Origin of the sequence: Comamonas sp. AG1104 (assembly GCF_003350425.1) — a bacterium.
Lineage (GTDB): Bacteria > Pseudomonadota > Gammaproteobacteria > Burkholderiales > Burkholderiaceae_C > Comamonas > Comamonas testosteroni.
Window position 1 is genome coordinate 64227 of sequence record NZ_QQAS01000005.1, and the last position, 115343, is coordinate 179569.

Below are 115343 nucleotides of genomic sequence, written 5' to 3' on the forward strand. Positions count from 1 at the left end.
CAACCACGGACGGAAACGATCCCAGATAGCCATCCAAGCCGGACACCGCACTGACATTGCCGAACGCCTTGCGGCTGCATTGGGCAGACATACCGATACCGTGAGCCAAGCGCTTGATGGAAAAACCTGACGATCCAACGGCAGCAAATACGCAGCCGCTGGTCTGGGCGAAATCGGGGTCACTAGCGCCTGTCAGAACGCCACACCAGGCATCACCACTGCGTAAGCTATTGAGATCCCCGACATAGCAGGAAACACCGGCATAGCCGCTGAAGCTCGCTGAGGTAGAGCCGAAGGGATACAGAACAAGGTAAAAGCCGCGAGAGTCACCTGCAAATACCCAATAAGAAGAACCTGAACCGTTACGCTTGTGCCAGTAGTAACCGCCAGAGACGCTGAGCGGCGCTGCCGCAACGCCGTTGTCAACATCGCTCATCGACTCGTACATTTGCACTCGGGCATGCTGCGTATTTGTATCGTCTACACGGTAATAAGTGCGGCTCGACATCGGGTCCTTCTGACGATATACCGCCACATTGGTCTTGCTGTAGACCTTCTCCCAGCCCAGTGGGGCCATCTTGAAGCTGATGGAGCCTGTGACGGTACCGTCCTGCAGGTCGGTCTTGAACTCCACCCAGCCGTTGGCTACGGCAGTTACTCGCTGCTCGCCATTGAGCGCTGCAGGCGAGGCTCCCGACACAAGAATCACTGCTTCGTGTTTGGCTGCGCTGACCCCGCTAGCGAAGTTCAAGCGGCAGACGCCATTGCTGATGGCTGCCGAATCCACGGACTTTGCGCCCCAGCCATTGACCAGAAACGCATCGAGCGCGCCGATCAGGGAGCCTGCGGTGCCGCCAATGGCCGGTGCTCCGGTCATGGAGCTGTAAGCGTGCTTGACGCTGGTATCTACAGGGGATGCCATATCTATCTCCGGGAATTCAGTTGGATTGCGGGCGGTTCACATCACCGCGCGCCAGGATGGAAAAGCTGTGCTCGATGCCGGTCTCGGGGCCGGGCTGGATGGTTCGCACGACCCAGAAGGGGTAGATAGCGCCCACGGTGTTGATGCGCAGAATGTTCCCCACGGCCCAGCCGCTGCCCCATCCCAGCGGATCGATCGTGAAATAAGGTTTGCCCGTGGCCGGGTTGACGGGCGAGCAGACGCTGTTGATGTCGCCCGTGGCAATGACGCCCACATGCTCTCCAATCACCCGGAATTGGCTGGTCGAGGTGAACTCCAGTACCCAGCGCTCGGTGCTGCCGCCGGCGTTGGTGATCGCTATGGGCGAGACGCCCTGGTCATACTTGGCGGCAATGGCAGGCCCCATGAGCGCATCGGCCCAGGCCTTGTCGACCCAGCTCTGCTGCGAGAAATCCAGACTGACGCGTGCACGGCGGTCGCTGGCCTGCAGGGCGCTGGAGACATAGGTGCCGCTTACCGGGTAGTCATGGGTCAGTGCCCGGTTAAAGGTAATCTCGCCCGAGATCTGCACATCGGTGGCAATGGCCATGTCTTCGATGCGATCCTCAATCGTCACCGGCATGGTCATGGCAGACACATCGATAAAGGTGACCAGGCCGGCTTCCAGATCCACGGAATAGCCGGTATTCAGGGTCTTGCCGTTGGCATCCCGCACCACCACGCGAGACAGGCGCACGCGGGCCAGGTTGATGGTCTGGTTGTTGCCGACGTTGAGCTGGGCACTGTGCTTGGTATGACCCACCACGCACAGCGAGCCTGGCCGGAAGATGGGCACCTTACCGTCACTGGGCAGGCGCACCGGGTCGATGCCGATGATGTCGGCATTCATGGGCAGATAGGCATAAGCCACCGCCGTATAGCGCAAGGCACTGGCAACCACGGGCTGCGGCTTGAAGATCTTGCCGTCCGGCTGCACATTGGCCGCGTCATACCAGGGCTCGGACTCATTGCCTGCGGCAACGACCAGGCTGCCGAAGCCCAGGCGCACCAGGCCGGTTTCATAGTCCACCGTGCCGACCACGCCGGGGGCCGTGATGGTGCCGTCAATGCCTGCGCTGACATTTTGTGAGCCGCCACTCGCTCGGGGGACTTGAATGGTCAACGATCCGGGGCGCAGCGGTGCTGCTGCCGTGCGGAACACATAGGCGCTGCTGATGGCATCGCCCAACGTGGTGATGCAGCCTGCACGGCGCAGTGTGTTCGCATTGCCCGGCGTCCACGAGGTCAGGCCCACGCGGCCCGTGGCGTAGTTGACCGAGCCGCGCGTCACAAAGCCGCCCGAGGTCAGCACCCGCAGCAGCCCCCTGCCGTCATCGCTCCAGGGCTGACCGCTGGAGGGCATCAGCACGACCGAGCCAGGCACCACCGGGGCCTGCACGCCCGTGACCAAGTCAAACTCGGGCGCAAACGTGACCTGCAGCGTGCGGCGCGTGGCGCTGCCCGTGGTGCGGAAACGGATCTTGACGTAGCCGCTTTCGTCGTTGGGGTAGATCGAGGGCGCATTCAGGTACTCGATGCCCTCATAGTTGAGGCGGTACTGGGCCACCTCGCCATTGAAGCCTCCGCCGCTGACTTGGCGGGACGAATAGACCGGCTTGGGAATCTTGATCGTGACGTCAGGCAGGAAATCAATGGCACCCGTCGCATAGGTCACACTGCCAACCTGCACGCCACCCAGCATCAGCTTGCCAGCACCGTCATCACGGGCCATCTGGATAGGGTCGACCAGCGTCACGCCCATTTCCTTGAGCTGGTCGCGGGTGTACAGACCCAGCACGCTCTGGTCGGTCAGCGTGTTCCACTCGACTTCAACCGTATAGGGAACGAGCGCGCCCTGGCCCGCCGAGACGGCCAGACGGCCCTGGCCGTTGCGGGACGGATGCGCAAGATTGACCTCGATCACAGGGGCTGTGTCGACCGTGACATCGAGCACCGTGCCCACGGCAGGCAACAGCTTGGGCGCAAACAGCACCTCGGACCGACCGACCCGCACCTCGCCCGTGGCATCGCCCTGGAGCTGCCAGGCAGCGGTAGCCGTAGTCGTGCGCTGGGTAGTGCCATCCATCCAGGTCATGGAGAAAGCGCCAGGATAGAGAGCTTGGCCCGCAGGCAGCTGCAGCGCGATGGTCTGGCTGATTAGCAGATCGGCGGCAGGCTGCACGGTCTCCTGCGTGGGCACGCCCCAGTGCTGGACGATGGAACTGCCCACATCGGGCAAGGCCCCCAGCGTGATCACAAAGCTGCCAGTCTCGGCGCTATAGGTGCCCGCACCATAGCTGGAGTCCGTGCCGCGCAGGGTGCCATCACCCGAGTCAGACAGCACATACCAGCGGCCCTGCGCCCTGTAGCTGAAGGACAGCGTGCCGCGCGCGGGCAGCGGCGTGATGAAGCCGGTGTAGCTCTGGCTGCGGTTCTCCGCCGTGATGCGGATCTCGCTGGACTGCGGCATGCGCTGCATATAGGCAGCGGGCCGGTAGCTGATGGTCTTGGTGCCCGAGTAGTCGCCAGAGTTCGAGGTGACGATGCCGTTGGCATAGTCCACCAGCCCGATCTGCTGGGTGCCCGACGTCAGAATGCCGCCCTTGTCGGTCAAGGTCACTCCTCCCACCACGATGGAGAGCGAACCCGGCAGGCAGCCACCGGGCAGAGCCAGGCTGGTGGTGGTATTCCAGGTCTGCGATGTACTGAATCTCACGGCCTCGGCCGCAGAGATCGGAAAGCCTGCCGCCGCATAGGGAATGGTCGCGGGGATGGGCGTCTCGCTCTGGGCCGAGGGCACGATCTGGGTCATGATCGTCTTGGCGATGATGGTGAAGTCGCCCAAGGCGGCGGCCTTTTGCAGCGGGGTAACACCCACATAGCTGCCAGCATCGGCCACCACGGTATCGCGTAGATGGGCGCTATTGATCTGCCGGGCAAACTGGCGGCTGGCTGGGGACCCGGTGAAGTCATAGCGCAAGGCATCCGACAACTCCACCGTCACCACCACGGCCTGGTAGTCCCGGTCGGTGTCGTAGGTGAAGGTGCGCTCCACGCTGGTCACGCGGATGGCGCGGACATATTGCTCCTGCTCATTGGCCAGGCCTTCATTGCCCACCAGCACCAGGGTCTTGCCCGTGGCTGGCAGATCCGTGCCAGGGCGCTGGAAGATCTGAATGACGCGCTGACCCTTGATGTGGTTCTCATAGAGATAGCCAGCCCACTCGGCACCCTTGTTGAGATAGGCCTCCAGCCTGGCTTGCGCCTGGGAACGGGTGTCGTAGACCCCACCCGTCGCAAACAGGGTGATGGAGACATTGGGGTCCTCGGGCGGCTTGGCCACGATGACATTGCTGCCCTGATAAGTGTCGCGGTCTTCGGTATCCACGCCCACATGCACCTGACGCAGATTGGCCCGGCCTGTGGCCCGATCCATCTCGGAAATGTCGGGCATAACGGCGTTTTCTTGGCCGGACTCGATCACGACGTTGGACGGCCCGCCACCGCCCTCGGGCACATCGTCCATGACGCGGCTGGCTCGCAGCTGGATGTCGCCTTGCAAAATGGGCATTGTTCTTCTCGCTTAAACAGTGATCAGCCGCAGCGTGGCGACATAGGGATGGGTGGAGGCGGGCAGCTCGGGCCGGGAAATGGGCGTGGCGGCAATCGGGTCGTCTGCCGCAAACTGCACGGTGAACTCACGGCCATCAGCCAGCTTCAGCGGGTACTGCGCGTCGGGCACATCGGCCAGGCCCTGCACGGTCAGCAGCGTTGCGCGACGAATCCAGCCCTGGTCTTCCACAGCCTGCAAGGTGATGGGGCGGCCTTCGATGCGGGCAGCGGCATCGATGATCTGGGCGCCGGTGATGCCACGCTCGACGGTCTTCTGCACCGCAGACCAGTTGAACTCGTCCACCCACAACATGCCGCGCGGCAGCTCGATGCCGTTCAGGAAATGGCCGGCCATCAGTGCACTCCTCCAGACAGATTGGCGTCACGCTCCAGCGCGGCCATCAGCTGCTGCATCTCTGAGCTGCCTGCTGCGTCCGTGCCCACGTTGTATTGACGGCCGCCAATCACGACCTCATGCCTGTGGGTAATGACGGATTGGGGAGCTGCAGCAGCAGGGGCAGCGGCTGGAGCCGGCGCCCGAGGCACTGAGCTGGGAGCGCTTGGCTTGCGCTCCGCCTCCTGCTTGGGCCTTGCATTGGCAGCGGCCTGCTGCAGGTCGATGGCCCTGCCGGCCTGATTCACTGCAAACTGGGTCAGGTCATATTGATAGTTGCCCAGTGCGCCGCTGCTCTTGACCGAGAAAGGGTTGTCCTGCGCATACTGGTTCTGCCATTGCTTCCACCAGGCCTCCAGCTCCTGGCGGGTCTGGAACTGCGGCACAAGGCTCAGCGGGCCGGTGTTCTGGCGCATGACACCTGGCGAGCCGTTCACTCCGGCATTGCGCTCCTCGACATAGTTACGCGGGCCGCCCTGCTCCCATTCACGGGCTGCGCGGGCAGCGCGGCCCGATGCGTGCTCGATGCCGCGCATGCTCTCCTGCACGCCGTCGGCCGCCTCACGCACCCGGCCCATGCCGCTGACCATGCTGCTGACGGCCCTGGCCGTGGCGCGGTCGGTGTTGAGCACGGCCTTGCCGGCATCGTCCACCGCGAGCTCGTAGCCCTTGACGGCTGCCTGGGTCTTGAGCCATTCGGGCGCGATACCGCCATTGGCCGCAATGACCTTGTCGGCCATGGACTTCCAGGCCTCGGCAATGCGCATGGGCGGCTGCTTGCCGTCCTTTTCTAACTGATCAAACGCAGCACGCGCCTGCTTGGCCATGCGCTGCAGATCCTCGTTGGTGGTCATGCCCAGGTCTTTGTAGGCCTGCTCCAGCAGCGCGGTGGACTGCGCCGCATCCTGGGCCGTGCTGGCGGCGGCACGCTGGGCCTTGGCAATTTCCTGCAGCTTGCGCCCGGCGGCATCCAGATTGCCGCTGGCGATCAGTTGCTGATATTCGGCCTTGAGCTTCTTCAGGCTCTCGGCCGCAATGCGGTCGGCCTCGGCCTTGGCAGCAGCATCCTTGGCTGCTTTGGCAGCCGCCTTGCCCGTGGCCTCGATGCCTGCAGCTACCGCCTCGATCGTGGGAGCAGCCACTGCAGCAGCATTGCCCACCGCTTCGACTGCGCCCGTCAAGCCGCCCCAGGCATCGCGCGCTGTCTGGGCGCCGTCGGCCATGCCCTGCAGGGACTCTTCGGCCTTGGCCTTGAGGGCATCGGCAGATGCGGCAAAGGCACCGGCCATCTCCTCGGCATCAGCCGCAGCCAGTCGAAAGCTCTCGCTCAAGCCGCCAAAGGTGACCGTTGCCAAGCCGCTGCGCAGCGCCGCCACGCCCTCCATCACCTTGGAGGCAATCTGCGCAAACGCTGCGCCCAGGCCGTAGATGGCAGCCAGCACGCCATTGACGCCCGCCGTCATCACGCCCCAGGCCAGCTGCACCGTATTGCCGGCATTGGTGGCGTATTGGCCGATGCGCTGCAGCGTCTCGCCCGCCTCGCTGGCAAATACCTGCAGGCGCAGCACCACAGCGTCGAAGTTGACGTTGGCCGCAAACGCGCGGAAGAACTTGAGGCCGTTCTCAAAGGCCGTGGCCAAGGTCTTGCCGAAGCGCTCTACCAGACCGCTCTCGACCGCCTTGCGCAGTGCGCCGGTCAGTTCGTCCACGCCTTTGCGCACCACCGGCAGCACGGGCTTGCCCAGCACCTGGGTCACGGTCTCCCACATGCTGCTCAGGCCTTTGAGGGAGCCGTTGAGGTTGTCGGCCATGGTCTTGGCCGTGGCCTCGGCACTGCCGCCTGCCTCTCGCAGCTTGCCCGTCAGCTCGTCCAGCGCGCCCATGCCCTGGTTGAGCAAGGCACGCAGCGCAGGCCCGGCCTCCAGGCCCACGGCATTGATGGCTCGCTCGCCGTCTTTGCCCTTGGCGGCCAACTGGTGCAAGGCTTCCTCAAAGTTGGTGGTGACTATGCCGGCAGCACCCAACTCCTTGCGGAAGCTGGAGAGCGGGTTGGCAAACTGGCTCATGATCGAGTTCAGCGCCGTACCCGCGCGGCTGGCGTCAATGCCTGCGTCGGCAAACTTGCCGATGATGGCGACCGTGCTCTCCAGGCTCACGCCCAGGGTGTTGGCAACCGGCGCGGCATAGCTCAGTGCCTGAGCCAGCCCTTCCACGCTGGTGTTGGTGGCGTTGGCCCCCTTGGCCAGCACATCGGCCACGCGGCCGGCATCGTCAAACGCCAGGCCCATGCCCATCACGGCCTTGGTCACGTACTCGCTGGATTTGCCCAGCTCGATATCGCCAGCCTGGGCCAAGGCCAGCACGGCAGGCAGCGCCTTGACAGAGTCGCCCGCGCTCAAGCCCGCCTTGGCCAGGTTCTCCAGCGCGCCAGCGGCCTGCACCGAGGTGTACTTGGTATTGCTGCCCGCCGCCTGGGCGGCCTTGGTCAGCGCGGCCATTTCTGCGGCCGAGCCTTCGGTGGCGGCCTTCACGCGGCTCATGGCCGCTTCAAAGTCTGCCGCGCTTTGCACCACGCCCGCAAATGCCTTGATGCCGAAGTAGCCTGCAATCGTGGCGCCCAGCAGCTTCACATTGCGCCCAAGGCGGCTCAGCACCGTAGACGCATCGTCCTTGGCGTTGATCACGATCTGAATGGGATTGAAGGCCATGGCGTCTCAGCTTGAATGAAAGTGGTTGCTTCGGTTTGCGCTGCAGCCGGCGCTGGCTGGCCGCAGTGCAAACCGCCCGGCGTGCCGGGAGGTCTGGATAAAGGCGTTACGGAATCAGCGCTGCGCGGCCGTCCACATAGACGGCTTCGCCGTTGTCTGGCTTGAGCACTTCCACATCGAAGCCGAACTGGCTGTAGTCCGTGCCGTCCTGGATCAGAGGCAGCTCGCCCGTGGGCGACAGGGCCACGCTGGGGAACCACCAGTCGCGATTGGTGCCGTGGGCGTTGTCGGCAATCAGCTGCAGCGCGCCCTTCAGATCCGCACCATTGCCGGACTTGATGCGCTCCCAGCTGGTCTCGGCCGCCGTGTAACCCACCAGCACCTCGGTGGCCGCATCGATCTCGCCGCCTTCTGCGATCTGCAGCAGGCCCAGGTCGGCATCCACCGTGTAATCGGTGCCTGCTGCAAAGGTCGTGGTGCCGTCCTTGCTTTTGACGGTGACGGCACTCAGCTTGCGTGCGCCTGTGGGGGCTGCTGCGGTCACGCCCAGGCGGTAGATGCCGCCCGGCTCCACCGTGTGCGCCTCATCCGTCACCGTGGCCGTGGCCTGCGTGTGCGTTTCTGCCGTGCCGGACAGAAACATGCGCAGATTGCTGCCGCTGATGTTGTCGGTGGTGATGGCCGCCTTGCGGGTGATCTCGATCAGGACTTCTTCGTCCTTCTCGCGCAGGCCGCCCTGCGAGCTGTAATGCGGGGCCTTGTCGCCCTCCACGCTCAAAGAGAAGGCAGGGCAGTTGCCGAACTGGCGCCCGCCCAGCAAGCGGCCCGCCGCATCGAACGGATAAAAAACAAGGCGTCCACGCGGAATCTGGTATTCCTTCTTGACGCGGGGCAGTGCAGCCATGGCTAGCTCCTATGAAAGATTGAACGGCGCCGGCCTCAGGCGTCCAGCGACTCGAAAACAGAGACAGTGGTGAACTCCACCGCGTAGCCGACCAGGCCGGCGTCCACAAACTCGGCCTCGCGCACGCCGGCGGCGCGCAGCTCGGACCAGGCCCGTCCGCCGGGCACCGCAGGCCGCCAGCCATGCAGACAGCCCACCACTTCTTCCATCGCGGCATCCAGCTCGGCGGCAGCGGTGTCGCTGCGCCGGCTCACCAGCACGCAGGACCAGCGCGGCTCCAGCTGGGCCGCCTCGCGCGACACATCGCCCAGGCCCGCGCCGGACATACGCACCTCGATGGCCGGTACCTGCGTGCGGTCGCACAGCTCAGAAGCACCGCGCACCTGCCAGGCGGCAAGCGCACTGCGCCCTACCAGGCGCGACTTGATGACTTGTTCCAACAACAACATGGCGGTCAGTTCAGAAAGACGATGGGGAACACGGCCCAGCCGCTGGCGTCCTGCACCACCGGCCCGGTGACCTGGCAGGGTTGGCCGCCCACCAGCAGGCCGGTGCTGCCCTCTGCAATGCCGGGGGCATCGGCAACCGGCATCGCCACGGTGTGGCGCTCGGCGGTGGCGGCATCGGCCAGAAAGCCTTCCAGCGGCGTGCGGTTGAACACCACGCCAAAGGGCTTGCCGCCCTGCCAGCTGGCCGTGGCGTTGGCCAGCAGCTGGCTCACGCCCAGGTTGATCAGCGCATCCACCTGCGCAAAAGGTGCAGTACTTGCCCACATGCTCAAGCCTTGCGCTTGGCGCGCTGCAGCATGCCAGGGCGGGTGCACATGAACAGCGGGTAGCTGCGCACCTCGGGGCGCACCCACTCCTGGCGGTCCTTGTCCGTGACCACCATGGCGTACACGTCCTGGCCGGGCGTGTTGACGAAGGGGAAGGACTCGGCCGGCGAGAAGCCGACGCGAAACGCATCCGGTGCACCCACGGGGAAGAACTGGCACTTGTCCGGGTGCACGGCCACGGTGCTGTTGTCGTCGGTACCGCGGTAGTTGATGAACTGGATGTTGCCGTAGCGAAACGAGCCGAAGACCTGCCCCACATCGTTGCGCAGGTCGCGCGCCTCCTGCTGGTTCAGATAGGTGCCGCGCGTTTCGGCATTGCCCGTCAGGTCGTCGAAGAAGTTGTCGCCGCACAGGCCCACGGCATAGGTCTGGCCGGGCAGCCAGGCACCATGGCTGGCGCGCATCATGGCGCGGATGAGCGCATTGCACTGCTTGCGGATCTCGCCGCCATCGGCCGTGGCGTTGGCCAGGTCGAAGTTGATCTCGGCAGGTTGGGCAATGCCGAACTCTTCATACCAGTTCACCAGCACGGTGCCGTCGGCGTCCAGCACCTTGCCCTGCACGGCGCCCAGGCGCATGTGCTCGTGCGTCAGCTCCACTGCGGCGCGCAGGCCGGTCTTGCCGTTCATGATGTCGGCCAGCTCGTTTTGCACGGCCTGCAGCTCGCTGACGGAGCCAAAGGCGCGGATGTTCTGCACCGACGACGCATACAGCGTCTTGCCGCGCGCAATGCGCAGGGTGTCGAAGTGGCGCATACGGCGGCTTTCGCCCTTGCCTTCTTCAATGGGTGCGCCGCGCGGGCTGGTCTTGATGAGGGACAGCACGCCGCCCTTTTCCTCGATCGCCACAGTGGTGGTGCGCGAGCGCTCTGTCGTGAAGATGCCCAGTTGCCCCAGCAGCTGAGGCGCATAGGGCGCGGCCTGGATGGCGGTGGACATCGAGGTCATGCTGAATGCCTCGTGCGCAAAGATATTGAGATCGGCCATATCGGTAGTCCTTTTTTCTCGCGCGGCTTCAGCGCGCAACAATGCCCACGGCAGCCAGTTGGGCCAGGGCAGCGGTTTTCTGGGGTTCGGTCGTGCCTGCGGGCCAGGCCAGCGCATGGGCGGCCACTTCGGCGTCGCGGGCGGTAATCACGCCGGGCTTTTCAGCGGCGGTGGTGTCCACTGCGGCAAACAGCACGGCCACGGCGGTTTGGCTGCCGTCGGGCGTGCCGCCTTCGCCGCTGCCATTGGCGGGGTCTACGGCTACGTATTTGCCGGTGGCGGTCACTTTGCCCAGCACAGCGCCGGGCAGCAGGTTTTGCCCCTGCGCGATAGTGACCACTTCGCGCGAGCGGGTGCCGTTGGCCTCGCTGACCAGATAGCAGGCCGTGCCGGGGCCGAGTTCTTGCACTTGCATGGTGTGTGCTCCTATGGGTGGGGGTTGCGTTACGGTGCGGTGCCAAAGGCCTTGCCCCAACCGGCTGCGGCCTGGGTGGCCGCTTGTGCAGAGCCATCGGGGCTGGCCGCCTCGACGCCCGAGACATTGGGGTTGCCGAGCGCCGCCATGGCCTGGGCAAACTGGTTGGTGGCTGCGGGTGCCAAAGCAGCCACGGCAGCCGCCGGTGCGGCATCCAGCACGCCCTGGGCCTGCTCTGCCGTCAAGCCGCCGGCAATGCAGGTCTGCGCCAGTGCAGCGTTGGCCGATGCATTGGCATGGCCCAGGATGGCGCTGACGCGGGCACGCTCGGCCTGTGCGCCTTCGGCGCGGGCTTGCTCCAGGCCTTGCGGAGCTGCAGCAGCAGGTGCCATAGGGGCAGCAGCCGATGCAGCGGCGGGTGCTGCAACCGTTGCCGTGGAAGGTTCGGCAGGCGCAGCCGCCGCCGGTTGAATGGTTTGGGGGTCGCCCATAGAAGCTCCTTGAAGTTGAATAGACATTCCCGCCCCTGCGGGGTAACTGCGAGCGCGGCGCGCGGACAGGTCGGCCATCACGGCGTCTGCCGTGCCGATGCGGTCGGCCAGGCGCGCAGCCACACCGGCCACGCCCCGGTACACGGCGGCGCGCGTGTCGCGCACGGCCTGCTCTTCCATGCCGCGGTGCCTGGCCACGGCCTGCACAAACATCTGGTACAGGCCCTCGATGTCGGCCTGCAGGTGCTCGCGCACCGAGTTGGGCAAGGGCTGGTAGGGGTTGCCGTCCACCTTGTGCTCGCCGGCAAAGATGTGGCTGACGTTGATGCCTTCATTGGCCAGGGCGCGGCTGTAGTCCACATGGCGCATCACCACGCCGATGGAGCCCACGTAAGAAGTCGTGGTCAGCACCACCTCATCCGCCGCGCTGGCGGCCAGGTAGGCAGCACTGGCCGCCATGCCGTCGGCCACAGCCACGATGGGCTTGCGCCCGCGTGCGGCATAAATGCGGTCTGCCAGCTCGAAGGCGCCCGACACCTCGCCCCCCGGGCTGTCCAGCACCAGGGCAATCGCATGCACCTCGGGCTGGGCCAGGGCGTCTTCCATGTCGGCAGCCAGGTCGTTGTAGCCAATCAGCAGGCTGCTGTCGGCCTCCAGCCGGGTACGGTGCACCAGGCCGCCCATCGCGCTGATCACGGCCACGCCCTCGTTCACGCGGTAACCGCGCTCGGTGCGCTCGCCCTTGCGGGTGGTGAACATCTCTGCGGGCAAAGCCGCGCGGGGACTGATGGCGCCCGCATCGATCTGCAGGCCATCGGTGCCCAGCAGGCGCTGGCCCAGGCCGGCGATGATGGCGTCCAGCTTTTGCGGGTGCAGCAGCAGCGGGGTGTTGAACAGGCGGTCGGCCAGATGCGGGTAAGGTCTGCTCATCTGGCGGTTCATGGCGCATCCTTTCGGGCGGGTGCGCCCTCTTCCTTGTCGCTGCCGTTGTCTGCGGTGTTGGCAATCCAGGTGGTGGCACCGGGCTCGGGCAGGCCGTGCTCGCGGCGGCATTCGGCCTCCAGGCGCTGTTGGTGCAGCACCTCTTCCCAGTCCAGGCCCTGCTCTGCGCATTCCTGCTCCAGGGTGGAGACACCAATCTCCAGCCGCAGCTTGGCGGCCTGCACTTCCTTGACAGGGTCCACCCAGCCCTTGCCGCCAAACACAAAGCGGCAGCGGGTATAGGCATAGCGGTTGACGTAAAAGCCGGGCGCGTCGATCACGCCCGCGTTCACCGCCTCTTCCAGCCACAGCTCGTAGATGGGACGCAGCCAGGTAGTGGTCAGCCAGCGGCGGCGGCCGTGAAAGTAGCGCCATGCCTCCAGCAGCGCAGCGCGGGCGCTGCTGTAGTTCACACGGCTGAAGTCTTTGGCAAACAGCTCGTACGGCAGGTTCATGCCTGCGGCAATGCGCCGCTCCACCGCCAGCATGAAAGCCTCAAACGCCACATTGGGGCGGCCCGGCGCAAACGACTGCAGCCGCGCACCCACGGGCAGCGGGATCACCGCCCCCGCCTGCAGCTTGCCAATGCTGCGCGACTGGGTAACGGACTCCTTCCACACATCGCGCGCCTGATCGCCAAACAAGGATGACGCAGCCTCCTGGCTCAGGTCCGACTCCAGAAACGCCGCCACCAGCGAATTGGCCAGGCTGGCCTGCAACTCGTTCTGGGCGTACTTGCCCGCCATATGGAACTCGCGCATCACGGCGCTGACGATGGGCTTGCCCCGGCTCTGGCCCGTGCGCTCCTTGGCATGCAGGTGCACCACACGGCGGCGGCCCCAGGGGGTAAAGGCGGGCACGCGCTCCCAGCGGTTCAGGTCCTGGGCCTCGTCGCCGCGCAGGTACAGCGCATCGCCTGGGTGCGCGGCGCGAAAGTGATAGGCCACGGGCGCGCCCTCGCCGTCCAGCTCCACGCCACGGCGAATCCGGGCCATGCCCTCCAGGTACGGCGGGGTCTCCAGCCGGTCGGCCTCGATCACGCTCAGCCGTGTGGCCCAGGGGCTGTCGGGCCGGGGCAGCCATTTGGGGATGGCCACGGCATCGCCGTTGACCATCTCGCCACCCAAGGCCAGCACCGTCAAGCCCAGCAAATCCAGCGTGCGGGCCGCGTCGCAATCGGTGGTGTCGGCCCAGCTGCGAAAGTGCGCCTCTACCTTGTTGCCCCACTCACGGGCCTGCTCGGGCGTCCAGCCCAGCAGGCGGTAGTCGGGCACGGCCGACAGGCGCAGCACCGCGCCCACCACGTTGTCGCGGTGGGTCTGCAGGCCGCCGGCCATCAGCCCGTCGTTGCGGGCCAGGTCGCGGGCGCGGCTGGTCAGCGTGCCCAGCTCGGGCAGCAGGTCGGCATCGGCACTGCCCGCCATGGGCTGCCAGTCGCTCAGAGCCAAGTCGGTGTGCGATGCGCCCTGGTAGGCAGACATGCCCGCCCCGCCCTTCAATGGCGCTGCGCCCAGCGACGCCGCCAACGATGTGCGGCTGCGGCTTTGGCGTTGCATGCGTGTATTGCGGCCCATGCTTACACCAGGTAGATGGGCTTGCGCACGGCCTGGCCGCTGCGCCGGGCCAGTTCGGCGTTGATGTCATCAATGGCGCGGCGCAGCTGCGTCGTATCGGCATTGAACTGCACGGAGCGCGCGCCCACGCCGTCGGTGCTGTGGCTGGCCTGCGTGGGACCGGTCAGGCGCGCATCGATGGCGGCCAGATAACTGTCGCGCCGGGCGGTGAGCTGTTCGGTGGTGAGGTGGCTGTAGAGACCCATACGCCGATGGTCGGCGGATGGCTGCGACAAAGCCATGTGACGGCTGTCACAAAAACATGTCGCAGGCTACAAGCGCTTATGCAGCAATAACATCAACAATTAAATTAATAGCAAAGATAAGATAACCGCCACAGAAAACAATATCTTGAGAGGGAAAATGGACGAGTACTACAAGATAGCTGCGGCCTACTTCAAGGAATTTGAGCCTAGATCGGCTTTCCCAACGCTTAAAAACTATCACTGGTACCTATGGCTGCTCACCTTGGCCAGTTTTTGCTACTTTGCTTACCAAGTCTTTATTGAGAACCTCCCTAAGAGCGAAACACCTTACTGGTCGCTTTTCATCACTGAGGTTTTGTTTCTTGTCACATGCGCGCTCATCGGTATCTACCGCTTCCGCCATACCGTCCGTACAACCAGCGAACAGAGCGACCTGAAACCTATCGACCGCCTCAGTGCAGCCAAACGGGCGAGACTTGAAAAACTGTTTGCTAGACCTTCATGGCAGTTCACAGAAGCAAGGGAAGAAATCGTCAAGCTACGCAAGCTTGAGCAAGCATGCCGCTCCCCTATAGATCAGGATCTGATGGAGATACTGAGCAAGCTCTATGACTCCAAGACAAAAGCCAAGTTTCTGACCTTCGTCGCATCGGCGTTCACACTTCTGATTGGTCTACTTAGCAAGAGTGAAGGTTTTGATCTCATAAAACTCTTCAAGGACGAAGGCACACGATCCCTCATCCTTGCAGTCTTCCAACTGATTGTTGTAGTGCTGATCGCCAGCGTCGCGACGTACGTTTTTTTCCGCCAGCTGCTGGCCGTCTTGCCGCTGATTATTTCTTCTGTGTTTCCTGCTCTTCGTAGCGATCAGGTCGTCCTCGACTACTTGATCCGCGACCTGATCAAGTACCAAACCATGAAGCCGCCAGTGGAAGAGTCACCGACGCAATCAGATCCCCCTGAATTGCCGAATCAATCACAAGAAAAACCCAATATCGACAACAAATTGCTGATCATTGCACTGGCTCTGCAAACCGCACTTACAGCATGGCAGTCAGCCAAACGGAAGCCGCTACGATAGACACCCATCAAGCTCAAAGCCCCTGCCAGCCAATGCCAGCAGGGGCTTTCTCATTGCTCCGATATATTCAAGCCTAAACAGCCTCTAGCGCTTATCCATAAAGCGCTAGCAGCTATCAAAACCGATTACTTGAAGGTCATCATCAGCGTCCCAGGCGGCAGGCTGGGTGCAGGTTGCGCGGCGGGAAGGCCAGGCTTGGTAGCCTGCTTTTCACGATGCTGGGCGCGTTGTGTCAGGCGCTGGGTGCAGGCCGTGGCCAGAGTGGCGAGCTGCGCGTCGGTGGCGGACAGGATCTAGCCACTGGCGATGCGCTCGGGCAGCGCGTTGAAGGAGACGATCATCTGGTCGTCGCCAATGGGCTGGGCATGGGGCACGCTGGGCTGGCCTTCGCGGTCGTAGCCCAGATTGAGCAGATAGCGGGCATGGCGCCAGTCGGTGTTGTCTGCGGCCATCACAGCGTCGAACACAGCCTGCGTGACCTGGGCTGCCGCCTGGGTGGCCAGACGCTGAGCGAGCTGGATGCGCTGCGGGTCTTGGGCGGGCTTTTGCAGCTCGGCCTCCATGCGGTTGAAGGCGGCGATATAGGCCAGCTTCCAACGCAGTGCCTCTTTGCCCGTAAAGCCCATGGCCAGCAGCATGAAGCCTTCGCGGGTCATGCGGTAGGCCGTCCCACTTTGTGCACCGCCCTTACCGTTTGTGAAGTCCACGATTACCTCCTCAAAATTGAGGCGGTAATCATCTGCTGCGGTTTCACGGATCAACGCACGGATGGCTCGCAACACGTTGTCATGGCGTTTGCCAAAGAATTGTGCGACTTGAAGGCTTGTGGTGATGACGATGCCGTCGTGAATGGAAAGCTCAGGGCGAGCAGAGACGACGGATGCAGAAGAACCGGTAGAGGTGTCAGCCATTGTGAGGCTCCTGTTGATGGACTTTTGAGCCATCACCTCCCCTGCCAAGAGAAGGTGGTGGACCGTGCAGGGTTGGCAGACCGGCAACAGGCACCGGCACACCCTCGCGGGTGTCCCCACACGGCCCACCGTAAAGCGGAGCCATGTGCACGCAGACATGCTCTAGAAAGCAAAAAGCCGCTGACCATCTTTGTATGGCGCGGCCGCTGCGCCTGTTGTTTCCGGGCTGCCAAGCCCAGATCACGCTTACGGGCGTGATGGCCGAAGTGTAGCAATCTTTTGTGCCCCCTGCTCTTTTTAGTCTTTGCTAATGCTAGGGATTAACTCTTTGACCTTCTTAAGGGAGTCTAAGAACTCTGAAAATTTCACTGGATCGGATTTATCATTTTTATGCTTTAAAAATGCAGTATCAGAGGATATATTCCAATTTTCAAAAATCTTCTGCATTTCACCCCGCTCTACGGTGTTTCCGTAAATATCCAGATATAGTTGCCCAAACTGAATCGCATGTGCCCTATTAGAAACAATTATAGCCTCATGAGTAAAAGCATTACTTTTCATAAATGAGTAACCTGCTGCGGCTACAAAAGCAGAAACAATAAAAATCCCTTTTATCGAAAATATTAACAACTCAGGCCATTTTAAATTTTGAAGATCTGGGCCAAAAGCATATCCAAAAAGTGAAAATCCTATTCCGGCAGCGAACCCAGAAAAAAGGATAAATACAGAAAGCGCACTCCACCTAGCAGCAGCACATTTCAATTTTTTTTCAATTTTACTCAAGGCCAATACTGAATCCTGAACGTAAATAGATAGATTTTTATCAATTCTATTCTGAATATTTTCTTTATTTTTCTCCTCCAAATCAGCTATATGTGATTTTAATTCAGCAACCGTATTAGCGTGATCAATTTTTAACTGATCGTATTCCGATAGTATTCTTTTTAAATTACTAGATACAGTCTCTTCGTCTGAGATGGATTCATTTTCTTTTTCTGGCGCCGACCTTCTTTTCCTAAATTCACTTAGATATCCTTGCAGCAGAAGTTTTTTAGTATTATCTATCTTATCGACTTCATCAATGTTTTGATAAATAAAATCCCAGTACTTGAAATTTGACTCCTGATTGACCATCAAGAGCCTTTTCAGTATTTCCCTTAGGTCATCAATTTCAGAAACAATTATTATTTTCCAAAAATCTTTTAGATTTACATTATCAATTAATTTATCGAAATTTCTATTACTGCAAACTGATAAAAACTCTATTTTTACAGGTATCTCTGCATTTTTAAAGAATTCATCAAAACCAACAGTCTCAATCAAACTATCAATTTCTTGATCATAAGGCCTATGATCGCCAAGTTTAATCTCACGCCCTCTCAACGCCTTAGAAATATCACTTATAATAGGAAAAACGTCTTCAAAAATCATCTCATAGCCTTACCAAAATCAACATAAATCTGCCTTATATCATCATTATTAAATGGCCAGTAGTTTGTGGTTTTATAGTGATGTTTGTTTACAGAATAATAGATGAGGAGTATCCAAGCCTGTCTATAAATAACATTTCTATTAGCTCGATCCTTAATTCTTTGGGAAATCCAAGGCTTAGCCCTCAGAAGTTCTTCAATTGCGGGAGCCAGATCATCAGACAAAAACTCTCTAAATGCGTCCAAAACCATCTGGTCTGATTTAGTTGGTTTGGACGGCATTCCAATATGTTGTTCATATATTTTTTGCAATCCCAGCAGCGCATCACGCTCGACCTTTGTCGCCTCTTCCAGTGCACGCACTGCGTGCAAGAAATAGTCATCGACAGCCTCAATAAGTGCCATGCTTTTGGCAACCGCACGCTGCACCTCCTTGCTGACTTCTTTGGCTGAGTCACGCTTATAGATGTTGTCATGGGTCAGCTCGCTATGTGCATGCTGCAGCAGTGTGCGTATCTGCACTTCGCAGGGTGTGTTTTGCGGAACCACGATGCCTTCATACTCGACATCTTTTGCGGCGCGTAGTACGTAGTGCTTGGACTGGTAGCCAAACTCAGTAGGCCTACTTTCTTTATCGGCCTCAAAGTCCCGGTCTAGGCTGTAATTCCATAAATCAGATGCTTCGATAATTCTTTCAATTTTATCGATTTCAGTAGTCAATAGCACGACAAAGCGCAAACCAACTTTGTCTTCAATCTGATTAAATGGATCCGTATAGCCTTTATTTCTGTGAAAGGCTTTCGTTAACAGCGAGTCATCTGCCTTAAGCCTTGGCTGTGCAGGTATTTTTATAAAGGAAGCAATATCAAGCGAAGGGTCGCTTTTAGTCAACCCATCTTCGACAGTAACACGTATAAGACGCCCCCAAGCTTGATACGCATCTTTCAGCGTATTCCATTGTTGGAGGAATTCGTCCTGTGTCATTCTTGCGTCGCAATTCTGTCTTTAATCAGAACTTGAGTCCATTTAGGATTTGGATTATCTTGACTTGCCTCACCATCAACCACTTCAAATTTTACCAGCTTATCAATTTCTTCCGCAGGTCCTGAAATTTTAATAGCGCTGCGGAAAGTGATTTTTCTGAATTTCAATCTCATCTGAATATCAGAAATATCTTTCTTTACCGGCATAGCTGAGAACCCACTGTTTGTCATATGGTCAGAATATGCTTGTTTTATATCATCATCAGCAAAATATGCATCAGCAAATGAGGCTATACCAACCGTAGGACTTTGATCTACTTTTAGGTAAGCCACCAACGCATTGTGCAAACCAATTTTTTCTTCTTCATCTACATTCATTTGCTGAATGAATGTTTTGGTCAATTCATGAAACTGCCGTGTCTGCCTTGCACTGGTCTGAGGGAATCCAAGCCCAAGAAAGTTACCATAGAAATAGGCTGCAGCATCATCACGATTAGATGAGGAAAGTGCATCATCATAAATATATGCATCCCATCCATTTTCTGGATTTTTCTCATCATCTATTTTTTCGCGCTCAATGAACATACCAACTTTATACAGCTTGGTTTGAGCTGTAAGCATCAAGCTTTTAAGATATTGAAGCTTCTTATCGCCCCCTTCTTTGCTACGTGTAAAGCCGCTATCTACTTCTGCTTTAATAATGCATACAAGACGCCTTGCAGGAACGCCATAAGTCCCTGAAATAGTGACTACCACGCCGCCAGGTAGCTTTTTACTGTTTTGCTTATTTGCGAGCTTTAGTGCAATATCTTTAGAAGACCCGATGAATTCATTCTCATCGGCATCAACAATCTTTCGCACATACCGGATCATGGCATCCACAGAATTATCTGTAATCGCCATTGGTACAGATTTTGTTTTATGGCCCATTGCCCTGATGACACGGTCATGCAGTGCATCCAGCGCATCTGGTTCTAATTCTTCTAGCTCTTCGTTGTAATCAGGGTCAATGACAGCATCTTTTTCAGTTCTACGAAATACTTCATGCAGCACGACACGTTGCGCAGAAAAATTGTCTAACTCCACTGTCACTCCTCCATGTTTAGTTGGCGCAAAATGTAACTTGTTGTTGCCTTTTGCGGAACTGGATGCATCCACAGATAACTGTTATTTTATACAGTATTCTGTGAATGCGCCTATGGAGGCTATGCACCTGATCGATGCGGCGGCCACGCCTAACCTATTCAACTGATAGCACGACCCTCTGGACCTGCCTCAAGCTCACCCCAAACCTTTGAGCCAGTTCGCGGGCATTTCGTCCATCAAAACTGGCACGTATTTCCCTCGCCAAACGCTCACGCTTTAGCGAGCGCTCAATAGGTACATAAACCTGCACCCCACCCAGCCGCTGCACATAGCGGCGCACCAGCTCTTCCGTCAAATCCTCCACCCGCTCCACGCCATGGCATAGCGCGGCGGCGGCCAGTTCTTCGCGCAGCACGGCAATGGGGTCCAACTTGTTGTGGCTGGATACCGAAGGGGTGGTGGTTGCGTCTTTGTCGTTCATTGTTTTGATAGCTGGTTGCACTTGTGGTGCCTGCGTTTGCATTGGTTTTTATTAATAAAGGCTGATGGGGCTGAAAAGCTCTTCGTCCGCCAGCTGGCGCGACGGGCTGGGCCGTGCTGGCGCGCGTGGCGGTGCGGCTTCTTCGCTTTGCGGCTGTGGCTGGGCCGCCTGGGCCGGGGCGGTGTTGAAGAGGTCTTGCGGGGGCTGCACGGTCTGCTCCAGCTGCAGCCAGCGGGCCTCGGGCCATTTGTGGATGCCAAGGCACATGGCGGCGTGCAACGCGTAATTGCGGCAGTCCAGCACCTCATTGCGCGGGCGGCGCTTGACCCAGCGGTACACGTCCTTGCCGTTGACCTTGACCAGCACGCGCTGCTCTGCGGTGAGCTGTTCGTACCATTCGCGCGGCAGCTTCTGGCTGGTGTGCACGTAGCCGGGGCCGGGTTTGTCGATGGCGAGCTGGCCCAGCAGCAGGTCTTTGGCGCTGTCCACGCCCACCAGCCAAAGCTTGATGCCGTGCGATATCTTGCGGCCGCGGTAGTTGACTTCTTGCAGGCTGCTGGGGCCGACGATGTTGCGGTTGTCGTTGTTGTCGCCCTTGATGGCGCGCAGGCCGGCAAGCTGCCCTTGCGCGCTGCGCACCCAGTTGTAGACTGCCTGGGTCTGGTCGGAAGAGTCGATGCTGATGGCACTGAGGCCCAGGCTGCCGCCGTGCCAGGCCTGCACATAGCGCTGCTGCAGGTATTGGGTGACGGGCTCCCAGTCGGACTCGCTGGCGGGGTTGCCCTGGATGACCTGGTGCGCGACGGCCCAGCTTTCCATCCCTCGTCCCCAGGCCCAGATGGAGATCTCCCACCGGTCGCGCTGCACGTCGACCCCGGCGGTGAGCAGCAGTGCGCCGGCGGGCACGCGGCCCAGGGGGTAGTCTTCGGCCCGGGCCTGCAGAGCATGTTCGTCGCTGCTGTCGCCTTTGAGCTCCCAGGTCTCGCCCAGGGTTTCGTTGGTGAAGCCGGTCATGGGCCCCACGTCGCCCGCCTGCAGGGCACGGTGTGCCTTCTCGAATTCATCGACGATGCTGACCCAGGTGCGCTGGGGGCTGTAGGCGGCCCAGACATGCACGCCCAGGGTGCGCGGCGGGCGGCAGGGCTGGCCCGCAGCGTCGCGCCAGATGCGGTCTGCGCCGTAGCAGCGGCCGGTCTTTCTGCAGACCCAGGTGCCGGTGAGCGGCCAGCCGCCGGGCAGGTAGTCGGCCTGGGTGATGCTCTCAAGGCAGTGCGGGCAGACGTGGTGCACGCTGGCGGGCTGGCCTTTGACCCATTTGAAGCCGTAGGGCAGCTCTTTGCTGCCCCAGACGAGCGGGTGCTCCGCGCCGCAGCGCGGGCATTCGATGTGGTACTGGACGTAGGCGTCGGATTCTTCGCAGGCGCGCTCCACATGGCACATGCCTTTGACGCGGGGCGTGCTGCCGCCGACGAACTTGGGGTATGGCGCGCCCTCCAGCCGGCCCTTGGCCAGACTGCCGGGGTCGCCGGACTTTTCGATGCTCTGGTCGAAGGCGCTCCATTCGTCGAGGATGGAGACGGCCACGGTGATGCGGCGGTAGGCCCGCGCGGCCTTGCCGCCCAGCAGGTGCAGCACGCTGTCGCGAAAGGGTTTGTACTTGATGGTGTCCTCCACCCCTTTGCCCTGGCGGCGCGCAGCCTGCACGGCGGCCACGCCGTCGAGCACGGGCTCGATCTCGCTCTTGACGTAGCTGTCGCGGTCGTCGTCGGTGGGCTGCCACAGCGCCTGTTTGCGGCGGCGGTGGGCGATGTTGTAGGCGACGAAGGCGGTGATCATCTTGGTATAGCCCACGCGCTTGCTCTTTTTGACAGCCAGCTCTTCGATGCGGTCGTCACTCATGAAGTCGAGAATGCCGAGCTGAAACGGCCAGCCGACCCAGCCGCCCTTCTGGTGGCTGGATTCGCCCGCCAGCAGAAAGTGCTCTGCCGCCCATTCGCTAAGGGTTTGCGGCGCATCGGCCCGCAGGCTGGACAGGCCCAGCGCGGCTGCGGCCTGGATGGCGGCCATGGCTTCGGGGCTGAGGGGTGCACTCATGCGGCGTCGCCCTCCCCTGCGCTACCTGCTCTGATATCAAATGCGCCGGTCTCGTCTGCATCGAGCTCCGCCATGGCTTCGACCTCTTTGTTGACCAGCTGGGAGGTGGAGCGGATCCATTCGTTGCGCGCGTCGGCCATGATGCGAAGCACGATCAGCAGCACCTCTTGCGGCAGGTCCGGGCAGGCCTTGCGCACCTGGCCTTCGAACTGGTCCATGCGATCGACGATGGCCGAGCTGGCCAGCCCAAGCACGTCGGCCAGAATGCCGATGGGCGCGTACTCGCCACGGGCGACGGCGTTCTTCAGCTCCTGCGCCTCGCGCTGGGCCTTGGCCAGGCCGGCGCGTTCTTGCACCAGGTCGAGACCGCCCAGCTCGCCGCTCATGCGCCCGGCCGCCACTTCACGCAGGCGGTTGCAGTAAGCGCTGATCAGCTCGGCCCAGGTGCCGCCGGTGGGCAGCTTGCCATCGGCCATGAGGGCGCTGACGCTCTGCTGCGACACTCCGATAACGCTAGCAAACTCCGCTTGTGTGGGGCGGGCTTCAAGCTCAATCATCCTCACAATACAACCCCCTTAGGAAACCCACGAAACAGTCCGACAACGCGGCTCGAATTACCCGCTTCAGAGGCTCGGCGGAAGGACCCGCGACCCTCACCTTGCCTATTTTTTGTGCAGTGCAACATCAGACCTTGACCTCCAGGCCCAGGACCATGCGAGCGGACTTGCCGGCGTAGTACGAGATGCTGGTGTCGCCACCCTCCATGCGGGCCACGATGCGGCGTGCCCAGTCCTTGCCGTCGTTGCGCTCCTTCAGGTTGACCTTCACAGGCGGCGCAGCCACTGGCGCGGGCAAGGCAGGCAGACCCTGCTGCTGGGCATAGGTCTGGCGCGGCATGGCGGCATCGCACATCAGCTCGAACTGCGGCAGGTTGGGCGGGAAGTCGGGGTGCTCTGCAGCCAGGCGGGCGGCCGCAGCCTCCAGCACATCGGCAGGAAAGCGACCCAGGCGCGCCTGCCAGACGTTCATGGCCGCACGGATGCCCTTGTCGTGGCCCAGGCCGTCCTTCAGGCCCGTGGCGAACTTGCTGAGGAACAGGCTGCCGTAGCTGCCCTGCAGCAGCACGAACAGCTTGCGCACCGCCGGGCCGGCCCGCAGCCCGTCTGCCGGATCCGCGGCGCGTGCCTGCGCTTGCTGGATCGCTTCAGCCGTCAACGTCGCCACGTCATGCATCCCACACCCCGTCGAAGATCGTTGCTGCCGCAGCAGCGTGCTTGTTCGCGTTGAACGCCGGCGCACGACCACCCGCCGGTGCTGCCGCAGGCCCGAGCCATGCGGCCTGCAGCCCTTGCGAGCCGCGTATGCACCACAGTTGCAGAAAGGCCTCCAGCGTCATGCCGGCCTTCACCGCCTCGGCCTTGGCGCCCTTCAGCACGGTCTCCGTCACCGGTGCCCGTTTGACCTTGCGCAGCTGCAGCCAATCGGCCCAGGTCTGGTCTGTCACGTCCTCCGGTTGAGCAACGGGTCCTGCGCGCTCAAGCGCAGGTGTGTTGGTTCTTTGATGGTTCCTATGACGGTTCAATGATGATTTGGGTGCGCCTGGTTCACCCCTGGGGTGCGCCTGGTGCGGGGGTACAGGTGCGCCTGGTTCACCACCTGGTGCGCCTGATGCGGGGGGTGCGCTATCTGCGGGGGGTGCGCCATCTGCACCACCTGCCTTGCTGCGACGGCGACCAACAGGTGCCTTGGTCGGGTCGAAACTGCCCGGCGTGATGGTGTAGCTGGTGCTGGCATTCAGGCGATATTCCCGAAACACCAGACCGACCTTCTGCAGCCACGACAACGCCTCTTGCACGGCCCGTTCCGACAGGCAGGTGCGCCTGGCAATGGTGCCGACACCGGGCCAGCACACGCCGTCGTCATTCGACTGATCCGCCAGCGATATCAGAACTGCCTTTTGCGCAGCAGACATGCCCTGCAGCGGCCAGCAGGCTGACATGATGATGGTGCTCATACTTCTCTCCCGATCAGGCCAAGGCCGTTTGTCGCGCCTTGCAGCGCACAGGCATCACGTCACGCTGGCGCGGCGACAGGCTGCAGCGGCGTGCGGCGCCCTCCTCCAGCCGTCCGGCAGCCAGCAAGGCATTGACCGTGCTGGCCACGCTGCACAGCTCCAGCCACTCGCCCGTCTGGGCGTTGTGGTAGTCGCGCAGCTCGCGCCGGCTCATGTCGCGCACGCCTTGCTGATGGGCATGGCGCAGCGACTCGTACAGGCGCTCGTGCAAACGGCGGCGCGTTTCATTGCCCAGAGCGGCAAACGCCTCGGCGCTGGTGTCGCGCCCAGTCACTACGGGTTGGGATTGCTGCATGGTCAAACCTCCTGATATCTGCACAGGCGGCTGCGCGCCCGCGCTCAAAGTCGTTTCTGGGTTCATGGAAGTCATACGCCTGCGGCCTCGCGCAAGCGGTAGCGGATACGGCGCTCCAGATAGGCCGTGGCGTCGGCACGCTTGGCCACCTTGTCCATGTCAAAGCGCGGCAGGTAGCCACGCCCTGGCCGCACAAACATCAGCACCGGGCGCACATCGGCGCCACCTGTGCCGCTGGCCGCCCAGATGCCCGGCGCCAGGTGCGCCGTGCGCTCGTCCTGCTCGCCCTTCTGGGTGATGCGAGGCCCGCCGCGCGTCTTGCCGTAGGCCACGAAATAGCGACGGCCCGCCTGCTTCTTCGTGCCGCGATGCACGCGCAGATAACCCTTGTCGCTCATATTGGCCTTGTAGCCCTGCTCGCCAAACGCCTGGAAGTAGCTGATCAGCTGCACCAGAAACGGCCCGCGCAAGTTGCCCTTGCCGTCATCGCTGCCGGGGTAAGGGCCACCTCTGGCCTCATCCGGAATCGCCGTCTGATAACCGGCAGGCAAGATGCCCGCACGCTTCAGGGCCACCTCGCTGCGCTTGTCGCGCCGGCGGCCGCCCCAGGTCTGGGCATCCAGAATCTTTTGCGGATCGATCCCCTTGCCGCCCATATAGGTCGGCTCGATCGTCACGCTCAGCCTGGCGGCCGTGGCCATGCGCACAAACGGGCTGCGTAGGATGTAATCCGTAGGCCGGTCAAACACCGCGCGCATCTCTTCCTGCATGGCACGGCGGATCTCGAAGCCCGTATCGTTCAGCGCCTTGGCATAAGCCCTGGCGGCCTGTGCGCCCGTCAGGCCGTGGATCTGCCGCAGCAGTTCCGCCTGGTTCAGCACCCGCGCACTCAGCTGGATATGCATATCAGCCCTCCTCCACCGGCGCCGGCACACGCGCTGCCGCCGTGGCCAGCAGCTGGTTCAAGGCAGATATCAGCTCGTTGTAGCGGTACTGAAGACGCTTGATCTCGTTGCGGCTCACCATGGCCTTGCCACCACGAAAGGCGTCTGCCGCTGCGGATGTGAACTCGCCCACCTCCTGCTGCAAGGCCACAAACGCCTCCACCGGATCGCCCCCAGCCTGGTCGGGCAGCGCGGGCACGCAGGTGTAGCCCAGGGCTGCTGCCATGGCATGCAGAATTGCCGGGTTGCCCGACATCACCTGCAGCGCCACAGATTCGCGCAGCGTCAGGTGGTGCGTCGTGTTGTTCGGGTTCAGCTTGTTTTGCAGCGTATTGGCGCTCACGCCCATGCGCTCGGCCAGCACGCGCACGCCGCCTGGGTGGTTGTGCGCGATCAGGTATGCCGCATCTGTCACATCGGCCGGCATCCGCATGTCGTTTTGACGGCCTGCTTCGCCATTGTTTGCGTGGGGAGGGAAAGAGACACTGCTTCTCATGACCACACCTCACTTCTCAGGCGAATCGCTGACGGCCGCCGCGCAGACAGCCAAGCAGACTCCCATCGTCCCCACACCCGAGTGGGCCCACGCCATGGAGCTGCTGCTGCAGCAAATCGTCTTCGTCCTAGACGTCGAAGGCCGCGACAGCTTCACCACCCGCAAAGTCGCCCGCTGGAACAACCAGTGCATCCACGAGATGCTGCGCACCGGCAGCGTGCCCCTGCCCGTGATCGAGGAGTTGCAGCGCGTGGCCGTGCGGGTGCTGACGTGAGGCTTCGGGGCCGAAATGAAACTGCCCTTGCTCTTGGTTACGATGACAGCAGCAACGTCACCACCAACCCCAACCCATGGAGCAAGCATGAAGGTCGAATTTGCAGAAGACATCAAGCACGTAAAAATCCAACTCAACGACACGTACAGCGCCGAGGAATTGGAAGAGCTGATTGGCGGGCTGGCCGAATTGCGCTCAGCCATGGAGCCCTCCGTCCCCATGCGCTCCCCGCTCACGGCGGAAGCTCCCTTTACGCCCTTTGCCATAGAGGACGATCCCACATTCGATCTCGCCAAGTCCAAAAAAACTGGTGTGGTTCGGCTGCTGATGCGCAGCAGCGGCATGGGTTGGACTGCCTACGACATCAATCCTCTGAACGCCAGCACTATGGCGGCCTGGTTCAGGGACAACGTGGTAGCTGTATCCGCCCTCGAAGAATCGAACATCGATACGCAACCCCAGTGAGCGGCCTTGCTCAGCAAAGCTGTCACGCACCTCTTGGCAGCTAGGCACATCAGCCATGGACCGTGCCGCAGGAGAGCATTCGCCTTGCTCTGCACTAAGAGCTGCAAGACTGGACTCTTCCAGCAGCCGCTCTTTGAGCAATCCGTTGCCCACCATCTGAGCGTGAAGCTGCAGCGCCTTGGCCTGCAGCTTCACAAGCTCGCACCTGTACGCCAGGTATGAATTGGATTCAGCCATGAGCAGCCTCTTGCCCGGCTTGCGGCAGAGCGACTGACTTCGCAAACGGCGGCGGCAAGCCCTCGACGTTGCGACGAGTCCATGCAGCAAGTACGCGGTCTGCAACCTTGTCGCTGAGAACGTCAGGCCACTTGTCGACGGCCTGGTAAGACACACCCAAAGCGGCCGCCACTTCTCTGGTGGAGCCACCCAGCATTTCTATGGCCTCTGTTTTTCGGATCGTCATGTCTCAAGTTTAACCTTAGTTAAAACATGAAAGCAACCATAGTTAGTATTGATTCCGCCATGATTTCAACCATGGTTGATTACAAAGAACGCCTAGAGAAGGCAATGAAGGCTGCTGGTGTCGACATCACAGAGCTTGCGAGGTCTGTTGGCGTCTCCTATCAGGCTGCGCGCAAAGTCCTTGAGGGCGAGAGCAAGGCTTTCACTGCCGAAAACAATGCCAAGGCCGCTGCACGCCTGAATGTGTCGTCGGACTGGCTTGCCACTGGCATGGGCGACATGGCCCGCAACGCCAACAGCATTGTTTTTTCAGAAGAAAGCGACGATTTGGTGCGCATCCCCCTGTTGGCCAACAGCGGCAGCATGGGCAAAGGCAATGACACGCTCGATGCGGACTATGTGGTGGGCGACCTAGCCCTATCCGCGCACTGGATCAACCAGCACATCAAGCCCGGCAATATCCGGGAGCTGAAGTTCATCCACGCCCAAGGCGAAAGCATGTCGCCCACCTTCAGCGACGGCGATGTGCTGCTGGTCGACATAGGCTCGCGCGACCCTGCCAGCCATGAAGGCGTCTACGTCCTGGATGTGCACGGCCAGACCTATATCAAGCGCGTGCGTATGCGCATGACTGGCACCTTGGAGGTCAGCTCAGACAACCCCAACATCAAGACCGTGGATGAACTGAATGGGGATCACCAGGTACGCGTGCTGGGTCGAGTCGTCTGGGCCTGGAATGGGCAAAAATTGTAGCCAACCAAGCCGCTGCAAAGCGTCCGACTGAGTCCCACTCGCCTACCTTGGCGCGTCATTGCGTCTCGTTGTCGCTCTTTTTCTTCGCGCCTCGCCTCAACAGAAAATCTACAATTTACTGCATGGTGCAATTGGCTTTTAAAATACCAAGTCTCTGACTTCAACCAAAATAATATTTTGGTCATTACAACTTATATGCCTCATTATTTCTAGGAGGCACATGCACCTAGCTTGTGACATATTTGAACAAAAAACCCATTAACTATGCCCACAGATTTCAGATACTGGTACCCAAAAAACAAGAAGCCAAAAATTTTTCCAGCTGACTTCCGGTCAATAATCAACAACATTTTCTCTGCAAAGAGTGCTCTAAATACTAGTTGGGATATAACCCCAGCTGAGTTTTCACGAGCACTTTATGAAACAGGGTATGGAGAGAAGTCTAATTGGAGTGACTTCATTAGCTTTAACTCAAAAGAAAAAGACGATTTTTTCAATTTTCTAATTCTTCGAAAAAATTGGCTTTTAAGTGCTTTAGTAATTTCAAATGGCGAGGTTCTTACACGTAGTTTCGCCAATCGACTTGATACATCAGAACTTAACTCAATATCTTATCACTTAGGACAAGCTGGTACACGCATATCGGCGGATAGATGGATGGCGCCCTCTCGCAAGGTAGTGCGGGCACTCCATAACTCAACATACACAAAAGAGGCATTTTTAAAACCCGGCGCCTTAATGCAGGTAGTCTCAAGAAGTGAAAAAACCCCGGATTTATTAATTGAAGACAATGTTGGTGACTGGCACGTCTTCGAGGCCAAGGGCGGCGGGACCTCTTATCGACCAAAAGCGGTCATGAAAGCAATGAAGCAACTGGATTCGATAATCGGAGTTGGGATGGGAGGTACATGCAACCCTCCAAAGTCAAGCGTCTGTTCGTTCGCTGAATTGGAAAAGGCAAAGAAGCTATCGTTCGATGTGGTTGACCCACCTATGGAAAATTCGAATGAACCACAAACATCAGAAGGCTCTCACCTTTATTTTTTACCGGAGGTTGCTGAGCTCAGGGCCGCAGTATTCAGCGCATACCTTCTTCAACAGCTTCCGATAAAAAAAACTTTTCAACAACAACCTCTTCGTAAGGTTCCATTACCTGGTGCTTACATTTTTGGAAGGCATGGAGTCTCCCAATCAACGGAAGAACAGCTTTTGATATTCACATCAATAAGGGAGACATTACGACACGCTGTACTCAACAACAGACTTGAAGTTTTCGAGAAATCTTCCTATTTTAGTGAACTTTTACATAATACATTACAGGAACTTCAATTACGTGTTAGCAATAGTATTTTGCAAAACGCTTTTGTTAACATAGTCCATGCGTACAAGCCTACGTTAGATAGTGATTCACCTGAATATCGACTACTTTTCATCATCGCTGAGGCATTTAGATTTAAAGAAAATTTGAACCACATCCACAAGCAACGCGAGGAAAACACCAAACTAGCTCGCACCTTATTCCCAAACGTTAGCGAGAGAATTTTCCCCTCCCTATCTGGAGCCATCTTCCTCCAGTTTGATGAAGACAACGAAAGCAATTAGTTAGCTGCCGCGGGGCTGATGTGATCGCTCATTTGACAGAGATCAGGCCATCAAATCGAGTCAAAGCGGACCTTTTCGCATAATCGGCAGTCGCATGAATTACCCTCCACACAAGCCCGCAACAGCGGGCTTCTTTGTTTTTGACCTTGCTTGAAGAAAACTTCACAGAAAATTTAACCATGGTTGACAAAAATAATTTAACCATGGTTAAATTCATCCATCGCAGCAGCGGCCGCAGCACACCCAGCCCCGCCTACGCAGGGCCAAAGCCACCAACGCTAGCGCGCAGTTGGCATCAAGGGAGTGCAGCAGAGGTTGCAGACGCGATGGGCGCCACGGTATCGACCGGGTCAGGCCCGGTCTTTCAAAAGTCGCCTGCCCATGTCGTTCGCTCCACCCATGCGGGGCGTCCCCGGGCACCATCGCATCAGCGGGCACGGCCGCTGCTCTGCGCGGCATCCCTGCCGTATCCAGCCGCCAAAGGGCGTACACGGTCAAAAGGGTGAGGCGAATGCGGCCAAGAGCAAGAACGGCAACGCCGGTTGGAATCCCGGCACCGCCCTCCCCGAGCGTATCGGGGCCAGACCAGAGCGCCTTGCACCAGGGCGCTGCGGTTTGAAAGAAACCTCTTGAAGCTTTCTGGCGCCAGTACATTACAGATTGCAACACAATACAAAAAGATCAACTCGGCCGTGAAAGTTAGAGGTTTATGGACATTTTTCAGCTCGTCATCCCTTTGCTTGGCGTCCTTCTTGGAGGGGTCATTTCCGGTTCTGGGAATTTATTGAAGGCACGTGCGGACAGAAAAAGAACGGTCGCAAGCGCCTTGGCTAATCTTCTTGAAGTCAGGCATCACATAGTTGGCGTTGGGATCGTTTTGACAGAAATCAAGAAAAGAGCACCTTGCTCTGCACAAGACCTTCAATTGATAGAAGCCCAGTTTCACAACTTCTTCCCTTTGGATGAGGAAGTTCACAATCGTTACAAGAAAGCGATTGACACCCTGGAGGGTATTGACCCTGTTCTAGCCTTTCAAATGAGGTCAAAGAATGAAATTCAGAAATATCTTGGGCAGCTTGACAAATTGCCCTTAGAAAATGGCATTGATCACGCGACATTTTCTCAAATGAGGAGTTTTCTAAAAGAGGCAATCATTCCCAGCCTGGATAGATCTGTCATCAAACTTGCAGGCGCTCACTCCTGCACAACAAAAAATGCAGTGAAAAAACTGATCGCCCAAGAAGACGAGAAGCGCAGCGAAATTGGGAAGCTATTCGACAACATGCAAGCGATGTCCTTGCCCAACTTATCTTCGTCGACATAAGCTGATTCACCTACTTTCTCTGTACCCCCAAGCCCGCCAGCAACCGCTGAGCGGGCTTTTCTTTTGCCCTCAACCGGAGAACCCATGCAAGCAGTTCGCCCCACCTTGCCCAGCGTGCCGATCACCAGCGCGGCATTTCAGTACAGCAACTCGGCCAGCACCAACATTGCCGACACCTTCGCCAAGGCCCGCGCACGCATGGCGGCCGAGCAGGCAGCTGCGGCCAGCAAGCCACGACGCCGCAGCCAGCATGGCCCGGCGCTGATGACCATCAACCGGGTGCGTGCAGGCACCGCCAACCACCTGAATTTGCCGCTTTTCGAGGAGCAGCCGTCATGCGCATCTTTGTTCTGAAATGCGGCTGCGTCTCCATCCATCACATCGCCCGCAGCGCAGCCGAAGCGTTTGACCACGGCTTTGCCGAGCTGGGCCACCTGGGCTTGGGGATCTCTTGCCGATGCATCCGATAGACACCGTGCTGCACGAGCTGCAGCACCGCGACCGCCAGCGCAGCCGCCTTCTACGCGCTATGGAAAGCAAAGCGGCTACCGCCAGCCCAGCAAAGCTATCGGCAGCAAACTACTTTCAAATGCAGATAGAGCAAGCGCAACGCGCTCACAAATTGAGAAACCATTACCCAAACAAAAGCCCGCAAGGTTCAAGACCCGGCGGGCTTTTTTCATTGCTCTGACAGGAGACATGCATGCGCCATACCGGAACGCTCTTTCTCAGCCGCACCCCGCCGCAGGCCAGCACGGCGCTGTGCGGTGCTTTTCAGCTGCAGTTGCTGCTGCTGGACCGCCTGGGCCCGCACCACACCGAGCCGTGGCGCACTACCTGGACGGGTGTGGCGGCGCAACGCTTTTGGCAAACACACCATGCAGCGCTGCTACCCGGCGCCGCCCTGGTGGTGGAGCTGGAGCGCGCCCGCATCCACACGCTGGCCTGCCGCCCGCCGCGTAGCGAGGTGCATGCCCGCGTCATTCACTGCGCACTGGTGCCTGCGCGCAGCCAGGAGCCTGCCAGTGCTTCAACGCGGCATGCGCACACGCAACACGCAACACGCAATGTGACCCACGCAATCGATCGAGCAACCCCCGAGCCCTGCCACTGAGCAGGGTTCTTCTTTTTCAGGAGGTATGACATGGACTCTTTTCTGACCGCCACCCAGCCGCCACCGGTCTTTCTGGCACCGGATCGCTTTGTCACCATCAAGATTTTTGCGGCCATTTCGGGCTTCACCGAGAAGGCGATTCGCCGAAAGATCGAGAGCGGTGTCTGGATCGAGCGGCGCGAGTACTTCAGGTCGCCCGACTCGCACATTTTTATCGACCGTGAAGGAGTCCAGAAATGGGTAATGCGCGGGGTGTAGAGATTCGCGAGAGCGGCATTCGGCTCTCGTTCGCCCACCGGGGAGAGCGCATTCGCCGCACTCTTCTGGTGGAGGGCAAGGCCATTGCGCCAACGCCTGCCAATATCAAATATGCCATCAGGCTGCTGGCTGAGATCAAGCTCAAGATCCGCGCGGGCAACTTTGTGATGCGCGAGTATTTTCCGGAAGGCGGCACGGTGGCTGCCGGCACGACCGTGGCCCACCAGCTGGATCATTGGTTGTCGGTGAAGGTGGCAGAGAATTCGACACTGGCTGGCTACCTCAGCGCGGTCAAGTTCTGGAAGCCTTTCATTGGCGAAAAGCAGGTCTCGGCCCTGAAGCACTCGGACATTCTGCGCGCCATCAAGACCCGGCCGGATCTGAGCGGCAAGACCGTCAACAACTATGTGTCGGCACTCCGGTCTGCAATGGACCTGGCCGTGCTCGACAAACTGCTCACCGAGAACCCTGTCGCGGCAGTCCCCAGCGCCAAGTGGCAAAGGGAGCCACCCGACCCGTTCGACCGCGAGGAAGTCGAGCAGATCATTGACTACGCGCGTGCCAACTTTGCGCCCACGGTCGCCAATCTGATTGCATTCCGATTCTTCTCAGGTCTGCGCACCAGCGAGATGGTGGCCCTGCGCTGGCACAGCATCGACTGGAGCAAAAAGCAGGTGCTGATCCACGAAGCGGTCGTCAAGGGCCTGCGCAAGCAGACCAAGACCAACAAGGCCCGCCTCGTGAGCCTGAACAGCCGGGCCCTGGATGCACTGGAAAGGCAGAAGGAACAGACCCCGAGGGCGCATGTCGGTAGCCTGGCCAGCGAAGTTATGAACCAGGCCGCGCCCAAGGATTCACAAACGATCTTCGCCGACCCGACGCATGGCGAGCCCTGGGCAGACGACAAGCGTTTTCGCAACCCCTTCTGGGTGCCGATGCTCAAGGCGCTGGGCATTCGGTACCGCCCGCCCAACCATATGCGCCACACCTATGCGACGATGCTGCTCATGGCAGGTGCCACGCCGGCCTATGCAGCCAAGCAGATGGGGCATTCGGTAGAGATGTTTTTGAACGTCTATTCCAAGTGGCTGGACGACGGTCAGGGGGATATAGAGCAGGCGAAGCTGGAGTCCTTCATAGGACAAAACTCCCCAGGAACTCCCCCGAAAAAACAAAGATCGTGATAAGTCTTTGTTTTAAAAAAGAAAAGCTGGAGCGGGCGATGGGAATCGAACCCACGTTATTTGCTTGGGAAGCAAGAGTCCTACCATTGAACGACGCCCGCGTCTGCGACGAAGCCGCGACTGCAGCTGTCTTTGACAGGCTCACAGTTCCAGGCTGCGAGCTGGAGCTATCGTACATCAAGGCTATGTAGCCTCGGTTCAAAATCAGAGCATTTTGGCAATTTTTTGCCTCGGAGTTTCCCCGAAAGCAGGGTTTTGAGGACAAGCCTTTCTTCCTCTTTGTTAGGGACACTCCGGTCACGACTGCCTAGCCTCAAATCACATGGGTAAAATTGTGCGGGATCAAAGAGCCTGCATTCAACTGCGGCTCCAAGCGTCGAGCAAAGTCCTGGTCCTGGAGCACGCAAGTCTCGCGATGACCAAGCAGGTTCCTCTCGTTTTTGCGCTTGACCAAGATCTTCAATAATTTCTGTAAATACTGACCAAGTACTGAACGCCCCTGCCGAATCATGCCGCTTTGCTTCTGCGATTTTTTCCTGCCCGCTGACCGCCGTGCCCTGTCTGAAGCACAGGCGGCTGGACGATGGAAGCCAGTCTGCGGAGTTACGGCATGACAGAGCAGCAGCTATACGACCTGGCTCCTGCACTGGAGCTGATGGCTTTCGGTCTGGTGCTGGCCCTGGGGCCCTTGTGCTGGGTCTGGTGGCGCAGTCGGGGCACCGGCCCCAGCAAACGTCTGCAGGCGCTATGCGTGCTGACATTGTTCCTGACCTTCGATCTGGTTCTATTCGGCGCCTTCACACGTCTGACAGACTCGGGCCTGGGCTGCCCTGACTGGCCTGGCTGCTATGGCACGGCCAGCCCTATCGCAGCTCATGCCCAGATCTCCGAGGCGCAAGCTGCCATGCCGACCGGCCCGGTCACCCATGGCAAGGCCTGGGTGGAAATGATTCACCGCTATCTGGCGACCACGGTCGGCGTGCTCATCATTGCCATGACAGTCATGAGCTGGAAGCAGGCACGTGCAGCCAGGCAAACGGGTCAACACACCTCTTTCAGAGGCGCTGCCAACCCCTGGTGGCCGACTCTGGCTCTGGTATGGGTCTGCATACAAGGCGCTTTTGGGGCGCTGACAGTCACCATGAAACTGTTTCCAGCCATCGTTACGCTGCACCTGCTGGGCGGTACCGGCTTGCTGGCATTGCTCGCCATTCCCGCATCGGGCCTGAGCCAGCAGCAAGCTGGCCGCTCTCCGGCCCTGATCGCCAGACGCTTGCGCATCGTGCTGTGGCTTTGCCTGGCGCTGCTCATCGTCCAGGTCAGCCTGGGCGGCTGGGTCAGCACCAATTACGCCGTGCTGGCCTGCACGACCTTCCCCGGCTGTCAGGGTAGCTGGTGGCCAGCCATGAATTTTGCCGAAGCGCTGCAGATCTGGCGCCCTCTGGGCATGCTCAAGGACGGCAGCCACATCAGCTTCGAAGCGCTGACCGCCATTCACTACACCCACCGTCTGGCGGCCTATGTGGTGGTTCTGGCACTGGCTGGTCTGTGGTGGGCATTGCGCCATGTTCCTGCATTGGCCAAGCAGCGCCAGCTGCTGGGATTTTTTGCGGTGCTGCAAGTTCTGACGGGTCTGTCCAACGTGGTGTTGGACTGGCCCCTGGTTGCGGCCGTGCTTCACACCGGTGGAGCCGCGGCCCTGGTAACGATTGTGGTCTGGAGTCTGGCCGTGACGCGCGCAAATGCCGTCGCCGCCCCCGGGCCCGAAATGGCGCGCCGCCCCGCCTGAGGCATAGCGTAAAAGAGTGATTGCATGAGTCAAAGTGAAGCCTTGTTGAATAACACCTCGCGAATCAGCCAGTTCTATGCACTGACCAAGCCGCGCGTGGTGCAGCTCATCGTGTTCTGCGCCCTGATCGGCATGGTGCTGGCCGTTCCTGGTTGGCCTACAGCCAATCAGTGGATACATATGGGCGTTGCCTGCGTCGGCATCTGGCTGGTAGCGGCCGCCGCTGCGGCCTTCAACTGCCTGGTGGAGCGTCATATCGATGCAAAGATGAAGCGCACATCCTGGCGCCCCACGGCGCGCGGTGAACTCTCGAGTCAGCAGGCACTGGCCTTCTCGGCCATTCTCTGCATGATTGGCGCCACGATTTTGCTGGTCTGGACCAATGCGCTGACGATGTGGCTGACGCTGGCTACCTTTGTCGGCTATGCGGTGATCTACACCGTGGTTCTCAAGCCCGCCACGCCACAGAACATCGTGATCGGCGGAGCCTCTGGCGCCATGCCGCCCGTGCTGGGCTGGGCCGCCATGACAGGCAATGTCGGCCCCGAGGCGCTGATTCTGTTCCTCATCATCTTCCTCTGGACTCCGCCCCACTTCTGGGCCCTGGCCCTGTACCGCGTGGAGGACTACCGCCAATCCGGCCTGCCCATGCTACCCGTGACCCATGGCAGCGAATACACGCGCCTGCAGATTCTGCTCTACACCGTTGTGCTGTTTGCGGCCGGTCTGCTGCCCTTCATGTACGGCATGAGCAGCTGGCTGTACCTGTTCGCGGCTGTCGTTCTTGGCGCTGGCTTCATCGCCTATGCGGTGGCTCTGTACCGCAATTACTCGGACGAGCTGTCGCGCCGCACCTTCCGTTTTTCACTGCTTCACCTGAGCCTGCTGTTTCTCGCCCTGCTCGTGGATCACTACCTGTTCATGGCCTGATCTTTCAAGCCCTGCCATTGCAAAAGCCCGGCTCGCCGGGCTTTTCTACGTCTGTCGGAAAGTGATCTTCCCGTGCTTTCCGAATCTACGCTTGAGTGCGGATTCAATGGATCTTGTGCAGCCCTGCCAAACCCTGGGCTCCGTGACCAGAGCGCAACGTACCGTCGATAGCTCAACGGCTGCTTAGCTGGACACACATTCTGGTCACCCCGATCACAAAAAGGCCAGCCCGACTACAGGGCTGGCCTCGAGCCTGCATCCGGCAGACCTGATCAAGCGTCCATTTACAGACCCTTGAGCAGCTTGCCGTTCACTTCCTTGCCATACATGGAGTATTTGCCATGGTGCTTTTCGGCCGTGGCCTGCAAATTGCCGTTGAAGCGCGGGTCCTGGCCACGCTCCTGGCTGTTGATGAAGGTCGCCACATCCCAGGCTTCCTGATCACTCAGCGTTGCATTGCCGTAGGGCATGTTGTTCTTGATGAAGTTGGCCGCCTTGTCGATGTCATGCATGCCGGCGCCCCAGTTATAGGAGTCCTTGCCCCACAGCGGCGGGAACACGGCCACGTCGCCGACAAACTGTCCTTTGCCGTCTGCAGCGTGACATAGCGCGCACTTGGCTTCATAAACCTTGGCACCGGCTTCATAGGTGGGAGTCTCTTCAGGCTTACCCGCCTTCTTGAAACCTGCACCGGGCAGCTTCTCGCCCGTGGGGGCCTTCTGTGCCATCCAGTAGGCATAGGACTCCAACGCCACCAGAATGTCATGACCGTCGTCCGGTGCCTTGCCGTTCATGGAGTACATGAAGCAGCCGCGCACGCGCTCGGCAAAAGTGTCCACATGGTCGGTCTTCTTGCGATAGGCCGGGTACATGGGGTAGGCCCCCCACATGGGGGCTGCGCCCTTCAAGCGACCAGCATCGAGGTGGCAATTGGTGCAGCTCAGCGGATTGCCCGAAAAGCCCACGGCATTGACCGGCGTGCGTGTGAAGATCGCTTCGCCACGACGCACCCACTCGCCCATGGGGCCTTCCGGGTAGTCGCTGACGCCGGGAGGTGTGAATTCGCCGGGCTTGGCAGCCATTGTCACGGCCTTGGCTTCCGCAGCAGGCGCTGCCACCTTGGCTGGTTCTTCGGCCTTCTTGGGACTGCTGATGCTCATGCCATACCAGAGCGCGCCGCCCAGACCTGCGAACAGGCAGGCCACCACGGCGTATTCAGCGAGATTGGAGCTTTTGGAAGCAGTTTGTTGTTTGTCCGACATTGTCAACTCCCGAACTCTTAAGGCTTGGCGGTTGCTGCTGCAGCAGCGGGGTTGTGCAGGCGCTGGTAGTACGCTGCAACGGCCTTGACGTCATCGGCCGTGAGCTTCTTGGCCACAGCCCCCATCAGACCCAGAGGGCCTGCTTCGCGCTGCCCCTTGTTCCAGGCATCTATCTGACTTTGCATATAGTCGGCTGTCAGATGGCCGATGGCCGGAAAGTCCTTGCCCACCCCTACTCCGCCTGGGCCATGGCACTGCGCACAGGCAGGAATGCCGTCGGCCCAGCGGCCGCGCTCGACCAGCCAGGCACCGCCATCGTCGCTCTTGCCGGGCAATGCACCGCGCACGCTCTTGATGGGCAGTTGCAGGCTGGCGTAATAGGCAGCCACATCGGCGCGCTCCTGCTCGCTCAAGGCCTTGGCCATGGGAGCCATGACAGGGGACTGACGAGCACCAGCCGCCAGCTGGTTCAGCTGACGCTCAAGGTAACCGGCGTGCTGGCCCGCCAGTGCGGGGAAGCCAGGCTGGCCCTCGCCCTTGGCACCATGGCAGGTGACGCAGGCAGCCGCACCGCCGGCCGAGCCGGACTGAGCGATCTTTGCGCCGGAAGCGACATTGCCGTTCAATGCAGCCTTGGCGGCAGCAGGTTCTTGCGCCCAGGCGCTGGTCGCCATCAGCATGGAAATGCCGACAGCCACCCACGACCGGGGCAGAGTCTTTGTGTTCAAGCGATTCATCTTGGGAATGGAGGTTTAGGCGGCTCAGATCTGCCGCACATCAGGCGTGTGCTGAACGCCGACGTCTGACCTGGAATGTCACGAGCCAAAGCAGCCCAATGACAGCAAGCACATTGCCCAAAGATACTTATAGAAGATTAAGAGCCAATTAATGCTGCAAACAATTGGCCCCTAAGCTGACTAATCGGGCGGCGCAGCACAGGACTTCACCGGCAGGCATAAACGCACCACCAGTCCTGTCGTCGCTTCTGGAGCCAGGCCGTTGTGCACCTGTTCGAATGCATAGCCCTTATGCTGCTGCCACTTGGCCAAGGGCAGTAGCTCCAGCTCACCGTCGCTGCACTGTGCAATGCGCTGCACAATCGCCAATCCCAGGCCGCTGCCATGAGCCTGATGCTGCTTGCGCCAGAAGCGCTGGGTCGCCACAGCACAGTCCTCGCTGCTCAGCCCTGGCCCATGGTCGACCACCGTGAACTCCACATAACCGGCAGGATTGACAGGCATCGCCTGAGGCTTGTCGCAGCCGACCTGCGCCAGCTGCGCAATATGGCGCAAGCCGAGCAGCACAGCAGAGTCGCCCGACTCGCCACCTGCCTGCTGCCCATAGCGCAAGGCGTTTTCCATCAGATTGCGCAACGCAGACACCAGCAGGGGCTGAGGTACGGCCACATGCAAGTCCTGCAGCCTGACGTCATTCAGGGCTTGCTGAGGCAACCAGCGCAGGCGCAGCGAGCCCGAAGGAATGGCCGTGGCAGCCAATCCCCAGGCCTTTTCCAGAGCCTCCCAGGCACAGGCGGGTTCGCTACCGCAGGCCATGGCACGAGAGCCTCCTGCATCTTCGCTCACCGGCTGACAATCCAGCCTGGCCAAGAGCAGCAATTGCTCCAGCGTGTGCTGCAAATGCTCCACGCCCTCCCCCGCCTGCTCCAGCGCCTGCCGGGTCATCTTCCACTGCGCAGTCTCCGAAATCGGCCTGGGCGCAGCATCCGCTTTTCCGGCACCGAGCTGATCCCTCAAAGCCACCATCTGAGACCCCGCATTGGCCACCGCCATCTGCGCCACCTGCACATGCGTTTTGACGGCAGTCAGCGGAGTGCGCAGCTCATGGGCGGCATCGTCGCTCCAGCGACGCTCGCGCTCAATGGCTCTGTGCACGCGCTGCAGCAGGTGATTGATGGTCTGCACCAATGGTGCCAGCTCCTTGACCTGCCTGCCTTGCGCCACGGGCGAATCATCCCCGGGCGGACGCTCGCTCAACTCCTGGCGCAGCGACTCAAGGGGACGCAGGCCGCGCGTCACTCCCCACCACATCAACACCATGCTGGCCAGCAGCGCCAGCACAAAGGGCAGGATGATGGTGTAGGCGAAACCATGGATCAGTCCCTCACGCACATCGATACGGTCGGCCGTGGCAATGCGCACACCATGCTCCTCAAGCACATAGGTACGCCAGGGCTTGCCGCCTTTGGTGATGCTCGAGAAGCCCAGCGGCAGCGGCCCCTGGAAGCTGGGCGCACCCGCAGTGCGAGCCAGTACCTGAGAATCGGTAGGCTCGGTCGCCCGCTCGGGAACCGTATCTGCTGAATCCCCGGCGCGGCCGGTCTTTGCAGTTTTGGTGCGCGGTGCATCCAGCGGAGATGCCGGAATCAGTGCCGGTCGAGCCGCCTTGCCGCTCGCCTCGTCCAACACAGCACTTGCATCCGGATCCATAGCATCATGCGTAGGCGCGGTATGCACTTCGCTGCGAATCATGCTGACCTCGCAAGCCACACCATCACGCGCCACCACATTGAGCATGGGCCCCCAGTCCTCGGGACTGGTGTTGTGCGGCTTGAACTGGTGGACAATGCCCGCCACCATGCGGGCCGATGCAATCAGTCGGTCGTCGAGCACGGAACGCAGCTCATGCCTCATGTCGGCAAACATCCAGGCGGCCACACCGCCCCACAACGTGCACAGCGCCAGACACAGCCAGACCAGCAAACGGACCCGCAGACTGCGCATCAGCAACGGCCTCCCTGCACGCGCCCTAATCTGAAACCCACACCACGCACGGTCTCCACCATATCCGAGCCCAGCTTGCGACGCAGATGGTGCACATGTACATTGACCGCGTTGCTCTCCACATCAAGGCTGTAGCCATAGAGGCTGTCGCGCAGTTGCTCCAGGCTCAGCACTCGCCCCGGCGACTGCAGCAGCGCGCGCAGCAACGCCCATTCACGACGCGACAGGTCCACGATGCTGCCCTCCCGTATGGCCTGGCCGGCGGCCAGATCCACTTTGACATCGCCCAGCACAATCCAGTCCACGGTACGTCCCGCCGCCCGTCGCAGCAGCGCATGCAGTCGCGCCGCCAGCTCGTGCAGATCGAAGGGCTTGACCAGATAGTCGTCAGCCCCGGTCTGCAAGCCTTCAATGCGCTGGTCCACTGCATCACGTGCGGTCAGCACCAGCACCGGCAGCTCCAGCCCCTGACGGCGCCACCGCGCCAGCAGATGCAGACCGTCCTCATCGGGCAGACCCAGATCCAGCACACATACATCGAAATGGGAGGATTTGAGCGCCGCATCAGCCTGGCTGGCACAACCCACCACGTCCACGCCAAAGCCCTGTAGCTGCAGGCCCGCCTTCACCCCGCTGGCGACCAAAGCGCTATCTTCCACTAACAGCACATGCATTTTTTCACTGCGCAACCGCCACCCGCACCATCACATCCGGAGATGTGAGTACCCGTTACGCGCCTTGTTTATCCGAATCGGCCGAGCATCGCAGATTTATCTTTTCGCAGCGTTAACCGCTGCTTAATCCCTTGCACCCAAGATGCAGGGCTGCCTCATCCAAGACATTCAGCCGCCACCATTCATGTCTCTTCGCTCTGCCGCAGCCCTCGTTGTGCTTTCAGTCCTGCTGACGGGGATGACTGCCGGGGCACAGCCGCTGACCCTACCCAGCCTGAATGCCGACGAGCCCGCTGCGCAACCCGAAGTCCTGAGTGCGGAACAGGCGTTCGAGCTGGTACGCCCCGAGCAAAGCGCCATCAAAACAGAGGCTGATGGCCGCCGCCTGCTGGAGCTGCATTGGAACATTGCCCCTGGCCACTATCTCTACCGCGACCAGTTGCGCCTGCTCAATGCTCAGGGGCAGCCGATACCGCTGCAGATTCCTGAAGGTCGGACCCTGAGCGATGCCTTTTTTGGCCGTGTGCAGGTCTTTCATCAGGAGTTGCGCATTGAGGCTGCGCTGCCTGAACGGTCGGAGCAATGGCCACTGGAGTTGCAATGGCAGGGCTGTGCCGAGATAGGCATCTGCTACCCGGTACAGCAGCAGAGCATCAGCGCCGCTCAAACAGGCGCAGACAGGAATGTGGATGCCCCGACTCCAGCCCTGAGCGAAGACAATACGCAAGCAGCTCAACCCGGTTTGTTGCAGGCACTGGCCTTGCCCCCCAGCGTGCGGATAGGCCCTCTCGCTCTGCCCACCATGGCTCTTGCCGCTTTTCTGGCGTTGCTTGCCAGCCAGTGGTGGGCGCGGCTCAAGCAGCGGCAAAGCGATCAGCCTGTAGAGGCTCTGCTACTTCACGCCACGCTTGCTGGACTGGTGGCAGCGCGCGCAGCCTACGTCGTGCAATGGTGGCCCGAGTACTGGGCGCCAGTGAGCGCATCCCCCGCCAACGCGCTGCAGATTCTGGATATTCGCGACGGCGGCTGGAACCTCTGGGCCGGACTGCTGGTGGCGGCTTTCTGGGCAGCCTGGAGCTGCCGCAGCCATGTGACCTTGAAACGTGGCGTACTGCAGTCCCTGGGTGTGGGCGCCTTCATTCTGATGGCAGCCTACGCACTGCGAAATTGGGTTGAGCCTCCTACATCCTCACTCCCCTCTTTGACGCTGGTCAACGCTGCCGCTCAGCCCACGGATCTGCGCAGCTACGGCGGTCAACCGCTGGTCATCAATCTCTGGGCCAGTTGGTGCCCGCCCTGCAAGCGCGAGATGCCGGTATTGGCCCAAGCGCAAAAAGACCATCCAGGCGTGCGCTTCATCTGGATCAACCAGGGTGAAGACGCCGCTGCAGTCCTGCGCTATCTGCAGTCCATGCCTCTACCCCCGGCTCAGGTGCTCCTGGACCCCGAGCAGCTTGCCGGTCAGCACTGGCAGCAACGCTCCCTGCCATCCACCTATTTCTATGACGCGAACGGACGCCTGCGCTCCACCCGTACGGGGGAACTCTCCCGCGCCAGCCTGAGCGAGCAGTTGCGCATCATTGCGCCTCCAACGCAGGCCCCATGACTCAAAATGGACAAAGGTTTATCGTGCCACGTTTACAGCCCCTGTCACGCCAATTGGCGGCTCTGACGCTCCCCATCTTCGCTGCAGCCGCAGCCACCGTGGTGGCCGTAGCCTATACCCGCGACGTGATTGCCGCCAGCAGTGCGGCAAACAGCGAACTGCCCTCAGCACAGTTTCTCGCCGAGCAAGGCCTGCAGATCGTGGGCCCCATGCAGAGCTCCGGCGGCCTCAAGGCCTGGGCCGCCTACCGCGACCAGCAGCCCATCCCCATCTATCGCATGCCTGACGGCAAGCACTGGGTGATCGGCACCGTCATTGATGCCCAGGGCAAGGATGTCAACGCCAAAGCCTTGCACAATGCCGTGCAAAAGCCCATGGGTCAGGGGTTCTGGACCGATCTGGAGCGTACACACTGGATTGGCGACGGCAGGCCCGATGCCGCCCGCATCGCCTATGTGTTCACCGACCCCAACTGCCCCTATTGCAACCAGCTCTGGCGCGATGCCAGGCCACTGGTGCAAGCTGGCCAGTTGCAGTTACGCCATATTCTGGTGGGCATGCTGCGCCCCAGCAGCGAAGGCAAGGCCGCCGCCATTCTGGCCTCCAAGGCACCCGAGCAAGCTCTTGCCAGCCACGCCATGGCCTATGCCGACGCTCATGGCAAGAATCCCGATGCCCTGGGTATTGCACCGCTGCAGCGCATCCCCCTGTCGGCCCGCGATGCACTGGCCAGCAACGCCGCGCTGATGAGCAGTGCAGGCCTAGGGGCCACACCCGCGACGATCTGGAAGAATGCCCAGGGACTGGTGCAGATCCGCACCGGCATGCCGCCCGGGCTGCTGGACGAGTTGATGGACAAAGCTCCCGCCAAGTCGCCAGCACGTTAGGATTCAAACCGTCGTACAGCCCTTACACAGAATCTGCAAGCAGCTATCATTGCAATAGCAAATCTGCCCAAATACCATGAGCCGACCTGACTGGAACACCCTGCTGCCCACTCTGCACCCCGACACCCGCATCGTGCTGCATGCCCCCAGCACGCAAGCGCTGCTCCGCGCACGCGGCAACTTCAAGAACCTGAAAACTGCCAACCCCGAGCTGGAGGTCTGGATTGTCGTCAACGCCCAGGCCGTGCAAGTCGTGCTGGATCAGCCCGACGACATGGGGCCGGCTCTGGCACATGTGCTGCTGTGCCCCAACACGCTCAGGAACGCCGGCATCAGCGCACCGGACAATATTCAGGTACTGCCCATGGGCGCCGTCGAAGCCATCGCCCGCATGCAGCAGGATGGCTGGACCTATATACGCAGCTGAGCAGGCTGCATCCTCGGCACTCCAGAGCCCGCGCGCCCCAGGCTAAAGACCCCAGTCCTTGAGCGCAGGCAACGCCAGCTGGGTTGCTGCATAGCCCTCATCGATGGATTCGCGCCCACGGTAGAAGTCCATCAGCCCGACATGCGAGAGGCGCGGAGCAATCAGCACCTCGGCCGGGTCACCCGCCATGCGGCTGCGGGTGATGCGCATCTGCATGATGTTGACACTGGCCATGACCACATTGACCAGCGAGGGTACAGGCACAGAAGCATCGTCCTCGGCATCCCCCTCCCCCTTGCGGCCCCTGCGCATGACGGACGAGGACAATGTCTTCACGCTGGTCATGCTGCGCTTCCAGGCACCCGTCCAACCGAGCGGCGAGCCATTCGCCGCCAGAGCTTCGGGAATCTGACCCAGAGGTACCGGGGGCTCCTCCTCTTCCAGATGCAGTTGCGAGACCCTGAGCTCGCGGGCATGCAGATTGAGCTCGCTCTCGCTCATGTCCACGGGCTTCATATGCCTGCGCATGATGTCGGCATTCAAATCGACGGCGATGACGATGTCAGCACCCATGGCGCGCGCCAGCGACACCGGCACCGGGTTGACCAGACCGCCATCGACCAGCAGCCGCCCTTCCCGCATCACCGGAGTGAACAGGCCGGGCAAGGCGATGGACGCGCGCACGGCCTCGGCAATCGAGCCCTTGCGCAGCCAGACCTCGGCACCAGTCTGCAGATCGGTGGCAACGCAGCCGAACGGCGTTCCCAGTTGCTCCACGGTTTCCTGGACGAAATTCTCGCGCCAGAATTCGATGATCTTCTCGCCCTTGAGCAATCCGCCGCCCAGATTGAAATCCATGAAGCCGAAGACCTTGCGCTTACCCAGGCCCAGTACCCAACTCTCGAAGGCATCCATTTCGCCAGCCGCATAGGTTGCACCGACCAATGAGCCAATGGAGGTGCCGCAGATGATGTCGGGTCTGACACCTGCCTCGCGCAGCGCGCGCAGCACGCCAAAATGCGCCCAGCCTCTTGCGGAGCCGCTGCCCAGGGCCAGGCCCACAACGGGTTTGCGTCGCAATTTGTTCATGTCGCCCTCCTTGCTGCTTCTACAGTCGACTCAACCGGGCTGCTCGCCCCTTAGCAGTGCCAGCATGCCAGCCTCGTCCAGCACGGGCACGCCCAGCTCCTCGGCCTTGGCCAGCTTGCTGCCCGCCTCCGCCCCTGCGACCACATAGCTGGTCTTTTTGCTGACCGAACCCGAGACCTTGGCACCCGCCGCCTCCAGCATATCCTTGGCGGCGTCGCGGCCCAGCGTGGGCAAGGTGCCGGTCAGCACCACGGTCATGCCGGCCAGAATCTGAGACGCCTTCTCGGCCGGCTCGCCTTCGTCCCAGTGCACACCGCAGGCGCGCAGTTGCTCCACCACCTCGCGGTTATGGGGTTGGGCAAAAAAGGTGTGAATGCTGTCGGCCACCACCGGCCCGACATCCTTGACCTGCAGCAACTCCTCCACGCTGGCGTCCATGATGGCGTCGAGCTTGCCGAAATGCTTGGCCAGATCCCTGGCCGTGGACTCACCTACATTGCGAATGCCCAGACCAAACAGAAAGCGCTGCAGCGTGGTGCTCTTGGATTTCTCCAGGGCCGCCAGCACGTTCTGAGCCGATTTCTCGGCCATGCGATCCAGCGCTGCCAGCGAGCTCAAGCCCAGCCTGTAAAGGTCAGGCAGCACTCGCACCACCTGGGCATCCACGAGCTGATCGACCAACTTGTCGCCCAGACCTTCGATGTCCATGGCACGGCGGTGAGCAAAGTGCAGGATTGCTTCCTTGCGCTGCGCGCCACAGAACAGGCCGCCCGTGCAGCGGTGATTGGCCTCGCCTTTTTCACGCACCACCTCGCTGCCGCAGATGGGACAGCTCTTGGGCATGCGGAAGTTGGGCACATAAGCAGGCCGCTCGCCCGGCACCCGCCCCACCACCTCGGGAATCACATCGCCCGCACGGCGCACGATGACCTGATCGCCCACGCGCACGCCCTTCTTGCGGATGTCGAACAAATTGGACAGCGTGGCATTGGTCACCACCACACCGCCCACCTGCACAGGAGCCAGGCGCGCCACGGGCGTCAGCTTGCCCGTGCGTCCCACCTGCACATCGATGGCTTCCATCAACGTAGGCATCTCCTGCGCTGGATATTTGTGTGCCACGGCCCAGCGCGGCTCGCGCGACTTGAAGCCCAGCTGACGCTGCAGGGCCAGGCTGTTGACCTTGTAGACCACGCCGTCGATTTCATAGGGCAGATTGGCGCGCTCGGCACCGATGCGTTCGTGAAATGCAACCAGTTCAGAAGCACCCCGCGCAATACTGACTTGCGGTGCAACCGGAAAGCCCCAGGATTTCAGTGTCTGCAGCATGGCGTAATGCGTGCCGAAGTCCGGCCCGCCCTGCTGCGGTGGCGTGATCTCGCCCAGACCATAGGCGAAGAACGACAGCGGGCGCTGAGCCGCGATACTCGAGTCGAGCTGACGGACCGATCCGGCAGCCGCATTGCGCGGATTGGCAAAGGTCTTGGCACCTGCGGCCTGCTGACGCGCATTGAGCCTGTCCAGATCGGCCTTGGCCATATGCACTTCGCCGCGCACCTCCACCACGGGCGGCACATCGCGGCCTGCGGACAGGGACAGTGGAATCTGGCGAATGGTACGGATATTGTGCGTGACGTCTTCCCCCACCTCACCATCTCCGCGTGTGGTGGCTTGCACCAGGCGGCCGTTTTCATAACGCAGATTCATGGCCAGGCCATCGAACTTGGGCTCGGCCACATATTCGATGGCAGCAGCGGATTCATCCAGCCCCAGTTCCTTGCGCACACGCTGGTCGAAGGCAATCGCACCCGTGGCCTCGTTATCGGTCTCTGTCTGGATGCTCAGCATGGGCACGGCATGGCGAACCGGAGTCAAACCGTCCAGCACAGCACCAACCACACGCTGCGTGGGAGAGTCCGGCGTAACGAGTGCGGGGTAAGCCCCTTCCAGTGCTTCCAGTTGCTGATAGACGCGGTCATATTCCCCGTCGGGCACCGTGGGCGCATCAAGCACGTAGTACTCATGTGCCCATTGATGGAGTTGGGCACGCAATGCCGCAGCCTTGCTCATCACGCTTTCAGGCACCCCTGCATTGATGGCTGCCGACGGCTTCTGGCCCTGGGGTTCAGCGGAAAAAAGGTCTAAATTCTCGGTCATGCTCTGCCCGCTGGAAATTCACGGTCTGGGATAAAAAAGGCCAACATCGTTGGCCCTGTTTGTTTTAGCTGAAAAGCCTTCTGGCGAGAAGTGATCCTGCCGACAGCTCTGCACTGTCGAGCTTGTCGTAGAGCAGCTCCAGGTCATGCTGAATCGGGTCCAGCGCCGAGACCGGCAGCAGATAGCCATTCTGGTCGCAGAGCACTCCGTCCATGGTCTGGCACAGCTGCTCCGCCACCTGGCGCAGGCGCGCAAACGGCTGCTGCCCTCTCGGCACCTGGGCCACATCCAGGCTGAGCAGGAATTCGCGCACGACGGACTGATCCAGATCGTCGCCCATGGCGGCCTGAGGGTCGTAGTTCAGCACCAGCACCGGCGGCAGGCCCTGGATGGGAGAGGCAAGCACCATGCGGCCCGGCATGGGCGTGATGACAAAGCCCAGGCGCTGCGCATTCTGCTGCACATAACCGGCACTCCAGGATGCCTGACGCGCACGCAGCATAAAGCTCAGCTGCGCATCGTGCTCGCTGGCGAACTGATCGAGCTCGCGTGCCCGCGAGACCTCATTGAGCATATTGGGCACGTCGACCATGGCGCCCAGCGCATCGGCGAAGCGCTGCACCTTGGTGACGAACTCCGAAAACTCGATCTCGTTGAGTGCACCGGTACGGTTGGCCAGTTGAACACCGGCCTGAAAGCCCAGATAGCGCTGGCCGGTCTGCAACGGCTCCCACTGCTTGCTGTCCTGGTTCATGCCTTCAATGGCAAAGGGCTTGTTGCCGGCACGGCGGGTGCTGGGCTGGGCCTGCAAGGCCACTTCACCAGGAACAATCTGGGCCACGGTAATCGGAGCGATCGCATCGATCAGCGCATCCAGATGGCCGCGCCGCTCCACTGACGAGGCGGGAGGAATCGAAGCAGCCAGAGGAGCGTCCGTCAGCACGGGCTCCACTGCTTGCGCGGCCTGCTCGGTCACGGCAGCAATGGCTGGCTCCGTGCGCTGAGCAGTCACCTCTTGCACAGCATGCGCAGCCTCAGTCTCCTCGGCTTTGTGCTGGGCGGCAGCCAGGGCTTCCTGGCGCTGCGCTTCCTCATGGGCTTCGCGTGCTACCAGGCGGGCCAGCTCGGCATCGGCTTCGGCAAAGCGACCTGCGGATTCGGGCATCTGCAGGGGCTCGGTACCGGGAATGGCCTTGCCGAAGTCCCCGAGCACGGGCTCATGCTGGTATTTGGTCAGGTCCGCACCATGACCGACGGTGTTCATTCCGGGCTCGAGACGCTGAGGATCTGCGCTTTCCTCCTCAGGCTCGGCCCGCTTGGGCGCATTGCGGCGCGCAGTCCAGGAGTTGTAGGCAACGATCAGCGCCAACAGCACCACTCCCATGACGGCCAGACTGATTTGCAAGTTACTCATGTGAGAAAACGGTTCTTCAATAGGGGATGACCGGGCTCAGGATAGCTCAGCCATGGAGAGGGCGGACTCCATGTCCACCGCAACAATTCGTGAAACGCCCTGCTCCTGCATGGTCACACCAATCAGCTGTTCGGCCATCTCCATGGCAATCTTGTTGTGACTGATGAACAGGAACTGGGTTCCCTTGCTCATGCTGTAAACCAGCTTGGCATAACGTTCGGTATTGGCATCGTCCAGCGGCGCATCCACCTCGTCCAGCAGACAGAATGGCGCTGGGTTGAGCTGGAAGATGGCAAACACCAGCGCAATCGCGGTCAGCGCCTTTTCGCCGCCCGAGAGCAGGTGAATGGTCTGGTTCTTCTTGCCGGGCGGCTGGGCAATCACCTGCACGCCGGCATCAAGGATTTCGTCGCCAGTGATCACCAGCTTGGCCTGACCGCCACCGAACAGCTCGGGGAACATGCGGCCGAAGTGACGATTGACGATATCGAAGGTGCCGGTCAGCAGATCCCGCGTTTCGGCATCGATCTTGCGGATCGCCTCTTCCAGGGTATTCATGGCCTTGGTCAGATCATCCATCTGCGCATCGAGGAAGGTCTTTCGCTCACGCGCCAGGGTCAATTCATCCAGCGCGGCCAGATTCACGGCCCCCAAGGCCTGGATTTCGCGGTGCAGACGGTCGATTTCACCTTGCAGGCCGTGCATGCGCACATTGCCTTCGGCGATCGACTGAGCCACCGCCGCCAGATCAGCCTCGGCTTCGGTCAGCAGGTTGCTGTACTGCTCCAGACCCAGACGCGCGGCCTGCTCCTTGAGCTGAAATTCTGTGATGCGCTGACGCAGCGGGTCCAGTGCCTTTTCCAGGCTCTGGCGGCGCTCGTCGCTGGCACGCAGCTTGTTGGTCAGATCCTCATATTCGCTGCGGCGTTCGGCAACCTCTTTTTCGCGCTGCATCTTCAGATCCAGTGCATCCTGCAGACCACCCTGCGCCGCGGCATCAGACAGTCTTGCCAGTTCGTCCTGAGCGCGCTGCTGCTCCTCGGCCAGGGACTTGGCCTGCTGGCTGGCGGTTTCGATGGTGCGCGACAACTCGGCGCGACGCGCGTGCAGAGTGCGCTGCGAGAAGGTTGCCTCCTGGGCCTGACGCTCCAGGCTGCGCAACTGCTCGCGCGATTCGTTCAGGCGGCGCTCGGCCTCCAGCACGCGATCTCCCAGCTGGGCATGACGCTCCTGGCTGTCGGCCAGTTGCATGTCCAGCTCTTCAAAGCGTGCCTCGGCGGCGACCTTGCGCTCTTCGATATCGGAGAGCTGGGTTTCGACTTCGGACAGATCCGCCGAAATTTGCGCGTTGCGTGCCCGCGCCTGCTCGGCCAGCTGAGACAGGCGCAAGGTCTCGACCTGCAGCTCATGGGAGCGACTTTGCGACTCGCTGGCTTCGCGACGTGCAGACACCAGCCGCTGCGAGGCATCTGCATAAGCGCTTTCGGCGCGCACCAAAGCCGAACGCGATTCATCAGCGATCAGCGCCTGGGCGCGGACTTCCTTTTCCAGGTGCTCGATTTCCTGCGCCCGCGCCAGCAACCCAGATTGTTCGGAGTCCTGCGCATAAAAAGTCACGCTGTGGGCCGCCACCGCATGGCCGGTGGGCACATAAATGGTCTCGCCGGCCTGCAGATCGGCACGCTTGGCCAGGGCCTCGTCGAGCGTGGGCGCGGTATAGCAGCCCGTCAGCCAGTCCACCAGCACGGCGCGCAGGCCGGCGTCATTGATCTTGAGCAGATCGCTGAGACGCGCAAAGCGCGCAGCTGACGGGGCACCGGCTGCCTGAGCCTGGCTGAAGAAGGCCAGCCGGGCCGGCGGAGCGTCCAGCCCCCCCGAGCCCAGAAAACCGCGCACCATGTCGAGGCGCCCGACTTCCAGTGCCCCCAGACGTTCGCGCAGTGCGGCTTCCAGCGCATTTTCCCAGCCCGACTCGATGGCTATGCGGCTCCACAGACCTTGCATGCCGTCCAACCCATGCTTGGCCAGCCAGGGCTGAAGCTTGCCATCGGTCTTGACCTTTTCCTGCAAGGCCTTGAGCGCATCCAGCCGCGCAGACAGATCGGCGTGACGACTGTTTTCGGCATTCACGGCCTGCTGGCGTGCGCGCCTATCCTCGTCGAGTTGCGGCACGCTGTCCTGCAACTCATTGAGGACGGCATCGGCCATCTCGGCCAGCTCCTGCGCCTCGGCCAGTTGTGCCTGCAAATTGTTCAGGCGCGCTTCGTCCGGCGTTTCCAGTGCATTGCGGTCGGCACGCAAACGTTCATAACGGGTTTCAAACTGGCGACGCTGCTCATCGAGGCTGCGCTGCTCGGCGGCCAGCACCTGAATCTGCTGCTGCACCTGCACCACCGAGTTGCGCTGGTCTGCATCGGCTTTCTGCGCCTTATGCAGAGAATCTTCCAGATCGGGCAGGCGGGTGCTTTGCTCCTCGAGCTGGGCAGCCAGCATCTCGGCCTGCTCTTCGGCATCCATGCCCGCACCTTCGATGTTCTCGATCTCGCCCTGGGCCTCTTCGCTGCGGCTGCTCCACAGCAGCAGTTGCTCGGCCAGTTGCTGCAGACGCAGTTGTACACGCTGGCGGCCTTCGACCACATAGCGGATTTCAGCCTCCAGCTTGCCGACCTCGGCCGTGGCTTCGTAGAGCTTGCTCTGCGCCTGATTGACCTGATCGCTGGCGTCGTAGTGCGACTGACGCAGGGTCTCGAGTCCGCTCTCGTTGTTGCGGATATCGGCCATGCGCTCTTCGAGCTCGTTGACGACCTTGAGGCCTTCGATGCGCACGCGGTCCTGCTCGGCCTCGGCATCGGCCCGCTTCATGAACCACAGTTGATGCTGCTTGAGCGTGACCTGGGCGTTCAGGCCGTTGTACTTGGCCGCAACTTCGGCCTGCTTTTCCAGCTTGTCCAGATTGGCATTGAGCTCGCGCAGAATGTCTTCCACACGGGTGAGGTTCTCGGTCGTGGCCGAGAGGCGGTTTTCCGTCTCACGACGACGCTCCTTGTACTTGGAAACCCCGGCCGCTTCTTCGAGGAACAGGCGCAGCTCTTCGGGGCGCGACTCGATAATGCGGCTGATCGTGCCCTGGCCGATGATGGCGTAGGCACGCGGTCCCAGACCCGTGCCCAGAAACACGTCCTGAACGTCGCGACGACGCACGGGCTGGTTGTTGATGAAGTAGCTGCTGTTGCCCTCGCGCGTGAGCACGCGCTTGACGGCGATCTCTCCAAACTGCCCCCACTGACCGCCCGCACGGTGGTCGCTGTTGTCGAAGGTCAGCTCCACACTGGCACGGCTGGACGGCTTGCGATGCGTGGTGCCATTGAAGATCACGTCCTGCATGGACTCGCCACGCAACTCGCTGGCCTTGCTCTCCCCCAGCACCCAGCGCACCGCATCCATGATGTTGGACTTGCCACAGCCGTTGGGCCCCACCACGCCGACCATCTGCCCCGGCAGAATGAAATTGGTGGGCTCGGCAAAGGATTTGAAGCCGGAGAGCTTGATGGAATTCAGGCGCACGGTGTCGGTGTCGGTCTAGAGGCTGGCCAGCAAAGGCTTGTGATTGGGAAAGGAAAACGGCAAAAGCGGTTGCACAAACGCAAAACTTGAAAAAGCCCTGTTCTTGCTAGCAACCGTCAACAGACGGGAATCATAACGCGGCCTGCCCCCTCGCCAGCCAAGATTGCTGCATACACGCAAACCATAGCTGCCTGCGCAGGATCGGTAAGGGATTGGGCAGATTTTGATCGAATAAGAGAGCCGCGGGCGCCTCAGGTGCGAGGCTGAAAAGCAATCAGGCCCGCCCCCACCAGACAGACGGCCACCCCTGCCATATCCCAGGCGCTGGGTTTGATGCCATCCACCAGCCACAGCCACAGAAGCGCCACGCTGATGTAGATGCCGCCGTAGGCCGCGTAGATACGACCAGAGGCCGAGGGATGCAAAGTCAGCAGCCAGACAAACAAGGCCAGGCTGACCGCAGCAGGCAGCAGCAGCCAGGCGCTGGCGCCCTGCTTGAGCCAGAGCCAGGGCAGGTAGCAGCCCACAATCTCCGCCACGGCGGTCAGGACAAATAACAGCAGGGTCTTGATTTCAGGCAATTCAATCTCTCACACAGCGAAATGCGGGCATTGTAGAGAGCATGAACTGCCTCAGCGCATGGACACCGGACTGAGAGCCGGCGTCGGAGATCCCGGCACATTGCCATTGGTGACCAGGCTCTCGAACTCGCTGACCGGCACGGGCGGGCTCATCAGATACCCCTGCCACGCATAGCAGCGTATGCCTTCGAGAAAGCGGCACTGGGCCTGGGTCTCCACGCCTTCGGCGATCACATGCAGACTCAGGCTCTTGGCCAGAGCCACAATGGTGCGGGCAATGGCTGCGTCATTGGGATCGGTCAGTACGTCACGCACAAAGCTGCGGTCGATCTTGAGCTGATCGAGCGGCAGCCGTTTCAGATAGGACAGCGAGGAGTAGCCGGTACCAAAGTCGTCCAGCGAAAATCCGATGCCGTAGGACTTCAGACGCATCATCTTGGCGATGGTGTCGTCCACATCGGAGACCAGCATGCCTTCGGTCAACTCCAGCTTGAGCCGACGCGCATCGGCCCCATGCTCGGCCAGCGCCTTGAGCACCTGTTCGACAAATCCGCTCTGATGGAACTGCTTGGGACTGACGTTGACCGAGAGCACCAGTTGCGCATAACGGGGGTGCTTGGCCCATTTCGCGAGTTGTTGGCAGGCGGCCTGCAGCACCCAGTCGCCCAAGGGCAGTATGACGCCTGTTTCCTCAGCCAGCGGAATGAAGTGCGCAGGGGGGACGAAGCCTTTTTCAGGATGCTTCCAGCGCAGCAGACCTTCGGCGCCGATCACCTTGCCCATCTCCACCTGAGGTTGATAGAACAGCTCGAACTCACCGGCCTGCAGACCGGCACGCATGTCCTGCTCAAGCGTACGGCGCTCCTGCAGCGCCGATTGCAGTTGGGGGTCAAAGAAGCAACTGACATTGCGCCCCTGGCTCTTGGCCTGGTACATGGCCATTTCAGCGCGGCGCTGTACCTCTTCACCCGTCAGTTCTGCTTCGCCAAACAGGCTCAGGCCCATGCTGACGGTGATGGAGCGCGGAATACCGCCGATTTCTATGGGCTCACGTAATCGGCTCAGCCACTGGTCGGCCTGCTGCTCCAGCCTGGCGGCAGCCGCCACGGAATCGCTGCCAAGGTCATCGATCAAAAGTACAAAATCATCACCACCCTGACGAGCAATCGTGGCCCCTGAGGGAAGCAGACCACGGATGCGCTGACTCATCGACTGCAGCAGCAAATCACCCTGATCCAGACCATAGGTCTCGTTGAAGGCTTTGAAATTATCGATATCCAGCAGCACCACACCACCAAAATGAGCCTGGCGTTGAGCCACGGCCAGAGCCTGTTGCAGCCGATCAGCCAGCAGGCGCCGGTTGGGCAGGCCAGTCAAGGCATCGTAGAAAGCCAGACGGCGGACCTCCTGCTCGGCCGCCATACGCTGGCTCTGATCCTGCAGCACCATCAAGCACCCCTCGGCTTGCAGCACGGCACTGACCGCAACTGGGCGGCGCAGACCGTCTACCCCCCTGAGCATCAATGTCTGCGCAGACACCGTGCAGGCCGACGCCTCGGTGGCCAGCTCGTCCCACTGAGCCTGCACATCGTCGACACGCTCGGATTGGCGCAGCTGCAACGTCCGGCGGGCCTGAGCCGTGGCGACTTCCCAGCGCTGGATGACTCGCTCGCGCTCAGCGGCATCAGGGAACATGCGCTCCCACCATTGCTGGGTTGATACGCTGGGCTTGCCGCCATGGCCGGCCAGACGCAGAAACTCTTCGTTCCAGTAGACCAGACGCCCATCCAGATCCTCCATGACCAGACCCACCGGAAGTCTTTGCATGAGATTGCGCAACTGCTGATGACCCAGACGCTCCATCTGCTCGAGGCGCTTGCGCCCGCTGATGTCCTGCACCAGCACCTGCAGGCGCCGCGATTCATGACGTCCGGTCAGAAATGCATTGAGTTCAACCCAGACTGGCGCCCCCTCCTTGGAACGCAGACAGAACTCGCCCGCGTTGTGCAGGAACTGCTGCAAGTCCAGTCCTTCAAGCAGTTGCGCACAGTGCGCCTGGTCTTCGGGCATGACCAGCTCCAGCACGTTGCGCCTGCGAATCTCCTGGGCCTCATAGCCCAGCAACCGACAGAAATGCTGGTTGACCTTGAGTACGCTGCGCGTGGCGACATCAAGCTCGAGCACTCCCATGGCAGCCTGCTCGCACATGGCGTGAAAGCGCGCATCACTCTCCTGCCTTGCCTGGGCACTGAACTTGAGGCGCCGACTCCAGCTCCAGCGGCTTTGCCACCAGCCCGAGACCAAGGCAGCCAGCACCAGCCCCGCCAGCAGGCCCAGGCCCAATACCAGCCAGGGCAGATTCCTCTCATGCCTTCTCTGAGAGCTGAGCGCGGGCTTGAACTGCAGTGACCAGATGCGGTCATACACCTGTATCTGCCGCTCCAGCGGCTTGATCAAGGCAAATTCAGGATGGGTTTCCGCCTCCGCCCACAGTGAGCCAGTGAACAAAATCTCCGAACCGCCGGCAAGCATAGACAGCGGCGCGGTCAGTCTCTTGTGATCTCCACCGGCCTTTGACGATGGGTCGGCTGGGCTGAGATCCACCAGCTTGAAGGCCACCTGAGGGTAGAGGTTGGCCGGAACCAGCCCCCTCGCAAATTCGCCCAGACGGATCCGGGCATTGAGCGTTCCCAGCGGCTTTTCGGAAAATTTCCCGATAGCGGCGGCGCCCCCCTCCTCTGCTGCAGCCCACAACGGAGCCCGCAACACCACGCCCTTGGGGCTATCGGGAAGTTGCAGAAAGCGAAATGGAGCCGACATCGACATCTGGCGAGAGCTCCATGCCTGCATCAGAGAATGAAATGCCGCCGCCGGCTGACGCGCATTGCTTCCCGCCAATGCCTCGTTGCCTATCATTGGCCAGACGTAGGAAACCTCGAAGGCCTGGGAATCACGCACAAGATCGGTGTGCCGCTCCGCAGCCACCGCACGGGTCAGACTCAGGGCCTGCAGCCCCACCAGACTATCCTGACTGAGCAGAGCATGGGCATGCTGCGCAAATACCTGCTGCCCCGCATCCGCATTGCTGGCCATTTGCTCGGCGAGCTTGACGAGCAGACGGTCATAGCTGCCCAGGCGCTGCTCCAGAGCTCGCGTCGCCATATCGGCACTGAGCTGCAAGCGCTGTTGCATGCGCGACTCCTGGCGTTGATGGAGCATCCAGCCCCCCAAACCGCCACAGGAAACTCCAAAACCCAATGCCAGCAGCGCCAACCAAGGTTTACGCACTTTCATCACTGGCTGAGTTGCGAATTGCGACATGCAAAAAACACAAGAATCCTGAGTTGCGAGGTGGCTCCAGTCGGCAGTGGCGCCTTGCAGCAAAGGCTGCAGCACCATGAGCCAACATGAGGAGCGACATAGTTTGTAGGAGCAAACCTACATCCAAAGAACATTCACACCAAGTGATTACCCTGAAAGGCTTGGCATGATTGCGTCTAGATTTAGATCAAATCATAGGCACAAGCTTGTATATCCAATACAAAGCGCTGCAAAATCAAGAGCAACCTCAGGTCGCAAAATTGACAAATGTCAATATTTGTCGGAGCTTAGTCCTATTCAGGCCGCATCACAAACCACGACAACTCGTATCTTTTTAGCCACAATTAAGCAGAACCACAGTGCCCTACCCGGTTATTCCCGCGTGCAAGCGCCTGTGGTTTGCCCACCGGCAATAAAACAACCATGTCACAACGCACGACTCTGCTGATCGTCTACCACTCACTGACTGGCGGCACACTCCAGATGGTTGAAGCGGCCAGCACTGGCGCCCGACAGGAGGAATCCGTCGAGGTCCGCGTGCTGCATGCCTCACAGGCCGGCCCGCAAGACCTGCTGCTAGCTCAGGGCTATCTGTTTGCCACGCCGGAGAATCTGGCCGCCATCAGCGGTCTGATGAAGGACTTCTTCGATCGAAGCTATTACGGCGTGCTCGACCGGATACAGGGCCGTCCCTATGCCAGCTTGGTCTGCGCCGGCAGCGACGGTCATAACGCAGCAAGGCAGATGGAACGCATTGCCACCGGCTGGCGCCTGAAGGCCGTGGCAGAACCGCTCATCATCTGCACCCATGCTCAGACGCCGGAGGCCATACTCGCCCCCAAGCAGATATCGGCCGACGATTTGCAGCGCTGCGAAACATTGGGGCAATCACTGGCCACGGGACTGGCCTTGGGCATTTTTTAGAAAAACAAGGGTTTGCCCGCATCATTCCGGGCAGGACAGGCTCCATACAAAGGCAAGAATGGAGCCTTCGAATCGGGTTGTATAAATGTGCCATCATTGCGCGCGCATGCTTTTCTCCGATGCACGCCCCCAAGCAGGCATAGTCTGCGACTTCACCAGCTCTTGCGTCCATGATTGAACCAGACACCGCACGTCCCAAGCGCACGCCACGCGGCCCCAGTCCGCAAAAGACTCAGGCCACGCGCCGCTCCATCGTGGCGGCTGCGTTTGCAGAATTTCTGGAACACGGCTATGCGCGTGGCACCACGGCTTCGGTGGCACAGCGCGCGGGACTGTCAAAGGTCACGCTGTTTCGCTATTTCGACAGCAAGGAAGCCCTGTTCGAAGCTGTCATCCAGACACATATCGCCTCGGCCGCCGTGGCCTTGCAGTCCAGCCCCATGCACGAGCATGAATCGGTGGGCGAATATCTGCTGCGCACCGTGGGCGCCGCTGCGGAGGTCATAGACAGCAGCGGCCGCTCTGCCACGGCCAGGCTGGTCGTCGCCGAAGGCCTAGAGTTTCCGCTGCTGGCGCAGATGTATCGTCGTTACGTTCACGATGCCTTGCTCGAGCATTTCACCCGGCTCGCACAGTTGGCTGCCAAACGTGGCGAACTCAAGGCTCCTGAGCTGGTGCAGCACCCGGAATTGCTGCTTGCACCGCTGTGGCTGGCCATGATGAACAACACCGTCATTCATCCCGAAGTGCCCATGAATGCCGGAACCCTGTTCCGGCTCCAGGTGACCCTGCTGTTCAAGATGCCTTGAGTATTGGCGCGCCAGAATTTCAATGAAATCCGGTCCAATCGCTTACTGGTAAAGCGCCAGTAGCTATCAAAAACAAAGCCGCAGCCTTTCGGACTGCGGCTTTGTTCATCGAGCGAGTTCGCCCATCAACCCTGCAGTGCGGCCTCTTCACCGCCCAGAGCCTTCCACAAGGTCACGCGGTTGAGTTGTTCCGACAGGCGCAGGCCTATCAAGGTCTGCTGCGCGGTATAGAGGCTGCGCTGCGCATCCAGCACCGTCAGATAGTTGTCCACGCCGGCCTTGAAGCGAGCATTCGACAAATCAAAGGCTTTTTGCGTATTGGCCACCATGCTGGTCTGGGCGGCCAGCCTCTCACCCCACTGGGCTCGGTCAGCCAGCACATCCGCCACCTCCTTGAAGGCTGTCTGCACGGACTTCTCGTACTGACTCAGCGCAATGCGCTGATTGCTCTCGGCTACCTGTACATTGGCGCGGTTGCGGCCGCCATCAAAAATCGGCAGCTTGACCAGAGGGATGAAACTCCAGGTGCTGTTGTTGTTGCCGAACAGGCGGTCCAGCTCGTTGCTTCCGGTACCGAAACTGCCGGTAAGCGTGATGCTGGGAAACAGCGCCGCTCTGGCTGCGCCGATATTGGCATTCATGGCCTGCAGATTGCGCTCCGCAGCCTGCACATCCGGGCGCTTGAGCAGCACCGACGAGGGCAGAGGTACGGGCACGAGCTTGAGAGCCGCCGTGTCTGCCGCGCCCGTGAGGGTCTGGGCGTTGGGCAGCAACTGCGTAGGCACCGGACCGCCTACCAACAGCTGCAGGGCATTGCGGTCCCTGTCGACCTGGGAGGTATAGCTGGCCACATCGCCGCGTGCCGTATCGACCGTAGTCTGGTTCTGGGCCAGCACCAGTCCGGAGGTCGAGCCCAGCTCATGCATGCGCCGCGTTAGCTCAAAAGCCTTGATGCGGCTGTCCAGCGTGTCCCTGGCCAGTTGCAGGCGTGCCTGATCGGCCGCCAGCGTCAGCCAGGCATTGGCGACATCAGCCACCAGACCGATCTGCACATTGCGCCGGTTGTCCTGGCTTTGCAGAAACTGCTGCAGCGAGGCTTCGCTCAGATTGCGGATGCGCCCCCACAGATCCAGCTCATAGCTGGCAAAGCCCAGCTGAGCCGTGTATTGCTCAGCGACACTGGAGCGCCCTGCCGTCGTCAGATCCCCTGCGGTGCGCGTGCGATTGCTCTGCGCCTGGGCCGTGATGCCCGGCAGCAGGTCGGCTCTGGTGATGCCGTACTGGGCGCGCGCCTTCTCGATGTTTTCCAGCGCGACGCGCAGATCGCGATTGTTGCTCAGCGCCAGCGCCACCACCTCGCGCAGCTGCGGCGACTGCAACCATTGCAGCGCCTGGGCCTGTTGCAGCGCTGCCTCGCTTGCCTGAGCCGGCACGGCGTTGCCGGAGACAGTCTCGGGCACGGGCAGATCAGGCGTTTTATAGGCCGGAGCCAGGTTGCAGCCCGCCAGCAAGGCCGTCACTGCGGCGGCCGCCATGGCCGAAAATTTCATGCTCGGGCGCCTCATGCCGCGCTCTCCTTGTTGACGTCAGCCGCCTCATCGCTGCGCGAGCGGCTCTTGAACCAGCTGCGCACCAGCAGGAAGAACACCGGCACGAGGAAGATACCCAGCACCGTCGATGCCACCATGCCGCCCAGCACGGCCGTACCGATGGCATTGCGACCACCAGCGCCAGCGCCGGTGCCGATGGCCAGCGGAATCACACCGAAACCAAAGGCCAGAGAAGTCATCAGGATGGGACGCAGACGCAGACGCACGGCCTCCACCGTCGCGTCGAACAGCTTCTTGCCCTGCTCCTGCAGCTGCACCGCAAACTCCACGATCAGGATCGCGTTCTTTGCCGCAAGACCCACGGTGGTGAGCAGACCGACCTGGAAATACACGTCGTTGGTCAAGCCACGTGTATAGGTCGCCAGCAGTGCCCCCACCACGCCCAGCGGCACGGCCAGCATCACCGACAGCGGCACCGTCCAGCTTTCATAGAGTGCGGCCAGGCACAGGAAGACGAACAGAATCGAGATGGCATACAGCATGGGCGCCTGCGCACCTGACTGGCGCTCCTGCAGAGAAGCTCCGGTCCATTCGTAGGAAATGCCGTTGGGCAGCTTCTTCAGGATGTCTTCCACCGTCTCCATGGCGGTACCCGAGCTGATGCCCGCTGCGGCACGGCCTTCAAACTCATAGGCCGGGCTGCCGTTATAGCGCAGCAGCTGGGGCGAACCATAGGCCCAGTAGGTTTTGGAGAACGCGCCAAACGGCACCATCTCGCCCTTGTTGTTGCGCACCGTCCATTTGGCAATATCGCTGGGCAGCATGCGGTACTGCGCATCGCCCATGATGTAGACACGCTTGACGCGACCGTTGTTCAGGAAGTCGTTCACATAGGTGCCGCCCATGGCACTCGAGAGCACGCTGTTGATGTCGGTGTACGCCAGCCCCAGAGCGGCAGCCTTGCGGTCATCCACATCCACGCGCAGCTCGCTGGCGTCTTCCAGATTGGTGGTGCGCACAGCCGTCAGCAGATTGTTGGCACGCATTTCGCCAAGCACCTGATCCCGCGCGGAGAGCAGCGCTTCATGGCCCACACCATTGATGTCCTTGATCATGAAGTTGTAGCCCGAGCTCGAACCCAGGCCGCGCACTGCGGGCGGCAACACCACCTGCACGCGCGCATCACGGATGCCGGCCAGATCCTTGGTCGCCTTGTTTGCAATGGCCGCAGCCGACTGCGAGGGCAGCGGACGCATGCTCCAGGGCTTCAGACGGATAAAGCCGCGCGCCGAGCTCTGGTCGCCGTTGAGGCCCGAAACCTGGTTGAAGCTGATCACATCCGGCTGCTTGGCCAGATACTCGCGCACCTGGTCCAGCACTTCCTGCAGACGGGCGTCCGAAGCGCCGGAAGGCAGATTCACGTTGACATAGACAAAGCCCTGATCCTCGTCCGGCAGGAACGAGGTGGGCAACTTGGCCATCAGCAACCAGACCGCGGCCAGAACGGCCAGGAAGATCAGCATCATGCGCTTGGCCCGGCCCAGGCTGAAAGCCACGGTGCTCTGATAACGATTGGCCGAAGCATCGAAATTGCGGTTGAACCAGCGGAAGAAACGGTCGTTGATGCCCAGCACCCCGGAGCGTATGGGACGCTCATGGCCATCGCCATGGCTGCGATCCGGGGCCTTGAGAAGCGTAGCGCACAACGCCGGCGTAAGCGTCAGGGCCACAAACACGGACAGCGCCATGGCCGCAACAATGGTGATGGAGAACTGGCGGTAGATCACACCCGTCGAGCCTCCGAAGAAAGCCATGGGCACGAACACCGCCGACAGCGTGACCCCGATACCGACCAGTGCGGGCGTGATTTCCTTCATGGACTGGCGCGTCGCCTCCTTGGGAGACTTGCCCGTCTCGTGCATCACCCGCTCCACGTTCTCGACCACCACGATGGCATCGTCCACCAGCAGACCGATGGCCAGCACCATGGCGAACATGGTCAGGGTATTGATGGAAAAGCCCGCGACGGACAGCACGCCGAAGGTACCCAGCAGCACCACCGGCACGGCAATGGCGGGGATCAGCGTGGCTCGGAAGTTCTGCAGGAACACGAACATCACGATCACCACCAGCACCATGGCCTCTCCCAGCGCATGCACCACCTCGCTGATTGATGCTCGCACAAAGGGCGTGGAGTCCGAGCTCACGAAGTAGTCGATCTGGTTGGGAAAGAAGGGCTTGAGCTCGGCCAGCTTGGCCGCCACTGCATCCGACACCGCCATGGCGTTGGCACCGTCGGCCAGGATGATGCCCATGCCCGCACCAGGCATGCCGTTGAGCTTGGCCTGAATGGACAGATTGTCGGCCCCCAGCTCCACCCGTGCCACGTCCTTGATGGTGACGACAGAGCCGTCATTCGAGGACTTGAGCACGATGTTCTCGAACTGCTCCACGGTCTTGAGCTTGGTGCGCGCCGTGATGGTCGCGTTCAGCTGCTGGTTCTGCACCGCAGGCAGAGCCCCCAGCTGGCCTGCAGAGACCTGGGCATTCTGCGCGTTGAGCGCGCTGCTCAGATCGGAGGGAATCAGCCCGTACTTCTCCATCTTGGCCGGGTCCATCCAGATGCGCATCGCATAGGGCGTGCCGAAGACGTTGATGTCACCCACGCCCTCGATGCGCCCGATGATGTCCACCAGATTGCTGTTGATGTAGTCGCCGATGTCCACGGCGGTCACGTCCTCATCGGGTGAATAGAAACTGTAGGTGACGAGAAAGTCCTGGCCGCCCTTGTTGATGAAGACGCCACGCGTCTTCACAGCGTCCGGCAGGCGGTTGACCGCGCCCTGAATCTTGTTTTGCACCTGCACCTGCGCCACGTCGACATTGGTGCCCGGAGCAAAGGTCAACGTGATACGCGCTTGACCCGACGCATTGCTGGTCGAGCTCATATAGAGCATGTTGTCGATGCCCTTGATCTGCTGCTCGATGATCTGCGTCACCGAGTTTTCGACCGTCTCCGCCGAAGCGCCCGTGTACTGGGCGCCGATGGTCACCCGGGGAGGAGCGATCTCGGGGTACTGCTCCAGCGGCAGCAGCTTGATCGACAAAGCCCCGGCCAGCATGATGATGATGGCGATGACCCACGCAAAGATGGGCCGATTGATGAAGAACTGAGCCATGTGTGCCGCCTGCCTTGCTTACTTCTTGGCAGGGGCATCGGCAGCGGCCTGCACGGGCGGCTCGCCCCGCTGGCTCTTGCGCTCGGCCTTGGCCTTCAGATCCACTTCCACGGTCTGGACCTTGTCGCCAGGCTTGATGCGCTGAAAGCCATCCACCATCACACGCTCGCCTGCTTTCAGGCCCGTCTTGAGCAACCAGAAAGCACCCACGGCACGGTCCAGCTCCACATCGCGCTTTTCAACCACATCGCCGTCCTTGACGACCATGACATTGGCACGCCCGGTCAGATCGCGGGTCACCGACTGTTGCGGCACCAGCAATGCATCGGGGGCCAGAGCCGTCGGCAGCAAGGCCTTCACATACATGCCGGGCATGAGCATGCCGTCGGGATTGGGCACCTCGGCACGCAAGGTCAGTGTGCCGGTCGTGTCGTTGACGATCACGCCCGCAAAAGCCAGCTTGCCCTGATGCGGGTAGTCGCTGCCGTCGTCGAGCTGGATGCGCACGGGAATCTTGTTGCCTTCGACCTTCTGGTAGCGGCCGGAATCCAGATCACGCTTGAGCTGCATCAGATCGGTGCTGGCCTGGGTGAAGTCCACATACATGGGGTCCAGCCTCACGATGGTGGTGAGCGCCGTGGCCTGATTGGCCGTGACCAGCGCACCAGGCGTGACGGCAGACAGCGCTATGCGACCGCCGATCGGTGCTTCGATCCGGCTGTACTTGAGATTGATGCGTGCGGTTTCCAGATTGGCCTTGGCCACGGCCACATCCGATGCGGACTGGGCCGCCGCCGCCTGGCTTTCGTCAAACGCCTGCTTGCTGATCGCATCGATCTTGACCAGCTCGGCATTGCGCCGTGCCGTTGCAGCCAGCGTGCGCTGGCTGGCTTCGGCCTTGGCCACAGCAGCCGCTGCGCTGGCCTCGGCAGCCTTCAGCGATGCCGCATCGATCTGGTAGAGCTGCTGGCCTTGTTTGACCAGAGCACCTTCAGTGAACAAACGCTGCTGAATGATGCCCGAGACCTGGGGACGTACTTCGGCAGTCATGAAGGCACGGGTGCGCCCCGGCAGGCTGGCATCCAGCTGCTGACTTTGCGACTGCAGGGTAACCACGCCGACCTTGGGCTCGGACTTGAGCGGGCCTTTTTGCTCTGCCTCGGGCTTGGAGCAGCCCACCAGTGCAGCAGCAATCAGCATGGCGCCCACAGCCAGTGTCCAGCGCTGCTGGCGATGACCTTGCCGGCTTGCACTGGGCAGGCAAGAAAAATGCGCCTCTCGGCGCGGTCTCGGCGAAGCGGGCTGGTCAATCTTCATACGTGGAGCGGTCTGAACTAAAGAACTTGTCAACATTGTGCGCCGACAATATTAATAAAATGTAAAGCAGCCAAAGGCGCAATGACACGCCGGCAATCACCCGCTTGCCATTGTCCTGTCATGCGGGCATGCAGCGTCGCAGCACCCGCTGGCTTGAGACACCACTGTAGAAAACCTTGGCAGCGAGGCTCCTCGTCATAATGGACTAGAGCCAGCCCCCGCAAAACGCCTGAATCGGCAACTGGCTGCGCTCTCAATATCAGGACAGAAGCCGCTTTTGCTGCCAAATCAGTGCTGCGGCTTGCCCGGGCGTACGCGCAAGATGCTGAAAACTCCGGCCAGCGCCGCAAAACAGCCGGCTACAGCCAGCGCCAGCAGTTCAGCATTGCCGCCATGCCCGCCCGAGATGGCAAAGATGGTGGCCAGCACCACGGCACCCAGCGTCTGTCCGGTCATGCGGGCAGAACTCAGCATGCCGCCCGCTGCACCGCTGCGCGACATGGGGGCCGAAGTGACGATGGTGTGATTGTTGGGCGACTGGTAGAGCGCGAAGCCGCTGCCCGCCAGCAGCATGCGCCAGACCATATCCCAGTGCGCGACATCGATGGGCATGGCCGCCAGCAGCCACAGTCCGCAGGCAAACATGGCCATGCCGATGCCGCCCAGCAGTCCGTCGGGATACTTGCCGATCAGGCGCCCGGCCACCGGCGCCGTCAGCACGGTGGCCAGCGGCCAGGCCGTGATCAGCATGCCGGCCTCCATGGGTGACAGTCCGCGCGCCTCCAACAGCAGGAACGGCAGGGCCAGATAGGACAGCATCTGCGCGCAGAAGGCTGAGACCGAGCCGCACATCGACAGCCGGAACACGGGAATGCGCATCAGATCGACCGGAAACAAAGGAGCTGCCTTGTGCCACTGCCGGCGCAGATAGACATATCCAACCACCAGCCCGGCGCCCAGCAGCCACCAGCCCGAAGGCATCAGCGGGCTGCCCCCAGCGCCCTGATCCTGCCCAATGCGCACGCCCAATTGCTCACCACCCAGAAAAAGCAGGGTGAACATCAGAATATTGAGCAATACGTCAAGCGCCGCTATCGGCTCGCCATCCTTGCGCACAACGGGGTTGGACGGCAGCGCCTTGCGCCCCATCCACAAGGTCATCAAGCCCAGCGGCACATTGATGGCAAACAGCCAGGGCCAGCTGGCGACAGACAGAATGGCGGCGGCCACCGAAGGCCCCGCCATGGACGAGGTCGCCACCACCAGCGAGTTGATGGCCATGCCGCGTCCCAGCATGGCACGTGGATAGGTCAAGCGCACCAGAGCCGCGTTCACGCTCATGATGCCGGCCGCACCCATGCCTTGAAACACGCGCGCTGCAATCAGCGTGCCCAGCGAGCTGGCCAGCGTGGCCGCCACCGATGCAATGACAAACACCGTCATGCCCAGCAGATAGATGCGCCGGTAACCCAGGCGCTCGCCCAGGGCCGCCAGCGGCAGCAGCAGCACCAGGCCGGCAAGCTGATAGGCGTTGACCACCCATAGCGTCAGGGCCGAGCTGGCCTGCAGCTCGCGCGCAATGGCGGGCAAGGCCAGATTGACGATGCTGCTGTCCAGCACCGACAGTGTCAGTCCCAGAATGATGACCAGCATGGCGCGGCCACGCGCACCGTCAGGCAAGCCGTCATAGGCGACAGGAGTCTGGGCAGTGCTCTCAGTCATGGGCGACTCGGTGTACACGGCCCAGCGTGATCCAGGTCAGCGCCACGCCCACCAGGGCTCCGGTCGCCATGCCCACCACCATGGGCAGGGGCTTGCCATTGGAAAAATGCCCCACGATCTGCATGGCTGCCGCTCCGCTCAGCATCTGCAGCGTTCCCAGCAAGGCAGAGGCCGTGCCGGCAATCTCGCCATGCTCTTCCAGGGCCAGCACCGAGGTCGTGGGAATCACCAGTCCCATGAAGGCGCTGGCAATGAAGTAAAGCACGATCAGCACCGTCAACTGCTCGCCGCCCAGCAGGTAATAGACCAGCAATGCAGCCATGGTCACGCCCGAGGCAGAAGCTGCGGCCTTGACCACATTGACCAGGCCAAAGCGCTGACCCAGCCGACCCGTCAGCTGCGCCGCACCGATGAAGGCGATGGAGTTGAGCGCGAACGCCATGCTGTACTGCGTGGACGAGAGGCCGTAGTAGTTGATGAGCACAAACGGCGAGCCCGCCAGGTAGACAAAAAAGCCCGCCATGGCGCAGCCGCCGATGAACACCAGGCCCAGGTAATGCCAGTCCCGCAACAGGATCAGATAGGCCTTGAGTGCACCGCCCAGGCTGCTGTCCAGCCGCGCTTCGGCGGTGCGGGTCTCTTCAACGCCTCGCCAGGTGGCGATCAGGCCCAGCACGGCTGCGACGGCCACGACCCAGAACACGGCACGCCAGCCGGCCAGGGCAATCACGCCACTGCCGGCCAGCGGCGCCAGAATCGGCGAGACGCTGAAGACCAGCATCAGCAGCGACATCATTCGTGCGGCTGCGTGGCCGGTATGCAGGTCGCGCACCACGGCACGCGGCACGGCCATGCAGGCCGCAGCGCCCAGACCCTGCACAAAGCGAAACGCCACCAGGGTCTCGATATTGGGCGCCAGCGCACATCCCACGCTGGCGACGGCAAACACCGTCAGGCCAAAGTACAGCGGCGGCTTGCGACCCAGCATGTCGGAGACCGGGCCGTAGAGCAGCTGGCCCACACCGATGGAGAGAAAGAACGCGGTCAGGCTGGCTTGCACGGCACCGACCTGGGCATCCAGGCTGGCGCCGATCTGCGGCAAGGCCGGCAGATACATATCGATGGCGAAAGGCCCTATGGCCGACAACAGGCCGAGAATCAGAACCAGGCGCAGGGAAACAGAAGCTTGCATAGGGGTGTGATTGTCGTGGTAACTTGATTTATGTGCTGAGCAGGCGCCGGTTTCCTGCATGACGGTGCAGGCTCACGCCAGACAACCAGTCACCGTCTGTGCCTAAGCCGCCAATTACGAGGCTTTAGGCCCGGTCATCCAGGCCATGACCACCTGGACGACAAGCACAATGGGCTCAACTACCCTTCCCTGCTCTCGCCGTGATTGCTGCAAGCTCCTCCCCACGTCTGCCCTTTTCACTCCTGAGCGCACTCGCTGCGCTATGTCTGTCTCAGTCGGCCAGCGCGCAGCCCGCCGCAGCGGCCCCAGCCTTTGTGCCTTCACCGGATGGAAACATGGTGATAGACACGCGGGCCAAGCTGGCATGGCCCCGCTGCGCCGAGGGCATGAGCTGGAATGGCAAGACCTGCAGCGGCCAGGCCGAGGTCTTCAGCTACAAGCAGGCCGTAACCCATGCCGCAGAACGCAGCAAGGCCGAAAACCTGCGCTGGCGGCTGCCGCGCGTCAATGAGCTCAAGCGCCTGCTGGACCGCAGCAGCAAGCCCCAGGGTCTGAACCCGGAACTCTTTCCCAACGCGCCGCGCGACTGGCACTGGACGGGCACGGCCGCCGTGAATGCCCAGCGCCTGAACACCTACAACTACGCCCAGGTGGACAAATCCAGCAGCATCTCCGGTCTCTCGGCCCAGCAGGCCTGGGCGGTCAACACCGAGACGCTGCAGGCTGTGCCCGATATGGGCAAGGGCAATGCCCTGCTGCTGCGCCTGGTGCGCCCGGCCACCGAGGCCGAGCTCGGCCCCCAGACTTCGACCACGCCATGAAAAAAGCCTTGCCGCAGCGGCAAGGCTTTTTCAACTCCCTCACGCTCAGCCTGCGCGCAGCGCCGCCTTGAGGCTCTCGCCCAGTTCGGGCTTGTGCGCAAAAGGGTCCGTCGGGTTGCGGCCCTGCACCACATCCTCCAGACGCACCTGCACCGAGCCCAGGGCCTGTGGGTGGCTGTAGATATAGAACTGGCCCGACGCAATGGCATCGAAAACCTTCTGCGCCACCTCGGTCGCCGTAACCTTGCCCGAGCCAACGGCCTTGTCGGTCATTGCCTGGCCTATCTTCTGGCTGGCCGTCAAAGGCTGGGCCTCCAGGCCCTGGGGACGGTTGCGCTCGCTGTGACCTATGCCCGTGGGCACGAAGAAGGGGCAGAGCAGACTGGCGCTGATCTGGTCCGAGACCAGGGCCAGGTCCTGGTACAGCGTCTCGGTCAGCGAGACCACCGCATGCTTGCTGACGTTGTAGATACCCATGTTCGGCGGCGCCAGCAGACCGGCCATGCTGGCGGTGTTGACGATATGGCCTTCATAGGCGGGATCGGCCTTGGCGGCTTCCAGCATCATGGGCGTAAACAGGCGCACGCCATGGATCACGCCCCAGACATTGACGCCCAGCACCCACTGCCAGTCGGCTACCGTGTTTTCCCAGACCAGACCGCCGGCACCGACGCCCGCGTTGTTGAAGACGAAGTGCGGCGCGCCAAAGGTCTCCTTGACCTCGGCAGCCAGTCGCTCCATCTGCGCCGCATCCGACACATCGACCCTGCGCGCCAGCACCTTGGCACCGGCGGCCTTGAGCTCGGCCTCTGCCTTATCCAGCGCCTCCTGCTGCACATCGACCAGCACCAGATTCATGCCTCTGGCGGCTCCAATGCGCGCGCACTCCAGCCCGAAGCCCGAGCCCGCACCCGTCAGAACCGCCGTCTTTCCCGCGAAATTCGTGATCATTCTTGTCTCCGGATATTTTTAAAATGGAAATAGCGCCTGCAACTGGCGCACTCCAGATCAGAGATGCCAAGCAAGAGCCGCCTCGCGGCGGGGCCGCCCCGGCGAAGGCATCGTCCCCCTCTAGCGAAGCGAGAGAGGGGGAAGGCGCAAAGCGCCTCAGGGGGTGATTTTTTTTCAGCCTCAGGGGGGTTAAATCAGCTTCACCAGCTGCTTGCCGAAGTTCTTGCCCTTGAGCAGACCCAGAAACGCACCGGGCGCCGAGGCCAGACCTTGGGAAATCGTCTCGCGCGGCTTGAGCTTGCCGGCTGCCACCAGGCCGCCCAGCTCGGTCAGGGCCTCGCCCCAGACTTCCATGTGCTCGCTGACGATAAAGCCTTCGAGCTTGATGCGGTTGACCAGCAGCAGCGCCGGGTTGGCCAGCGGCAGGGGCTGGCCGTCATAGCCGGCAATCATTCCGCACAGGGCCACACGCGCAAAGGCATTGGTGCGCAGCAGCACGGCGTCGAAGATATAGCCGCCCACGTTCTCGAAATAGCCGTCGATGCCGTTGGGGCAGGCGTCCTTCAAGGCCTTGGCCATGGTCTTGGTATCGGGGTGCTCGCGGTAGTCGATGCAGGCATCAAAGCCCAGCTCATGCACGGCGTAGCGGCATTTCTCGGCACCGCCCGCAATCCCCACCACGCGGCAGCCACGCGCCTTGGCCAGCGCCACAAAGGCGCTGCCCACGGCACCGGTCGCGGCGCTGACGACCACGGTTTCGCCAGCCTTGGGGTTGATGATCTTGACCAGGCCGTACCAGGCCGTCACGCCCGGCATGCCCACCGCACCCAGGTAGTAGGACAGCGGCACATGGGTGGTGTCGACCTTGCGCAGCGCGCCGGGCACGCTGGGGTCGAGCAGCGAGTACTCCTGCCAGCCGCCCATGCCGACCACCTTGTCGCCGGCCTTGAACTTGGGGTGGCGGCTCTCGACAACCTCGCCCACCGTGCCGCCCTGCATGACCTCGCCCAGTGGCTGGGGCTGGGCATAGCTCTTGGAGTCGTTCATGCGGCCGCGCATATAGGGGTCCAGGCTCAGATAGTGGTGACGCACCAGCACCTGGCCCTCGCCCACCGTGGGCAGCGGCGACTGCACCAGCTTGAAATTGCTCTCCACCGCCTCACCCTGGGGGCGGTTGTCCAGAAGGATCTGCTGATTGACCGTCATATCTGTCTCCTGTTAGAACTTCAATTTGATAGCTATCAGCGCCTTATATCAAAGGATTTGACAGCATTTTTCACCTAAAACATATACTGAATAAGCGATACCAGCTCATTAAACAGTAGCAGCCTATTGACCTCAGTCTGTGGCAAGAGCTTGCAACTCGCCGTCCGCCTTGGGCTTGCGCTTCATGTACTTGAAGGTGCCCGTGGCATGTACGCAGAGTCGGCCTTGTGCATCGTAGATGCGGCCTTCGGTAAAAGCCATGGTGCCCGTGCGATGCAGCAGCACGCCCTTGCCCACCAGCGGGCCATTGGCAGCCTGCATGAACGAGGTTTTCATCTCGATGGTGACCACACCCTGATCGAAATCCACGCTGCGCGCAGCCACTGCCATAGTCACATCCATCAGCGTCATCGAGGCTCCGCCATGGGTGACGCCAAAGGAATTCAGATGTTCGGGACGCGGTGTGAAGTGCAGCTCGGACTCACCCCCCTCCATCTTGTGGAGGGTGAAGCCCAGCTCATGCACAAAGGGAATTTCAGGACCAAATGACAACACCGCGAAACCTTTCAGAAGAGTGATGCGCCGCAGACCGCAGCAGCTGAACCGTGAATGTAAGCTCGGCAGACAGCCTCAGAATGCTGCGCCGCACAAAAAAACATGACTCACCCTTCATCCGCCACTATCAACCACCGACCAGAGCGCTCACGCCACCATCCACGGCCATCCACTGGCCGGTGATGTGCTTGCCGGCGTCGCTGGCATAAAGCAGCGTCAGGCCCTTGAGATCTTCATCGTCACCCAGGCGACGCAGCGGGGCATGAGAGCGCATTTCGTCCTCACCCAGCGTCTCGATCAGCACGGCTGCCATCTTGGTCTTGAAAAAGCCCGGGCAGATGGCGTTGACGGTGATGCCGTGCTCGCCCCACTCGCCGGCCAGCGCGCGCGTGAAATTGATCACCGCGCCCTTGGAGGTGTTGTAGGCAATGGTCTTCATGCCCGTGGGATTGCCGCCCAGGCCGGCGATCGACGCCAGATTGATGATGCGACCGCTCTTGCGCTCCAGCATGGACAGGCGGGCGATCTGCTGGCTCAGCAGAAAATAGCCGCGCACATTCAGGTTCATCACTTTGTCCCAGGCCGCCGTCGGGTGGTCCTCGGCCGGGGCGCCCCAGCTGGCTCCGGCATTGTTGATCAGAATGTCCACATGGCCGAGGCGCTGCACGGCCTCCTTGGCCAGACGGGTGATGTCAGCCTCGTCCGAGCAGTCGGCGGCAATCCAGTCGGCCTCTATGCCAGCGGCCTTGAGCTCGGCTGCGGCCTCTTCCAGATCCTTGGCCTTGCGCGAGCTCAGCAAAATCTTCGCACCCGCCTCTCCCAGCGCATGCGCCATCTGCAGACCCAGGCCACGCGAGCCGCCGGTCACCAGGGCCGTCTTGCCCGAGAGATCGAAAAGTTGCTGCACCGTACGTGTCATTCTCATGTCTCCTGTTTGTTATCTAGGTTCAAACCGGGTCCGCAGTGCCTTGCAAGGCCTGCCCGTCAAAAGCTGCGTGAATTGTGCGGGCGCCTCAGGCCCTGTGTTGTCACCTGCGTGTCGGCCCTGTCCCGCAGGTGGCAGGCCCATCGCGGCAGCCGTTTTCAGGACCCACAGGTCACGGCTGTGGGAGCGGGCACGCAGTTGCCGACAGCACGAAAGCTGTGGCCAGGCCTTGTGCCGAACCAGTGAAAATTGTGTCAAGCGCCTTCAATCGGCAAACAGCGACAGCGTGCCGCCCCAGGCCCCGCCCTCTATCTCCAGCATGCGCAGCTTGGTCAAAGCGCCCTGTCCGCCCGAAAACCCGCCCGGCGACCGCCCAGCGGCCAGTACCCTGTGACAAGGAACAATCGGCGCAAACGGATTGGCTCCCAGCGCCTGGCCCACGGCGCGCGCAGCACCAGGCTCGCCCAGCGCTGCGGCAACTTCTCCATAGGTGCTGGTACGGCCCGGTGCCAGCGCGCGCGTGAAGGCATAGACCCGGCAATGAAATGCAGGGACGGCAAATTCATCGAGTGCAATCTGCTGCAGATCGGGCAGGCCGTCGCCCGACTCCTGCGCGAAGGCCTGCCGCATATCGCCCAGCACGCCAACAGCCGCAGCCTCTGCGCAGGGTTGGGCCCAGCCCTGTTCGCTCTGCGAGTTCACGCCTGCCAGCAGACACTGCACCCCGGCCATGGCCTGCACAGCAAAGCCCGGAGCAGCGGAGATGGAGGTCACGGCGCCATAGACTGCAGGCCCGCGCTGCGGCTGCAGCGCATGGCGTTTGGTAAGGCCCACCAGCATGCGCTCCCGGGTCTCGCCCCAGCTGACCTCGGGCAGTTGCACGGCGCAGATGGCACTGGCATTCCAGGCCAGCCCGCATGCACCAATGCGCGTGACAAACAAGGCATGACCGGGAAAAGGCAGCGAAGCAGCGTGATTCATCCACACAGTCTACAAAACGCCGTCTTTGTACTCACGCAAAAATTTTTAAAAGACTGGATGTAAAAACAGCTTATTACTGTATATTTACACAGTCAAAACACTGTGGATATACGGACATGCAAGAAGCCCATTTCACCGTCTCTCTTTGCGACTACCCCGAGCTGCCCGAGGACAAACGCCATCAAGCCGAGGCACGCTATGCCCGCGTACTGGCCCGCCAGCTTGGTGGGGAGGAACAGGTCGGCGAAGCACTGTCTCTGGTGCAGAGCCTGGAGGACACCCCGCCCGAAGAAATCACCGACGACGCCAAGCTCACCTTCCAGCGCTGGATGAAAGCCGCCCGCGCCGCTGCCGAAGCTGGCCTGCAAGGCATTGGCGGCACCGAAAGCTGTTTCTTCGATGTGCGGCGCATCTACCACTGAGTGAACAGATGCGGGCGGCGCGAGGCCCGAGGCCGTCAACGCCGGCCCACGCCGCCAAGCATTGCAAGGGACATGTGCCGCCCTGGCCACAGGAGCTCGCTGCAATGCCTACACTGGCGGCTTGTTTGACCGTGTGACTGTTTTCTCTCCATGCAAGCCCTGCTCGACGCCATTGCCCAGATGCCTTTTCCTACCGATGCCCAGCGCATCTTTCATGGTCGCGGCGGGCGGTATCCGGGCTGCGAGCAGATCTCGCTGGATGCCTTTGCGCCCGTCATCGTGCTGACCAGCTTTGCTCCCATGGAGGAAGCCCAGCTGAGCCAGATCGGTCAGGCGCTGGAGCAGCGCTGGCAGCAGATCGCCCCGGCCGGGCTGCCCCTGACCTGGGCCTTCCAGAGCCGCGAAAGCGGCGGCAAGGTCGACACCCTCGTCATGGCCGGCGAGCTGCCCGAGCCGCATGTGGTCACAGAGAACGGCGCCCGCTATCTGATCCATATCGCACGCGGGCAGAACCACGGCCTGTTCCTCGACATGGCCGCCGGCCGCGACTGGGTGCGCCGACAGGTGCTGGCCCATGAGCGGCCCGCGCGCATGAAGGTGCTCAATCTGTTTGCCTATACCTGCGCATTCTCGGTCGTGGCCAAGCTGGCCGGTGCCGGTCAGGTGCTGAACATGGACATGAGCAAGGGCGCTCTGGCCACGGGCCAGCACAACCATCAGCTCAACGGAGTCAAGGCGGGCGCCAGCTTCGCCGCCCACGATATTTTCAGCAGCTGGGGCAAGATCAACCGCAGCGGACCGTACGACCTGATCATCGTGGACCCGCCCAGCTACCAGAAAGGCAGCTTCATCGCCACCAAGGACTATGCGCGCCTGATGCGCCGCCTGCCCGATCTGCTGGTGCCGGGCGGCCAGGTCCTGCTGTGCCTGAATGCACCCGAACTCGGCACCGACTTCCTGCGCGAGCAGATGGCGGAAATCGCGCCCGAGCTGCAGTTCGTCGAGCGCCTGGCCAACCCGGCCGTATTTGCCGATGTGGACGAGGAGCGCAGCCTCAAGGTCATGGTCTATCGTGCTCCTGCGCTGGCGGCGGACCAGCAGTCATGAGCGAGGGCACAGATCAGGGCCGCAGCCTGCCTCTGCAGCCCGTGGACCCGGCTCTGGCACACACGCTGCAGCGCTTTGCCCGGCTCGATGCGGAGACGCCGACCCCGCAGCTCGACTATGTGCAACGCCGGCGCCTGCTCAGCGAGCTGCAGGCCGGGCTGATTCGCTCCGCCCTGCCCGGCATTTCCAGGGCCGAGCATTTCGTGGCGGCCGAAGGCCGTGAGATCTGCGTGCGCAGCTATCGCAAACAAGGCGCGGGCAGCGGCCGGACGCTTGTCTGGCTGCATGGCGGCGGCTGGATGGTGGGCGATCTCAACACCCATGACGACCTGTGCGAGCATCTGGCCCAGTTCACCGGCCATGTGGTGCTGTCCGTACATTACCGCCGCACACCAGAAAGCCGCTTTCCCGCGCCGCTGGACGATGTGGTGGCCGTGCTGCAGTGGCTGAGCGATATGCGCGGGCTGCTGCCTTTTGCGGCCAACAAGGTCCTGCTCGGAGGCGATAGCGCTGGCGCCCATCTGGCATTGGCAGCGGCGGTGGGCCAGATTCAGCAACCCACCGATGCGGCCCGCATTGCAGGCCTGCTGCTGCTCTACCCTCCGCTTGAGCCCGATCAGGATAATGACAGCATGCGGCACTTTGCCACAGGCTTCGGGCTCACGCCCGCCGCCATGCAGCGCTACTGGCAGGAACTGGGCAGGCCCGAGGGCCAGGCCGCGCAATGGCTGACGCCAGGGTGCTGCAGCGCAGCCATCGCCGCTTTGCCGCCCACGCTTTTGATGACGGCCAGCCACGATATTCTGCGCGACGAGGCCGAAGCCTTTGCTCATGAGGCCCAGGCACTGGGCGCACCGCTGCAGCTTTTACGGGCGCCGGCCATGGTTCACGGCTTTGCGCGCATGCTGGCTGCCAGCCCTGCGGCACGCCAGCAGGTCGAGCTCGCCTGCTCGGCCTGGGCGGAACTAATAGGCGGCCAACGCCCTCAGAGCAAATAAGCTTTGCTTTCCAGACAGGTAGCGGCATGGCCCTGCAGGTGTACGCTGCACGGCGCCGGGCGCCGCGCCGCCCCTCTTTTCCAACACAAGAGCTGCGACGCTGATGCCTCAAGCATCCGGCGCCTGCCGCCATAGTTTCCATCGTCATGAGCCTAACTTCCGCCACCCCACAACAACTGATGCGCCTGGCCGTGGACCTGGCCCATGCCAACCGCCTCAACGGCGGCCGCCCGTTCGGCGCCGTGCTCGCCCAGGGACATGAAGTCGTCGCCACCGGCGTCAACGAGATCATTGCCAGCCACGACCCCAGCACCCATGCCGAAATGCAGGCCATACGCGCGGGCACGCAACGGCGCGCCAACCCCAGCCTGGCGGGCCTGTCCATTTATGCCAGCGGCCACCCCTGCCCCATGTGCCTGGCGGCCCTGGTCATGAATGGCGCCGAACAGGTGTTTTTCGCCTTCGACAACCAAGACGCCGCGCCTTATGGCTTGTCCAGCGAGGGGACCTACCAGCGCCTGCGCCTGTCGCTGACGCCGCCGCCGCTGCCCATCACCCGCATCGACACCGGCATCCGTGCAGCCCAGCTCTATGGGGACGAGGCCTGGCCCGCCGCCTGATCCTCGTTGCCGCCAAAACCATAACAACAAACCGGGCTGCCCAGGACGAGCGGCGCGCGCACCAGCGCGCTGCAGCGCAGCCAGCCCCCGAGCTTCATGACATCGACATCTTCCCGAACACACCGCGTGCCGCCATTGCTGTGGCTGGCCGTGGTGATACTGGTCACCATCAATCTACGTCCCTTTCTGACGGCCCCGGGCCCCTTGGCACCGACCATACAGCAGGCCACGGGCATGGATTTGCGCAGCTTTTCCTGGCTCACGCTGCTGCCCATGGCGCTGATGGGCATTGGTGGCTGGCTCGCTCCCACGGCATTGCGACGCTGGGGCGCGCGCGCCGCCATCTGCGCCTCGCTGCTGCTGATTACGCTGGGCTGCGCCCTGCGCCTGACGCCTGCAGGTGGCGCCACTGGCAGTCTGCTGATTGTCACGGCCGGCCTGTGCGGCGCGGGCGTGGCGCTGGCACAAAGCATTCTGCCGGGGCTCATCAAGCGCCAGTCCCCCCACAATGTGGCGCCCATGATGGGCCTGTATTCGGCGGCGCTCATGGGCGGCGGTGCACTCAGCGCCCAGCTCTCGCCCGTGGCCATGCAGCTGGGTCTGAGCTGGCAGGCTTCGCTGGCCATCTGGGCCATTCCGGTGCTGCTGGCATTGCCGCTGGCCTGGCATGCGCTGACCCTGATGCGCGAGCCCGTTGCACCTGCACCCTCCACGCCGCTGGTACAAGCCGATAGCGACACCGGCTGGCTGCTGCGCCGCAGCCGTACCTGGCTGCTGCTGATCAGCTTCGGCCTGATGAACGGCGGCTATGGCTCCACCGTCGCCTGGCTCGCTCCGTTCTATCAAACCCATGGCTGGACGGCCACGCAAAGCGGCTCGCTGCTGGCCATTTTGTCGATTGCGCAGGCCGCATCGGCGTTGGCCATGCCCGCCTTGGCACGCCGCAGCCTGGACCGCCGCACTTGGCTCATGCTGGCCTTGCTGCTGCAGATCATCGGCTTTGCCGGCCTCGGGCTCTGGCCCGATGCCGTGCCCACGCTCAATGCCATCGTGCTGGGGCTGGGTCTGGGCGGCTGCTTTTCCCTCTTCATGCTGGTGGCGCTGGACCATCTGCCCTCGCCCACACAAGCCGGTGCCCTCAACTCGCTGATGCAGGGCGGCGGCTTCATCCTCGCCGCACTGGCCCCTCTGGTCATGGCACAGCTGCACCAGATCAGCGGCGACTGGATGACAGGCTGGCTTTATCAAGCCAGCGTGGCTGCGCTGGTCTGCCTGCTGGTGACACGCTTCAACCCCAAGGGCTACCCGCAAGCCATGCAGCAGCCTTGAACACGCCACCTCGCGACAAAAAGGGCCTGGAAATTCCCAGGCCCTTTTTGTCTTGGCTTGAACTACTCATTGACCAGCAGCTGCAGCCCATGCGCCTCGGTCGGCAAGGGCACCTCCCATCTGTGCAACATGCTCAGCAATGCGGCATTGCCGAGTGTGGTGTCGCGCTTGCTGTTGCGCGCCAGCAAGGTGGATCTGGCAGCCTCCAGATGCACCAGCTCCACCTGTGCACCATAGGCCAGGCACAGGTCCAGCGTCTTGCCGCGCATCTGCCTGGACAGATGCGTGGCATTCCAGACGAAGGCAGCCTTGGCTCGCAACAGGCTCTTGGCCTTGTCCACGGCTCGGTGGGCAGCAGCGCCCTCGTTCTCGCCATGGCGCAGGCCCAGCTCAGTGCGCGCATCGTCAAACGACACCACGGGCAGACCCGCATGATGCTGGGCAACCCAGTGGTTCTTGCCCGATGCGGGCAGACCGCACATGACGATGACGCACGAGCCCGGCTCTTCGTGCAAAGCGTAGTCCGGGTGCAGCTCGGCACCGCGGAAATAGCGCACTGCCGTTTCGGCCGAAGCAAAGCTGCGCGGCTTGCGCAAACAGCCCTCTTCCAGCGCCAGCTCCCTGAACAGCTCGATATTCACCAGCACATTGCCCACATCGGGGCAGATGCGACCGCGAATATCGGCACGGGCCAGCAGTACCAGCAAATGCAGGTCGACCTGCCAGGACAGCTCCCTGACCATGAACTCGGGCGAGACGCCTCGGCGCGAATCGGCAAAGGCAAAAAACGGTACCTGATGCACGGCAATCAGCCGACAGATCGCCTCGCGCCGGGCCACCGGCGCGCCGGCCTCCCACAGCATGAGCCGCGCATCCAGCGCCCCACGGCGCGAATGGCCAGGCTGCGAGATACGGCCGTTGTCGGCTATCTGCGTGGTCGAGCACTTGGCGACATCGTGCAGCAGCGCGGCCAGAAAGACCATCTCGCGCTCCTCGTTGGTGAGCCCTGCATAGTCGCTGTCCTGCAACAGCTCGGTCACCACCATCTGCGTATGCGTCCAGACATCGCCTTCTGCATGGTAGATCGGGTCTTGCGGCGTAGTCTTGGCCAGCTCAAGTTGCGGAAAAGCCTCCAGGCAGGCCGCCCAGTCCACCGGATGGCGAGCGGAATGCGGCACCAGGGCCGCGATCTGTTTCCAGCTCCACATAAGTTCTCCTTTCACCGCAGCTTCATCACGAAACTACGGCTTTGATAGCTATCAGCGATTTCTGGTAATGGCTTACCAGCTTTTTTGAATCGCATTGGCAAAGATATCGACGCCTGTGCGCAGACCGTTGGCGACAATGGGTCGCTCGCTGTGGTGGGAGCCCGACTCCAGGATCACCTGCACGAAGTCGGAGCGCACGAACTTGTAGCGCTCTACGGTCTGGCCGTTTTCCTCGACCTTGATATACAGACCTTCGGCCAGCTCGGATCTGTCGGTCTGACGCCAAGCCAGCGGCAGATCCAGCTTCTGTCTTTGCACTTGATCCTCGAACACGGCTTTCCAGCGAGCGCTGCGCCCCAGGGAAGGTGCCAGCAATGCCAGCAAATCCTGCATGCGCCTCGGTGCGATACCGGCGTAGATCACAGGCACGGACACCACGGGCACACCGGACAGCAGCGCATGACGCTGCGGCGTGTCCAGAAACTGCTGCGCCACGCGGTCCCAGATGTCGAACTCGCAAAACCAGTGCGGCAAGGCGTCGTAGTACAGCGAGTGCTTGGCATACAGCCACTCGCCATACATGACATAGCGCTCGTCCAGCAGCGCCATCAGCGCGCCTTCATGGGCTCGAGCCCATTGCTTGTAGGCGTTGAACTGGCGCTCGCGCCCGCCCATCTGATCGGCTTGCAGATAGTGGCCGCGCGACTGCAGCAGCAAGCTGCCGTCGGCACCAAAGCTCAGCGCCGCATTGGCGCCGTCCAGCTTTTCCTCGACCACGATATGGCGGCCGGCCAGCGCTTCATAAGGCACGGCATCGGCCTGATCGCCGACCTGCAGCCGCGAGCCACGCAGATGCGGCGTGCGCGGATATTTGAGGATCTCCAGATTGAATAGATGTGGTGAAGCCATGTTGTGCTTTCCTAAAAGGGAATAAGCCACGCGCAAAAAAGGCGCGGCAGACAAATCAAGGACATGGGCAGCGCCGCTCTGCGCTGCCATCGGAAAAAGACAGAACCCAAGCCGCCAAGCAAAGGGCCGGCCTGGAGTTCAGAGAGTGGGAGGAGCTTGGAGCCTGAATGCAATTCAGACCAGAGACGCCAAGCAGGAAGATTGCCGCCCTTCACAGAGCGAGAGTTCCACACCGCAGCGCACACGCGAGAAGGATCAGCGTGTGACGAAGTCGTTTAACTCAAACGAATACGGCGGGACATGGCGCAACTCGAAAATGAGAGCAAATAGCGCAGGTGGAGCAAGGCTGACGAGTGTATTTGCTGGCAAGCCCAACTGCCAAGCGCTTGACCGAAACTTGTTGCGCAAAGAACACGAAACGGTTTCACAGAGATGAAACAGAGGCTGGTTACAAATCGTAGTTTTCTTCCTGCACCTGCCAAACTCTCAATGACATCTGCACAGACCTTGCGCCAACCTCTTCTGATTTCCCTGATCGCAGCCGCTGCCCTGGCCGCCTGTGGTGGCGGTGACAACAACACCAATAACACCCCACCAGCGCCTGCTCCGGTTCCCGAGGTCCCGGCGCCAGCACCCGAGCCCGAGAAGACGCCTGTCTCGCTCCTGCTTGAGAAGATCGGCAGCTATCAGTCGGGCATCTTTTTGCAGAGCGCCGCTGAAATTACGGCTTTCGATCCGGTCACCAAGCGCGGCTTTGTGGTCAACGCCCAAAAGGGTGCGCTCGACGTGCTGGACATGAGCAACCCCGCTGCCCCGCGCATGCTCGCCAGCCTCGATGCCACCAAGCTCTCGCTGGGTGCGGGGGCCTCCATCAACAGCGTGGCCGTGCATGGCGGCCTGGTGGCCGTGGCCGTGCAGGCATCGGTCAAGACGGACCGGGGCATGGTCGTCATCTATGACGCCGACAAGCTCGGCGTGATCGCCGAAGTGCCCGTGGGCGCCCTGCCCGATATGCTGACCTTCACCCCCGACGGCAAGACCATTCTGGTCGCCAACGAGGGCGAGCCCAGCGATGACTACCAGATCGACCCCGAAGGCTCGATCAGCGTGATCGATATGAGCACGCCCGCCAAGCCCGTGGCGCGCACTGCCGACTTCAAGGCCTTCAACAGCCAGAAGGCGCAGTTGCTGGCCAAGGGCGTGCGCATCTTCGGCCCGACCGCAGACGGCCAGGGCATGGCTGCCGTGGCCAACGACCTGGAGCCCGAATACATTGCCGTGGCCCCCGACGGCAAGACGGCCTGGGTGACACTGCAGGAAAACAATGCGCTGGCGATTGTGGACATTGCCAGCGCCACCGTGACCGATGTGGTGGCGCTGGGCTACAAGGACCATGGCGCAGCCGGCAACGAGCTTGACTTCGCCGACAGCGACGGCAAGAGCCCGGTCATCAACATCACCCAGGCCCCCAACGTCTTCGGCATGTTCCAGCCGGACTCCATCGCCGCCTACAAGGCCGCCGACGGTGCAACCTATCTGGTCACGGCCAACGAAGGCGATGCACGTGCCTGGGGTGAAGGCAACAAGAGCTATTTCGGTACAGCCGCAGACAAGACGGCCGGCACCCCGGCTGCGGCAGGCGATGTGACCAAGGGCTTTGTGGAAGAGTGGCGCATCAAGCATCTGGTGCACAAGGACGGCTTTCTGCGCCGCGCGGGCGACGATCTGCCCGCCCATCTGGCTCAGCTGGCCAGCGGTGCCTATCTGAATGCCAGCAACTTTGCCTGGTGCGGCGCGGTCGGCACAGACCCAAAGACCTGCCGTGATGATGACAAACTGGGCCGCCTCAAGGTCACCTGGACCATGGGCTACCAGGCCGACAGCAGCGGCAACCCCGTCAAGGACGGCAAGGGTTATCTGACCTATGACAGGCTATACGCCTATGGTGGCCGCTCCATCTCCATCTGGGATGCCAAGGGCAAGCAGGTCTGGGACTCTGGCTCGGCCATCGAAAAATTCATCGCCAGCCCCGAATGCAAGCTGGGCGCCAGACGTGACATTGCCTGCGCCACCTACTTCAACACCGGTCATGAAGAAACGGCCAGGCTCGATGCGCGCAGCAGTGCCAAGGGTCCCGAGCCCGAAGGCCTGACCGTGGGCCAGATCGGCACCAAGACCTTTGTCTTTGTGGGCCTGGAGCGCATGGGCGGCATTCTGGTGTTCGACATCACCGACCCCAAGGCACCCAAGCAGATCGACTATCTGAACACTCGCGAGAACTGGACGGCCAGCTTTGACAGCAAGTCCGCGCTGGCAGGCACCGCACTCAGCGATGTGGGCGATCTGGGCCCCGAAGGCCTGCACTTCATTTCCGCAACCAGGTCGCCCAACGGCAAGCCCCTGCTGATGGTGGGCAACGAGGTCAGCGGAACCACGGCCATCTACCAGCTCAATCTGCAATATTGAAACCTGCAGACAAGCAGTCGCTTTCATGCCAAGCCCCGTCCCCACGGGGCTTTTTGCTATTCAAATCAAGCAAAGACTGCGCCGAGGGTTTCTCAATTACGTAACAATAAGCGCCAGCGGTCGGTGTACCGCCTATGGGTTCCCATTCGCCGCAAGCCAGACGCTTGCGACCTACTAAACCGCCGTGTATCCGGACGGCGGTGGCTTTTTGAACGGAGCACTTAATGAAGCACTCTTTCGCTCGCCGCCAGGCGCTGCGCGGCTTGGCCGTGGCAGCTCTCGCCTCCTCCTCCCTCCTGTCCGCCGCGCATGCAGACACCCCTGCGGTGCTGCGCGTCTCGGCCATTCCCGACGAGGCACCGACCGAGCTGCAGCGCAAGTTCAAGCCCCTGGGCGAATACCTCTCCCAGGCCACCGGCATGAAAGTGGTGTTCACCCCCGTATCCGACTACGCGGCCGTGGTCGAGTCCCTGGCCACCCGCAAGCTGGATCTGGCCTGGCTGGGCGGTTTCACCTATGTGCAAGCCAAGATCCGCACCAACGGCACGGCCATCCCCATCGTGCAGCGGGCCGAGGATGCGGTCTTCACCAGCAAGTTCATCACGGCCGACCCCACCATCAAGACGCTGGCCGACCTCAAGGGCAAGACCTTTGCCTTCGGCGCCCCCTCCTCCACTTCGGGCAGCCTGATGCCGCGCTTCTTCCTGCAGCAGGACGGCCTGAATCCCGAAAAAGACTTCAAGACCGTGGCCTACTCGGGCGCGCATGACGCCACCGTGGCCTTTGTGGCCGCAGGCAAGGCCGAGGCCGGCGTGCTCAACACTTCGGTATGGGACAAGCTGGTCGAGTCCAAGAAGGTGGACACCAGCAAGGTGCGCGTGTTTGCCACGACGCCCACCTACTTTGACTACAACTGGACGGTACGCGGCGACCTGGACCCGGCCATCGTCAAGAAGCTGACCGCCGCCTTCCTGGCACTGGATCCCAGCAAGCCAGAGCACAAGGCCATCATGGACCTGCAGCGCGCCTCCAAGTTCATCGCCACCGACACCAAGAACTACGACGGCATTGAAGCTGCCGCCAAGTCCGCCGGTCTGCTGAAGTAAGAAATTCAGCTTTTTTGACTGCCAACGCTTATGCATCAAGCGTTGGCAGCTATTGTTTTCAGAGTATTCGTCTCATGAGCTTCATGCTGGACGATGTGGGCCTGACCCACAGCAACGGCTTTACCGCCCTGTCCCATATCTCCTTGTCCGCCATCCAGGGCGAGAGCATTGCGCTCATCGGCCCCTCGGGTGCCGGCAAGACTTCGCTGCTCAGCACCATAGGCACAGCCTACCTGCCCACGGCAGGTCGCATGCAGGTGCTGGGCCAAACCGCGTCTGCGCAATCCTCCGCCCGCGAACTCAAGGCTTTGCGCAGCCGCATCGGCACCGTGTACCAGGCTGCCCCCATTCCGCTGCGTCAACGTGTGGTCACGGCCGTGCTGGCCGGCAAGCTGGGCCAGTGGCCGCTGTGGAAGGCGCTGGCATCGCTGGCCTATCCGCAGGACATTGCGGGCGCGCGCGAGGCCCTGGCCCGCGTGCAGCTTGAGGACAAGCTGTTTGCACGCTGCGACCAACTCTCCGGCGGCCAGTTGCAGCGTGTGGGCATTGCCCGCGTGCTCTACCAGCAAGCCGAGCTAATTCTGGCCGATGAGCCGGTCTCGGCCCTGGACCCTGCACTCTCGCAGGCCACGGTGCAATTGCTGGTGCGGGAAGCTGCCGCGCGCAAGGCCACGCTGGTAGCCAGCCTGCATGCCGTCGATCTGGCTCTGGCGAACTTTGCCCGCATCGTCGGCGTGCGCAATGGCCGCCTGGCCTTTGACCTGCCCGCCGCGCAAGTCAGCGAAGCCCAGTTGCAAGCGCTCTACGCCCATGCCGATGGCAGAGCGGCCGATCTGCCCACGCTGCACAACCGCCTGGCTCAGCGCGATCCCGCCAGCACCGCGCCAGCTCCCATCCAGGTGAACGCATGCCGGTAGAAATGGCCGAGCCCGCCCGGCCATCGCGCCGCGACCCCTCCGCTCGCGGCCGCCTGAGCGGCCTGATCCTGACCCTGGTCGTGCTCTGGCCCATGCTGCAGACCTCGGGCTTTTCGCTCAAGCCGCTTTTCGATGCCGACAATCTCAAAGTCATCGGCGGCTTTCTCGCGCATTTTCTGCCGCCCGATAACAGTGGAGAGTTCCTGGCCTATCTGGGTCAAGCCACGCTGGAGACCCTGGCCATCGCCACGGCCGGCATGGCGCTTGCCTTTGCGATTGCCGTTCCCATGGCCTATCTGTCCACGGGCGCGGCGTGCGAGAAGGTCACGCTCAACCCCATCGCTCGCAGCGTGCTCACCATCCTGCGCGGCATTCCCGAGCTGGTCTGGGCTCTGGTGTTTGTGCGCGTCTTCGGTCTGGGCCCCGCAGCCGGTGTGCTGGCCCTGGGCCTGACCTATGGCGGCATGCTGGCCAAGGTCTATGCCGAAATTCTCGAATCCGCCGATCCGGCACCGGCCCGCGCCTTGCGCGCCTGCGGTGCCGGCCGCATCCAGGCCCTGCTCTACGGCCTGCTGCCGCAGGCGGCCAAAGAGCTGACGTCCTACACCGTCTACCGCTGTGAATGCGCGATCCGTGCCTCGGTGGTCATGGGCTTTGTCGGTGCGGGAGGCCTGGGCCAGCTCATGGACCAGGCCATGAAGATGCTCAACGGCGGCGAAGCCGCCAGCATTTTGCTGGCCTTCATGCTGCTGGTGGCTGCGGCCGATCTGCTCTCCTGGTGGTTGCGTCGCGCACTCGACGCCGCGCCTGCCGCGCGCGCACTGCCCTTCGGCTGGCGAACCGGCACATTTGTGCTGACTGCCTGCGCGGCGCTATGGGCCAGCCTGCGGCTTCTGAATATTGATTTCTCGGCGCTGTTCACGGCAGATGCGGCCGCCAGCATGGGCGACTTCGTGCGTGGCTTTTTTCCGCCCGATCTGAGCCAGCCCTGGCTGCTCAAGGTGCTGCAAGGCATCTGGGAGACTCTGGCCATCTCCATAGTCGGCACCTTGCTGGCCGCGATCGCGGGCCTGCTGCTGGCCCTGCCGCGCTGGCGTGCGCCATGGAATGTGCTGCTCAATGTGCTGCGCTCCGTGCCCGAGCTGGTCTGGGCCACGATCACTGCGCTGGCCGTAGGCCTTGGCCCATTTGCAGGTGCGCTGGCCCTGGCACTGCATACCACCGGCGTGCTGGGCCGCCTGTTTGCCGAGGCCTTGCAAAATGCTCCGGCAGCTCCCGCGAATGCGCTCAAGCTCAGCGGCAGCAATCGCTTTCTGGCATTTTGCTATGGAACCCTTCCTGGCGCTGCGCCGCAGCTGCTGGCTTACACGCTGTACCGCTGGGAGATGAATATCCGCATGGCGGCGATTCTGGGCTTTGTGGGAGCAGGCGGGCTGGGCCAGCTGCTGTACTTCGAGCTTTCGCTGTTCCACTATGCCCAGGCCAGCACCGTGATCATGGCCATGCTCTTGCTGAGCATCGCCGTGGACTGGAGCAGCGCGGCCTTGCGCCGCGCCATGCGTTGAGAAGGCTACGCGCAGCGACTGATCGCACCGCGCAGGGCGATGCCGCTTCACACGCCCAGAGGCAGGTCGGCTTTTTTCAGCGTGCGCAGCACAAAGCTGGACTGGCTATGGCGTATGCCCTTGATCTTGTAGAGCTTCTCGCGCAGCAGGCGCTCGTAATCGCGCGTGTCCTTGACGACGATACGCAGCAGATAGTCGTACTCGCCTGAAACCAGATGCGCTTCCACGACTTCGGGAATAGTGGCCAGCACCTCGCCGAACTTTTCCAGCGTGTTGTCCGAGTGGCTGTCCAGCGTGACCATGACCAAAACCGAATCGGCCAACCCCAGCGCCTGCGGGTTCAGACGCACGGTATAGCCCTCGATCACGCCGGCCTCTTCCATCTTCTTGATGCGTGCCCAGCATGGTGATGCACTCAGACCCACGGCTGCGCCGATGTCTTGCAGACTGGCGCGCGCGTTAGCCTGCAATGCAGCAAGAATCTTTTTATCCAAGGTATCCATATCCTGGAATTTACCGTCAAATAATCAAGAACAGAAAATTTTTCTGTATCAGCACCATATTTGCAGAATTTGAAGCAACATTTTCTGCAGTGCAACATGCACACTTGAGTCCATGGAAGCACGTTTACCGACGCAGCAAAGCCATTCAACATACCGCGCCGTTTACCGTCAGCATCCGGTTGGTTGATCCGCAGCACGCACACGCAACAGGCCGCATCACTCAAGCACAGTGATGCGGCCTGTTGATTTTTGGACGGCTCCATCGCCTGGATCATGAGCAGCTGCATGAAAAAACCCAGCCGGACTTCCATCGGGCTGGGCTTTCGGGCATCCGCCTGGTGCGCAAGACACCTGGCGGCCGTTCGCGCTATTTACTTCGTGCTATTTACTGGGCTCGCAGCGGAGCAGCATCGGCCTGCACATGCTGGCGCACCTTGCTGACCTGGCTTTCGCTCACATCCGAAGCCTGGTTGCCCCAGCCCTTGCGCACGAAGCTCGCCAGTGCTGCCACCTCGCCGTCGGTAAGGCGGTCGGCGTAGCCCTGCATCACCAGATGCATGGGACGGCGATCCGTAGCGGGCGAGGAAGCGCCCTTGAGAATCACCGACACCAGCGGGCTGGCATCCTTGCCCAGCACCATGGCATTGCCTTGCAGCTCGGGGAAGATCTCGGGAGCGCCCTTGCCGCTGACAAAGTGGCAGGCTGCGCAGTTGTCGAGATACAGGCGAGCACCCAAAGGCATGTCGGGAGCAGCGGACTTCAGCAGTTTGGCCGTGGCCTCGCCGGCTCCATCCGCCTTGGCAACCGCAGTGCTGCGAGGGCCCGGCATGGCCACTTTTTCTGGGGCTGCATCTGCGGCAGGGCCATCCATGGTCTTGAGGAACCTGGCCATGGCATTCAGGTCCGCGTCGGTCATGTACTGCATGGAGTGCTCGACCACCAGCGCCATCTCGCCATTGGCAACCGCATGGGCGTTACGGCCGGTTGCCAGATAGGATGCCACCTGCTCGGTCGTCCATTTCTGAACACGCGAGTCCTTGCCGCGCAGCGCAGGAGCAGACCAGTCATCCACCATACCGCCGGTAAGGAAGCTCGAGTCGGACAGGCGGGTGCCGTTCTGCGCCATGAAGGCAGTGCGAGGGCTGTGGCAGGCTGCGCAGTGACCGGCGCCTTCGACCAGGTACTGACCGCGAATCTGCTGATCGTCACCAGCCATGGGCTTGAAGTCGGAATCACCCGACAGCGCAAGCCAGTTCCAGGCACGGATGCCGAAGCGCATATTGAACGGGAAGCTCAGGCTGGTGGCCTGTACCTCGTTCCTGACGGGCTTCACCTCGGTCTGGAGGTAGTCGAACAGCGCACGAATATCGCTTTCCTTCATGAAGCGATAGTTCTCGTAGGGCATGGCCGGGTACAGCTGTTGGCCGTGACCTCCGATGCCGTCCACCATTGCGGCACGGAATTGCTCCAGAGTCCAGTTGCCGATACCGGTTTCCTTGTCCGGCGTGATGTTGGAGGACCAGATGGTGCCCATGGGGCTGTCAATGCCGCGACCGCCGGCCATGGGCTCGCCACCCTTGGCGGTGTGACAGGCCATGCAGTCACTGGCGCGCATGACATATTCGCCACGACCGGCTTCGGCCTTCCAGTCGGCAGCCAGCGCCTCATTCGCCGGTGTCGGCTTGAAAGGCACATAGATCAGCGCCAGCGCCGCCAGTGCGCCCAGGACGATCAGCGCAATCAGAATGCTGAGGATTTTCTTCATGTCTTGCTCTCCTCAGACCAGCGGACGTGGGTTTTTCAGATACATGGTGCGAATCGCATGCAGCGTCCAGTACGCCAGGCCGCCGACCATGCCGGTAGGGTTGTACTGAGTGTTCTGCACGAAGTTGCCAGCACCGAAGACGAACACGTTGTGCTTGTCCCAGGCCTGGCAGTAGCGATTGACCACGCCGTCCGTGGGCTTGTCAGACATGATGTGACCACCGGTGTTGTGCGTGGTCTGGTAGGGGCGCACGTCGAACTTGGCACCGATATTTTTGAAACCCGACTGCAGCAGATCCGGTTTCAAGGCGTTGCCCACCTCCTCGGCCTTGATCTTCTGGTACTGCGTCATCCGGATGTCGTTGTCCTGCCAGTTGAAGGTCATGCGCATCAAGGGACGACCATGTGGGTCCTTGTAGGTGGGGTCCAGATCCAGATGGTTGTTGCGGTAGGACATGTGCGAGCCGTGCGTGCCGATCGACATGGAATGGCCATACCACTCGCCAATGCCCTTCTTCCAGCCTGCGCCCCAGCCCGGCGTGCCCTTGGGCAGCGGCATGGAACGGATGGGTTGACCATTCATGGTGCCCACGCGCCAGTAAGCGCCACCAATGAAGCCCAGCTTGCCGAAGTCGTTCTGGTTGATGCCGTAGTCGTCGATACACATGCCGTTAGAGCCGTGCCCGATGAAGGGATTGAAGTTCTCTTCCTTGAAGAACAGGGTCACGCCACCATTCATCTGGTAGGCGTAGTTCTTGCCTGTCACCCCGGTGTTGGTCTTGGGGTCGTAAGGTTTGCCGATGCCGGAGACCAGCAGCAGGTGCACGTTGTTGAGCTGATAGGACGACAGAATCACCAGGTCAGCGGGCTGGAACACTTCCTCGTTCGTGTTGGAGTCGAAGTAGGTCACCCCGGTTGCGGTCTTGCCGTCTTCCGAGCTCTCCACTCGCAGCACTTCGCAGTGCGTGCGATAGGAGAAATTCTTCTTGCGCTTGAGCGCATCCAGCACCGCCGTCTGGGGCGAGGACTTGGAATACTGGTAGCAACCAAAACGCTCGCAGAAGCCGCAGAAGTTGCAGGGAGCCATCTGCATGCCGTAGGGGTTCACGTAGGACGTGGACGCAATGCCGGCAGGTGCAGGGAAGGGATGCAGGCCCATGCTCCTGGCACAGGCTTCGAACTTGCTCGCGTCGTAGGTCGATGACAGAGCGGGCATGGGGTACTCTTTCGAGCGCCAGCCTTCGAATGGATTGCCGCCGGCCTGGATCTGGCCCTTGATATTGCCAGCCTTGCCCGATACACCGGCCACTTCGTCAAACCGGGTAAAGAAGGGCTCCAACTCGTCGTAACTGACGGGGTAATCCATCAGGTTCATGCCTTCCGGAATGATGGACTCACCCCATTTTTCCTTCACATAGCTGCGCAGCTTGATTTCCTCGGGCTGAGGGCGCCACAGCAAACCATTCCAGTGCGTGCCGGCACCGCCAACGCCATTCGCTGGCAGGAAGGAACCCATCGAACGGTAAGGCAAAGCGATTTCGCTGTCGTCGCGGCGTACCGTCACGGTCGCCTGACGGGGATGCTGCATATTCTTCAGGCGCACGCCATAAGTCAGCTCGTCGATCTGATTGGGGTACTTGAATTCGGGCACCGTGTTCTGGTCACCGCCGCGCTCCAGCGCCACGATTTCCAGGCCCTCAGCGGCCAGTTCCATGCCGGCGATGGAGCCCGTCCAGCCCAGGCCAACGATGACCACGTCTTTTTTCTTTTCAATGCGTGCCATGACTCAAGCCCTTTCGCCCTTGATGGAAACCGGTCCCAGCGGGTACTTCTTGTTGTGTTGGTCCACCCACTCCATATAGCTCGCTCGAGCGCCTGGGAAGCCGATGTATTTCCAGGACTGCATGCCGTGGTTGCCGCCATGTACAGGGTCGGCAAAATAGCCTTCCTTGGTATTGGCCAGCAAGGTGGCAAAGAAAAGACTCAGTTCAGGGTCCAGCTTGATTTCGCCCTTTTGCAGCGCGGTCAGAGCTTCGTCCTGCTGCTCTGCGGCTAGGCTTTTGAATTCCTTGCCAAAGCGCTCCGTGCAAGCCGCATTGAAGGCGGGAATGGCCTTGCGATAGAGCTGCGCAGGGTTCAGGGGCGATTGCCAACCTCGGTCGGGCGTGGCGGCCGGGTCGTGCGGGCCTTCCATGTACCAGATCTCGGCATTGCCGTAGTAGCCCTTGAGCTGGCGATCGATGAACACCGGCACATGAGCTTCGATCGCTCCAGGTCCATCCCCTTCGGACGGGATCAGGCGGGCTGTTGCCGCCAGCACAAAGGCCCACTCGTCCGCATTGAAGTACTCGGGCTTGTATGCATCCAGTTTGAGCGCAGGCTCTTTGGAGTTGGCATGCATTGCCACGGCCGTTCCAGCCAGTGCGACGCCAGCACCGGAGGCGAACAGAAATGATCTGCGGCTTGGTGGGGAAAAGTTGGACATTGTGCGATTCCTACATCGTGTGAACCTCGGCCATGCGCAGCCAGTTGCGCAATGAACGAGTGTTCAGGTTTTTTTTGAATCAGCGGTGGGTTTCGGGTCAGGCTGGAAGAAGCAAGCGCCCAAAGAAAATGCCCGCAAAGCGGGCACTCCTACGCAGAGCCAGAGCCTTTTTCAAGCCGGCCCATGCCGCCTTAACAATTTGATAATAGTTGCGCTGGCAACTATCTGTATCAGGCAAGCAGCTTGCCTGCCAGCAGGTCGTGGTTTTTCATTGGAGTGCGCAACTGGGGTTTTCACTTAGATATAAGACATAAGACTGCCTACGACTCTGTGCCAGCCTGCTGCGCCCAAGACGCTGCCAGGCAGTGATGCAAGACTCAAGGCGGTGGAGGAGCCGAGACTCGACCCTCACTACTTACTCAAACTGCCAAATGAGGGAAGGTGACGGTGCTCTTTGTCGACACTAAGCTGGAGTCCGTGGCAATGAAAACCGGAACGCGGTGCCCTGTCCGTCACCATCGACAAGATGAATGGAGACTCCATGCAGCTCCAGCATCTGGTGCACGATTCTCAAGCCCAGGCCACCGTCGCGGCGGGCACCACCTACGGTAAACGGACGCCTGAACAGACCTTCACGCAACTCTGGCGGGATGCCTGGGCCGGAGTCACTGATCGTCACCTCCTGCTCTTGGCCCACTGCTCTTATGGCTATTCTGATCGACCCGCCTTCAGGGGTATAGCGCAAGGCGTTATCCAGCAGATTGCTCAGAACGCGCTCTATCATTCCCAGATCTGCACGAACTGCCGGAAGTCGAGGGGCCAGATCCGCCTGCAAGGCGATGTGGCGCGACTCTGCTGCAAGCTCGAACTTCTGGAAAACGTCCTGCACCAGATCAGCCAGGAAGAATGATTCGAGCTCCGGTTGCACAAACCCGTATTCCAGCCTGGCCAGTTCGAACAGGCTTTGGGACAGGGCCCCCACCCTTCGACTCTGGTCGAGCGCGATGCCAAGGTAGCGCCTTCGCTCTGCAGGCTCCAGGCTTGCATCCTTGAGCAACAAGGTCTCCAGATACCCATGCAAGGATGACAGCGGTGTGCGCAGATCATGGGAAATATTCGCGATCAATTCCCGGCGCTCCTGATCCTGCCGCGTGAGAGCTTCCCATTGCTCGCTGATGCGCAGCACCATCTGCCGATAGGCAGCATCCAGCACTGCAATCTCGTCACGGCTGTGATCAGCTACATCCGGGGAGCGTTCCGGCATCTCGGGAGGAACGCCATGCATGTCAAACTGCCGAACCGACTCGGTCAGACGCCGCAGGGGACGCGTGATCAAGGTGAAGGCAACAAGGCCCGCAGCGAGACAGAGCAGTCCGACCATGCCAATCGACAGCAGTGCCGTCTTCAACACTGCATCTGCCGAGCCTCTGGCAGCAAGAAGATCATGAGCCTCACCAAGCAGCACCACATAGATGAAGCCGACCTGCCGCCCGTTCACACTCAAAGGGGCAGCACTGAAGACCTTGCGGCCATCGCGGCTGCGCGGATCATCGCCCAAAATGGGCAGCATCTGTCCATCGATAAATCGATGCACCGGCTCAAGATCGACCCGGTCGCGACGCAAACGCCCCTCGGGTGCCGCATGGCCGGCAATGCGACCGTCGGGCTCCAGCAGATAGACCTCCACACTCGGGTTCACCATCATCAGCTGGTTGAAAAGGTTTCGCACCGCGTTAGGCATCAAGCCATTCGCATCGGTCAGTTGGGCATCGCGAGCAATGCTCTCGGCGACGTCCCGGGACAAGGCTTGCACCACCTCCAGTTCATGCATGCGGTTGGAGCGAAGCTGCAGCCAGGCCGAGGTGCCGCTGCAGACCAGAAGCAACACGGCAAACACGATCGCCAGCCGCTGGGTCAGAGTCAGGTTCATTCGCCCTCTCCAGTTTCAGCGAACTTGTAGCCGCGCCCCCAAACCGTGAGGATTCGCGTCGGCTGTGCCGGATTGACTTCCACCTTGGCACGAAGCCGGTTGATATGGGTGTTGACGGTGTGCTCGTAACCCTCGTGCTGATAGCCCCAGACCGCATTGAGCAGGTCCATGCGCGAAAACACCTTGCCGGGCTGGCGAGCAAAGAAATACAGAAGATCGAACTCACGGGGCGTGAGATCGAGACGGCGACCGTTCAGGCTGGCATCCCTGGCGACCGGGTCCATGACCAGCCCGTTGACCGAAAGGCTGCCCGACTCCAGGCGCGCGCTCTGGGCCAGCGCGTCGACCCGGCGCAGCAGGGCCTTCACCCGTGCCACAAGTTCCAGAACGGAAAACGGCTTGGCCAGATAGTCGTCAGCGCCGATCTCCAGTCCCAGAATGCGATGCACCTCGCTGGAGCGGGCGCTGATGATGATGATCGGCGTGTAGCGCGTCATGGCGCGCGCACGTCTGCAGATCTCCAGGCCGTCCACCCCAGGCAGCATCAGGTCCAGTACCAGCGCATCCCAGCCGCCGCGCTCCAGTTGCGCCAGCCCGTCGTCGCCGCGGGCGCAATGCACGACCTCCAACCCCTCGTCCCGAAGGTGAAGCGAAAGCAGATCGGCGATATGGGCGTCGTCCTCGACCAGCAGAATGCGACGGGCGATAGTCATGAGTAGTCAGGTCTCCGGCAGGGACGGTTGATGCAGCACTGTGGAGCACCGCAACGTGGTTTCACATTGTGCTCAAACTGCTCGCCTGTAGTTATCACGTTTTTTTTAACTTTGCGTGAGGACTTCGGGATCGCCACTCCATAAGCTCAATGTCATCGAACCCAGAAAGCCGATGCCATGACCACCCGACGCCACATGCTGCTGAGCGCAGCAGCCTCCGCAGCTGCGCTCTCCACCGGAATATTCCACCGCAGCGCCACCGCAGCAAGCGAGTCCTTCGAAATCAGCTACACCGACGCCCAGTGGCGCGCCCGGCTCAGCCCCCAGCAATATGCAGTGCTGCGCCAGGAGGCCACGGAGCCTCCGGGCAGCAGTCCGCTCAACAAGGAGCATCGCCCAGGCATCTTTTCCTGCGCCGGCTGCTCATTGCCCTTGTTTGCCTCCACTACCAAGTTCGACAGCGGCACCGGCTGGCCCAGTTTCTGGAAGCCTCTGGACAACGCCGTGGCCACCCGCAAGGACCGTAGCTACGGCATGGTGCGCATCGAGGCCCACTGCCGGCGCTGCGGCGGTCACCTTGGCCACGTCTTCGAGGACGGGCCGCCTCCGACAGGTCTGCGCTACTGCATGAACGGTCTTGCACTGACTTTCGCGCCCAAGCCCGCTTGAGGAAAAACAGGCCATGTTGCTGATCGTCCTTGCCTATCTGGGTGGCGTGCTGACCATCGTCAGCCCCTGCATCCTGCCCGTGCTGCCCTTCGTGTTCTCTCGCGCGAATCAGCCCTTTGTGCGCAGCGGCCTGCCATTGCTGGCAGGCATGGCGCTGACCTTTGCGGTCGTTGCTTCTCTCGCAGCCGTAGGCGGCGGCTGGGTGGTGGCTGCCAATCAATATGGCCGCTGGCTGGCCCTGGCACTGGTGGCCGTTTTCGGGCTGACCCTGTTGCTGCCGCATCTGTCGGAGCGGCTGACCCGTCCATTGGTGACTGCCGGATCGCGCCTGTCCGAGTCGGTACAGCAAGACGGTACGCCGAAGGTGGCCTCCTCCGTGTTGCTGGGAGTCGCGACGGGGCTGCTATGGGCTCCATGCGCCGGGCCCATTCTGGGACTGATACTGACCGGCGCCGCCTTGCAGGGGGCCAACACGACCTCAAGCTTGCTGCTGCTGGCCTATGCCGCCGGGGCAGCGACCTCCATGGCTGCGGCTTTGCTGCTGGGGGGCCGGGTATTTGCCGCGCTCAAGCGTTCGCTGGGTGCCGGTGAATGGGTGCGACGCGGCCTCGGGGCAGCCATGCTCGCAGGCGTTGCAGCCATTGCACTGGGAATCGACACCGGCGTGCTGGCCCGACTGTCAACGGCATCCACCGGCAGCCTGGAGCAGAAACTGGTCGAGCACCTGAACCAGCCGCAGAGCGAAGATGAACTGGCCATGCGTGGCAACCCGGGCCTGATGATGCAGGCACCATCCCCTGCACCTGCTGACGGGGCTGCCATGATGGCCGCGGGAGCTGCAATGCGCATGAGCGGGCCGTCCAGCACAGCCCAGACCCTGCCCGATGAGGGCATCGCTCCGCCCCTGGACGGTGCCACCCAATGGCTCAACTCCAAGCCTCTGGGCGAGCAGGACCTAAGAGGCAAAGTGGTGTTGGTGGATTTCTGGACCTACTCCTGCATCAACTGCCTGCGCACCCTTCCCTATGTGAAGGCCTGGGCCGAAAAATACCGTGATCAAGGTCTGATCGTGATCGGTGTGCACGCCCCAGAGTTCGCCTTTGAGCGCGACATCGGCAACGTGAGCAAGGCCATGAAAGACCTGGGCATCAGCTATCCGGTGGCCGTGGACAACCAATATGCGATCTGGCGCGCCTTCCGCAACCAGTACTGGCCTGCTCATTACTTCATCGATGCCACGGGACGCATCCGCCACCACCACTTCGGCGAGGGCGGCTATGCAGAGTCTGAACGGGTGATACAGCAGCTTCTCAAAGAAGCGGGCAGCACCCGTTCGGCCATGGGCCTGACACAAGTGGATGCAGGGGGCGTACAACTGGCCGCCAGCATGGATGAGGTCGCCTCGCCCGAAACCTATCTGGGCTACGAGCGCGCCGAGAACTTCGCCTCCACCCCCAAAGCCGTGCACGGCAGGACGACCACGTATCGGGAGCCGAAAGAGCCCAGGCTGAACGCCTGGGGCCTGGGCGGTCAATGGATGGTGGGGCCGGAAAGCGCTTCGCTGGCCGGTCCTTCGGGTCGCATCGTCTACCAGTTCAAGGCGCGCGATCTGCACCTGGTGCTGAGCCCCGCCCCCGATGGCAAACCGGTGCGTTTCAAGGTCAGCGTCGACGGCAAACCTCCCGGCGATGCCCACGGTGTGGACGTGGCAGCCGACGGCAGCGGCACCGTCACCGGGCAACGTCTCTATCAGTTGGTGCGCCAGTCCGGTGCCGTTGTCGAGCGGACCTTCAGCATCGAGTTTCTTGACAGCGGCGTTTCCGCCTATGCCTTCACCTTTGGATGACCATCATGAAAACACGTATCACACTGGGTGCCATCTCAAACCGGCGTGGCATGCTCCAGACCCTGACTGGCGGCATCGTTTTGCTGGGCAGCGGACTGCTGTGGCAATCAACGGCCTTCTCTGCCGACGAGGCTGTCCGCATCCCGGCCCCTGCCATCGACACGCCGGCCACCGGTCCCACACCGCAGCGCGCCATCTTTGCCGGCGGCTGCTTCTGGGGAGTACAGGGCGTATTCCAGCATGTCAAAGGCGTGCAGCGCGCCGTCTCGGGCTATAGCGGAGGCACAGCAGCCACTGCCTCCTATGAGCTGGTCAGCCGCGGCAATACCGGACATGCCGAATCGGTAGAAGTTACCTTCGATCCGTCCCTGGTGAGCTATGGACAGCTGCTGCAGATATTTTTCTCTGTGGTTCATGATCCCACCCAGCTCAACCGGCAGGGCCCGGACACCGGTACGCAATACCGCTCGGCCATTTTTGCGACCAGCCCCGCCCAGCTCAAGACAGCACAGGCCTATGTCGCGCAGCTTGACGCGGCACACCTGTATCCGAAGCCCATCGTCACCCGCCTTGAGGACAGGGCAAGCTTCTATCCAGCCGAGCTCTACCACCAGGATTTCATGACCGATAACCCGCGTCACCCCTATATAGTCTTCAATGATCTGCCCAAGGTGAGCAACCTCAAGCGCCTCTTCCCAGACCGCTACCGGAGCGAACCGGTGCTGACCAAGAAAACGCACTCGTAGCAGTCCGACACTGGAAGCCTGACAAGCCTGGTCTGAAGGACAGCCGTGGCGTAGCAGCCACGGGGATGCGGGGCAGTTTGCCTACAATTTGATGCATGCAGCAAAGCCCCTCCTCCTCAACCGATACGGGTGCCGCAGTGGAGCGGCTTGTCCAGCTGTACGAACAACTGGCCCCTGGCCATCTGCAGCAACTTGACAGCTATTACGCAAGCGATGCGCACTTCAAGGATCCCTTCAATGAAGTGCGCGGCGTGACCGCAATCGCCGGCATATTCACCCATATGTTCGACACGCTGCAAGAGCCGCGTTTTGTCGTCACCGAGCGGCTGATACAGGAGAGGCAGGCCTTTCTGGCCTGGGAATTTCGCTTTCGCCTGCGACGCTGGCGGCCCGGTTCCGAGCAATGCATTCGGGGTGCCAGCCTGCTGCGCTTTGATGCGCAAGGTCTTGTCTGCCAGCATCGCGATTACTGGGATGCGGCTGAAGAACTCTACGAGAAACTGCCATTGCTTGGAATCTTGATGCGCTGGCTGCGCAATGCAGGTTCCGCTTCCAGGAAAACGCTCCATGCTCACCGTTCACCACCTTGAAACTTCGCGCTCGCAACGCATACTCTGGCTGCTTGAGGAGCTCGGTGTTCCTTACGAACTGCGTCACTACCAGCGCGATCCCGCGAGCCGCCTGGCGCCACCGGAGCTCAAGCGCGTGCATCCTCTGGGCAAATCGCCGGTGATTACCGATTCAGACATTGTTGTCGCCGAATCAGGCGCGATCATCGAGTATCTGGTTGAGCGTTACGGCCATCAGGCGCCTTCGGAGCTTTCGCACCTTGAGCCTCTGCGCGGCACTCAAGAACACCGTGAGTGCCGCTTCTGGATGCACTATGCCGAAGGTTCGCTGATGAACTGGCTGGTGATGAAACTGGTTTTCGACACCATCCCGCGCCAGCCCATGCCATTTTTCGTGCGTCCCATCGCGCGCGCCCTGTGCAAGCGGGTGCAGCAAAGACTCGTTGCGCCCAATGTGCAGACTGCATTGGACTTTATGGAAGCGCATTTGGCAGAACATCGCTGGTTTGCCGGCGAGCATCTGAGCATGGCCGACTTCCAGATGAGCTTTGCCGTTGAAGCTGCTCTGGTGCGCAGCGAAAACGAGAACGCCTGGCCCCATCTGATCGCCTATCGCCAGCGCATGCACGAGCGTGCGGCATACCAGCGAGCCTTGAGCAAGGGCGGGCCGGTGATCATGCAATCCTGAGCCTGCGGCAGACTTCCGCAAGTCACAGCGAGCCTTGCCAGGGCAGCGCCAGGTGCAGGCGCATCTGCGGGTGCCGACTTCTCAGCGCGCCACCGCCAGCCCGTCAAACGTGGTGCTTGTCACCCAGTCGATGATCTGCGCATGCGTGTACTGCCCCGACTCCTTGAGCAGGGCCACGACAGGATCGCAAGCCCGTGCGAACAGGGTATACAGCACCAATTCGGGGGGCAGCGCGGCATGCAGCTGGCCGCTGGTCTGGGCTTCGGTGATCCAGATGCTGAGCCGGTTGCTCAGGGCGATCAGCCGGTCCATATAAGCATCGTTGGATTGCAAAGAGGCGCTGAGATTCGAGTTCTGCGCCGGCAGCGAAGGCATTTCCCCCTCCAGCTGCGTCTGCATGGCCCAGCGCGTCACGGCCTTGAGCTGATCCAGCGGGCGCATGGGAGCACCTGCCTCGGCCGCCTGGCTTGCTTCGTCGCGCAGGCCGTCCACGAACGCCAGGGCACGGTCCAGCACGCCGACCATGGCGGCTCCCGCCAGTTCCTCCTTGGAGGTGAACAGCTTGTAGAGGCTGGCCTTGGCCATGCCAGCTTCGGCAGCGACCTCGTCCACCGTCATGGCGTCATAGCCCTTGGTGGCCAGCAACCGGTTGACGGCCACCACGATGGCCTGCTCACGCACGCGCTGTATCTGCTGTTTGATGGAGGAGCGGCTTGTCATGGGCTTATTTTAGACCTGATAGGCCACACCCCATACTAGATAGTGCAAAGTGGAAATGTTTGGTTTATAGTTTGAACTCATCAGTTCACGATTTGACCTTCCTGGTGCAAACGGACTGATAAACCAGGAAAGGCATTCCCATGCATCGCATTGCAGTCATAGGGTCTGGGGTTGCGGGTCTGGCCGCTGCCCGGCGCCTGGCAGGCGCGCCTGGCCAGCATCGCGTGACATTGCTGGAAGCGGGCCACCATTTCGGCGGGCATGCCAACACCGTCGATATGACGCTGAATGGCGTGAGCCAGGGCGTGGACACGGGCTTTCTGGTCTTCAACCACCGCACCTACCCGCTTTTGACGCAGCTGTTCGAAGACCTGCAGGTGCCGACGGCGGCCGCCGAGATGTCGTTTTCGGTACAGGTGCCCCTGACCGACGGACGTGCCGGCCTCGAGTGGAGCGGCAGCTCGCTGGGAGCTGTCTTCGCTCAACGCAGCAACCTGCTGCGCCCCCGTTTTCTGAAAATGCTGGCCGAGATCCTGCGCTTCAATCGTCTGGCCACACGCATCGCCCGGGAAGGCGACGAGGCCGGCCTGCGCAGCTCCATCGAAGCTTTTCTGGATGAGCACGGCTTCGGCACCGCCTTCCGGCAGGACTACCTGCTGCCTATGATGGGTTGCATCTGGTCCTGCCCGACGGATCAGATGCTGCGCTTTCCTGTGGCCACGCTGATCCGCTTTTGTCACAACCATGGCCTGATCCAGGTCTCCGACCGACCCCAGTGGTACACCGTGCAGGGCGGCTCGCGCCAGTATGTGCGGCGCATGCTGGCCGCACTGCAGCACGATGGCCGCCACGAAGCCCGTCTGAACGCGCCCGTGCTGGGCCTGCGCCGCGTGGAACATGGCGTGTTGCTGCAGATGGCACATGGCACGGAGCAGTTCGACGCCGTGGTGCTGGCCTGCCATAGCGATCAGGCCCTGCGCCTGCTGGGTCTCGACGCCACGCCGCAGGAGCGCAGCGTGCTGGGTTCCATACGCTACCAGCCCAATCAGGCCGTGCTGCACACAGATGCCAGCGTGCTGCCCAGCCGCGAGGCAGCCTGGGCGGCCTGGAACTACGAACGCGCGGCCGACGCGGGGCGCAACCGGGCAGGCGTCTGCCTGCACTATCTGATCAACCGCCTGCAGCCTCTGCCGTGGCAGCAGCCCGTGATGGTCTCCTTGAATCCGGTGCGTCCCATCGACGAGAGCAAGGTTCACGCGCGCATTGCATACAGCCATCCGGTCTTCGACCTGGCTGCCATCGAGGCCCAGGGCCAGGTCACGGCTCTGCAAAGCCAGCGCCGGACCTGGTTCTGCGGAGCCTGGTGTGGCTACGGCTTTCACGAAGATGGTCTGCGTTCGGGGCTCGACGCGGCCGATGGCCTGCTGCACGTCTTGCCCAGGCTGCCCGTCAGCCCTGCCATCAGGGGCGCAGCATGAACGCCCGGCCCCTCATCGGCTTCGGCCATGTCTGGCATCGACGTCTGCGGCCCGTCGAGCATGCCTTCCGATATTCGGGCTACTTCCTCATGCTGCCACTGCGCAGCTTGCGCATGCAGCCCGATACCGCGCTGCGGCGCAACCGGCTCGGCTGGATCAGCTTTCACGACAGCGACCACGGCGAGGGCGGAGCCGATGCCCTGGACTGGTTCGAGCAACTGCTGCACAGCGAAGGCATTGACGATGCCGACGGCGAAGTCTGGCTGCACACCTTCCCGCGCGTGCTGGGCTATGTGTTCAAGCCCGTGAGCTTCTGGTATGCCCACCGCAGCGATGGCTCGCTGGCCGCCGTGCTGGCGGAAGTCAACAACACTTTTGGCGAGCGCCATGCGTATCTGCTGGCCGGCCCTGATCTGGCCTTTGGCAGCGAGCAGATGGCACGCAAGCAGTTCCATGTCTCGCCGTTCTGCGAGGTGCGGGGCGAGTACCGCTTCCGCTTCGAGCGCAGCGAGAAACGCACCCTGGCGCGCGTGGATCTGCATGACCAAGACGGCCCGCTGCTGCAGACCAGCGTGGGCGGCACGCTGCATCCGCTGGATGCGACCAACGTGCGCCGCGCCTTCTTCGGCACTCCCTTGATGACGCTGGGCGTCATCGCCCGCATCCACTGGCAGGCGCTGCGCCTCTGGGCCAAGCGCCTGCCTTTCCATGGCAAACCCACCAAGCCCGAGCGCTTCGTCACACGATGAACACCACCGCCGCCCCCTTGCTGAGCCCCGCCGCCGCCGCCACACCGCGCCGCACGCCTGCGCGGGCACGCCGTGTGCTGAACCTGCTCGAACGTCTGCCCCGCGGGCAGCTGGACCTGGAGCAGCCCGACGGTCACTTGCTGCACCTGCCCCAGCTTCGCTGTGCATCCGGCCTCGCCGACGCACATTGCGTGCTGCATGACTGGCAGGCACTGGAACGCACCCTGAAGTCGGGCGATATCGGTCTGGCCGAGGGCTATATCGCAGGTGAATGGGACAGCCCCGACCTGGCTGCGCTGCTGCGGCTGTGCATGTCCAACCGCGACCATGTGCAAAGCTTGGTCTACGGCAGCTGGTGGGGCAGGTTGGGCTACCGCCTGCGTCACCTGCTGCAACGCAATACGCGGGCCGGCAGCGCCAGAAACATTCATGCCCATTACGACCTGGGCAATGACTTCTACCGGATGTGGCTGGACCCCGGCATGAGCTATAGCGCAGCCTGGTTCGAGGGCCGCACGGGCGAATCGCTGCAACAAGCCGACCTGCAGGCAGCCCAGCAGGCCAAGCTCAGACGCACGCTGAACGAGGTGCGGCTACAGCACGGCCAGCGCCTGCTGGAGATAGGCTGCGGCTGGGGTGGCCTGGCAGAGACCGCAGCCCGCGAATTCGGAGCCCGGGTCAAGGGCGTGACGCTGTCGCGCGAGCAGTTGACCTGGGGACAACTGCGCATGCAGCAATCTGGCCTGAGCGATGCCGTGGAGCTGCACTACCAGGACTACCGCGACCTGCCCGCCCTGCATGCCCGCCAGCCCTTCGATGCCATCGTATCCATCGAGATGTTCGAGGCCGTGGGCCGCGAATACTGGCGCGGCTACTTCCAGACACTGCGCGACTGCCTCAAGCCCGGAGGCCTGGCCTGCATACAGACCATCACACTGCGCGAAGACCTGTTCTCTCGCTATCTTCGCTCCACAGACTTCATACAGCAGTACATCTTCCCCGGCGGGCTGCTGCCCAGCATTTCCGCCTTTGAGCAGGAAGCACGGCGTGCCGGCCTGATGGTCGAGCATCACCTGGCCTTCGGCCGCGACTATGCGGAAACGCTGCGCCGCTGGCGCCAGTCCTTCGAGCACCAGCTCGACGCCGTTCGCTCCCTGGGCTTTGACGAGCGCTTTGTGCGCATCTGGCGCTTCTACCTTGCCTATTGCGAAGCGGCCTTCGACACCGGCAACACCGATGTCGTCCAGTTCACCCTGCGCAGGCCACTGCCATGACTGCCCCTCAACCCCGCGCGCACCGCCGCCAGGCCTTGGCCTGGGGCGCTGCCTGCGCTCTTGCCCCTTCACTGACCGCCATGTCAAACCTGACCCACGCCACGACCCCGACAGCAGATCTCCCCATCGAACTGCGCAGCACGCTGCCTGCCGGACGCCTGGTCGGCAAAGGCGTGCTGCGCTTTTTCGGTCTGCGTGTCTACGAGGCAAGGCTGTGGGCCGGCCCCGGTTTCCCCGCCGAAGACTACGCCCGACACCCGTTTGCGCTGGAGCTGGTCTATGACCGCAAGCTCGAAGGCATGGCCATTGCCGAGCGCTCCATCGCCGAAATGCGCAGGGTGGGCAGCTTCACCGAGGAGCAGGCCCGGCAATGGCTGGAGCTGATGAAACTGGCCTTCCCCGACGTGCAGGCCCAGGACAGACTGCTGGGTCTGAACGACGGCCAGGGCGAGGTGCGCTTCTTCCATAACGGTCGCCAGACCGCGCAGCTGCGCGACGCTGAGTATGCACGCCTGTTCTTCGGTATCTGGCTGTCGCCGCAGACTTCGGCCCCTGCCATGCGCAGTTCGCTGCTGGGCCTGGGCTGAGCGCCAGCGGAGCATCTCATGGTTTCACATACGGCCACCGCCCACCACCTGCCTTGGCGCACAGGCCTGGCCTATGGCGCTCTGGCCGCTCCGCTGGCCTTCGCCTCCCTGCCACTATATGTGAACCTGCCCTACCACTACGCCAGCGTGGCGGGCGCTCCGCTGGCGGGACTGGGCGCCGTGCTGCTGGCCACACGGGCCTTCGACGCCCTGCTCGACCCGGCCATCGGCCGCTGGGTCGACCGCCTTCTGCGCCAAGGCGTGGTTTGCACCGCCAGTGCGGCGATCCTGGCCGGCCTGCTGATGGCGCTGGGCTTCGGCGCCCTCTGGCATCCGCCTTTCGATACGCAGAACAAGATGGGCCTGCTGGGCTGGCTTGCCTGCAGCCTGCTGGTGTGTACGCTGGCCTATAGCGTGCTCGTCATCCTCCACCAGGCCTGGGGCACGCGCTGGGGCGGTGAGCCCGCCTGGCGTGCGCGTGTCACAGCCTGGCGCGAAGGAGCCAGCCTGACGGGCGTGCTGCTGGCCAGCATGCTGCCGGCCTGGCTGGGACTGGATGCGACCACAGGATTTCTCGCCCTGGGCCTGGCACTGGGCCTGATCGGCCTGTTGCGGCTCAAGACTCCGGTTCCACAACAACAACCGCAGTCCGTGACCGGGCCTGCCAGCTCGCCATGGGCCAATGCAGGCTTCAGGCGGCTGCTGGCCATCTTCATGATCAACGGGGTGGCTGCCGCCATTCCCGCCACCCTGCTGCCTTTCTTTGTGGCAGACCGGCTGCAGGCCTCGGAACTGCAGCCGGTACTGCTGCTTTGCTTCTTCGGCGCTGCGGCCCTGGGCCTGCCGCTGTGGGTAAAAGCCGTTGCACGCTGGGGTCTGGCACCCAGCTGGCGGGCCGGCATGCTTGCCAGCGTGCTGGCCTTCGGCTTCACGCCCTGGCTGGGCGAAGGCGACGGAATGGCTTTTGCCGTGATCTGCTTGGCCAGCGGTCTGGCCCTGGGCGCGGATCTGGCCCTGCCGGGTGCATTGCTCACAGGCGTGATTCACGAATCCGGCGAAGGCGGCCGCAGCGAAGGCCGCTACCTGGGCTGGTGGACCTGCGCCACCAAGCTCAACCTGGCCCTGGCGGCGGGCCTGGCCCTGCCGCTGCTGTCGGCAGCCGGCTACCGCAGCGGTGCCAGCGAGCCCGCAGGCTTGCAGGCGCTGGCCTGGGCCTATGGCGGCCTGCCCTGCCTGCTCAAGCTCGCAGCAGCGACCCTGCTCTGGCGCGCCGAGCGTCTGCATTCTTCCTGGAGGCACATATGAGCCACATCATCCGTTCCACATCGTTTTCGCCACTGCGGCGTGCCTGCCTGGGCGCGGCATTGGCGCTGAGCCTTGCGGGCTGCGCCGGGCCTTCCGTGCAGGACTATGCCAGGGAGCAGCCGCAACTGGACCTGCGCCAGTACTTCAACGGGCCGCTGACGGCGCACGGCATGTTCACGGACCGCTCGGGCAAGGTGGTCAAGCGCTTCACAGTGCGCATGACAGGGAGCTGGAAGGGCGACGAGGGCACGCTGAACGAGCACTTCGTCTACAGCGACGGCAGCACGCAGCAGCGCATCTGGCATCTCCGCCACCTGGGCGACGGGCGCTACAGCGGCCGCGCCGACGACGTGGTGGGCGAAGCCCAGGGCCTAAGCGCTGGCAATGCCATCCACTGGAGCTATGTGCTGGCCCTGCCCGTGAATGGAAGAGTCTGGAATGTCAGCATGGATGACTGGATGTTCCTGATCGACGGACGCACCCTGCTCAACCGCACCGCCATGAGCAAGCTGGGCCTGCATCTGGGCGATGTGACACTTGCCATCGTCAAGGAGTGAAGATCATGTCGCTGCTCTGTGCACGGCTGAACCCGCCACTGCGCGACTGGCAGGGTCGCTCGGCCTGGATTCTGGGAGCCTCCTCGGGCATAGGTCGGGCCACGGCCGACGCGCTGCACAGGCAGGGAGCCAGGTTGATCGTCTCTGCGCGCCAGGGCGACGCCCTGCAGGATTTCGTGCGCAGCCACGACGGCTGTCTGGCCCTGCCGCTGGACGTGACCGACACCGCTGCCCTGACTGCAGCGGCCCGGGACGTGCAGGTTCATTGCGGCAAGGCTCCCGACCTGATTCTCTATTGCGCAGGCCGCTACAAGCCCCAGCGCGCCACGGAGTTCGACCTGTCCGAGATGCAGCGCCACCTGGCCGTGAACTATGGCGGCGCCCTGCATTTGCTCGATGCCGTGCTCCCGATGCTGCTTGCGGCGGGGCAAGGCCATCTGGCACTGGTCGGCTCGGTGGCCGGCTATCGCGGGCTGCCGATGTCCCTTGCCTACGGCCCAACCAAGGCGGCACTTAACAACCTGGCCGAAAACCTCTATCTGGACCTGCACGACCGGGGCCTGGGTGTATCCATCATCAACCCCGGCTTTGTCGATACACCGCTGACGGCGCAGAACCAATTCAGCATGCCCGCCCTGATTGATGCGGACGAGGCTGCCCAGCATATGCTGCAAGGCTGGGCCCAGGGACGTTTCGAGATGAATTTTCCGCGACGCTTCACCCGCTGGATGCGTCTGCTGCGCTGCCTGCCCGATGCCTGGTATTTCGCAGCCGTGCGCCGCATCACCGGCAACTGACTGCCTGGTCCTGCGCAAGCTGCAGAGGCCGAGCAGACGCTCTGCCACGGAGTCATGCTCTTGAGCACATGGCGCCCGCCGAGTCCCAACGGCTCGCGCACGAGCCCGAACACCGCAGTCTGGATCAGCTCGACATGTATCAACGGGATGAATGCAATTCGCATTCCCAAAACAAAAAACCCTCTTGAATCATTGACTCAAGAGGGTTTGATATCTGGTGGGTGATACATGGATCGAACATGTGACCCCTGCCGTGTGAAGGCAGTGCTCTACCGCTGAGCTAATCACCCGATAAGCGTTATTGTATCAGGGATTGGCGCTCACATTTTCAAAGTTACGCCAAGCGGTCTTGCCGCCGCTGGATTTATCCATCTGCTTGAGCACATCGTCGTGAGCCGACTGCTCCTGCTCGTTGGCACGCAGCACCGGCAGCTTGAAGCTGCTCAGGTCCACCGACGCAACGATCATCGTCCCGGCCGCCGGGGCATCTGCAGGCTCCTCTGTCATGAGCAAGGCATCCTGCCCGCGCGTCAGATTGATGTAGACATCCGCCAGCAGCTCCGCATCAAGCAAGGCGCCGTGAAGCGTACGGTTGGAATTGTCGACACCCAGACGATCGCACAGCGAGTCCAGCGAGTTGCGCTTGCCCGGATACATCTCCTTGGCCATGACCAGGGTGTCGAGGACTCCGCCCACGCACTGCTTGAGTGGCGGGCGCTTGGCCAGCTTGAGCTCGTTGTTCAGAAAGCCCAGGTCGAACGGCGCATTGTGGATGATGAGCTCGGCCCCTTGCAGATACTCCCAGATCTCGTCGATCTTCTGCTCGAAGCGCGGCTTGTCCTTGAGGAACTCCGTGGTGATGCCATGCACACGCAAGGCATCGGGGTGGCTGTCGCGACCCGCATTGAAGTACAGGTGCAGATTGTTGCCGGTGAGCTTGCGGTTGACCAGCTCCACGCAGCCCAGCTCGATCAGGCGGTCGCCGTCAATGGGAGACAGACCCGTGGTTTCCGTATCCAGAACAATTTGACGCGACATTCAATTTCTCCCAATTACCTACGGCGCTCACATCGCCCAACAATTTCTAAAACAAGCGCGCACCAAAGCCAGGACACCGAGGAAGCGCCACCGCGCTAGGGGTGTCGTCCTCCTCCCCTAGTGCGAAGCGCGTAGAGAGAGGGGGGAAGGCGCAAAGCGCCTCAGGGGGTGCTCAGTGATTTTCCTTGGCGTGATTGATGGAGTACTTGGGGATCTCCACCGTCACATTCTCGCGCGCCAGAATCGCCTGGCAGGACAGGCGCGACTGAGGCTGCAGACCCCAGGCCTTGTCCAGCAGGTCTTCTTCCTCTTCCTCCGCCTCGTTCAGGGAGTTGAAGCCCTCCTTGACGATGACATGGCAGGTCGTGCAGGCGCAGCTCATATCACAGGCATGCTCGATATTGATACCGTTGTCCAGCATGGCTTCGCAGATCGAGGTGCCGACAGGCGCTTCGATTTCCGTTCCGTTGGGGCAGTACTCGGCGTGAGGAAGAATTTTGATGATGGGCATTGTTCTGTTTATGAATTAAATGGTGTTGACACTCTTGCCAGCCAGCGCCTGCTGGATGCTGCGATTCATGCGTTCGGCCGCAAACGACTCTGTTCCCTTGGCCAGGGCCTGAGTCGCGCCTTCCACGACGGCAGGATCATCGCTGGCGACGGCCGCGCGCAACGCGGCCATCAGGGCATCAATGCTCTCACGCTGTTCGGCGCCGAGCACATCGCCATCCACATCCAGCGCGCTTTGCGTGGCCAGCAGCATGCGATCGGCATCCACGCGGGCCTCGACCAGGGCGCGGGCCTTCATGTCCTCCTGGGCCGTGGCAAAGCCGTCCTGCAGCATCTGGGCGATCTGGTCGTCGGAGAGGCCGTACGAAGGCTTGACGTTGATATGGGCTTCGACGCCGCTGAGTTGCTCCTTGGCGCTGACGGACAGCAGGCCGTCGGCATCCACAGTGAAGGTCACGCGGATGCGCGCCGCACCGGCGGCCATGGGCGGAATGCCGCGCAGCTCGAAACGCGCCAGGCTGCGGCAGTCGGCCACCAGGTCGCGCTCACCTTGCACCACATGAATGGCCAGCGCGGTCTGGCCGTCCTTGTAGGTCGTGAAGTCCTGCGCGCGGGCCGTGGGAATGGTCTCGTTGCGCGTGATGATGCGCTCGGACAGGCCGCCCATGGTTTCCACGCCCAGTGACAGCGGGATCACGTCCAGCAACAGCAAGTCGCCTGCGGTATTGTTGCCGGCCAGTTGATTGGCCTGAATGGCAGCACCCAGAGCCACCACTTCGTCGGGGTTGAGATTGGTCAGCGGCTCGCTGCCGAAAAAGTCGGCCACGGCCTGGCGAATCTGGGGCATGCGGGTGGAGCCGCCGACCATGACGACGCCCTGCACCTCATCGCGGCCCAGGTCTGCATCCTTGAGCGCGCGGCGCACGGCCGCAAGGCTCTTGCTGGTCAAGTGAGCAGTCAGCGCAATGAACTCCTCACGCTTGACATCAAAAGATACTGAACCCGAGGAAATATCAGCGGTAAACGCTACAACTTCTGATTCAGTCAGGGCCTGCTTGCAATGGCGCGCGGCAATACGCCAGGCGGTCTTGTCTGCTGCAGACTCCAGCTGCGTGCCGGTTTTTTCCGCCACCCAGGCTGCCAGCGCGTCATCGTAGTCGTCGCCGCCCAGTGCCGAGTCGCCGCCAGTGGCAATCACTTCAAACACGCCATGTGCAAGACGCAGCACCGAGATATCGAAGGTGCCGCCACCCAGATCGTAGACGGCGTAGACGCCCTCTGCTGCGTTATCCAGACCGTAGGCAATGGCTGCCGCAGTGGGCTCGTTGATCAGGCGCAGCAGATTGATACCGGCCAGCTTGGCTGCATCCTTGGTGGCCTGGCGCTGAGCATCGTCAAAGTACGCAGGCACGGTGATGACTGCACCATAGAGATCGTCGTCAAACGTGTCTTCGGCGCGGAAACGCAGGGTCGCCAGAATTTCGGCACTGATTTCCACGGCCGTCTTGGCGCCGTCCACGGTTTCGACGGAGATGACGCTGCTGTCATCGGTCTTGAAGCGATAAGGCAGCTTCTCGGGCGATTCGATATCAGCCAGGCTTCGCCCCATGAAGCGCTTGGCCGAGCTGATAGTGTTGGCAGCATCCTGCGCCTGCGCGGCCTTGGCATCAAAGCCGATCTGTCGGCGGCCCATTTCCATGTAACGCACCACCGACGGCAGCAGCACACGTCCCTGATCGTCAGGCAGGCATTCGGCCACGCCGTTGCGCACGGCGGCGACCAGAGAATGCGTGGTGCCCAAGTCTATGCCCACGGCAATGCGTCGCTGATGGGGATCGGGGGATTGGCCGGGCTCGGAAATCTGCAAAAGCGCCATGAAATTCTTCTTTTGAAACGTCAGAGGCCAGCGTGGCTGGCCCGCTCAAGATGGATACGCCATGCGCCAGCGGCACAAAGCGTTGCTCTGGGTCTTATTGTCCCAGTTGATCGCGACGGCGATCCACATCTTGCGCAAATCGCGCAACAAACATGAGGGCTCTCACCTGCTGCACGGCAGCGGCGGCATCGTCAGCCTCGTCCAGCAAACGACCGCATTCGCCAAGCATCTGCTTTTTGGCTGCGAGCATCTCGCCCTCCAGTGCATCGAGCTCCTGCTCGTTGACAGCGTCTTCCAGCGCTTCGCGCCACTCCATCTGCTGCATCAGAAATGCCGCTGGCATGGCCGTGTTGTCTTCAGCCCGCACCGGCGCTCCAGCCAGCTCGCACAGATAGGCCGCGCGCTTGAGCGGGTCCTTGAGACGCTGATAGGCCTCGTTGATACGTACCGACCATTGCATGGCCACGCGCTGCGCGGCAGCGCCCTGGGCGGCAAAGCGGTCCGGATGTGCTTCGCGCTGCAGCTCTTTCCAGCGTGTGTCGATCTGGCTGCGCTCCTGCGCAAACTTGCGCGGCAGGCCAAACAATTCAAAGTCGTCAGATTGCAGATTCATGGCATTAAAAAACCGCCTGCAGCAGCGCTGAGGCGGTTCCATTCTTATGCTTGGGCGCTACACGCGCCAGGGACACCGAGCAAGAGCCGCCTCGCAGCGAAGGTGTCGTCCCCTTGGGGGAAGGCGCGAAGCGACTCAGGGGGATTTATATTCTGAAGCTCTCGCCACAACCGCAGCGATCACGCTCGTTGGGGTTGTGAAACTTGAAGCCTTCGTTCAGGCCTTCGCGGACAAAGTCCAGTTCCGTGCCGTCGATATAGGCCAGGCTCTTGGGGTCGATCAGCACCTTGATGCCATGGTCTTCAAAAACCACGTCATCGGGCTGAACCTCGTCCACATACTCCAGCTTGTAAGCCAGACCGGAGCAGCCAGTGGTTTTCACGCCGAGACGCACGCCAATCCCCTTGCCGCGACGTGAAAGATAGCGGTTCACATGACGGGCAGCCGCCTCGGTCATTGAGATGGCCATGGCCTCAGGCTTCCGTTGCAGTGCGCTTTGCGCGGTAATCGTTCACGGCTGCCTTGATGGCGTCTTCAGCCAGGATGGAGCAGTGAACCTTGACCGGGGGCAGCGCCAGCTCTTCGGCGATCTGGCTGTTCTTCAGGGCCGCAGCCTCATCCAGCGTCTTGCCCTTGACCCATTCGGTCACCAGCGAAGACGAGGCGATGGCAGAACCGCAGCCATAGGTCTTGAAACGTGCATCCTCGATCACGCCGGTGGCGGGATTGACCTTGATCTGCAGCTTCATCACGTCGCCACAGGCGGGCGCGCCCACCATACCCGTGCCCACGGAGTCATCGCTCTTGTCGAACGAGCCAACGTTGCGGGGGTTTTCGTAGTGGTCAACAACTTTTTCGGAGTAAGCCATGGTGTCTACCTCTTGAACTCTTTGTAATCTGTGCTTAGTGTGCAGCCCATTGAATAGTGCTGAGGTCGATGCCGTCTTTGTACATCTCCCACAGCGGGCTCAGCTCGCGCAGCTTCAGCACGTTTTCGCGGATCGACTTGATCGCGTAGTCGATCTCCTCTTCCGTCGTGAAGCGACCAAAGGTCATGCGCAAAGAGCTGTGTGCCAGCTCGTCGCTGCGGCCCAGGGCACGCAGCACATAGCTCGGCTCCAGGCTGGCGGATGTGCAGGCGGAACCCGAGGACACGGCCAGACCCTTGATACCCATGATCAGCGACTCGCCTTCGACGAAGTTGAAGCTCATGTTCAGGTAATGGGGAACGCCGTTTTCCATATCGCCGTTCACGAACACCTGCTCCAGATCCTTCAGACCATCGAGCAGACGCTTGCGCAGTGCACGGGCGTGCTCCATGTCCTTGGCCATCTCTTCCTTGGCAATGCGGAAGGCTTCGCCCATGCCCACGATCTGGTGGGTTGCCAGCGTGCCGGAACGCATGCCGCGCTCATGGCCGCCACCGTGCATCTGCGCTTCCAGGCGCACGCGCGGCTTGCGGCGTACGTACAGCGCACCGATGCCCTTGGGGCCGTAGGTCTTGTGCGAAGCCAGACTCATCAGGTCGATGGGCATGGTCTGCATGTCCAGATCCATCTTGCCCGAAGCCTGAGCGGCGTCGACGTGGAAGATGATGCCCTTCTCACGGCACAGAGCGCCGATGGTGTTCAGATCCTGAACCACACCGATCTCGTTGTTCACAGCCATCACGCTGGCGAGGATGGTGTCGGGGCGGATCGCCGCCTTGAACACCTCAATGTCCAGCAGACCGTTTTCCTGCACGTCCAGATAGCTGACTTCAAAGCCCTGGCGCTCCAGCTCACGCATGGTGTCCAGCACAGCCTTGTGCTCGGTCTTCACGGTGATCAGGTGCTTGCCCTTGCCTTGGTAGAAATGCGCTGCACCCTTGATGGCCAGGTTGTCGGACTCGGTCGCACCGCTGGTCCAGACGATTTCGCGCGGGTCGGCGCCAATCAGATCGGCGACCTGCTTGCGGGCCTTCTCGACGGCTTCTTCGGCTTCCCAGCCCCAGGCGTGGCTGCGCGATGCGGCATTGCCAAAATGTTCACGCAGCCAGGGAATCATGGCGTCCGCCACGCGGGGGTCCACCGGAGTGGTTGCACCGTAGTCGAGATAAATGGGAAAGTGCGGGGTCATGTCCATGACTGGCTCGTCTTGTTTTTGGCTGACAAATCGTGAGGAATCGATGCACCTTGTGGTGCCATCAGGGCGAAGAAACATGCCGCACAGCCATGCATGCATCCAGGCCCTGACTATCGGAGTCGGGCTTCATGCCGATCTGGTTGCCGCCCAAGCGCTGCTCGAGCGGACCCGGATCAGGATTTTGCGAAGGCGTTACCCAGGGCGAACACCGAGTTCGGTGCGTTCACACGGATGGGCTTGACCACGGGTGCTGTGGAGATGGCGCGGCGCACCACGGGCTTGTCCTCGATCTGGATGCCCTTGGCCAGTTGCTCGTCCACCAGCTTTTGCAAAGTGACGGAGTCCAGGAATTCCACCATGCGCTGATTCAGTGCAGCCCACAGCTCATGGGTCATGCAGCGGCCGGCTTCGCCCAGACAGTTTTCCTTGCCACCGCACTGGGTCGCATCAATGGGTTCATCCACCGAGACGATGATGTCGGCCACGGTGATGTCTGTTGCCTTACGGGCCAGGGTGTAGCCGCCGCCGGGGCCACGGGTGGATTCCACCAGTTCGTGGCGACGCAGCTTGCCAAACAACTGTTCCAGATAGGACAGCGAAATCTGCTGACGCTGGCTGATGGCAGCCAGGGTCACAGGGCCATTGTTCTGGCGCAGTGCCAGGTCGATCATCGCGGTGACCGCAAAGCGGCCTTTGGTCGTAAGACGCATACGAGCTCCTTCAGTCAGGATTGTTCGTTACAGAAACGCACGCCTGGTCACAGTACCTAGACGAGCACAGTCTCCGCCCTTACTCCGTCCTGTGATTAGGTTCAGAGCCCTTCTGTGAGGGAAGTTTGTTGTTGAGTGTTTGACGTGAGTATATCACATTCCCCATCAATTTTGTCGGGTAACAGCGTGCACTCACGTAATAACCCTGAGGAATGCGAAGAAATATTCCTACGGCGCCGCACCGAACAATTGCTGCTTGAGCAGCGAGAGCTGGTCCCGCACACGCGCTGCCTGTTCGAATTCCAGGTTCCTGGCGTGCTCGAGCATTTGCTTCTCCAGACGCTTGATCTCCTTGGCGATGTCTTTCTCCGACATATCCTCGACACGTGCCTGCTGTAGGGCCTGCTCCTGCAGACGTTCGGCCTCTTTGCCGCTCTTTTCGCTGTAGACACCATCAATCAGGTCTTTCACCCTCTTGACAATCTGCTTGGGCACGATTCCGTTGGCTTCATTGAAAGCCATCTGTTTTTCGCGGCGTCTTTCGGTTTCGCCGATGGCCTTCTTCATGGACTCGGTTATGCGATCCGCGTACAGAATCGCCTTGCCGTTGACGTTGCGCGCCGCGCGACCGATGGTCTGGATCAGGCTGCGCTCGGCACGCAGAAAACCTTCCTTGTCGGCGTCCAGAATCGCCACCAGCGAGACCTCAGGAATATCCAGGCCTTCGCGCAGCAGGTTGATGCCGACCAGTACATCGAAGGCACCGAGACGCAGGTCACGGATGATTTCCACACGCTCCACCGTGTCCACGTCGGAGTGCAGATAGCGCACCTTCACGCCGTTGTCGGTCAGGTATTCGGTCAGTTGCTCGGCCATGCGCTTGGTCAGCGTGGTGATGAGCACGCGCTCCTCCAGCTCCACGCGCTGGCGGATCTCCTGCAGCACATCGTCGACCTGGTGAATGGCCGGCCGCACTTCGATCTCGGGGTCGACCAGGCCGGTGGGACGCACCACCTGCTCCACCACCTGCCCCGCATGGGTCTTTTCGTATTCGGCGGGCGTGGCCGAGACGAAGACCACCTGGCGCATGCGCTGCTCGAACTCCTCGAACTTGAGCGGACGATTGTCCAGCGCCGACGGCAGGCGAAAGCCATATTCCACCAGCGTGGTCTTGCGCGCCCGGTCGCCGTTGTACATGGCGTTGAGCTGGCCGATCATCTGATGGCTCTCGTCAAGGAACATGATGGAGTCGCGCGGCAGATAGTCGGTCAGCGTGCTGGGCGGATCGCCGGGCTGGGAGGCCGAGAGATGGCGGGTGTAGTTCTCGATACCCTTGCAGTGCCCCACTTCGCTGAGCATTTCCAGATCGAAACGCGTGCGCTGCTCCAGCCGCTGCGCCTCGACCAGCTTGCCCATGCCCACCAGCTGCTTGAGGCGCTCGGCCAGCTCTTCCTTGATGGTCTCCACGGCCGCCAGCACCTTGTCGCGCGGCGTCACATAGTGGCTGCTGGGATAGATGGTGAAGCGCGGAATGTTCTGGCGCACCCGGCCCGTGAGCGGATCGAACAGTTGCAGGGTCTCCACCTCGTCGTCGAACAGCTCGATGCGCACGGCCAGCTCCGAATGCTCGGCCGGGAACACGTCGATGGTGTCGCCGCGTACGCGGAAAGTGCCGCGCGAGAAATCCTGGTCGTTGCGCTGGTACTGCATGCGGATCAGCTGCGCGATCGCGTCGCGCTGGTTGAGCGTGTCGCCCGCGCGCAGCGTCATGATCATGCGGTGGTAGCTCTCGGGCTCGCCGATGCCGTAGATGGCCGAGACGGTGGCCACGATCACCACATCACGGCGCTCCATGATGCTCTTGGTGCAGGACAGGCGCATCTGCTCGATGTGCTCGTTGATGGCGCTGTCCTTTTCGATGAACAGGTCGCGCTGGGGCACATAGGCTTCTGGCTGGTAGTAGTCGTAGTAGCTGACGAAGTACTCGACCGCGTTTTTCGGGAAAAACTCCCTGAACTCCGAGTACAACTGTGCGGCCAGGGTCTTGTTGGGCGCAAACACGATGGCCGGCTTGCCCAGACGCGCGATCACGTTGGCCATGGTGAAGGTCTTGCCCGAGCCAGTCACACCCAGCAGCGTCTGGAAGGACTCGCCGTCATTGACGCCTTCGACCAGTTTTTCGATGGCCGCAGGCTGATCGCCCGCCGGTGGATAGGGCTGGAACAGCTCGAACGGCGAGTCCGGGTATTGCACGAAACGGCCTTGCGGCTCGGCATTCATATTTTGTTCTTGCATGATCTCATGTCCATGACGCATAGGGTAAGCGCGGAGTAGAATGGCAGCCCAACCCTCAAGCCTAACCTAGGCTGATGCGTTTTTTCGAGCACCAGGCAATGCCCTGCCCGTCTAACGCGCTCGGAGCAGTAGCTGGGGGTGACCTGACTTATTTCCATCCCTCAAGGATTTTTTCATGTCTCTGTTTACCGCCGTCGAAATGGCCCCCCGCGACCCCATCCTGGGTCTGAACGAGCAATTCAACGCTGACTCCAACCCCAACAAAGTGAACCTGGGCGTGGGCGTGTACTTCGACGACAACGGCAAGCTGCCCCTGCTGGAGTGCGTGCAGGCCGCCGAGAAGGCCATGATGGAAAAGCCTACCGCCCGCGGCTATCTGCCCATCGACGGTATCGCCGCCTATGACAACGGCGTCAAGGCCCTGGTGTTCGGAGCCGAGTCCGACGTGGTCAAGTCCGGCCGCGTGGCCACCGTGCAGGCCATCGGCGGCACCGGCGGCCTGAAGATCGGCGCCGACTTCCTCAAGAAGCTCAACCCCAACGCCAAGGTCCTGATCTCCAACCCCAGCTGGGAAAACCACAAGGCCATCTTCACCAACGCTGGTTTTGAAGTCGGCACCTATGCTTACTACGATGCAGCGACCCGCTCCATCGACTTCGCCGGCATGCTGGCCGACCTGAACGCTGCCGCTGCCGGCACCGTGGTCGTGCTGCACGCCTGCTGCCACAACCCCACCGGCTACGACATCACTGCCGCTCAGTGGGATGACGTGATTGCCGTCGTCAAGGCCAAGGGCCTGGTCGCCTTCCTGGACATGGCCTACCAGGGCTTTGGCCACGGCATCGCCGAAGACGGCGCCGTGATCGGCAAGTTCGTGGCCGCCGGCCTGAACATCTTCGTGTCGACTTCCTTCTCCAAGAGCTTCAGCCTGTACGGCGAGCGCGTGGGCGCCCTGTCCGTGGTGGCCTCCGACAAGGACGAAGCCGCTCGCGTGCTGTCGCAGCTGAAGATCGTCATCCGCACCAACTACTCCAACCCTCCCACCCATGGCGGCGCCGTCGTGGCAGCCGTGCTGAACAACCCCGAGCTGCACGCTCTGTGGGAAAAGGAACTGGGCGAGATGCGCGTGCGCATCAAGGCCATGCGCCAGAAGCTGGTCGACGGTCTGAAGGCTGCCGGCGTGACCCAGGATATGTCCTTCATCACCACCCAGATCGGCATGTTCTCGTACTCCGGCCTGTCCAAGGACCAGATGGTGCGCCTGCGCTCCGAGTTCGGCGTGTACGGCACCGACACCGGCCGCATGTGCGTGGCTGCGCTGAACAGCAAGAACATCGACTATGTCTGCAAGGCCATCGCCGCCGTGATCTAAGCGCGCGATTCAGGGCCTGGTCCCTGAAAGCAAAAGAGCAACGGACTTTTAATCCGTTGCTCTTTTTTTATGGCTGCTTCGGTGCCTGCTTCAGGGTCCGTTCAATATTTGATAGCTGCTAGCGCTTTACCCATATCGTTTTCAAAAAGAAAAGCATCTGAAAACGTTGTACATCAAACGCAGCAAGCTATCAAAATCTTTATCAGGTGCTCAATCCCCAAATGGCCGAGCGCATGGACAGCGCCGCATACTGGTAGGCCGTGTTGAATACGCGCGGCGCTTCGCCCTCCTGCACGGCACCTGCCGCATACAGCAGAGGCAGATAGTGGTCGTGGGTGGGATGGGCCAGACGGGCCTGCGGACCCCAGTCCAGGAAGGTGCTCAGATCCGCCAGATTGCCGCTGTCCAGGCGCTGCTGCACTTCGGTGTCGAACTGGATCGTCCAGTCATAGGCCTGGTTGTCGCTGGCACCGCGCTGCATGGCGCGCAGGTTGTGCACGACATTGCCGCTGCCCACGATCAGCACGCCGCGCTCGCGCAGCGCACGCAGCTGGCGGCCCATCTCGAAATGCTTTTCGGGCGCCAGCCCATAGGGCATGCTCAGCTGCATGACGGGAATGCTGGCCTCGGGGAACATGGGCAGCAGCACCGACCAGGTTCCGTGGTCAAAACCCCATTTCTGGTCCACCAGCAGGGCTGACCCGTCCAGCGGCGAATGCAGCTCGGCCGCCAGCTGTCTGGCCACCTCGGGCGCACCGGGCGCCGGATATTGCTGATCGAACAGCTC

Annotated in this window: 103 protein-coding genes and 2 tRNA genes (1 of these 105 only partly in view); 40 read left to right on the plus strand and 65 right to left on the minus strand. The window is 61.6% G+C overall.

Features of this window, described 5'->3' with window-relative positions; all coding sequences use genetic code 11:
* The 12 genes from DFO48_RS14860 to DFO48_RS14915 all read right to left on the minus strand — a co-directional run.
* Nucleotides 1–922, minus strand: a 922-nt coding sequence (locus DFO48_RS14860; RefSeq protein WP_114863903.1) for a hypothetical protein, incomplete at its 3' end; no start/stop codon positions are given.
* Nucleotides 923–938: 16 nt separating this feature from the next.
* On the minus strand, nt 939–4532 hold the full coding sequence (locus DFO48_RS14865) for a hypothetical protein (protein WP_114863904.1): 3594 nt from the start codon (nt 4530–4532) through the stop codon (nt 939–941).
* Nucleotides 4533–4544: 12 nt separating this feature from the next.
* Nucleotides 4545–4928, minus strand: a complete 384-nt coding sequence (locus DFO48_RS14870) for a hypothetical protein (RefSeq protein WP_233506404.1) — start codon at nt 4926–4928, stop codon at nt 4545–4547.
* Nucleotides 4928–7675: a phage tail tape measure protein gene (locus tag DFO48_RS14875; protein WP_114863905.1), complete on the minus strand. Its 2748-nt coding sequence runs from the start codon at nt 7673–7675 to the stop codon at nt 4928–4930. Before DFO48_RS14875 ends, DFO48_RS14870 begins: the two co-directional genes overlap by 1 nt.
* 106 nt (nt 7676–7781) lie before the next feature.
* On the minus strand, nt 7782–8579 hold the full coding sequence (locus tag DFO48_RS14880) for a hypothetical protein (RefSeq protein WP_114863906.1): 798 nt from the start codon (nt 8577–8579) through the stop codon (nt 7782–7784).
* A 35-nt stretch (nt 8580–8614) separates the two neighbouring features.
* Nucleotides 8615–9028 (minus strand): hypothetical protein, encoded by a 414-nt coding sequence (locus tag DFO48_RS14885; protein WP_114863907.1) that lies wholly within the window; start codon nt 9026–9028, stop codon nt 8615–8617.
* A gap of 5 nt (nt 9029–9033) precedes the next feature.
* The gene (locus DFO48_RS14890; protein WP_114863908.1) at nt 9034–9354 is read right to left on the minus strand and encodes a hypothetical protein; all 321 of its coding nucleotides are present in this window, start codon (nt 9352–9354) and stop codon (nt 9034–9036) included.
* 2 nt (nt 9355–9356) lie between these two features.
* Nucleotides 9357–10400 (minus strand): major capsid protein, encoded by a 1044-nt coding sequence (locus tag DFO48_RS14895; protein WP_114863909.1) that lies wholly within the window; start codon nt 10398–10400, stop codon nt 9357–9359.
* A 28-nt stretch (nt 10401–10428) separates the two neighbouring features.
* A complete protein-coding gene (locus tag DFO48_RS14900) occupies nt 10429–10815 on the minus strand; it encodes a head decoration protein (RefSeq protein WP_114863910.1) in 387 nt (128 codons plus the stop codon).
* Between the two features lie 29 nt (nt 10816–10844).
* Nucleotides 10845–12248, minus strand: coding sequence for a S49 family peptidase (locus DFO48_RS14905; RefSeq protein ID WP_233506405.1), 1404 nt, complete (start codon nt 12246–12248; stop codon nt 10845–10847).
* Nucleotides 12245–13843 (minus strand): phage portal protein, encoded by a 1599-nt coding sequence (locus DFO48_RS25650; RefSeq protein WP_233506406.1) that lies wholly within the window; start codon nt 13841–13843, stop codon nt 12245–12247. Before DFO48_RS25650 ends, DFO48_RS14905 begins: the two co-directional genes overlap by 4 nt.
* A gap of 20 nt (nt 13844–13863) precedes the next feature.
* Nucleotides 13864–14142 carry a hypothetical protein gene (locus DFO48_RS14915; RefSeq protein WP_233506407.1) on the minus strand — a complete coding sequence of 93 codons (279 nt, stop codon included), beginning with the start codon at nt 14140–14142 and terminating at the stop codon, nt 13864–13866.
* A gap of 121 nt (nt 14143–14263) precedes the next feature.
* On the opposite strand from DFO48_RS14915, the gene DFO48_RS14920 reads away from it, so the two are divergent.
* Nucleotides 14264–15187 (plus strand): hypothetical protein, encoded by a 924-nt coding sequence (locus DFO48_RS14920; RefSeq protein ID WP_114863912.1) that lies wholly within the window; start codon nt 14264–14266, stop codon nt 15185–15187.
* Between the two features lie 293 nt (nt 15188–15480).
* Here DFO48_RS14920 and DFO48_RS14925 read toward each other — a convergent pair whose 3' ends face one another.
* The 12 genes from DFO48_RS14925 to DFO48_RS14980 all read right to left on the minus strand — a co-directional run bounded on the left by DFO48_RS14925 (nt 15481) and on the right by DFO48_RS14980 (nt 25900).
* The gene (locus DFO48_RS14925; protein WP_233506408.1) at nt 15481–16098 is read right to left on the minus strand and encodes a Rha family transcriptional regulator; all 618 of its coding nucleotides are present in this window, start codon (nt 16096–16098) and stop codon (nt 15481–15483) included.
* Nucleotides 16099–16395: 297 nt separating this feature from the next.
* Nucleotides 16396–17529, minus strand: coding sequence for a hypothetical protein (locus DFO48_RS14930; RefSeq protein WP_114863913.1), 1134 nt, complete (start codon nt 17527–17529; stop codon nt 16396–16398).
* Nucleotides 17526–18512, minus strand: a complete 987-nt coding sequence (locus DFO48_RS14935) for a GTP pyrophosphokinase family protein (RefSeq protein ID WP_114863914.1) — start codon at nt 18510–18512, stop codon at nt 17526–17528. The genes DFO48_RS14930 and DFO48_RS14935 overlap by 4 nt, the downstream gene beginning before the upstream one ends.
* The gene (locus DFO48_RS14940) at nt 18509–19669 is read right to left on the minus strand and encodes a nucleoid-associated protein (RefSeq protein ID WP_114863915.1); all 1161 of its coding nucleotides are present in this window, start codon (nt 19667–19669) and stop codon (nt 18509–18511) included. Before DFO48_RS14940 ends, DFO48_RS14935 begins: the two co-directional genes overlap by 4 nt.
* A gap of 82 nt (nt 19670–19751) precedes the next feature.
* Complete coding sequence (locus DFO48_RS14945) at nt 19752–20078, minus strand: Mor transcription activator family protein (RefSeq protein ID WP_114863916.1); 327 nt, start codon at nt 20076–20078, stop codon at nt 19752–19754.
* A 51-nt stretch (nt 20079–20129) separates the two neighbouring features.
* On the minus strand, nt 20130–22172 hold the full coding sequence (locus tag DFO48_RS14950) for a phage terminase large subunit family protein (RefSeq protein ID WP_114863917.1): 2043 nt from the start codon (nt 22170–22172) through the stop codon (nt 20130–20132).
* Complete coding sequence (locus DFO48_RS14955; protein ID WP_233506409.1) at nt 22169–22675, minus strand: hypothetical protein; 507 nt, start codon at nt 22673–22675, stop codon at nt 22169–22171. The genes DFO48_RS14950 and DFO48_RS14955 overlap by 4 nt, the downstream gene beginning before the upstream one ends.
* 181 nt (nt 22676–22856) lie before the next feature.
* The gene (locus DFO48_RS14960; protein WP_114863918.1) at nt 22857–23405 is read right to left on the minus strand and encodes a hypothetical protein; all 549 of its coding nucleotides are present in this window, start codon (nt 23403–23405) and stop codon (nt 22857–22859) included.
* Entirely contained in the window at nt 23398–24186 is a 789-nt protein-coding gene (locus tag DFO48_RS14965; RefSeq protein ID WP_114863919.1) for a helix-turn-helix domain-containing protein, read from the minus strand. Before DFO48_RS14965 ends, DFO48_RS14960 begins: the two co-directional genes overlap by 8 nt.
* A gap of 13 nt (nt 24187–24199) precedes the next feature.
* On the minus strand, nt 24200–24541 hold the full coding sequence (locus tag DFO48_RS14970; RefSeq protein WP_114863920.1) for a hypothetical protein: 342 nt from the start codon (nt 24539–24541) through the stop codon (nt 24200–24202).
* Nucleotides 24542–24612: 71 nt separating this feature from the next.
* Nucleotides 24613–25446 carry a hypothetical protein gene (locus DFO48_RS14975; RefSeq protein WP_114863921.1) on the minus strand — a complete coding sequence of 278 codons (834 nt, stop codon included), beginning with the start codon at nt 25444–25446 and terminating at the stop codon, nt 24613–24615.
* Between the two features lies 1 nt (nt 25447).
* Entirely contained in the window at nt 25448–25900 is a 453-nt protein-coding gene (locus DFO48_RS14980) for a phage regulatory CII family protein (protein ID WP_158545672.1), read from the minus strand.
* 79 nt (nt 25901–25979) lie between these two features.
* Here DFO48_RS14980 and DFO48_RS14985 point away from each other — a divergent pair, with 79 nt between their 5' ends.
* From DFO48_RS14985 to DFO48_RS15030, 9 genes are all read left to right on the plus strand, one after another.
* Nucleotides 25980–26255 (plus strand): hypothetical protein, encoded by a 276-nt coding sequence (locus tag DFO48_RS14985; RefSeq protein ID WP_114863923.1) that lies wholly within the window; start codon nt 25980–25982, stop codon nt 26253–26255.
* Nucleotides 26256–26342: 87 nt separating this feature from the next.
* On the plus strand, nt 26343–26720 hold the full coding sequence (locus DFO48_RS14990; RefSeq protein ID WP_114863924.1) for a hypothetical protein: 378 nt from the start codon (nt 26343–26345) through the stop codon (nt 26718–26720).
* A 534-nt stretch (nt 26721–27254) separates the two neighbouring features.
* Nucleotides 27255–27935: a S24 family peptidase gene (locus DFO48_RS15000; RefSeq protein WP_158545673.1), complete on the plus strand. Its 681-nt coding sequence runs from the start codon at nt 27255–27257 to the stop codon at nt 27933–27935.
* Between the two features lie 264 nt (nt 27936–28199).
* The gene (locus DFO48_RS25180; protein ID WP_147282742.1) at nt 28200–29537 is read left to right on the plus strand and encodes a hypothetical protein; all 1338 of its coding nucleotides are present in this window, start codon (nt 28200–28202) and stop codon (nt 29535–29537) included.
* Nucleotides 29538–30246: 709 nt separating this feature from the next.
* The gene (locus DFO48_RS15010) at nt 30247–30861 is read left to right on the plus strand and encodes a hypothetical protein (RefSeq protein ID WP_114863928.1); all 615 of its coding nucleotides are present in this window, start codon (nt 30247–30249) and stop codon (nt 30859–30861) included.
* Nucleotides 30862–30945: 84 nt separating this feature from the next.
* Nucleotides 30946–31215 carry a hypothetical protein gene (locus DFO48_RS25185; RefSeq protein WP_147282743.1) on the plus strand — a complete coding sequence of 90 codons (270 nt, stop codon included), beginning with the start codon at nt 30946–30948 and terminating at the stop codon, nt 31213–31215.
* A 349-nt stretch (nt 31216–31564) separates the two neighbouring features.
* The gene (locus DFO48_RS15020) at nt 31565–31975 is read left to right on the plus strand and encodes a hypothetical protein (protein WP_199407007.1); all 411 of its coding nucleotides are present in this window, start codon (nt 31565–31567) and stop codon (nt 31973–31975) included.
* A gap of 30 nt (nt 31976–32005) precedes the next feature.
* Complete coding sequence (locus DFO48_RS15025) at nt 32006–32233, plus strand: hypothetical protein (RefSeq protein WP_003054634.1); 228 nt, start codon at nt 32006–32008, stop codon at nt 32231–32233.
* Complete coding sequence (locus DFO48_RS15030; RefSeq protein ID WP_114863929.1) at nt 32212–33417, plus strand: Arm DNA-binding domain-containing protein; 1206 nt, start codon at nt 32212–32214, stop codon at nt 33415–33417. Before DFO48_RS15025 ends, DFO48_RS15030 begins: the two co-directional genes overlap by 22 nt.
* A gap of 27 nt (nt 33418–33444) precedes the next feature.
* Here the strand turns inward: DFO48_RS15030 and DFO48_RS15035 are convergent.
* Nucleotides 33445–33518 (minus strand) — tRNA-Gly (locus DFO48_RS15035).
* 509 nt (nt 33519–34027) lie between these two features.
* On the opposite strand from DFO48_RS15035, the gene DFO48_RS15045 reads away from it, so the two are divergent.
* Both DFO48_RS15045 and cyoE read left to right on the plus strand, forming a co-directional pair.
* Entirely contained in the window at nt 34028–35206 is a 1179-nt protein-coding gene (locus tag DFO48_RS15045; RefSeq protein WP_114863931.1) for a heme A synthase, read from the plus strand.
* 24 nt (nt 35207–35230) lie between these two features.
* Nucleotides 35231–36136, plus strand: coding sequence for a heme o synthase (gene cyoE / locus DFO48_RS15050; protein ID WP_003062379.1), 906 nt, complete (start codon nt 35231–35233; stop codon nt 36134–36136).
* Nucleotides 36137–36420: 284 nt separating this feature from the next.
* On the opposite strand, the gene DFO48_RS15055 is transcribed toward cyoE, so the two are convergent.
* From DFO48_RS15055 to DFO48_RS15070, 4 genes are all read right to left on the minus strand, one after another.
* Nucleotides 36421–37398, minus strand: coding sequence for a c-type cytochrome (locus DFO48_RS15055; protein ID WP_114863932.1), 978 nt, complete (start codon nt 37396–37398; stop codon nt 36421–36423).
* A gap of 17 nt (nt 37399–37415) precedes the next feature.
* Nucleotides 37416–38135: a c-type cytochrome gene (locus DFO48_RS15060; protein WP_114863933.1), complete on the minus strand. Its 720-nt coding sequence runs from the start codon at nt 38133–38135 to the stop codon at nt 37416–37418.
* A gap of 180 nt (nt 38136–38315) precedes the next feature.
* Nucleotides 38316–40139 (minus strand): ATP-binding protein, encoded by a 1824-nt coding sequence (locus tag DFO48_RS15065; RefSeq protein WP_114863934.1) that lies wholly within the window; start codon nt 40137–40139, stop codon nt 38316–38318.
* Nucleotides 40139–40813 (minus strand): response regulator, encoded by a 675-nt coding sequence (locus DFO48_RS15070; protein ID WP_114863935.1) that lies wholly within the window; start codon nt 40811–40813, stop codon nt 40139–40141. Before DFO48_RS15070 ends, DFO48_RS15065 begins: the two co-directional genes overlap by 1 nt.
* 184 nt (nt 40814–40997) lie before the next feature.
* Here DFO48_RS15070 and DFO48_RS15075 point away from each other — a divergent pair, with 184 nt between their 5' ends.
* The 3 genes from DFO48_RS15075 to DFO48_RS15085 all read left to right on the plus strand — a co-directional run bounded on the left by DFO48_RS15075 (nt 40998) and on the right by DFO48_RS15085 (nt 43733).
* On the plus strand, nt 40998–42419 hold the full coding sequence (locus DFO48_RS15075) for a prolipoprotein diacylglyceryl transferase family protein (protein WP_233506410.1): 1422 nt from the start codon (nt 40998–41000) through the stop codon (nt 42417–42419).
* Nucleotides 42420–42442: 23 nt separating this feature from the next.
* On the plus strand, nt 42443–43306 hold the full coding sequence (gene dsbG, locus DFO48_RS15080) for a thiol:disulfide interchange protein DsbG (protein WP_114864248.1): 864 nt from the start codon (nt 42443–42445) through the stop codon (nt 43304–43306).
* Between the two features lie 76 nt (nt 43307–43382).
* Nucleotides 43383–43733, plus strand: coding sequence for a hypothetical protein (locus tag DFO48_RS15085; protein ID WP_114863937.1), 351 nt, complete (start codon nt 43383–43385; stop codon nt 43731–43733).
* Between the two features lie 42 nt (nt 43734–43775).
* Here DFO48_RS15085 and DFO48_RS15090 read toward each other — a convergent pair whose 3' ends face one another.
* From DFO48_RS15090 to DFO48_RS15115, 6 genes are all read right to left on the minus strand, one after another.
* Complete coding sequence (locus DFO48_RS15090; protein ID WP_114863938.1) at nt 43776–44822, minus strand: patatin-like phospholipase family protein; 1047 nt, start codon at nt 44820–44822, stop codon at nt 43776–43778.
* A gap of 30 nt (nt 44823–44852) precedes the next feature.
* Nucleotides 44853–46979 carry an NAD-dependent DNA ligase LigA gene (ligA, locus tag DFO48_RS15095; protein ID WP_114863939.1) on the minus strand — a complete coding sequence of 709 codons (2127 nt, stop codon included), beginning with the start codon at nt 46977–46979 and terminating at the stop codon, nt 44853–44855.
* A gap of 64 nt (nt 46980–47043) precedes the next feature.
* Nucleotides 47044–48393, minus strand: a complete 1350-nt coding sequence (locus DFO48_RS15100) for a hypothetical protein (RefSeq protein ID WP_003075999.1) — start codon at nt 48391–48393, stop codon at nt 47044–47046.
* Nucleotides 48394–48429: 36 nt separating this feature from the next.
* Nucleotides 48430–51957, minus strand: a complete 3528-nt coding sequence (gene smc, locus DFO48_RS15105; protein ID WP_114863940.1) for a chromosome segregation protein SMC — start codon at nt 51955–51957, stop codon at nt 48430–48432.
* Between the two features lie 251 nt (nt 51958–52208).
* The gene (locus tag DFO48_RS15110; protein ID WP_114863941.1) at nt 52209–52538 is read right to left on the minus strand and encodes a YnfA family protein; all 330 of its coding nucleotides are present in this window, start codon (nt 52536–52538) and stop codon (nt 52209–52211) included.
* 51 nt (nt 52539–52589) lie between these two features.
* Nucleotides 52590–55730 carry an EAL domain-containing protein gene (locus tag DFO48_RS15115; RefSeq protein WP_114864249.1) on the minus strand — a complete coding sequence of 1047 codons (3141 nt, stop codon included), beginning with the start codon at nt 55728–55730 and terminating at the stop codon, nt 52590–52592.
* A gap of 552 nt (nt 55731–56282) precedes the next feature.
* On the opposite strand from DFO48_RS15115, the gene DFO48_RS15120 reads away from it, so the two are divergent.
* Both DFO48_RS15120 and DFO48_RS15125 read left to right on the plus strand, forming a co-directional pair.
* Nucleotides 56283–56783 carry a flavodoxin family protein gene (locus DFO48_RS15120; RefSeq protein ID WP_114863942.1) on the plus strand — a complete coding sequence of 167 codons (501 nt, stop codon included), beginning with the start codon at nt 56283–56285 and terminating at the stop codon, nt 56781–56783.
* Between the two features lie 170 nt (nt 56784–56953).
* Entirely contained in the window at nt 56954–57592 is a 639-nt protein-coding gene (locus tag DFO48_RS15125; RefSeq protein WP_003075989.1) for a TetR/AcrR family transcriptional regulator, read from the plus strand.
* A gap of 125 nt (nt 57593–57717) precedes the next feature.
* On the opposite strand, the gene DFO48_RS15130 is transcribed toward DFO48_RS15125, so the two are convergent.
* The 5 genes from DFO48_RS15130 to DFO48_RS15150 form a co-directional block, all read right to left on the minus strand.
* A complete protein-coding gene (locus DFO48_RS15130) occupies nt 57718–59157 on the minus strand; it encodes an efflux transporter outer membrane subunit (RefSeq protein ID WP_114863943.1) in 1440 nt (479 codons plus the stop codon).
* Entirely contained in the window at nt 59154–62321 is a 3168-nt protein-coding gene (locus DFO48_RS15135) for an efflux RND transporter permease subunit (RefSeq protein ID WP_114863944.1), read from the minus strand. The genes DFO48_RS15130 and DFO48_RS15135 overlap by 4 nt, the downstream gene beginning before the upstream one ends.
* Before the next feature lie 18 nt (nt 62322–62339).
* The gene (locus DFO48_RS15140; protein WP_114863945.1) at nt 62340–63638 is read right to left on the minus strand and encodes an efflux RND transporter periplasmic adaptor subunit; all 1299 of its coding nucleotides are present in this window, start codon (nt 63636–63638) and stop codon (nt 62340–62342) included.
* A 288-nt stretch (nt 63639–63926) separates the two neighbouring features.
* A complete protein-coding gene (locus DFO48_RS15145) occupies nt 63927–65360 on the minus strand; it encodes an MFS transporter (RefSeq protein ID WP_114863946.1) in 1434 nt (477 codons plus the stop codon).
* Nucleotides 65353–66552, minus strand: a complete 1200-nt coding sequence (locus tag DFO48_RS15150) for a multidrug effflux MFS transporter (protein ID WP_003075979.1) — start codon at nt 66550–66552, stop codon at nt 65353–65355. The genes DFO48_RS15145 and DFO48_RS15150 overlap by 8 nt, the downstream gene beginning before the upstream one ends.
* A 335-nt stretch (nt 66553–66887) precedes the next feature.
* On the opposite strand from DFO48_RS15150, the gene DFO48_RS15155 reads away from it, so the two are divergent.
* Nucleotides 66888–67373, plus strand: coding sequence for a DUF1566 domain-containing protein (locus DFO48_RS15155; protein WP_114863947.1), 486 nt, complete (start codon nt 66888–66890; stop codon nt 67371–67373).
* A 45-nt stretch (nt 67374–67418) separates the two neighbouring features.
* Here DFO48_RS15155 and DFO48_RS15160 read toward each other — a convergent pair whose 3' ends face one another.
* The 5 genes from DFO48_RS15160 to DFO48_RS15180 form a co-directional block, all read right to left on the minus strand.
* Nucleotides 67419–68324 (minus strand): SDR family oxidoreductase, encoded by a 906-nt coding sequence (locus tag DFO48_RS15160; protein WP_114863948.1) that lies wholly within the window; start codon nt 68322–68324, stop codon nt 67419–67421.
* Nucleotides 68325–68513: 189 nt separating this feature from the next.
* The gene (locus DFO48_RS15165; protein WP_003075973.1) at nt 68514–69530 is read right to left on the minus strand and encodes an NADP-dependent oxidoreductase; all 1017 of its coding nucleotides are present in this window, start codon (nt 69528–69530) and stop codon (nt 68514–68516) included.
* A gap of 132 nt (nt 69531–69662) precedes the next feature.
* Nucleotides 69663–70085 (minus strand): PaaI family thioesterase, encoded by a 423-nt coding sequence (locus DFO48_RS15170; protein ID WP_034348721.1) that lies wholly within the window; start codon nt 70083–70085, stop codon nt 69663–69665.
* A gap of 127 nt (nt 70086–70212) precedes the next feature.
* Nucleotides 70213–71004, minus strand: a complete 792-nt coding sequence (locus tag DFO48_RS15175) for an SDR family oxidoreductase (RefSeq protein WP_003062433.1) — start codon at nt 71002–71004, stop codon at nt 70213–70215.
* Between the two features lie 270 nt (nt 71005–71274).
* The gene (locus DFO48_RS15180; protein ID WP_114863949.1) at nt 71275–71991 is read right to left on the minus strand and encodes a methylated-DNA--[protein]-cysteine S-methyltransferase; all 717 of its coding nucleotides are present in this window, start codon (nt 71989–71991) and stop codon (nt 71275–71277) included.
* Between the two features lie 116 nt (nt 71992–72107).
* On the opposite strand from DFO48_RS15180, the gene DFO48_RS15185 reads away from it, so the two are divergent.
* The 5 genes from DFO48_RS15185 (at nt 72108) to DFO48_RS15205 (ending at nt 76467) form a co-directional block, all read left to right on the plus strand.
* Complete coding sequence (locus tag DFO48_RS15185; protein WP_003075967.1) at nt 72108–72413, plus strand: hypothetical protein; 306 nt, start codon at nt 72108–72110, stop codon at nt 72411–72413.
* 150 nt (nt 72414–72563) lie between these two features.
* Nucleotides 72564–73520, plus strand: a complete 957-nt coding sequence (locus DFO48_RS15190; protein ID WP_114863950.1) for a class I SAM-dependent methyltransferase — start codon at nt 72564–72566, stop codon at nt 73518–73520.
* Nucleotides 73517–74518, plus strand: a complete 1002-nt coding sequence (locus DFO48_RS15195; RefSeq protein ID WP_114863951.1) for an alpha/beta hydrolase fold domain-containing protein — start codon at nt 73517–73519, stop codon at nt 74516–74518. The genes DFO48_RS15190 and DFO48_RS15195 overlap by 4 nt, the downstream gene beginning before the upstream one ends.
* Before the next feature lie 179 nt (nt 74519–74697).
* Nucleotides 74698–75138 (plus strand): nucleoside deaminase, encoded by a 441-nt coding sequence (locus DFO48_RS15200; RefSeq protein WP_003075961.1) that lies wholly within the window; start codon nt 74698–74700, stop codon nt 75136–75138.
* A gap of 96 nt (nt 75139–75234) precedes the next feature.
* Nucleotides 75235–76467, plus strand: a complete 1233-nt coding sequence (locus DFO48_RS15205; RefSeq protein WP_114863952.1) for a cyanate transporter — start codon at nt 75235–75237, stop codon at nt 76465–76467.
* 62 nt (nt 76468–76529) lie between these two features.
* Here the strand turns inward: DFO48_RS15205 and DFO48_RS15210 are convergent, their stop codons facing one another.
* The gene (locus DFO48_RS15210; protein WP_114863953.1) at nt 76530–77675 is read right to left on the minus strand and encodes an AAA family ATPase; all 1146 of its coding nucleotides are present in this window, start codon (nt 77673–77675) and stop codon (nt 76530–76532) included.
* A 72-nt stretch (nt 77676–77747) separates the two neighbouring features.
* Nucleotides 77748–78584: an RNA ligase family protein gene (locus DFO48_RS15215; RefSeq protein ID WP_114863954.1), complete on the minus strand. Its 837-nt coding sequence runs from the start codon at nt 78582–78584 to the stop codon at nt 77748–77750.
* A gap of 507 nt (nt 78585–79091) precedes the next feature.
* On the opposite strand from DFO48_RS15215, the gene DFO48_RS15220 reads away from it, so the two are divergent.
* The 4 genes from DFO48_RS15220 to phnE all read left to right on the plus strand — a co-directional run bounded on the left by DFO48_RS15220 (nt 79092) and on the right by phnE (nt 84638).
* Nucleotides 79092–81050 (plus strand): choice-of-anchor I family protein, encoded by a 1959-nt coding sequence (locus DFO48_RS15220; protein WP_233506411.1) that lies wholly within the window; start codon nt 79092–79094, stop codon nt 81048–81050.
* Between the two features lie 224 nt (nt 81051–81274).
* Nucleotides 81275–82156, plus strand: coding sequence for a putative selenate ABC transporter substrate-binding protein (locus DFO48_RS15225; RefSeq protein WP_114863956.1), 882 nt, complete (start codon nt 81275–81277; stop codon nt 82154–82156).
* Nucleotides 82157–82230: 74 nt separating this feature from the next.
* Nucleotides 82231–83073: a phosphonate ABC transporter ATP-binding protein gene (locus DFO48_RS15230; RefSeq protein ID WP_114863957.1), complete on the plus strand. Its 843-nt coding sequence runs from the start codon at nt 82231–82233 to the stop codon at nt 83071–83073.
* Nucleotides 83064–84638, plus strand: coding sequence for a phosphonate ABC transporter, permease protein PhnE (gene phnE, locus DFO48_RS15235; protein ID WP_114863958.1), 1575 nt, complete (start codon nt 83064–83066; stop codon nt 84636–84638). The genes DFO48_RS15230 and phnE overlap by 10 nt, the downstream gene beginning before the upstream one ends.
* A gap of 47 nt (nt 84639–84685) precedes the next feature.
* Here phnE and DFO48_RS15240 read toward each other — a convergent pair whose 3' ends face one another.
* The 6 genes from DFO48_RS15240 to DFO48_RS15265 form a co-directional block, all read right to left on the minus strand.
* Nucleotides 84686–85141 (minus strand): Lrp/AsnC family transcriptional regulator, encoded by a 456-nt coding sequence (locus DFO48_RS15240; RefSeq protein ID WP_003054244.1) that lies wholly within the window; start codon nt 85139–85141, stop codon nt 84686–84688.
* Nucleotides 85142–85526: 385 nt separating this feature from the next.
* On the minus strand, nt 85527–86906 hold the full coding sequence (locus DFO48_RS15245; RefSeq protein WP_114863959.1) for a cytochrome c: 1380 nt from the start codon (nt 86904–86906) through the stop codon (nt 85527–85529).
* Nucleotides 86907–86918: 12 nt separating this feature from the next.
* Nucleotides 86919–88688, minus strand: a complete 1770-nt coding sequence (locus DFO48_RS15250) for a GMC family oxidoreductase (RefSeq protein WP_114863960.1) — start codon at nt 88686–88688, stop codon at nt 86919–86921.
* A 3-nt stretch (nt 88689–88691) separates the two neighbouring features.
* Nucleotides 88692–89390 (minus strand): gluconate 2-dehydrogenase subunit 3 family protein, encoded by a 699-nt coding sequence (locus tag DFO48_RS15255; protein ID WP_003075938.1) that lies wholly within the window; start codon nt 89388–89390, stop codon nt 88692–88694.
* Between the two features lie 463 nt (nt 89391–89853).
* A complete protein-coding gene (locus DFO48_RS15260) occupies nt 89854–91320 on the minus strand; it encodes a HAMP domain-containing sensor histidine kinase (RefSeq protein WP_114863961.1) in 1467 nt (488 codons plus the stop codon).
* Nucleotides 91317–92033 carry a response regulator transcription factor gene (locus DFO48_RS15265; protein ID WP_114863962.1) on the minus strand — a complete coding sequence of 239 codons (717 nt, stop codon included), beginning with the start codon at nt 92031–92033 and terminating at the stop codon, nt 91317–91319. The genes DFO48_RS15260 and DFO48_RS15265 overlap by 4 nt, the downstream gene beginning before the upstream one ends.
* A gap of 177 nt (nt 92034–92210) precedes the next feature.
* Here DFO48_RS15265 and msrB point away from each other — a divergent pair, with 177 nt between their 5' ends.
* The 5 genes from msrB to DFO48_RS15290 all read left to right on the plus strand — a co-directional run bounded on the left by msrB (nt 92211) and on the right by DFO48_RS15290 (nt 96551).
* The gene (msrB, locus tag DFO48_RS15270) at nt 92211–92702 is read left to right on the plus strand and encodes a peptide-methionine (R)-S-oxide reductase MsrB (protein WP_114863963.1); all 492 of its coding nucleotides are present in this window, start codon (nt 92211–92213) and stop codon (nt 92700–92702) included.
* Between the two features lie 13 nt (nt 92703–92715).
* Nucleotides 92716–94548, plus strand: coding sequence for a cytochrome c biogenesis protein DipZ (locus DFO48_RS15275; protein WP_114863964.1), 1833 nt, complete (start codon nt 92716–92718; stop codon nt 94546–94548).
* Entirely contained in the window at nt 94545–95294 is a 750-nt protein-coding gene (msrA, locus tag DFO48_RS15280; protein WP_199407008.1) for a peptide-methionine (S)-S-oxide reductase MsrA, read from the plus strand. The genes DFO48_RS15275 and msrA overlap by 4 nt, the downstream gene beginning before the upstream one ends.
* A gap of 95 nt (nt 95295–95389) precedes the next feature.
* Nucleotides 95390–95884 carry a nuclear transport factor 2 family protein gene (locus DFO48_RS15285; RefSeq protein WP_114863965.1) on the plus strand — a complete coding sequence of 165 codons (495 nt, stop codon included), beginning with the start codon at nt 95390–95392 and terminating at the stop codon, nt 95882–95884.
* A complete protein-coding gene (locus DFO48_RS15290) occupies nt 95862–96551 on the plus strand; it encodes a glutathione S-transferase family protein (RefSeq protein ID WP_114863966.1) in 690 nt (229 codons plus the stop codon). Before DFO48_RS15285 ends, DFO48_RS15290 begins: the two co-directional genes overlap by 23 nt.
* Nucleotides 96552–96632: 81 nt before the next feature.
* Here DFO48_RS15290 and DFO48_RS15295 read toward each other — a convergent pair whose 3' ends face one another.
* Nucleotides 96633–97271, minus strand: a complete 639-nt coding sequence (locus DFO48_RS15295) for a TetR/AcrR family transcriptional regulator (protein WP_114863967.1) — start codon at nt 97269–97271, stop codon at nt 96633–96635.
* Nucleotides 97272–97411: 140 nt separating this feature from the next.
* On the opposite strand from DFO48_RS15295, the gene DFO48_RS15300 reads away from it, so the two are divergent.
* From DFO48_RS15300 to DFO48_RS15330, 7 genes are read left to right on the plus strand one after another with little or no spacing between them, the layout of a single operon-like run.
* Nucleotides 97412–98749 (plus strand): NAD(P)/FAD-dependent oxidoreductase, encoded by a 1338-nt coding sequence (locus tag DFO48_RS15300; RefSeq protein ID WP_114863968.1) that lies wholly within the window; start codon nt 97412–97414, stop codon nt 98747–98749.
* Complete coding sequence (locus tag DFO48_RS15305) at nt 98746–99498, plus strand: DUF1365 domain-containing protein (RefSeq protein ID WP_003075915.1); 753 nt, start codon at nt 98746–98748, stop codon at nt 99496–99498. The genes DFO48_RS15300 and DFO48_RS15305 overlap by 4 nt, the downstream gene beginning before the upstream one ends.
* Nucleotides 99495–100772, plus strand: coding sequence for a cyclopropane-fatty-acyl-phospholipid synthase family protein (locus DFO48_RS15310; protein ID WP_003075911.1), 1278 nt, complete (start codon nt 99495–99497; stop codon nt 100770–100772). Before DFO48_RS15305 ends, DFO48_RS15310 begins: the two co-directional genes overlap by 4 nt.
* Nucleotides 100769–101359 carry a hypothetical protein gene (locus DFO48_RS15315; RefSeq protein WP_003075910.1) on the plus strand — a complete coding sequence of 197 codons (591 nt, stop codon included), beginning with the start codon at nt 100769–100771 and terminating at the stop codon, nt 101357–101359. Before DFO48_RS15310 ends, DFO48_RS15315 begins: the two co-directional genes overlap by 4 nt.
* Nucleotides 101360–101377: 18 nt before the next feature.
* Nucleotides 101378–102664, plus strand: a complete 1287-nt coding sequence (locus tag DFO48_RS15320) for an MFS transporter (RefSeq protein ID WP_003075907.1) — start codon at nt 101378–101380, stop codon at nt 102662–102664.
* Nucleotides 102661–103221 carry a DUF3833 domain-containing protein gene (locus tag DFO48_RS15325; RefSeq protein ID WP_003075905.1) on the plus strand — a complete coding sequence of 187 codons (561 nt, stop codon included), beginning with the start codon at nt 102661–102663 and terminating at the stop codon, nt 103219–103221. Before DFO48_RS15320 ends, DFO48_RS15325 begins: the two co-directional genes overlap by 4 nt.
* A gap of 5 nt (nt 103222–103226) precedes the next feature.
* The gene (locus DFO48_RS15330; protein WP_114864251.1) at nt 103227–104018 is read left to right on the plus strand and encodes an SDR family oxidoreductase; all 792 of its coding nucleotides are present in this window, start codon (nt 103227–103229) and stop codon (nt 104016–104018) included.
* A gap of 215 nt (nt 104019–104233) precedes the next feature.
* On the opposite strand, the gene DFO48_RS15335 is transcribed toward DFO48_RS15330, so the two are convergent.
* From DFO48_RS15335 to uvrB, 10 genes are all read right to left on the minus strand, one after another.
* A tRNA-Val gene (locus tag DFO48_RS15335) sits at nt 104234–104308 on the minus strand.
* A 16-nt stretch (nt 104309–104324) separates the two neighbouring features.
* Complete coding sequence (gene dnaQ / locus DFO48_RS15340; RefSeq protein WP_003075901.1) at nt 104325–105056, minus strand: DNA polymerase III subunit epsilon; 732 nt, start codon at nt 105054–105056, stop codon at nt 104325–104327.
* Between the two features lie 172 nt (nt 105057–105228).
* Nucleotides 105229–105567: an ISC system 2Fe-2S type ferredoxin gene (fdx, locus tag DFO48_RS15345; protein WP_003054218.1), complete on the minus strand. Its 339-nt coding sequence runs from the start codon at nt 105565–105567 to the stop codon at nt 105229–105231.
* 15 nt (nt 105568–105582) lie between these two features.
* Complete coding sequence (hscA, locus tag DFO48_RS15350) at nt 105583–107442, minus strand: Fe-S protein assembly chaperone HscA (RefSeq protein WP_003075900.1); 1860 nt, start codon at nt 107440–107442, stop codon at nt 105583–105585.
* Nucleotides 107443–107536: 94 nt separating this feature from the next.
* A complete protein-coding gene (gene hscB, locus DFO48_RS15355; RefSeq protein WP_114863969.1) occupies nt 107537–108055 on the minus strand; it encodes a Fe-S protein assembly co-chaperone HscB in 519 nt (172 codons plus the stop codon).
* 145 nt (nt 108056–108200) lie between these two features.
* Nucleotides 108201–108524 (minus strand): iron-sulfur cluster assembly protein IscA, encoded by a 324-nt coding sequence (iscA, locus tag DFO48_RS15360; protein ID WP_003054214.1) that lies wholly within the window; start codon nt 108522–108524, stop codon nt 108201–108203.
* 4 nt (nt 108525–108528) lie between these two features.
* On the minus strand, nt 108529–108924 hold the full coding sequence (iscU, locus tag DFO48_RS15365; RefSeq protein ID WP_003054213.1) for a Fe-S cluster assembly scaffold IscU: 396 nt from the start codon (nt 108922–108924) through the stop codon (nt 108529–108531).
* 34 nt (nt 108925–108958) lie between these two features.
* Entirely contained in the window at nt 108959–110179 is a 1221-nt protein-coding gene (locus DFO48_RS15370) for an IscS subfamily cysteine desulfurase (protein WP_114863970.1), read from the minus strand.
* 173 nt (nt 110180–110352) lie between these two features.
* Nucleotides 110353–110889: a Fe-S cluster assembly transcriptional regulator IscR gene (gene iscR, locus DFO48_RS15375; RefSeq protein ID WP_003054211.1), complete on the minus strand. Its 537-nt coding sequence runs from the start codon at nt 110887–110889 to the stop codon at nt 110353–110355.
* A gap of 228 nt (nt 110890–111117) precedes the next feature.
* Entirely contained in the window at nt 111118–113184 is a 2067-nt protein-coding gene (gene uvrB / locus DFO48_RS15380; RefSeq protein WP_003075893.1) for an excinuclease ABC subunit UvrB, read from the minus strand.
* 175 nt (nt 113185–113359) lie between these two features.
* Between uvrB and DFO48_RS15385 the strand changes: the two genes are divergently transcribed.
* Nucleotides 113360–114556: an amino acid aminotransferase gene (locus DFO48_RS15385; RefSeq protein ID WP_114863971.1), complete on the plus strand. Its 1197-nt coding sequence runs from the start codon at nt 113360–113362 to the stop codon at nt 114554–114556.
* A 202-nt stretch (nt 114557–114758) separates the two neighbouring features.
* Here the strand turns inward: DFO48_RS15385 and ygiD are convergent, their stop codons facing one another.
* Nucleotides 114759–115343, minus strand: the 3' portion of a protein-coding gene (gene ygiD, locus DFO48_RS15390; protein WP_114863972.1) for a 4,5-DOPA dioxygenase extradiol. Its footprint extends 342 nt past the window's final position; the window shows 585 of its 927 coding nt (coding positions 343–927); its start codon lies beyond the right edge, outside the window; the stop codon is at nt 114759–114761.

Bases quoted from the DNA above. Each gene is read 5' to 3' on its own strand.
- DFO48_RS14865 (WP_114863904.1), bottom strand. From the start codon at position 4,532: ATGCCCATTTTGCAAGGCGACATCCAGCTGCGAGCCAGCCGCGTCATG.
- DFO48_RS14870 (WP_233506404.1), bottom strand. From the start codon at position 4,928: ATGGCCGGCCATTTCCTGAACGGCATCGAGCTGCCGCGCGGCATGTTG.
- DFO48_RS14875 (WP_114863905.1), bottom strand. From the start codon at position 7,675: ATGGCCTTCAATCCCATTCAGATCGTGATCAACGCCAAGGACGATGCG.
- DFO48_RS14880 (WP_114863906.1), bottom strand. From the start codon at position 8,579: ATGGCTGCACTGCCCCGCGTCAAGAAGGAATACCAGATTCCGCGTGGA.
- DFO48_RS14885 (WP_114863907.1), bottom strand. From the start codon at position 9,028: ATGTTGTTGTTGGAACAAGTCATCAAGTCGCGCCTGGTAGGGCGCAGT.
- DFO48_RS14890 (WP_114863908.1), bottom strand. From the start codon at position 9,354: ATGTGGGCAAGTACTGCACCTTTTGCGCAGGTGGATGCGCTGATCAAC.
- DFO48_RS14895 (WP_114863909.1), bottom strand. From the start codon at position 10,400: ATGGCCGATCTCAATATCTTTGCGCACGAGGCATTCAGCATGACCTCG.
- DFO48_RS14900 (WP_114863910.1), bottom strand. From the start codon at position 10,815: ATGCAAGTGCAAGAACTCGGCCCCGGCACGGCCTGCTATCTGGTCAGC.
- DFO48_RS14905 (WP_233506405.1), bottom strand. From the start codon at position 12,248: ATGAACCGCCAGATGAGCAGACCTTACCCGCATCTGGCCGACCGCCTG.
- DFO48_RS25650 (WP_233506406.1), bottom strand. From the start codon at position 13,843: ATGCAACGCCAAAGCCGCAGCCGCACATCGTTGGCGGCGTCGCTGGGC.
- DFO48_RS14915 (WP_233506407.1), bottom strand. From the start codon at position 14,142: ATGGCTTTGTCGCAGCCATCCGCCGACCATCGGCGTATGGGTCTCTAC.
- DFO48_RS14920 (WP_114863912.1), top strand. From the start codon at position 14,264: ATGGACGAGTACTACAAGATAGCTGCGGCCTACTTCAAGGAATTTGAG.
- DFO48_RS14925 (WP_233506408.1), bottom strand. From the start codon at position 16,098: ATGGCTGACACCTCTACCGGTTCTTCTGCATCCGTCGTCTCTGCTCGC.
- DFO48_RS14930 (WP_114863913.1), bottom strand. From the start codon at position 17,529: ATGATTTTTGAAGACGTTTTTCCTATTATAAGTGATATTTCTAAGGCG.
- DFO48_RS14935 (WP_114863914.1), bottom strand. From the start codon at position 18,512: ATGACACAGGACGAATTCCTCCAACAATGGAATACGCTGAAAGATGCG.
- DFO48_RS14945 (WP_114863916.1), bottom strand. From the start codon at position 20,078: ATGAACGACAAAGACGCAACCACCACCCCTTCGGTATCCAGCCACAAC.
- DFO48_RS14950 (WP_114863917.1), bottom strand. From the start codon at position 22,172: ATGAGTGCACCCCTCAGCCCCGAAGCCATGGCCGCCATCCAGGCCGCA.
- DFO48_RS14960 (WP_114863918.1), bottom strand. From the start codon at position 23,405: ATGCATGACGTGGCGACGTTGACGGCTGAAGCGATCCAGCAAGCGCAG.
- DFO48_RS14965 (WP_114863919.1), bottom strand. From the start codon at position 24,186: ATGAGCACCATCATCATGTCAGCCTGCTGGCCGCTGCAGGGCATGTCT.
- DFO48_RS14970 (WP_114863920.1), bottom strand. From the start codon at position 24,541: ATGCAGCAATCCCAACCCGTAGTGACTGGGCGCGACACCAGCGCCGAG.
- DFO48_RS14975 (WP_114863921.1), bottom strand. From the start codon at position 25,446: ATGCATATCCAGCTGAGTGCGCGGGTGCTGAACCAGGCGGAACTGCTG.
- DFO48_RS14985 (WP_114863923.1), top strand. From the start codon at position 25,980: ATGACCACACCTCACTTCTCAGGCGAATCGCTGACGGCCGCCGCGCAG.
- DFO48_RS14990 (WP_114863924.1), top strand. From the start codon at position 26,343: ATGAAGGTCGAATTTGCAGAAGACATCAAGCACGTAAAAATCCAACTC.
- DFO48_RS15000 (WP_158545673.1), top strand. From the start codon at position 27,255: ATGGTTGATTACAAAGAACGCCTAGAGAAGGCAATGAAGGCTGCTGGT.
- DFO48_RS25180 (WP_147282742.1), top strand. From the start codon at position 28,200: ATGCCCACAGATTTCAGATACTGGTACCCAAAAAACAAGAAGCCAAAA.
- DFO48_RS15010 (WP_114863928.1), top strand. From the start codon at position 30,247: ATGGACATTTTTCAGCTCGTCATCCCTTTGCTTGGCGTCCTTCTTGGA.
- DFO48_RS25185 (WP_147282743.1), top strand. From the start codon at position 30,946: ATGCAAGCAGTTCGCCCCACCTTGCCCAGCGTGCCGATCACCAGCGCG.
- DFO48_RS15020 (WP_199407007.1), top strand. From the start codon at position 31,565: ATGCGCCATACCGGAACGCTCTTTCTCAGCCGCACCCCGCCGCAGGCC.
- DFO48_RS15025 (WP_003054634.1), top strand. From the start codon at position 32,006: ATGGACTCTTTTCTGACCGCCACCCAGCCGCCACCGGTCTTTCTGGCA.
- DFO48_RS15030 (WP_114863929.1), top strand. From the start codon at position 32,212: ATGGGTAATGCGCGGGGTGTAGAGATTCGCGAGAGCGGCATTCGGCTC.
- DFO48_RS15045 (WP_114863931.1), top strand. From the start codon at position 34,028: ATGACAGAGCAGCAGCTATACGACCTGGCTCCTGCACTGGAGCTGATG.
- cyoE (WP_003062379.1), top strand. From the start codon at position 35,231: ATGAGTCAAAGTGAAGCCTTGTTGAATAACACCTCGCGAATCAGCCAG.
- DFO48_RS15055 (WP_114863932.1), bottom strand. From the start codon at position 37,398: ATGTCGGACAAACAACAAACTGCTTCCAAAAGCTCCAATCTCGCTGAA.
- DFO48_RS15060 (WP_114863933.1), bottom strand. From the start codon at position 38,135: ATGAATCGCTTGAACACAAAGACTCTGCCCCGGTCGTGGGTGGCTGTC.
- DFO48_RS15065 (WP_114863934.1), bottom strand. From the start codon at position 40,139: ATGCGCAGTCTGCGGGTCCGTTTGCTGGTCTGGCTGTGTCTGGCGCTG.
- DFO48_RS15070 (WP_114863935.1), bottom strand. From the start codon at position 40,813: ATGCATGTGCTGTTAGTGGAAGATAGCGCTTTGGTCGCCAGCGGGGTG.
- DFO48_RS15075 (WP_233506410.1), top strand. From the start codon at position 40,998: ATGTCTCTTCGCTCTGCCGCAGCCCTCGTTGTGCTTTCAGTCCTGCTG.
- DFO48_RS15085 (WP_114863937.1), top strand. From the start codon at position 43,383: ATGAGCCGACCTGACTGGAACACCCTGCTGCCCACTCTGCACCCCGAC.
- DFO48_RS15090 (WP_114863938.1), bottom strand. From the start codon at position 44,822: ATGAACAAATTGCGACGCAAACCCGTTGTGGGCCTGGCCCTGGGCAGC.
- ligA (WP_114863939.1), bottom strand. From the start codon at position 46,979: ATGACCGAGAATTTAGACCTTTTTTCCGCTGAACCCCAGGGCCAGAAG.
- DFO48_RS15100 (WP_003075999.1), bottom strand. From the start codon at position 48,393: ATGAGTAACTTGCAAATCAGTCTGGCCGTCATGGGAGTGGTGCTGTTG.
- DFO48_RS15115 (WP_114864249.1), bottom strand. From the start codon at position 55,730: ATGCAACAGCGCTTGCAGCTCAGTGCCGATATGGCGACGCGAGCTCTG.
- DFO48_RS15120 (WP_114863942.1), top strand. From the start codon at position 56,283: ATGTCACAACGCACGACTCTGCTGATCGTCTACCACTCACTGACTGGC.
- DFO48_RS15125 (WP_003075989.1), top strand. From the start codon at position 56,954: ATGATTGAACCAGACACCGCACGTCCCAAGCGCACGCCACGCGGCCCC.
- DFO48_RS15130 (WP_114863943.1), bottom strand. From the start codon at position 59,157: ATGAGGCGCCCGAGCATGAAATTTTCGGCCATGGCGGCCGCCGCAGTG.
- DFO48_RS15135 (WP_114863944.1), bottom strand. From the start codon at position 62,321: ATGGCTCAGTTCTTCATCAATCGGCCCATCTTTGCGTGGGTCATCGCC.
- DFO48_RS15140 (WP_114863945.1), bottom strand. From the start codon at position 63,638: ATGAAGATTGACCAGCCCGCTTCGCCGAGACCGCGCCGAGAGGCGCAT.
- DFO48_RS15145 (WP_114863946.1), bottom strand. From the start codon at position 65,360: ATGACTGAGAGCACTGCCCAGACTCCTGTCGCCTATGACGGCTTGCCT.
- DFO48_RS15150 (WP_003075979.1), bottom strand. From the start codon at position 66,552: ATGCAAGCTTCTGTTTCCCTGCGCCTGGTTCTGATTCTCGGCCTGTTG.
- DFO48_RS15155 (WP_114863947.1), top strand. From the start codon at position 66,888: ATGGTGATAGACACGCGGGCCAAGCTGGCATGGCCCCGCTGCGCCGAG.
- DFO48_RS15160 (WP_114863948.1), bottom strand. From the start codon at position 68,324: ATGATCACGAATTTCGCGGGAAAGACGGCGGTTCTGACGGGTGCGGGC.
- DFO48_RS15165 (WP_003075973.1), bottom strand. From the start codon at position 69,530: ATGACGGTCAATCAGCAGATCCTTCTGGACAACCGCCCCCAGGGTGAG.
- DFO48_RS15175 (WP_003062433.1), bottom strand. From the start codon at position 71,004: ATGACACGTACGGTGCAGCAACTTTTCGATCTCTCGGGCAAGACGGCC.
- DFO48_RS15180 (WP_114863949.1), bottom strand. From the start codon at position 71,991: ATGAATCACGCTGCTTCGCTGCCTTTTCCCGGTCATGCCTTGTTTGTC.
- DFO48_RS15185 (WP_003075967.1), top strand. From the start codon at position 72,108: ATGCAAGAAGCCCATTTCACCGTCTCTCTTTGCGACTACCCCGAGCTG.
- DFO48_RS15190 (WP_114863950.1), top strand. From the start codon at position 72,564: ATGCAAGCCCTGCTCGACGCCATTGCCCAGATGCCTTTTCCTACCGAT.
- DFO48_RS15195 (WP_114863951.1), top strand. From the start codon at position 73,517: ATGAGCGAGGGCACAGATCAGGGCCGCAGCCTGCCTCTGCAGCCCGTG.
- DFO48_RS15200 (WP_003075961.1), top strand. From the start codon at position 74,698: ATGCGCCTGGCCGTGGACCTGGCCCATGCCAACCGCCTCAACGGCGGC.
- DFO48_RS15205 (WP_114863952.1), top strand. From the start codon at position 75,235: ATGACATCGACATCTTCCCGAACACACCGCGTGCCGCCATTGCTGTGG.
- DFO48_RS15210 (WP_114863953.1), bottom strand. From the start codon at position 77,675: ATGTGGAGCTGGAAACAGATCGCGGCCCTGGTGCCGCATTCCGCTCGC.
- DFO48_RS15215 (WP_114863954.1), bottom strand. From the start codon at position 78,584: ATGGCTTCACCACATCTATTCAATCTGGAGATCCTCAAATATCCGCGC.
- DFO48_RS15225 (WP_114863956.1), top strand. From the start codon at position 81,275: ATGAAGCACTCTTTCGCTCGCCGCCAGGCGCTGCGCGGCTTGGCCGTG.
- DFO48_RS15230 (WP_114863957.1), top strand. From the start codon at position 82,231: ATGAGCTTCATGCTGGACGATGTGGGCCTGACCCACAGCAACGGCTTT.
- phnE (WP_114863958.1), top strand. From the start codon at position 83,064: ATGCCGGTAGAAATGGCCGAGCCCGCCCGGCCATCGCGCCGCGACCCC.
- DFO48_RS15240 (WP_003054244.1), bottom strand. From the start codon at position 85,141: ATGGATACCTTGGATAAAAAGATTCTTGCTGCATTGCAGGCTAACGCG.
- DFO48_RS15245 (WP_114863959.1), bottom strand. From the start codon at position 86,906: ATGAAGAAAATCCTCAGCATTCTGATTGCGCTGATCGTCCTGGGCGCA.
- DFO48_RS15250 (WP_114863960.1), bottom strand. From the start codon at position 88,688: ATGGCACGCATTGAAAAGAAAAAAGACGTGGTCATCGTTGGCCTGGGC.
- DFO48_RS15255 (WP_003075938.1), bottom strand. From the start codon at position 89,390: ATGTCCAACTTTTCCCCACCAAGCCGCAGATCATTTCTGTTCGCCTCC.
- DFO48_RS15260 (WP_114863961.1), bottom strand. From the start codon at position 91,320: ATGAACCTGACTCTGACCCAGCGGCTGGCGATCGTGTTTGCCGTGTTG.
- DFO48_RS15265 (WP_114863962.1), bottom strand. From the start codon at position 92,033: ATGACTATCGCCCGTCGCATTCTGCTGGTCGAGGACGACGCCCATATC.
- msrB (WP_114863963.1), top strand. From the start codon at position 92,211: ATGACCACCCGACGCCACATGCTGCTGAGCGCAGCAGCCTCCGCAGCT.
- DFO48_RS15275 (WP_114863964.1), top strand. From the start codon at position 92,716: ATGTTGCTGATCGTCCTTGCCTATCTGGGTGGCGTGCTGACCATCGTC.
- msrA (WP_199407008.1), top strand. From the start codon at position 94,545: ATGACCATCATGAAAACACGTATCACACTGGGTGCCATCTCAAACCGG.
- DFO48_RS15285 (WP_114863965.1), top strand. From the start codon at position 95,390: ATGCAGCAAAGCCCCTCCTCCTCAACCGATACGGGTGCCGCAGTGGAG.
- DFO48_RS15290 (WP_114863966.1), top strand. From the start codon at position 95,862: ATGCTCACCGTTCACCACCTTGAAACTTCGCGCTCGCAACGCATACTC.
- DFO48_RS15295 (WP_114863967.1), bottom strand. From the start codon at position 97,271: ATGACAAGCCGCTCCTCCATCAAACAGCAGATACAGCGCGTGCGTGAG.
- DFO48_RS15300 (WP_114863968.1), top strand. From the start codon at position 97,412: ATGCATCGCATTGCAGTCATAGGGTCTGGGGTTGCGGGTCTGGCCGCT.
- DFO48_RS15305 (WP_003075915.1), top strand. From the start codon at position 98,746: ATGAACGCCCGGCCCCTCATCGGCTTCGGCCATGTCTGGCATCGACGT.
- DFO48_RS15310 (WP_003075911.1), top strand. From the start codon at position 99,495: ATGAACACCACCGCCGCCCCCTTGCTGAGCCCCGCCGCCGCCGCCACA.
- DFO48_RS15315 (WP_003075910.1), top strand. From the start codon at position 100,769: ATGACTGCCCCTCAACCCCGCGCGCACCGCCGCCAGGCCTTGGCCTGG.
- DFO48_RS15320 (WP_003075907.1), top strand. From the start codon at position 101,378: ATGGTTTCACATACGGCCACCGCCCACCACCTGCCTTGGCGCACAGGC.
- DFO48_RS15325 (WP_003075905.1), top strand. From the start codon at position 102,661: ATGAGCCACATCATCCGTTCCACATCGTTTTCGCCACTGCGGCGTGCC.
- DFO48_RS15330 (WP_114864251.1), top strand. From the start codon at position 103,227: ATGTCGCTGCTCTGTGCACGGCTGAACCCGCCACTGCGCGACTGGCAG.
- dnaQ (WP_003075901.1), bottom strand. From the start codon at position 105,056: ATGTCGCGTCAAATTGTTCTGGATACGGAAACCACGGGTCTGTCTCCC.
- fdx (WP_003054218.1), bottom strand. From the start codon at position 105,567: ATGCCCATCATCAAAATTCTTCCTCACGCCGAGTACTGCCCCAACGGA.
- hscA (WP_003075900.1), bottom strand. From the start codon at position 107,442: ATGGCGCTTTTGCAGATTTCCGAGCCCGGCCAATCCCCCGATCCCCAT.
- hscB (WP_114863969.1), bottom strand. From the start codon at position 108,055: ATGAATCTGCAATCTGACGACTTTGAATTGTTTGGCCTGCCGCGCAAG.
- iscA (WP_003054214.1), bottom strand. From the start codon at position 108,524: ATGGCCATCTCAATGACCGAGGCGGCTGCCCGTCATGTGAACCGCTAT.
- iscU (WP_003054213.1), bottom strand. From the start codon at position 108,924: ATGGCTTACTCCGAAAAAGTTGTTGACCACTACGAAAACCCCCGCAAC.
- DFO48_RS15370 (WP_114863970.1), bottom strand. From the start codon at position 110,179: ATGGACATGACCCCGCACTTTCCCATTTATCTCGACTACGGTGCAACC.
- iscR (WP_003054211.1), bottom strand. From the start codon at position 110,889: ATGCGTCTTACGACCAAAGGCCGCTTTGCGGTCACCGCGATGATCGAC.
- uvrB (WP_003075893.1), bottom strand. From the start codon at position 113,184: ATGCAAGAACAAAATATGAATGCCGAGCCGCAAGGCCGTTTCGTGCAA.
- DFO48_RS15385 (WP_114863971.1), top strand. From the start codon at position 113,360: ATGTCTCTGTTTACCGCCGTCGAAATGGCCCCCCGCGACCCCATCCTG.